This window comes from Pseudoalteromonas sp. R86517 (assembly GCF_042466295.1).
Lineage (GTDB): Bacteria > Pseudomonadota > Gammaproteobacteria > Enterobacterales > Alteromonadaceae > Pseudoalteromonas > Pseudoalteromonas atlantica.
This window is the reverse complement of record NZ_JAXHCB010000001.1, coordinates 699,384-814,726: the sequence shown is the minus strand read 5'-3', so window position 1 is coordinate 814,726 and position 115,343 is coordinate 699,384. Positions and strand designations below refer to the sequence as shown.

The 115,343-nt window shown below is 41.1% G+C and carries 108 protein-coding genes (2 of these 108 cut by a window edge); 23 read left to right on the top strand and 85 right to left on the bottom strand.

The features are described from left to right. A protein-coding gene (locus tag SJY38_RS03555; protein ID WP_004588371.1) for a P-II family nitrogen regulator crosses the window boundary here: on the bottom strand, positions 1-20 show its start. It extends 319 nt beyond the left edge of the window; only the first 20 of its 339 coding nucleotides appear in the window; the start codon lies at positions 18-20; its stop codon lies beyond the left edge, outside the window. Positions 21-199: 179 nt separating this feature from the next. Here SJY38_RS03555 and SJY38_RS03550 point away from each other — a divergent pair, with 179 nt between their 5' ends. Further along, positions 200-751 (top strand): GspH/FimT family pseudopilin, encoded by a 552-nt coding sequence (locus SJY38_RS03550; RefSeq protein ID WP_286744012.1) that lies wholly within the window; start codon positions 200-202, stop codon positions 749-751. Positions 752-830: 79 nt separating this feature from the next. Further along, entirely contained in the window at positions 831-1,361 is a 531-nt protein-coding gene (locus SJY38_RS03545; protein ID WP_096041389.1) for a GspH/FimT family pseudopilin, read from the top strand. A gap of 14 nt (positions 1,362-1,375) precedes the next feature. On the opposite strand, the gene SJY38_RS03540 is transcribed toward SJY38_RS03545, so the two are convergent. From SJY38_RS03540 to murJ, 13 genes are all read right to left on the bottom strand, one after another. After that, positions 1,376-1,798 (bottom strand): type IV pilin protein, encoded by a 423-nt coding sequence (locus SJY38_RS03540; protein WP_024032268.1) that lies wholly within the window; start codon positions 1,796-1,798, stop codon positions 1,376-1,378. Between the two features lie 9 nt (positions 1,799-1,807). After that, positions 1,808-5,035, bottom strand: coding sequence for a PilC/PilY family type IV pilus protein (locus tag SJY38_RS03535; RefSeq protein ID WP_288421662.1), 3,228 nt, complete (start codon positions 5,033-5,035; stop codon positions 1,808-1,810). Between the two features lies 1 nt (position 5,036). Further along, the gene (locus SJY38_RS03530; protein ID WP_029774108.1) at positions 5,037-5,540 is read right to left on the bottom strand and encodes a hypothetical protein; all 504 of its coding nucleotides are present in this window, start codon (positions 5,538-5,540) and stop codon (positions 5,037-5,039) included. Continuing rightward, entirely contained in the window at positions 5,528-6,523 is a 996-nt protein-coding gene (locus SJY38_RS03525; RefSeq protein ID WP_029774109.1) for a PilW family protein, read from the bottom strand. Before SJY38_RS03525 ends, SJY38_RS03530 begins: the two co-directional genes overlap by 13 nt. 1 nt (position 6,524) lies before the next feature. After that, positions 6,525-7,085 (bottom strand): type IV pilus modification protein PilV, encoded by a 561-nt coding sequence (pilV, locus tag SJY38_RS03520; RefSeq protein ID WP_024032271.1) that lies wholly within the window; start codon positions 7,083-7,085, stop codon positions 6,525-6,527. Between the two features lie 263 nt (positions 7,086-7,348). Beyond that, positions 7,349-8,053 (bottom strand): LytTR family DNA-binding domain-containing protein, encoded by a 705-nt coding sequence (locus SJY38_RS03515; protein ID WP_286744502.1) that lies wholly within the window; start codon positions 8,051-8,053, stop codon positions 7,349-7,351. Next, entirely contained in the window at positions 8,050-9,084 is a 1,035-nt protein-coding gene (locus SJY38_RS03510) for a sensor histidine kinase (RefSeq protein ID WP_377109290.1), read from the bottom strand. The genes SJY38_RS03515 and SJY38_RS03510 overlap by 4 nt, the downstream gene beginning before the upstream one ends. Positions 9,085-9,124: 40 nt before the next feature. Next, entirely contained in the window at positions 9,125-10,054 is a 930-nt protein-coding gene (gene ispH, locus SJY38_RS03505) for a 4-hydroxy-3-methylbut-2-enyl diphosphate reductase (protein ID WP_029774112.1), read from the bottom strand. After that, positions 10,054-10,494 (bottom strand): FKBP-type peptidyl-prolyl cis-trans isomerase, encoded by a 441-nt coding sequence (gene fkpB / locus SJY38_RS03500; RefSeq protein ID WP_004588360.1) that lies wholly within the window; start codon positions 10,492-10,494, stop codon positions 10,054-10,056. The genes ispH and fkpB overlap by 1 nt, the downstream gene beginning before the upstream one ends. After that, positions 10,491-10,991 (bottom strand): signal peptidase II, encoded by a 501-nt coding sequence (lspA, locus tag SJY38_RS03495; protein WP_004588359.1) that lies wholly within the window; start codon positions 10,989-10,991, stop codon positions 10,491-10,493. Before lspA ends, fkpB begins: the two co-directional genes overlap by 4 nt. 12 nt (positions 10,992-11,003) lie before the next feature. Further along, complete coding sequence (ileS, locus tag SJY38_RS03490) at positions 11,004-13,832, bottom strand: isoleucine--tRNA ligase (RefSeq protein ID WP_377109289.1); 2,829 nt, start codon at positions 13,830-13,832, stop codon at positions 11,004-11,006. Between the two features lie 29 nt (positions 13,833-13,861). After that, positions 13,862-14,788, bottom strand: a complete 927-nt coding sequence (ribF, locus tag SJY38_RS03485; protein ID WP_004588357.1) for a bifunctional riboflavin kinase/FAD synthetase — start codon at positions 14,786-14,788, stop codon at positions 13,862-13,864. A gap of 84 nt (positions 14,789-14,872) precedes the next feature. Beyond that, positions 14,873-16,411, bottom strand: a complete 1,539-nt coding sequence (gene murJ, locus SJY38_RS03480; protein ID WP_055253146.1) for a murein biosynthesis integral membrane protein MurJ — start codon at positions 16,409-16,411, stop codon at positions 14,873-14,875. 294 nt (positions 16,412-16,705) lie between these two features. Between murJ and rpsT the strand changes: the two genes are divergently transcribed. Further along, on the top strand, positions 16,706-16,966 hold the full coding sequence (rpsT, locus tag SJY38_RS03475; protein ID WP_004588355.1) for a 30S ribosomal protein S20: 261 nt from the start codon (positions 16,706-16,708) through the stop codon (positions 16,964-16,966). 111 nt (positions 16,967-17,077) lie between these two features. Here the strand turns inward: rpsT and SJY38_RS03470 are convergent, their stop codons facing one another. After that, a complete protein-coding gene (locus SJY38_RS03470; RefSeq protein ID WP_004588354.1) occupies positions 17,078-17,461 on the bottom strand; it encodes a response regulator in 384 nt (127 codons plus the stop codon). A 102-nt stretch (positions 17,462-17,563) separates the two neighbouring features. Here SJY38_RS03470 and SJY38_RS03465 point away from each other — a divergent pair, with 102 nt between their 5' ends. The 3 genes from SJY38_RS03465 (at position 17,564) to smrA (ending at position 19,063) form a co-directional block, all read left to right on the top strand. Beyond that, positions 17,564-18,001 (top strand): hypothetical protein, encoded by a 438-nt coding sequence (locus tag SJY38_RS03465; RefSeq protein WP_054983026.1) that lies wholly within the window; start codon positions 17,564-17,566, stop codon positions 17,999-18,001. A 106-nt stretch (positions 18,002-18,107) separates the two neighbouring features. Continuing rightward, entirely contained in the window at positions 18,108-18,353 is a 246-nt protein-coding gene (locus SJY38_RS03460; RefSeq protein WP_083901815.1) for a hypothetical protein, read from the top strand. A 128-nt stretch (positions 18,354-18,481) separates the two neighbouring features. After that, complete coding sequence (gene smrA / locus SJY38_RS03455; RefSeq protein WP_024032280.1) at positions 18,482-19,063, top strand: DNA endonuclease SmrA; 582 nt, start codon at positions 18,482-18,484, stop codon at positions 19,061-19,063. Positions 19,064-19,211: 148 nt separating this feature from the next. Here the strand turns inward: smrA and SJY38_RS03450 are convergent, their stop codons facing one another. Together SJY38_RS03450 and SJY38_RS03445 are read right to left on the bottom strand one after the other, a co-directional pair. Next, positions 19,212-19,352, bottom strand: a complete 141-nt coding sequence (locus tag SJY38_RS03450) for a hypothetical protein (RefSeq protein ID WP_024032281.1) — start codon at positions 19,350-19,352, stop codon at positions 19,212-19,214. A gap of 96 nt (positions 19,353-19,448) precedes the next feature. Then, entirely contained in the window at positions 19,449-20,369 is a 921-nt protein-coding gene (locus SJY38_RS03445; protein ID WP_377109288.1) for a 2-hydroxyacid dehydrogenase, read from the bottom strand. Positions 20,370-20,531: 162 nt separating this feature from the next. On the opposite strand from SJY38_RS03445, the gene SJY38_RS03440 reads away from it, so the two are divergent. Then, complete coding sequence (locus tag SJY38_RS03440; RefSeq protein WP_029774118.1) at positions 20,532-22,238, top strand: lysophospholipid acyltransferase family protein; 1,707 nt, start codon at positions 20,532-20,534, stop codon at positions 22,236-22,238. Between the two features lie 316 nt (positions 22,239-22,554). Here the strand turns inward: SJY38_RS03440 and dapE are convergent, their stop codons facing one another. Next, a complete protein-coding gene (gene dapE / locus SJY38_RS03435) occupies positions 22,555-23,739 on the bottom strand; it encodes a succinyl-diaminopimelate desuccinylase (RefSeq protein WP_286742844.1) in 1,185 nt (394 codons plus the stop codon). Between the two features lie 261 nt (positions 23,740-24,000). Here dapE and SJY38_RS03430 point away from each other — a divergent pair, with 261 nt between their 5' ends. After that, positions 24,001-24,654: an OmpW family protein gene (locus tag SJY38_RS03430; RefSeq protein WP_004588347.1), complete on the top strand. Its 654-nt coding sequence runs from the start codon at positions 24,001-24,003 to the stop codon at positions 24,652-24,654. 60 nt (positions 24,655-24,714) lie between these two features. Here SJY38_RS03430 and SJY38_RS03425 read toward each other — a convergent pair whose 3' ends face one another. Further along, on the bottom strand, positions 24,715-25,251 hold the full coding sequence (locus tag SJY38_RS03425) for a thioesterase family protein (protein WP_004588346.1): 537 nt from the start codon (positions 25,249-25,251) through the stop codon (positions 24,715-24,717). 103 nt (positions 25,252-25,354) lie between these two features. Between SJY38_RS03425 and SJY38_RS03420 the strand changes: the two genes are divergently transcribed. Next, positions 25,355-25,849, top strand: coding sequence for a hypothetical protein (locus SJY38_RS03420; RefSeq protein ID WP_024032286.1), 495 nt, complete (start codon positions 25,355-25,357; stop codon positions 25,847-25,849). Positions 25,850-25,867: 18 nt separating this feature from the next. Here the strand turns inward: SJY38_RS03420 and tyrR are convergent, their stop codons facing one another. The 3 genes from tyrR to bcsE form a co-directional block, all read right to left on the bottom strand. Next, positions 25,868-27,424 carry a transcriptional regulator TyrR gene (gene tyrR / locus SJY38_RS03415; protein ID WP_004588344.1) on the bottom strand — a complete coding sequence of 519 codons (1,557 nt, stop codon included), beginning with the start codon at positions 27,422-27,424 and terminating at the stop codon, positions 25,868-25,870. Positions 27,425-27,633: 209 nt separating this feature from the next. After that, positions 27,634-29,214: a cellulose biosynthesis protein BcsG gene (gene bcsG / locus SJY38_RS03410; RefSeq protein ID WP_377109287.1), complete on the bottom strand. Its 1,581-nt coding sequence runs from the start codon at positions 29,212-29,214 to the stop codon at positions 27,634-27,636. Positions 29,215-29,383: 169 nt separating this feature from the next. Continuing rightward, positions 29,384-31,006, bottom strand: coding sequence for a cellulose biosynthesis protein BcsE (bcsE, locus tag SJY38_RS03405; RefSeq protein WP_288421655.1), 1,623 nt, complete (start codon positions 31,004-31,006; stop codon positions 29,384-29,386). A 114-nt stretch (positions 31,007-31,120) separates the two neighbouring features. On the opposite strand from bcsE, the gene bcsR reads away from it, so the two are divergent. The 10 genes from bcsR to fahA all read left to right on the top strand — a co-directional run bounded on the left by bcsR (position 31,121) and on the right by fahA (position 49,323). After that, entirely contained in the window at positions 31,121-31,300 is a 180-nt protein-coding gene (bcsR, locus tag SJY38_RS03400; protein WP_004588341.1) for a BcsR/BcsP family cellulose biosynthesis protein, read from the top strand. A gap of 31 nt (positions 31,301-31,331) precedes the next feature. Then, entirely contained in the window at positions 31,332-32,045 is a 714-nt protein-coding gene (gene bcsQ, locus SJY38_RS03395) for a cellulose biosynthesis protein BcsQ (protein ID WP_286744123.1), read from the top strand. Between the two features lie 2 nt (positions 32,046-32,047). Next, the gene (gene bcsA, locus SJY38_RS03390) at positions 32,048-34,717 is read left to right on the top strand and encodes a UDP-forming cellulose synthase catalytic subunit (RefSeq protein WP_288421652.1); all 2,670 of its coding nucleotides are present in this window, start codon (positions 32,048-32,050) and stop codon (positions 34,715-34,717) included. Beyond that, complete coding sequence (gene bcsB / locus SJY38_RS03385; RefSeq protein ID WP_282337726.1) at positions 34,710-36,956, top strand: cellulose biosynthesis cyclic di-GMP-binding regulatory protein BcsB; 2,247 nt, start codon at positions 34,710-34,712, stop codon at positions 36,954-36,956. Before bcsA ends, bcsB begins: the two co-directional genes overlap by 8 nt. After that, complete coding sequence (gene bcsZ / locus SJY38_RS03380) at positions 36,956-38,083, top strand: cellulose synthase complex periplasmic endoglucanase BcsZ (protein WP_286744117.1); 1,128 nt, start codon at positions 36,956-36,958, stop codon at positions 38,081-38,083. The genes bcsB and bcsZ overlap by 1 nt, the downstream gene beginning before the upstream one ends. Continuing rightward, positions 38,074-41,892, top strand: a complete 3,819-nt coding sequence (locus tag SJY38_RS03375) for a cellulose synthase subunit BcsC-related outer membrane protein (protein ID WP_377109286.1) — start codon at positions 38,074-38,076, stop codon at positions 41,890-41,892. Before bcsZ ends, SJY38_RS03375 begins: the two co-directional genes overlap by 10 nt. Before the next feature lie 245 nt (positions 41,893-42,137). Next, the gene (locus SJY38_RS03370; RefSeq protein ID WP_138579263.1) at positions 42,138-43,631 is read left to right on the top strand and encodes a peptide MFS transporter; all 1,494 of its coding nucleotides are present in this window, start codon (positions 42,138-42,140) and stop codon (positions 43,629-43,631) included. A gap of 145 nt (positions 43,632-43,776) precedes the next feature. Further along, positions 43,777-46,524 (top strand): metallophosphoesterase, encoded by a 2,748-nt coding sequence (locus tag SJY38_RS03365; RefSeq protein ID WP_288421649.1) that lies wholly within the window; start codon positions 43,777-43,779, stop codon positions 46,522-46,524. Between the two features lie 308 nt (positions 46,525-46,832). Continuing rightward, a complete protein-coding gene (gene hppD, locus SJY38_RS03360; RefSeq protein WP_273611799.1) occupies positions 46,833-47,879 on the top strand; it encodes a 4-hydroxyphenylpyruvate dioxygenase in 1,047 nt (348 codons plus the stop codon). A 130-nt stretch (positions 47,880-48,009) separates the two neighbouring features. Further along, positions 48,010-49,323 carry a fumarylacetoacetase gene (fahA, locus tag SJY38_RS03355; protein WP_286744112.1) on the top strand — a complete coding sequence of 438 codons (1,314 nt, stop codon included), beginning with the start codon at positions 48,010-48,012 and terminating at the stop codon, positions 49,321-49,323. A gap of 117 nt (positions 49,324-49,440) precedes the next feature. On the opposite strand, the gene putP is transcribed toward fahA, so the two are convergent. Then, positions 49,441-50,919, bottom strand: a complete 1,479-nt coding sequence (putP, locus tag SJY38_RS03350) for a sodium/proline symporter PutP (RefSeq protein ID WP_004588331.1) — start codon at positions 50,917-50,919, stop codon at positions 49,441-49,443. A 334-nt stretch (positions 50,920-51,253) separates the two neighbouring features. On the opposite strand from putP, the gene SJY38_RS03345 reads away from it, so the two are divergent. After that, the gene (locus SJY38_RS03345) at positions 51,254-52,477 is read left to right on the top strand and encodes an EAL and HDOD domain-containing protein (RefSeq protein WP_054983013.1); all 1,224 of its coding nucleotides are present in this window, start codon (positions 51,254-51,256) and stop codon (positions 52,475-52,477) included. Between the two features lie 78 nt (positions 52,478-52,555). On the opposite strand, the gene SJY38_RS03340 is transcribed toward SJY38_RS03345, so the two are convergent. Genes SJY38_RS03340 through ccmA form a run of 10 tightly spaced genes read right to left on the bottom strand, consistent with a single transcriptional unit; the run spans position 52,556 to position 60,271 of the window. After that, on the bottom strand, positions 52,556-53,287 hold the full coding sequence (locus tag SJY38_RS03340) for a VacJ family lipoprotein (protein ID WP_286744108.1): 732 nt from the start codon (positions 53,285-53,287) through the stop codon (positions 52,556-52,558). A 9-nt stretch (positions 53,288-53,296) separates the two neighbouring features. Next, on the bottom strand, positions 53,297-54,547 hold the full coding sequence (gene ccmI, locus SJY38_RS03335; protein WP_286744106.1) for a c-type cytochrome biogenesis protein CcmI: 1,251 nt from the start codon (positions 54,545-54,547) through the stop codon (positions 53,297-53,299). Beyond that, positions 54,547-55,008, bottom strand: coding sequence for a cytochrome c-type biogenesis protein (locus SJY38_RS03330; RefSeq protein WP_004588327.1), 462 nt, complete (start codon positions 55,006-55,008; stop codon positions 54,547-54,549). The genes ccmI and SJY38_RS03330 overlap by 1 nt, the downstream gene beginning before the upstream one ends. Continuing rightward, a complete protein-coding gene (locus tag SJY38_RS03325) occupies positions 55,008-55,577 on the bottom strand; it encodes a redoxin family protein (RefSeq protein WP_029773820.1) in 570 nt (189 codons plus the stop codon). The genes SJY38_RS03330 and SJY38_RS03325 overlap by 1 nt, the downstream gene beginning before the upstream one ends. After that, positions 55,577-57,541, bottom strand: a complete 1,965-nt coding sequence (locus SJY38_RS03320; RefSeq protein WP_029773819.1) for a heme lyase CcmF/NrfE family subunit — start codon at positions 57,539-57,541, stop codon at positions 55,577-55,579. Before SJY38_RS03320 ends, SJY38_RS03325 begins: the two co-directional genes overlap by 1 nt. Before the next feature lies 1 nt (position 57,542). Further along, positions 57,543-58,022, bottom strand: a complete 480-nt coding sequence (gene ccmE / locus SJY38_RS03315; RefSeq protein ID WP_286744100.1) for a cytochrome c maturation protein CcmE — start codon at positions 58,020-58,022, stop codon at positions 57,543-57,545. Next, positions 58,019-58,222: a heme exporter protein CcmD gene (gene ccmD, locus SJY38_RS03310; RefSeq protein WP_004588323.1), complete on the bottom strand. Its 204-nt coding sequence runs from the start codon at positions 58,220-58,222 to the stop codon at positions 58,019-58,021. Before ccmD ends, ccmE begins: the two co-directional genes overlap by 4 nt. 3 nt (positions 58,223-58,225) lie before the next feature. Next, a complete protein-coding gene (locus SJY38_RS03305) occupies positions 58,226-58,963 on the bottom strand; it encodes a heme ABC transporter permease (RefSeq protein WP_004588322.1) in 738 nt (245 codons plus the stop codon). Position 58,964: 1 nt separating this feature from the next. Further along, positions 58,965-59,651: a heme exporter protein CcmB gene (gene ccmB, locus SJY38_RS03300; protein ID WP_004588321.1), complete on the bottom strand. Its 687-nt coding sequence runs from the start codon at positions 59,649-59,651 to the stop codon at positions 58,965-58,967. Beyond that, a complete protein-coding gene (ccmA, locus tag SJY38_RS03295) occupies positions 59,651-60,271 on the bottom strand; it encodes a cytochrome c biogenesis heme-transporting ATPase CcmA (RefSeq protein ID WP_086004334.1) in 621 nt (206 codons plus the stop codon). The genes ccmB and ccmA overlap by 1 nt, the downstream gene beginning before the upstream one ends. A 113-nt stretch (positions 60,272-60,384) precedes the next feature. On the opposite strand from ccmA, the gene SJY38_RS03290 reads away from it, so the two are divergent. Both SJY38_RS03290 and SJY38_RS03285 read left to right on the top strand, forming a co-directional pair. Next, positions 60,385-62,697: a flagellar hook-length control protein FliK gene (locus SJY38_RS03290; RefSeq protein ID WP_286744092.1), complete on the top strand. Its 2,313-nt coding sequence runs from the start codon at positions 60,385-60,387 to the stop codon at positions 62,695-62,697. Position 62,698: 1 nt separating this feature from the next. After that, positions 62,699-63,019, top strand: a complete 321-nt coding sequence (locus SJY38_RS03285) for an EscU/YscU/HrcU family type III secretion system export apparatus switch protein (protein ID WP_004588318.1) — start codon at positions 62,699-62,701, stop codon at positions 63,017-63,019. Between the two features lie 79 nt (positions 63,020-63,098). Here the strand turns inward: SJY38_RS03285 and SJY38_RS03280 are convergent, their stop codons facing one another. From SJY38_RS03280 to SJY38_RS03130, 31 genes are all read right to left on the bottom strand, one after another. After that, the gene (locus SJY38_RS03280) at positions 63,099-63,500 is read right to left on the bottom strand and encodes a DUF2802 domain-containing protein (protein WP_055015940.1); all 402 of its coding nucleotides are present in this window, start codon (positions 63,498-63,500) and stop codon (positions 63,099-63,101) included. A 17-nt stretch (positions 63,501-63,517) separates the two neighbouring features. Next, positions 63,518-64,015, bottom strand: a complete 498-nt coding sequence (locus SJY38_RS03275) for a chemotaxis protein CheW (protein ID WP_004588316.1) — start codon at positions 64,013-64,015, stop codon at positions 63,518-63,520. Between the two features lie 24 nt (positions 64,016-64,039). Continuing rightward, entirely contained in the window at positions 64,040-64,822 is a 783-nt protein-coding gene (locus SJY38_RS03270) for a chemotaxis protein CheW (RefSeq protein WP_055015939.1), read from the bottom strand. A gap of 3 nt (positions 64,823-64,825) precedes the next feature. Further along, complete coding sequence (locus tag SJY38_RS03265; RefSeq protein WP_004588314.1) at positions 64,826-65,596, bottom strand: ParA family protein; 771 nt, start codon at positions 65,594-65,596, stop codon at positions 64,826-64,828. A gap of 12 nt (positions 65,597-65,608) precedes the next feature. Continuing rightward, on the bottom strand, positions 65,609-66,574 hold the full coding sequence (locus SJY38_RS03260; RefSeq protein ID WP_055015938.1) for a flagellar motor protein MotB: 966 nt from the start codon (positions 66,572-66,574) through the stop codon (positions 65,609-65,611). A gap of 5 nt (positions 66,575-66,579) precedes the next feature. Then, the gene (locus SJY38_RS03255; RefSeq protein ID WP_055015937.1) at positions 66,580-67,344 is read right to left on the bottom strand and encodes a flagellar motor protein; all 765 of its coding nucleotides are present in this window, start codon (positions 67,342-67,344) and stop codon (positions 66,580-66,582) included. Further along, positions 67,337-68,482: a chemotaxis response regulator protein-glutamate methylesterase gene (locus SJY38_RS03250; RefSeq protein WP_377109284.1), complete on the bottom strand. Its 1,146-nt coding sequence runs from the start codon at positions 68,480-68,482 to the stop codon at positions 67,337-67,339. The genes SJY38_RS03255 and SJY38_RS03250 overlap by 8 nt, the downstream gene beginning before the upstream one ends. Positions 68,483-68,533: 51 nt before the next feature. Beyond that, positions 68,534-70,762, bottom strand: coding sequence for a chemotaxis protein CheA (locus tag SJY38_RS03245; RefSeq protein WP_055015935.1), 2,229 nt, complete (start codon positions 70,760-70,762; stop codon positions 68,534-68,536). Between the two features lie 15 nt (positions 70,763-70,777). Next, a complete protein-coding gene (locus SJY38_RS03240; protein WP_055015934.1) occupies positions 70,778-71,545 on the bottom strand; it encodes a protein phosphatase CheZ in 768 nt (255 codons plus the stop codon). 15 nt (positions 71,546-71,560) lie between these two features. Further along, positions 71,561-71,944, bottom strand: a complete 384-nt coding sequence (gene cheY, locus SJY38_RS03235) for a chemotaxis response regulator CheY (RefSeq protein ID WP_004588308.1) — start codon at positions 71,942-71,944, stop codon at positions 71,561-71,563. A 41-nt stretch (positions 71,945-71,985) separates the two neighbouring features. Then, the gene (locus SJY38_RS03230; RefSeq protein ID WP_024032309.1) at positions 71,986-72,696 is read right to left on the bottom strand and encodes an RNA polymerase sigma factor FliA; all 711 of its coding nucleotides are present in this window, start codon (positions 72,694-72,696) and stop codon (positions 71,986-71,988) included. A 26-nt stretch (positions 72,697-72,722) separates the two neighbouring features. Next, positions 72,723-73,583 carry a MinD/ParA family protein gene (locus SJY38_RS03225; protein ID WP_054983003.1) on the bottom strand — a complete coding sequence of 287 codons (861 nt, stop codon included), beginning with the start codon at positions 73,581-73,583 and terminating at the stop codon, positions 72,723-72,725. After that, on the bottom strand, positions 73,576-75,051 hold the full coding sequence (gene flhF, locus SJY38_RS03220; protein WP_055015933.1) for a flagellar biosynthesis protein FlhF: 1,476 nt from the start codon (positions 75,049-75,051) through the stop codon (positions 73,576-73,578). Before flhF ends, SJY38_RS03225 begins: the two co-directional genes overlap by 8 nt. A 22-nt stretch (positions 75,052-75,073) precedes the next feature. Beyond that, the gene (flhA, locus tag SJY38_RS03215; RefSeq protein ID WP_024032312.1) at positions 75,074-77,185 is read right to left on the bottom strand and encodes a flagellar biosynthesis protein FlhA; all 2,112 of its coding nucleotides are present in this window, start codon (positions 77,183-77,185) and stop codon (positions 75,074-75,076) included. Positions 77,186-77,390: 205 nt separating this feature from the next. Next, entirely contained in the window at positions 77,391-78,524 is a 1,134-nt protein-coding gene (gene flhB, locus SJY38_RS03210) for a flagellar biosynthesis protein FlhB (protein WP_055253171.1), read from the bottom strand. 8 nt (positions 78,525-78,532) lie between these two features. Then, on the bottom strand, positions 78,533-79,312 hold the full coding sequence (fliR, locus tag SJY38_RS03205; protein ID WP_377109283.1) for a flagellar biosynthetic protein FliR: 780 nt from the start codon (positions 79,310-79,312) through the stop codon (positions 78,533-78,535). Positions 79,313-79,314: 2 nt separating this feature from the next. Next, the gene (gene fliQ, locus SJY38_RS03200; RefSeq protein ID WP_004588301.1) at positions 79,315-79,584 is read right to left on the bottom strand and encodes a flagellar biosynthesis protein FliQ; all 270 of its coding nucleotides are present in this window, start codon (positions 79,582-79,584) and stop codon (positions 79,315-79,317) included. A 42-nt stretch (positions 79,585-79,626) separates the two neighbouring features. Continuing rightward, entirely contained in the window at positions 79,627-80,370 is a 744-nt protein-coding gene (fliP, locus tag SJY38_RS03195) for a flagellar type III secretion system pore protein FliP (protein WP_377109282.1), read from the bottom strand. 4 nt (positions 80,371-80,374) lie between these two features. Continuing rightward, positions 80,375-80,758, bottom strand: coding sequence for a flagellar biosynthetic protein FliO (gene fliO / locus SJY38_RS03190; protein ID WP_004588299.1), 384 nt, complete (start codon positions 80,756-80,758; stop codon positions 80,375-80,377). Next, the gene (fliN, locus tag SJY38_RS03185) at positions 80,755-81,153 is read right to left on the bottom strand and encodes a flagellar motor switch protein FliN (protein WP_004588298.1); all 399 of its coding nucleotides are present in this window, start codon (positions 81,151-81,153) and stop codon (positions 80,755-80,757) included. The genes fliO and fliN overlap by 4 nt, the downstream gene beginning before the upstream one ends. 20 nt (positions 81,154-81,173) lie before the next feature. Continuing rightward, a complete protein-coding gene (gene fliM / locus SJY38_RS03180; protein WP_004588297.1) occupies positions 81,174-82,265 on the bottom strand; it encodes a flagellar motor switch protein FliM in 1,092 nt (363 codons plus the stop codon). A 9-nt stretch (positions 82,266-82,274) separates the two neighbouring features. Further along, on the bottom strand, positions 82,275-82,808 hold the full coding sequence (gene fliL / locus SJY38_RS03175; protein WP_004588296.1) for a flagellar basal body-associated protein FliL: 534 nt from the start codon (positions 82,806-82,808) through the stop codon (positions 82,275-82,277). A gap of 57 nt (positions 82,809-82,865) precedes the next feature. Then, entirely contained in the window at positions 82,866-84,830 is a 1,965-nt protein-coding gene (locus SJY38_RS03170; protein WP_377109281.1) for a flagellar hook-length control protein FliK, read from the bottom strand. An 89-nt stretch (positions 84,831-84,919) separates the two neighbouring features. After that, the gene (gene fliJ / locus SJY38_RS03165; protein WP_004588294.1) at positions 84,920-85,366 is read right to left on the bottom strand and encodes a flagellar export protein FliJ; all 447 of its coding nucleotides are present in this window, start codon (positions 85,364-85,366) and stop codon (positions 84,920-84,922) included. Beyond that, a complete protein-coding gene (gene fliI / locus SJY38_RS03160; RefSeq protein ID WP_054982998.1) occupies positions 85,366-86,700 on the bottom strand; it encodes a flagellar protein export ATPase FliI in 1,335 nt (444 codons plus the stop codon). Before fliI ends, fliJ begins: the two co-directional genes overlap by 1 nt. A gap of 18 nt (positions 86,701-86,718) precedes the next feature. Beyond that, the gene (gene fliH / locus SJY38_RS03155) at positions 86,719-87,528 is read right to left on the bottom strand and encodes a flagellar assembly protein FliH (RefSeq protein WP_064386715.1); all 810 of its coding nucleotides are present in this window, start codon (positions 87,526-87,528) and stop codon (positions 86,719-86,721) included. A 3-nt stretch (positions 87,529-87,531) separates the two neighbouring features. Then, a complete protein-coding gene (gene fliG / locus SJY38_RS03150) occupies positions 87,532-88,572 on the bottom strand; it encodes a flagellar motor switch protein FliG (RefSeq protein WP_004588291.1) in 1,041 nt (346 codons plus the stop codon). Next, positions 88,565-90,280, bottom strand: coding sequence for a flagellar basal-body MS-ring/collar protein FliF (gene fliF / locus SJY38_RS03145; protein ID WP_004588290.1), 1,716 nt, complete (start codon positions 90,278-90,280; stop codon positions 88,565-88,567). Before fliF ends, fliG begins: the two co-directional genes overlap by 8 nt. 20 nt (positions 90,281-90,300) lie before the next feature. Next, a complete protein-coding gene (gene fliE / locus SJY38_RS03140) occupies positions 90,301-90,633 on the bottom strand; it encodes a flagellar hook-basal body complex protein FliE (protein ID WP_004588289.1) in 333 nt (110 codons plus the stop codon). Positions 90,634-90,805: 172 nt separating this feature from the next. After that, positions 90,806-92,230: a sigma-54 dependent transcriptional regulator gene (locus SJY38_RS03135; protein ID WP_286744054.1), complete on the bottom strand. Its 1,425-nt coding sequence runs from the start codon at positions 92,228-92,230 to the stop codon at positions 90,806-90,808. Next, on the bottom strand, positions 92,227-93,339 hold the full coding sequence (locus SJY38_RS03130) for a sensor histidine kinase (protein WP_377109280.1): 1,113 nt from the start codon (positions 93,337-93,339) through the stop codon (positions 92,227-92,229). The genes SJY38_RS03135 and SJY38_RS03130 overlap by 4 nt, the downstream gene beginning before the upstream one ends. 132 nt (positions 93,340-93,471) lie before the next feature. Here SJY38_RS03130 and SJY38_RS03125 point away from each other — a divergent pair, with 132 nt between their 5' ends. Continuing rightward, positions 93,472-94,065, top strand: a complete 594-nt coding sequence (locus SJY38_RS03125) for a DNA-3-methyladenine glycosylase I (protein ID WP_286744049.1) — start codon at positions 93,472-93,474, stop codon at positions 94,063-94,065. 270 nt (positions 94,066-94,335) lie between these two features. On the opposite strand, the gene SJY38_RS03120 is transcribed toward SJY38_RS03125, so the two are convergent. The 21 genes from SJY38_RS03120 to SJY38_RS03020 form a co-directional block, all read right to left on the bottom strand. Further along, positions 94,336-95,772, bottom strand: a complete 1,437-nt coding sequence (locus tag SJY38_RS03120; RefSeq protein WP_286744046.1) for a sigma-54 dependent transcriptional regulator — start codon at positions 95,770-95,772, stop codon at positions 94,336-94,338. Between the two features lie 342 nt (positions 95,773-96,114). Next, positions 96,115-98,199, bottom strand: coding sequence for a 6-hydroxymethylpterin diphosphokinase MptE-like protein (locus SJY38_RS03115; protein ID WP_286744044.1), 2,085 nt, complete (start codon positions 98,197-98,199; stop codon positions 96,115-96,117). Next, complete coding sequence (locus SJY38_RS03110) at positions 98,192-98,542, bottom strand: hypothetical protein (protein WP_286744042.1); 351 nt, start codon at positions 98,540-98,542, stop codon at positions 98,192-98,194. Before SJY38_RS03110 ends, SJY38_RS03115 begins: the two co-directional genes overlap by 8 nt. Continuing rightward, a complete protein-coding gene (gene fliS / locus SJY38_RS03105) occupies positions 98,543-98,962 on the bottom strand; it encodes a flagellar export chaperone FliS (protein ID WP_286744041.1) in 420 nt (139 codons plus the stop codon). 16 nt (positions 98,963-98,978) lie between these two features. After that, positions 98,979-100,367, bottom strand: coding sequence for a flagellar filament capping protein FliD (gene fliD, locus SJY38_RS03100; protein WP_286744038.1), 1,389 nt, complete (start codon positions 100,365-100,367; stop codon positions 98,979-98,981). Between the two features lie 10 nt (positions 100,368-100,377). Then, on the bottom strand, positions 100,378-100,779 hold the full coding sequence (locus tag SJY38_RS03095; protein ID WP_286744036.1) for a flagellar protein FlaG: 402 nt from the start codon (positions 100,777-100,779) through the stop codon (positions 100,378-100,380). A gap of 85 nt (positions 100,780-100,864) precedes the next feature. Continuing rightward, the gene (locus SJY38_RS03090) at positions 100,865-101,680 is read right to left on the bottom strand and encodes a flagellin (protein ID WP_286744033.1); all 816 of its coding nucleotides are present in this window, start codon (positions 101,678-101,680) and stop codon (positions 100,865-100,867) included. 206 nt (positions 101,681-101,886) lie between these two features. Continuing rightward, positions 101,887-102,705 (bottom strand): flagellin, encoded by an 819-nt coding sequence (locus SJY38_RS03085; protein WP_286744030.1) that lies wholly within the window; start codon positions 102,703-102,705, stop codon positions 101,887-101,889. A gap of 275 nt (positions 102,706-102,980) precedes the next feature. Beyond that, positions 102,981-104,249 (bottom strand): flagellar hook-associated protein FlgL, encoded by a 1,269-nt coding sequence (gene flgL, locus SJY38_RS03080; RefSeq protein WP_286744027.1) that lies wholly within the window; start codon positions 104,247-104,249, stop codon positions 102,981-102,983. A 2-nt stretch (positions 104,250-104,251) separates the two neighbouring features. Beyond that, positions 104,252-106,258, bottom strand: a complete 2,007-nt coding sequence (flgK, locus tag SJY38_RS03075) for a flagellar hook-associated protein FlgK (RefSeq protein WP_288421634.1) — start codon at positions 106,256-106,258, stop codon at positions 104,252-104,254. A 1-nt stretch (position 106,259) separates the two neighbouring features. After that, positions 106,260-107,276 carry a flagellar assembly peptidoglycan hydrolase FlgJ gene (flgJ, locus tag SJY38_RS03070; RefSeq protein WP_286745444.1) on the bottom strand — a complete coding sequence of 339 codons (1,017 nt, stop codon included), beginning with the start codon at positions 107,274-107,276 and terminating at the stop codon, positions 106,260-106,262. A gap of 135 nt (positions 107,277-107,411) precedes the next feature. Continuing rightward, the gene (locus SJY38_RS03065) at positions 107,412-108,506 is read right to left on the bottom strand and encodes a flagellar basal body P-ring protein FlgI (protein ID WP_004588022.1); all 1,095 of its coding nucleotides are present in this window, start codon (positions 108,504-108,506) and stop codon (positions 107,412-107,414) included. 11 nt (positions 108,507-108,517) lie between these two features. Then, positions 108,518-109,201, bottom strand: coding sequence for a flagellar basal body L-ring protein FlgH (gene flgH, locus SJY38_RS03060; RefSeq protein ID WP_004588021.1), 684 nt, complete (start codon positions 109,199-109,201; stop codon positions 108,518-108,520). Positions 109,202-109,221: 20 nt separating this feature from the next. Next, positions 109,222-110,010, bottom strand: coding sequence for a flagellar basal-body rod protein FlgG (gene flgG / locus SJY38_RS03055; RefSeq protein WP_004588020.1), 789 nt, complete (start codon positions 110,008-110,010; stop codon positions 109,222-109,224). 21 nt (positions 110,011-110,031) lie between these two features. Next, on the bottom strand, positions 110,032-110,775 hold the full coding sequence (locus SJY38_RS03050; RefSeq protein ID WP_004588019.1) for a flagellar basal body rod protein FlgF: 744 nt from the start codon (positions 110,773-110,775) through the stop codon (positions 110,032-110,034). A gap of 176 nt (positions 110,776-110,951) precedes the next feature. Next, complete coding sequence (gene flgE, locus SJY38_RS03045) at positions 110,952-112,322, bottom strand: flagellar hook protein FlgE (protein WP_154945920.1); 1,371 nt, start codon at positions 112,320-112,322, stop codon at positions 110,952-110,954. A 59-nt stretch (positions 112,323-112,381) separates the two neighbouring features. After that, the gene (locus SJY38_RS03040) at positions 112,382-113,062 is read right to left on the bottom strand and encodes a flagellar hook assembly protein FlgD (RefSeq protein WP_004588017.1); all 681 of its coding nucleotides are present in this window, start codon (positions 113,060-113,062) and stop codon (positions 112,382-112,384) included. 13 nt (positions 113,063-113,075) lie between these two features. Then, positions 113,076-113,507 carry a flagellar basal body rod protein FlgC gene (flgC, locus tag SJY38_RS03035; RefSeq protein ID WP_004588016.1) on the bottom strand — a complete coding sequence of 144 codons (432 nt, stop codon included), beginning with the start codon at positions 113,505-113,507 and terminating at the stop codon, positions 113,076-113,078. 5 nt (positions 113,508-113,512) lie between these two features. Beyond that, positions 113,513-113,920 (bottom strand): flagellar basal body rod protein FlgB, encoded by a 408-nt coding sequence (flgB, locus tag SJY38_RS03030; RefSeq protein ID WP_029773927.1) that lies wholly within the window; start codon positions 113,918-113,920, stop codon positions 113,513-113,515. A gap of 143 nt (positions 113,921-114,063) precedes the next feature. Next, the gene (locus SJY38_RS03025) at positions 114,064-114,894 is read right to left on the bottom strand and encodes a protein-glutamate O-methyltransferase CheR (protein WP_004588014.1); all 831 of its coding nucleotides are present in this window, start codon (positions 114,892-114,894) and stop codon (positions 114,064-114,066) included. Positions 114,895-114,915: 21 nt separating this feature from the next. Beyond that, a protein-coding gene (locus SJY38_RS03020) for a chemotaxis protein CheV (RefSeq protein WP_004588013.1) crosses the window boundary here: on the bottom strand, positions 114,916-115,343 show its 3' end. Its footprint extends 505 nt past the window's final position; the window shows 428 of its 933 coding nt (coding positions 506-933); its start codon lies off the right edge, out of view; the stop codon is at positions 114,916-114,918.

Below are 115,343 nucleotides of genomic sequence, written 5' to 3'. Positions count from 1 at the left end.
ATTGCTTCTATTTTTTTCATGCTCACTACTTATTAAAGCTTTAGTTGCCTCGATTTTAGACAATCATGGAGTTCATAGCAAACAAAGCAATTGAATTCGATGATAAAACAACCAAGCGTGGTATAATTACTTATAAGTCTGAATTATAAATCTTTCTCAACTAGCTATAATAATAACAAATGTAGTAGGTATAAATAATATGAAAAAATTCCAAACCGGTTTAACTTTATTAGAGCTCATGGTGGCATTAGCCATAGTAGGTATTATCGCCTCAATAGCTCTTTGGGACAGTAGCGATATGCTTGAGGAGAACCGCGCTGAGAATTTCTTGCTTGAGCTAAAACGCAATATTAGCTTTGCTCGCTCACAAGCTGCCAGTACAGATGAAATTGTTGTTTTGTGCCCTACTGGCCAAGGTAAGATTAAAAACAGCAGAGACACTTTCAACTGCAACAAAAAGTGGGATGAGAATAAAATTATAGTTGTATTTATCGATGTAGATAACGATGGGCACTATAATGGCGCTTCCGATACACTGCTGAGAGTCATGGAAGAAATATCAGATAACGACAAGTTAACCTTTACAGGAAATGAGCGTCGCTTGCGTTTTAATACCAGTGGACGAATTACCACAAACCCAGGTGACTTTGTTTTTTGCCCCAATGGTGGCACTGAAAATAATAAAGCGCTTACTTTATCTCAATCAGGTACTGCTTTTTATGCCGGTGACAGCGCACTTAAATGCGTTTAAAAAACATACAATTTAAGTTGTCATATTTTTATCATTTACTACACTGAGCTAATACATTTTTTGACTCAGGGCTTCAGGGATGAGGTTATCTACCCAAACTCAGGCTGGCTATACGCTTTTAGAATTAATGGCATCTATTGCTATTGTGAGTATTGTTAGCCAAATTTCTCTATCGGTTTTTCCTGACTTTTTAGCGAAAAACCGAGCCGATAATCATGTAAGTTTGCTGCACAGAAACATTAATTATGGCCGCCTTTACGCCATTGAAAATGGCACTTATGTTACTTTGTGTGCTTTAAAAGATAATCAATGCACTAAAGATGAGTGGGATGGGCAAATGTCGCTGTTTATTGATAACGACAAGTCTACGTCATTAGACACCGACGACTTATTAATAAGCACATTTGAAAAAATCCATGATGCAGATTCTATGCAATACCCCCGAAGTGCAATTACCTTTCGGCCCGATGGCTCTTTAAATGGTTTTCAAAATGGAACATTTATATATTGCCCAAATAAAGATAAAGCCAACCTTGAGGGGCTGGCTTTATCTGTCAGTCAAACAGGCCGTATACGAATTAAATCAACCGACAAATGTCAGAGCGACTAGTTAACCCGATTAAGTTAACGTCCCCAGCAATACTCAACATCTGAATTACCTTTACTGCCTTTTGCGCCTTTATAGCCTGTGTCAGTAATTGTAATTTGCGTGCAGTCACCGTCGCCTTTTACAGCACCCGCAATAGGTTTTGCAGTAATTGTAAACGTATTATCGTCATCATCCACATCAATCGACAGCTCAAAATGGCCGTTTTCTGTGGTCTCTTGTATACCTAAGTCTGAGAATGTCTCTGTGTACTCACGATTATCTACGAAGTACTGCTCTTGTTTGTTTGCAGCGTCTAAAAGCGCCGCTGCGGCCTCGGCTCGAGAAGAGCGTTTTACATACTCAGTATAATTAGGCAGTGCTATTGAGGCTAAAATACCTACAATAGCTACGGCTATCATTAACTCTATCAACGTGAATCCGCGTGCTTGTTTATTCATTAATATTCCTTAATCATCAATTTCATCATTTTCTTCACGTTTATAAATATAGGTTTGTTGGGTTTTAAAGCCAAACCCTACACTATCATCGTCATTCACTAATTGTACGGTACCATCTACAACCGTTAAGCCTGGGCCCATTATTTCTACTGGCTTCATTGGGTTTTGTGCATCTTCGCCTTTTATTCCCGGCCCAATTAGGTAAAATTGGCTTTCTTCGGTCACTTCAATGGTTGGGTTATCATCACAAAAGCCGTCGCCATTTCCATCGGCACAAGAGGGGCCTTCACCAAAGTACAATTGTGGTGTATCAGGTACATCATAGCTAGTGGTAAACTTTAAGTCGTCATATACCTTGGTGCCATAATGTAAATGAAACGCATACAACGAGCCGCCACCGCCACTTAACGAACATTGGTTCTCTGTAGAGGTTTCTGATGATGGAGTAAAGCTTGTATAGTAAGCGACACCGCCCACCACTGTGGCTGCTGCTAAAGATTTTTCGCCTGTGCCTAATTCATAGCGCCAGCCTTTAAATTTAGCTAAATCGACTTCTAAATCAACAAACTCATCTACATCATCAAGTGCATTACCAAACGGGTCGCTGTTCATTAGCATTAAATCTGCTGGTTTAATCGCTGTAGGGGCGCTAGTGAATGACTGAGTTACTGTATTTTCATCTCTTATCATAAACAGCTGATCGTCTTCATTTGTACCTGTTGGTTTTGAGCGATTTCCGCTGCCTATTACAATAGCGTCATACGGCGTGTCTAAACGTGTAATCACTGTTTCACCATTAATCGTTGTTTCACTTACTTTGCTATAAAGTGTACGTGCCACCAACGGCTGGTAAAAAAAGCGACGGTCTTGGCTTGCTAAACTGCTACCAAGCTCTGCAAGTTTAAAGTGCGTAAAATTACTGGTGCTTGTGCCTGGCATGTCTATACGCCAAATATCGCCCCCGGTATCGGCAGCATAAATTCTGTCAATGTAACCATCGTAATCTGAATCAAGCGTAGAAACATTTGCTGCAATCGAGTGCTTGCCTTTAAATCCATTTTCGTTTGGCGTTAAAGCCCACACTTTTTTACCTGTTTCAGCTTCTACTATATAAATACCGCGACCAACCGAGTCTTCACTTCTTACCACGGCATCTTTATTTGTATCGTACCCTGCTCCAAAGACGAGTAATGGCTTATCACCAAATGCTTTTATGTACGCTATTTGGGGTTTTGACCACGTTTGAGCTAGCTCTTTAAAATCGCCAGTACCGCCTTCTATAGGGTTATCCCATAGTTTTTTAGGCTGATCGGGGTTAGTAATATCAAAGGCGTAATAGTTTTTTCCACCACGGCGCATACCTGCAAATGCCCACACGTCGTCACCATCGCTTGCATCAACAATACCATCGTTAATGCCTTCGTCATTTAAGCTTTTATCACTAAAGTAAACACTGATTGGGCCGTCCATCCCGTAGAGTTTACCGGTGTCTTCATTGCGTAAAGGCTGAATAATATCGTAAAGATCAGAGGGAATGAACGCCCAGCTTTCGGTCACTTGGTTATTGGTATCATCGTCTTTAAACATATGTAAAAAGCCGGCATTAGTACCAATCAATATGCGTATGTCGTCATTGCCATAGTCGATTGCCACTGGCTTAGAATGTAAAGGGTCGCCAAAAATATCGCTGCGTTGATCGGTGTTTGAGCCATCGTTGTCTTCATCGTCAACATCTATCCCCATTGCCCATTTTATATCTGAACTAGCTAGGCTAATCGGGTTATTGGTGACTAAATCTAAAATATCGCTCACAATATTAGTAGTAAACTCAACTATATCGCCTTGCTTATCTGTATAGAGGTTGCGTCTTTCTTCAGCTGGAGTCCCCGTAAGTGTAGCTAAATGATAGTTTACACCCCCTTGTGCAACTAAGTTACCATCGGCAGACTGGCCATCTGGCAACCAAAATGTTTTAGCATCGGTGTCGATTAAACCATCAGAATCAAGCGCTGTATTATCTGCAGAGTCAACTATTTCGCTGCCTGATACTTTTAATTTTTTTAAATTCCCACCCCATCGGGTGTTTGTTTCTGGGTAAAACATGGCAAAGTAAATGGCATCACGGCTACGTGTTTGGTCTACGTTGTTACTTGCTACCGAAGGCGAAGAGAAGCTATCGTTTACTTCACGAATACGAGAAATAGCACTATTTAACGAGTTAGAAAGCTCATCTGGGGTGCTTGCTGGTAAGTTTTCACCGCCACCCAATAAGGCAGCACGTCTTAAAAGTTCTTGCCCGCTTGCACTCATACCTGAACCAAAACCTATAGTGTATAAGCGGCCTGTTTCGTGGATATCGGCAGTGGCAGGGTATAAATCAACGGTAACATCACTTGTACCATGAATAATTTTAGCCATTTGGTGTAAGTAGTTACTGTAATAACTATCGGTATTCCAGTTTAATGGCTCTCCAAAGTACTTTTCGTGTTCATCACTAATATCACTATCGCTGCCGTTATCATTAGAAGGGTCGCCATCAGTCATATAAATAATGTTGATTGAATTATCACAACGAGCCGCTTCAGCTTCACTGTCCGCAAAGGGCGATATATAAGTATACTCGTAATTATCTCTCACTATATTTTCACATTCATACACCCAACCTCGACGGCGATTCCAAACCCAATCACACTCAACATCTGTCCATTGGCTACCTGTACGTAACTCTACATTTGTATCACGCTCTACAGTTGAAGCGTCTTCACCATATTCAAGCTTCTGCCCAGTAATATATAAATATGCTTCCCAAAGTGTCTCTGTCAGTGGTGTGCCACCATTGGCTGGGAGAGCTGCGATGGAGCTGCGCACTACTGCAGCATCACTGCCTACACCATTCACAACATAGCCGCCCTCAGAATCACTTTTAAATCGCATCAAACCAAAATCAATAGAGTCTTCGTTATCTGATACCACTTTATTCATGGCAAATTGCGCAGCAGCAAGACGGCTATCTATACATAAGTTATATAAGCCTAAAAAGTTATTAAAACCACAGTTATTACCATTAGAGGATGAAAACGCCATACTGCCTGATGTATCAAATATGAGTAAAACCCTTGGTTTCTCATCTAAATCTAAATCATGATTGACATAAAGCTCTATATCTTCAGCAACTGCTGAGGCGCTCAGTGCTAAACCAAGTAAAGAGACCAATGGCTTATTAAGATTAAATTTCATTCTAAATCCCCTTACTTATACTGGCCATTTCTTGAGCTACACCTGTTACAATTGTAAGTTCGTGCTTTGCTTTAGAGCCATATTGAATAGTGGTAGAAACTTGCAACATGTTACACGATATACCGGCAGTAAAATTAAATCGGCGTGGGCATTCTAAATCAAGCGCCCCCTGATTTAGGTTTACCATTTTGCTTTGCATATCGTCGTGCGTGGCTATTACCATCCCTTCATCATCTGCGCCTGCATGAGTTGATACTTCATCTGGCGTTAAAAAAAACTGATTAGCAGCACCTTTGCTTGCCTCATCAGAAATCATTCGCTGTACTTCTCCAATAAGCTCATTTTCAGCGACTTCTCGCTCTTGAGCTGCATTGGTAATTTTTATATCTACACTACTGCTGCTCATTAATGTAACGGCAATTCCCGTTACAGCAATAACCATAATAAGGGCTGTAATAAGCACAACACCTTGTTGTTTATTTGCGTGTTTACTTAGATACGCCATAAATTTGCTCCCACGTTATTTAAACGAATTGTGGTGGTAAATACTGTTCTTCTGTAAGTATCGGTAAAAGTGAGCTCTCGGGAGTCTTCATCTTCACCTAAAATATATGTTTGATTTTTTATTTTAAGACCCGGATCTGGCTGCAATGCTCTAACTAATAAAAAAACCTGCACTGTTAGAATACTTTTGCGGTTTTCCCAGTCAGAGTGCTGCATGTCCTCAATGCTTCGGTACGAATCAACACGGCTATCACTGTCTGTATCTAAACCAAATACAAAGCGCATGTTTTCAACGCCCTCCATTATGGTTTCGGCCTTCATGTTGGCGCCATTTAAGCGTTTACGCATTAATGCTGGTACTGTAAGGCTTTTATTATTTACCGTATAAGTTTGCTCTGCGAGGTAATAAACATGATGGCTATAAGGCCACACCGTGGCATTAACGTTTAAACTACCCGCAGCTACAACGCCTCGGGTAAATTCTGCGCTTTCTTGCTCAGCTATAAAATAGTTTTCATCCGCTTGTGTTTCATTAGTGGCGCCATCTACCGTGAGCTGCTCACCTTGTAAAAACTTGATTTGTAAAATGTCAGTTCCTGCAATTGGCTTACTTATACAGTTAAGCTCACTTGTTGAACTGGCCTCTTTTGCATAAATAGTTCTGAAATTGCTAGAGGATGCTAAATCTGGAAAGCTGCCGTTATTAAGCCCTTCGAAGCAATCACCACCAGGGTTAGCTAACGTTTGTGTGTTTGCTGCAGTAAACGAATCATCATAATAAGTTCCCCAAAAGCCTACCTGCTCTATATCACGCTGCATAATATTAATGGCTAAGCGGCCTGACTCTTGTAACTCGCCTATTGTCATTGTGTCTTTTGTGGTTACTTTCATGCCAATATAGGTAAACATCACCCCACCTAAAATGAGCCCACCAATAAATAATGAAATCATCATTTCTATTAGTGTAAAACCTTTTTCTCTCATGTTAGCTCCTTAGGTATATATAGCTATTTAATGCAACCAAACGGCGTTTTTTATCGTCAGTACCGCATTTTAGCGCTTTGGTTTCATCATTGGCATTAAACTCTTGGCGGCCTTGCCAAGACACTATTACTTCAATATTAAACCCACGCCCACCCGTACCTGCTGCAGCCGTAGGGTTTATACATACAGTGGCATCATCGAGAGAGCCGGTATTTTCGCGTGCACGAATGGCGCGTTTCCATTGCTGTAAATCAAGGGCTGCAACTTGCGCTGCAGTGCATGACCCACTAAAACAAGCCGTAGAGGTAGACGTTGATGTTTTACTGGTAAAAGTTTGCGTATATAAAGCAACTAGCTGTGCGGTATCATTTGCTCTAATGCGCTGAATAATATCATTTCCTAACGCTACCGCGGCTGCGCGCTGCATAGAGTCAAAGCTTGCCTGCTTAGCTTTTGCTTGCAGTGCAACAGCGCCTAATAAGCCAAAGCTTAAAATAATAAACGCAATCAGCACTTCAATTAAGGTAAAGCCTTTTTGAGGTTTTTTGTGAGGTGAATGCATAGTAAAAACCAAATAAATTTTATCTGATTATAAGTTTATGCATTGAAAATGTAGATGCAATATATACTAGGACAAGCGGTTAAATTTGTTGATAAACGGTTAACAGCATCAAACCAATTGAGCTTTGAGGATTAAAGTTACTCTATCTGGAGGCGATTTAACTCCAGCGCAATGCTGCTAATTTAGTGGGCTCAATAGCGGCCTCTGCCTTACTTAAAAAGCCAAGCAACCTACTAAAAATTCAACCTAAAACATAACAGGCTCTAACTTAGCGCATTTTTTACTGTTTTTAGCTCTCGCCTACTTACGCTTAATTGCTCCTTACATCCGGCTAGTTCTACGCTATGTACACCAGGGCTTTGAGTATGCAAGGCAACAAGCTTTTGTTTGTTTATGAGCGTGTTTCTGTGAATACGTAATAATTGCGTTGGGAAGCGTTGCTCAAGTTGTTTTAAGCTTTGTTCAATTAGGGCCTCGCCTTCTTTAAATACCATATTGGTGTATTTTTCTTGGGCATTAAAGTAATACACTTGATCAAGTTCAATACTTTTTATTGTGCCACCAAGCTGATAACTAATTTTTGTAGATTGCTGCTTTTGCATTTGCGCTTTATTTAAACGCCCTACTTGCACTAACACTTTATTTAATGCTTGTTCAGTAACTGGTTTTACTAAGTATCCTGCGGCACTGAGCTGTAGCGCATCAAGTGCATACTCGGGGTAAGCCGTTACAAATACTATTGCAGGTGGCACGCTCAGTGTATTGAGTTGCTGCGCTACCTTTAGACCATTAATACCCGGCATATCTATATCTAAAAAAACCAAATCGGGATGAATCTGCTTGATAATGGCAAGCCCCTGCGCGCCGTTATCACCTTCGCCTTTAACTAAAATATGCTCGTTGTGCTGCAGTAGCCGCTTTATTCTAGCGCGAGCTAGCGGTTCATCATCAATAATTACAACATTCATTGGGGGTTCTCAAACTGCTTAGGGATCACCACTTTTACTCTAAATACATCCTCTTTTTGTGTGATCGCTAGTTGTGCTTTTTCTTTGTAATATATAAACAATCGCTGGCGAATATTTTCAAGTGCCATGCCGTTATTTGGTCTTTTTAACGCCTCATTATGAGTGATAGGGTTAGAAACAATCAATGTTAAATACCCTGTTGTTACGTGTAGCTCGACACTAATAACGGCCCCTGTTTCACTGGGCTCTACCCCATGACACACCGCATTTTCTATTAACGGCTGAAGGGTTAAGCACGGAATACTAATATCTGGTAAATCAGCAGGCACTTGCCAATTAAGCTTTAAACGACTGCCAAAGCGCCAGGTTTCCAGCGCAACATATTGTTTTGATAAGGTCAGCTCATCTTCGAGAGAAACGCGCTGTCCCGAGCGCATAGCCGCTTGCGACAACGCCGCAAGCGCAAGTATTGCTTGCTCTGCAGCATCGGCATCATGATGTGTTAGCTCGGCGGCGGTATTAAGGCTATTGTACAAAAAATGAGGGCGAATTCTGGCTTGCAAAGCATCAAGCTCTGCGCGCGAGAGCGCTTTTGTTTGCTGCTCTTTTTCAAAATAAATCAGTAAAAACTGTACAAATAAAGCCGTGATCAAAAAAACAATTAAGCAGTTTCGTAATACAAAATAAATACTCGTTTCATTATTTGTAATATCTAAAAAATAGCGGGCACACAGCACACTAAATAAAGCGGTACTGACTAAAAAGGAAATGAAAAAAGCAAAAAGTTGGGTGGTTTGCGGCTTTTTTTGTAAAACACCCCGAAAAGAGTATAAAGCAGAAATACTGACCAAAACGGTCATATGAGAAAATAAACTAATTACGCCAAGGCTCTGCCAGCTATCCCCTTCAACAAAAGGAGCAAACGCTAAGATGGTAGCAACAACTTGGGTAACAATAAGCGTGGCAAGTACCCCGCGCTCATTAAAAAGAGCCGAAAAAAGCAATGTTTCACCTTGCGGCAACTTGCTCATAACGGCTCTCCTTGTAATCTAAATAATTAATTTATATAGATTAACGCAGCTCAACAGGAACGGCAAATACGATATTCTCTTCTTCACCTGGGTTTTCAACTACCTGCTTGCCGCCAAGCTCTTTTAAGCGTGCAATAACTTGTTGTACAAGCACTTCTGGCGCAGAAGCCCCCGCAGTTACTCCCACAGCGTTAGTTTCGCCAAACCACTGTGCTTCAACATTGGTTGCATCATCGATTAAATAAGCGGTTGTGCCCATTTTATCTGCAAGTTCACGTAAACGGTTAGAGTTAGAGCTGTTTTTTGCCCCCACAACTAATAACACATCTACTTTGTCTGCTAAATCACGCACAGCATCTTGACGGTTTTGTGTCGCATAGCAAATGTCATCTTTGCGCGGGCCATCAATTGCTGGGAATTTTTCGCGCAGCGCATCAATGACATCTGCAGTGTCATCTACTGAGAGCGTTGTTTGGCTACAATAAAATAGGTTATCAGCATTTTTAACGTTAAGTTTGGCAACATCTTCTGCGGTTTCTACAAGGTAAATACCACCGTCGTTATTGTCATACTGCCCCATAGTACCCTCTACTTCTGGGTGACCATGGTGACCAATTAAAATACACTCAATACCTTTACGGCTCGCACGCGTTACTTCCATATGCACTTTAGTAACTAATGGGCATGTTGCGTCAAACACTTTTAAATCGCGGCGTTTAGCTTCTGAGCGTACTGCTTGCGATACACCGTGGGCGCTAAAAATAACAATGCTGTCATCAGGTACTTGGTCTAGCTCTTCAACAAATACGGCACCACGGTTTTTTAAACCATCTACTACGTAGCGGTTATGAACGACCTCGTGGCGTACGTAAATTGGCTTTTCAAAAATATCTAAAGCGCGCTCTACTATGCTAATTGCACGGTCTACCCCTGCACAAAAGCCTCGCGGGTTCGCTAATAAAATATCCATTAGCCTTGCACCTCAATAATATCTACTTCAAACGTTAAACGTTGACCTGCTAACGGATGATTAAAATCTATAGTAACCGACTCACCTTGTACTTCGCGTACCAGTCCTGGCAGCTCAGTACCATCAGGCTGAGTAAAGGCTATAATTGCGCCGACTTTAGCTGGCGTTTCTGCACCAAATTTACTGCGTTCTACATAGTAAATATTATCTGGATTAGGTTGGCCAAAGGCGTCTTCTGGTTCTAACTCAAACGTTTTGCTTTCGCCTGCACTTAAACCTAGTAAGCACTTTTCAAAATTAGCCGTTAAGCTGCCATCACCCATCGTTAACTTGGCTGGTTTATTATGCACCTTGGTTGAGTCTGCGGCAGAGCCATCTTCTAGTTTAATAGAAAAGTGAAAAATAACCTCTGAGTTTTCACCAATTACAGCTTGGCTCATGCTTTATGCTCCTTCGGACTTTCGCCTGTAAAGGCATCAAATAATAATAATGCGGCACCAATACAAATTGCACAGTCGGCAATATTAAATACTGGAAAATGCGAGTTTTTATAAAACACATGTATAAAGTCAATTACATAACCATAAGCAACACGGTCATATAAATTACCAATAGCGCCAGCAAGCACTAACGCATAAGCACTACATAATATTTTATTTGTCGCTGGTAAACGCTTTAACCACCACACTAATAGCGCACTAATAGCAATGGCAATAAAACTTAAAAACCAACGTTGCCAGCCACCTGCTTCACTTAAAAAGCTGTAGGCCGCTCCATAGTTATGTACGTAGGTAATACTAAAAACAGGCAGTAAATTAATCGACTCTTGATAAGCCATGGTATTTACAACAAGTGTTTTAGTGGCAAAGTCTATTACAAGCAGTAATAGACTTAACCAAAGCCACACTAAACCACTTTTTTGGGCTAGTTTGCTCACTGAGTAAAGCTCCTAAGCGAATTGACGCTTTTCACCTTCGCCGTCAACATTGCTTACACAACGACCACAAATTTCAGGGTGTGCAGGCTCTGAGCCTACATCATCGCTGTAATGCCAACAACGCTCACATTTAGTTGCATCTGTGGCTGCTACGCTAATGTACAAACCTTCAATTTCGGTTGTTTGTGTATCACTTGGCTGGCTATCTACTGCAGATACAGTGACCGCAGACGTTAGTAATACAAAACGTAGTTCATCACCTAATGCTGCTAACTTATCAGCCAGTGCTTTTTCGGCGTATAAGTTAACGCTTGCTTGTAATGTTGCACCAATCACTTCTTCTTTTCGGGCTGCTTCTAGTACGCGGTTTACTTCGTCACGTACATTTAGAATCGCTTGCCAGTCATCGTTGCTAAATTGGCTGTTTGTCGGTGCATGTAAACCGTCGTACCATACCGATGTAAATACGTAATCGCTACGCTCGCCCGGTAGTGCTTCCCAAATTTCTTGAGCTGTAAAACTCATAATTGGCGCCATCCAACGAGTCATTGCTTCAGCAATATGATAAAGCGCAGTTTGACAAGAACGACGTGCATGACTGTCGCTTTTTGCTGTGTACTGGCGATCTTTAATTACATCTAAGTAGAACGAACCAAGCTCACCTGTACAGAAGTTCATTAGCTTTTGCGTTACTAATAGCATTTGGTAGCTATCGTAAGCTGCTAAAATTTCTTCTTGTAATTGGGCTGCACGGCCAACAATCCACTTATCAAGCTCAACCATATCATCAACAGCAACTTGGTCTGTTTTTGGATCAAAACCACTTAAGTTAGCTAACAAGTAACGGCTAGTGTTACGAATACGGCGGTAACGATCTGCAGAGCGTTTAAATATTTCATCCGATACCGTCATTTCGGCGGTGTAATCGGTAGAAGCTACCCATAAACGTAAAATGTCAGCGCCAAGTTTATTCATCACGTTTTGTGGTGAAATAACGTTGCCTAACGATTTTGACATTTTGCGGCCGTTTTCATCTACGGTAAAGCCGTGCGTTAGTACTTGCTTGTAAGGTGCGTGACCGTTAATAGCAACTGAGGTCATCATTGATGACATAAACCAACCTCGGTGCTGATCAGAACCTTCTAGATATAAATCTGCTGGGCCAACTAACTCTTCACGTGCATCAACAACACACGCATGTGTTACGCCCGAATCAAACCATACATCTAACGTATCTTGTACTTTCATGTATTGCTTGGCATCTTCTTCGCCTAACAAGGTGGCAGGCTCTAGGTCATACCATGCTTGAATGCCTGATTTTTCTACCAGCTCTGCAGCTTGCTCAATAAGCGCTTGCGTATTTGGGTGTAAAGCACCAGTGTCTTTATCAACAAATAAAGCAATTGGCACACCCCAAGTACGTTGGCGTGAAATACACCAATCTGGGCGACCTTCAACCATGTTCGCAATGCGGCTTTCGCCCCACTCTGGCAACCATTGGGTGTTTTTAATTTCGCTTAACGAGTCTTGACGTAAGTTAGCCTGATCCATGCTTACAAACCACTGCGGTGTAGCACGGAAAATAATAGGCGTTTTGTGGCGCCAACAATGCGGGTAGCTATGCGTAAGCGCATGATGATGCATTAAAGCACCGCGCTCTGTTAGTACGTCAATTACACTGGCATTTGCTTTAAATACATGCTGACCAGCAAATAATTCTGTATCAGGCAGGTAAACGCCATTCGCGCCCACAGGGTTTGCTACTTCAAGATTGTAATTTAAGCCTGCCGCGAAATCTTCTTGACCATGGCCTGGCGCGGTATGTACCACACCCGTACCTGAGTCAGTAGTTACGTGGTCTGCTACAATTACCGGTACATCAAAATCGTAAAATGGGTGAGCAACGTGTAAGTGTTCAAGTGCTGCACCTTTAACATAACCTAGTACGTGGAAATGATTAAAGCCATAACGATCCATTGCATCTTTAACAAGCTCTGAGCCTAAAATTAAACGTTGCTGTGAGCCTTCATCATCTACTTGTACTAAGGCGTACTCTAAATCTGCATGCACTGCTACCGCACGGTTAGCGGGTAAGGTCCACGGTGTTGTAGTCCAAATAACAGTACCTACACTGCCTTGGCCTTTATGGCCATCGGCTAAATCAAAGGCATTAACAACCGCGTCTTGATCTGCAAATGTAAAACGTACGTCAATCGCTGGAGATTGCTTATCTTGGTACTCTACTTCTGCCTCTGCTAATGCAGAGCCACAGTCTGTACACCAATGCACAGGCTTTGCACCTTTATGAAGGTGGCCATTTTTAATAATACGACCAAGCACGCGAATAGCGTTTGCTTCAAAGTCATAGTTCATTGTTAAGTAAGGTTTGTCCCAATCGCCAAACACACCTAAACGTTTAAAGTCTACTTTTTGACCTTCAACTTGCTTTTTAGCGTAAGCACGGCATTTTTCACGAAACTCGCTCGCGGTTACTTTAACGCCTGGCTTGCCTACTTTTTTCTCAACCATTAACTCAATTGGCAAACCATGACAGTCCCAACCAGGCACATAAGGTGCATCAAAGTCAGATAAAGTTTTAGACTTAACAATTATGTCTTTTAAAATTTTATTTACTGAGTGGCCTAAATGGATATCGCCGTTTGCATACGGAGGGCCGTCATGCAAAATAAAGGTCTTTTTACCTTTTTTAGCGCTGCGAATTTGACCGTACAGGTCGTCTTCATACCATGCTTTAAGCATTTTTGGTTCACGTTGTGCCAAATTGCCACGCATTGGAAACTGTGTTTCCGGTAAATTCAAAGTATGTTTGTAGTCGCTCATTAATCCTACTTTCCGTATCTATCGGCTACCTAATTTAAACCAAAACACTGTTTTGCGGCGGCAACATCGGTTGCAATTTGTGCCGTTAACTGTGTTAATGTCTCGAATTTTTTCTCATCGCGAAGTTTTTTTATTAACTCCACGTGCATAAACTGTCCATATATATCTTGTGCAAAGTCAAAAAGATGAACTTCTAACAAAGCACGAGTTCCATTAAAAGTGGGCTTGTTACCAATATTGGCTACCCCATAAACGTGTTTCCCGGCAATGTTTGCTTTTACGGCAAACACCCCATTTACAGGGCAAACTTGGCGTTTAAGCGCTATATTTGCAGTTCGAAAACCAAGCTCTCGCCCTCTTTTCCAACCATGTATTACACGCCCTGAAATAGCATAATTATGCCCTAGCATTAACTTAGCATTTTCTAAGTCGCCTGCGGCTAATGCTTCACGTATTAGTGTGCTGCTTACTCTAGCATTTAATTGGCGAAAACTCGCGGTGCTTTTTACATCCATGCCCGCTTGTTTGCCCATACTGAGCAGTAAATTAAAATTCCCTTGGCGCTGTTTACCAAATTTAAAATCATCACCTACTGTGAGTGCTTTAACGCCTAGCTTTTTAATTAAAATATCACTAACAAATTGCTCAGCGTGCATATTGGCAAATTGTTGGTTAAAGCTAATACAAATAACCCGCTCAATACCTAAGTTACTTAGTAATCTGAGTTTGTCGCGTAACCGAGTAAGTCGAGCTGGCGCATTGTTTTTAGCAAAAAACTCTTGCGGCTGCGGCTCAAATAACATCACAGTACTGGGTAAGTTATGTGCTTTGGCATCCGCTAACAGCCCTTTTAACACTTCGCCATGGCCTAAATGCACACCGTCAAAATTACCAATAGTCAACACACAACCATAATGCTGCGCTCGAATATTGTGTATACCTCTAATTAACTCCATGCCACCTAATGCCTTTTTCAGCGAGTATTATTAACGACTTTAAAATCGTTCAAAACCACAGGGCTGCCGATTATAATCTTTTTTTTAGTTTGATTCAGTAGTTGCTACACTTTTTATCGTATTTAGTCTTACACCAAGTAAAAACAGCACCGCAAAGTAACTTATTGCAGCAATTACTAGCAATACAATTAACAACATTACTTGCTCAGAAAAATGCCATGTAGCCCAATAATAACGGCTGCTGACGTACCACGTTAAAGCGCCCATTACCAAGCTTGCCACAATGCACTTTACGCTAAAGCGCAGGCTCATTGCAGAAAACTGATACACGTTTTCTTTTTTAAGTTGCCTGTAAAGTAAAAAAGCATTGCAGCTGGCCGACATAGACGTTGCTAAAGCAAGCCCTAAATATCCTATAAACGGGGCTAACATAATATTAAATACCATATTAAGCACCAGCGTAATAATACCAATACGCACAGGTGTTTTGGTATCTTGACGCGAGTAAAAACCCGGCGCTAATACTTTAATAAGCATAAAGCTAACTAACCCTACCGAGTAGGCAACCACCCCTAAGCTTACCGCTTTAACATGATCAACATCAGCGTCTTTAAATGCACCGTGATCAAATAGCACAGTAATGATAAGCGGGCTTATAATCATTAAACCAACCATGGCGGGTATGCCTAAAAAAATCACAAAACGCACACCCCAATCTAACGTATGCTGAAAATCACTGAGCTTTTTACTGCTATGCAATTTAGAAAGTGCGGGTAAAATAACAGTGGCAATACCAATACCAAATAAACCAAGTGGAAACTCAATTAACCTATCTGAGTAATAAAGCCATGCGATAGAGCCCGTCATTAATAGCGAGGCAATCATGGTGTCGAGCAGGAGGTTAATTTGGCTTATTGAAACACCAAATAATGCCGGTAGCATAAGCTTACGCACTTTTTTAACGTTCTCGTCTTGCCACGCCCAGCGAGGACGAGCCAGCATTTTTGCTCGGTATAAAAATGGTAACTGAAACAACAATTGCACCACCCCGCCCACAAATACACCAATAGCTAACGCATACGCCCCCACGCTAAATTTGTCGTGCAATAAAATGGCGCAGGTAATAATTGAAACATTAAGTAATACGGGCGTAAAAGCAGCCACTGCAAAACGGTTATACACATTCATTACTGCACCGCTAAGTGCTACCAAACTAACAAATAACAAATACGGAAAAGTTAACTTTAATAAGGAGCTTGCCAGCACAAACTTTTCTGCATTAGGGCCACCTTGCCACCAATCTATAAACCAGCCAGTACCAAATAACGCGGCAATAACAGGCGAGGCAATAACGCCAAAAATAGTCACGCAAAGCAAAATAGTGCCCAGCGTACCGGCAGCCTGTGCTACAAATAACTTAACTTTATCATCGCCATGGTGTTCTTTAATTTCACTAAGTACAGGCACAAATGCCTGGGCAAAGGCCCCCTCTGCAAATAGACGGCGTAAAAAATTGGGAATACGGTTAGCAAACAAAAAAACATCAGCAGCTGCACTAGCACCTAATAAGTTTGCAACGACAGCGTCTCGTACTAACCCTAAAATACGCGATATCATTGTCATACAACTTACAATCATACCGGAGCGAAATAATCCTTTTGACACCTTAAACCTACTTAAAAACCTTTAGTTAGCGCAATTATGCCACAGTCTTTTTTATAAATCGCTTTAAAGCACTAGGCTGGGCGTCTGTGCTTTGTTACAATAGCGATATTAACTGCTAAAGCGGCAAATTGATGTTCGTTATAAGGAGCAGTTTTTCTTGAGTTGTTAAATTTAAATTGACATTCATGATAAAAACAGGCATATTCCACGGCCTTTAATTTAAGCTTTATTTAAGATTGTTAGGAGCAAACCTTGGCTAACATCAAGTCTGCAAAAAAACGCGCTATCACTAGCGAAAAAAACCGTCAGCACAACGCAAGCCGTCGTTCAATGATGCGTACTTACTTCAAAAAAGTAACCGCTGCTATTGAAGCTGGCGATAAAGAAGCTGCACAGCAAGCTTTCTCTGTTGCTACACCTATCCTAGACCGTTACGCAACTAAGGGTCTAATTCATAAAAACAAAGCAGCTCGTCATAAGAGCCGTTTAGCAGCTAAAATTAAAGCGCTATAATTTGTTTTATGATTAAAAAACCGGCCTAGGCCGGTTTTTTTATATCTAAAATTTGGTATTTAGCAATCCGCTAAACTTTAAGCTAATTTAACGCATTACTATTAAAGCTGGTTAAACGTTTTCCAAATCGGGATAAAACTTTTTCAACATGGCCGCAATTTTTTTAGGCGTAAATGGCTTAACCACAAATCCTTTAGCACCTTTATCAATGGCTTCTTTAACATTTTCTACTGCTGAATGGGCCGACACCATCACCACATTAGTTTCAGGGTTAATATCATTAATTTGCGCGATTAACTCTTTACCATCGCCGTCAGGCAGTTCAATATCTAAAAAAATCATATTGTAATTAGCTGCTTGGCACTCGCTAATGCATTGTTTAGCCGTTGAAGCCTCTTTAACGTTTTCTATTCCTAAGTGCATGAGCGTTTGGCTCAAAAAACTACGCACTGTGCTAACATCATCTACTATTAAAATTGATAGCTGCGTATCCATGTATCTTCCTCGTAGGCTAAAAGCATTGTATAAGTTATTATATAACTAGATATTTAATCATTTTATTATAGAGACCTACGCTCAAAAGGCCAGATTTGCTTTATGTCAAACAACACAAAAAAACAATCATTGCTTGGTAAAACACCACAAAAAAGAAAAACCCCTGTAAAAAAGCCCCGCAATAGGCCGCAAACAGCACCGCAATCTTCAGCTAACCCAACATCTACCCCAGCAGAGCAGCCTGTAAAGTCTAAAAAAGGGTTACTTATTACGCTGGCTGTCATTTTTTCCGTAGCCATTATTTTTCCAAAACCAACTTTGCTCACCTATAAAAAATTAGGGTTAGTGAGCGAAAGTATTTATTGGCCTGGGGTCTTTGGGTATGGCCGTACATTACTTGATTCAAACTTACACCCGCAGCTAGACGAGAAGCGCAATGCCCTTTATTTATGCGCAGATATGAAGGCGCCGCAAAGCTGTCAAAAGTACCAACTAATAAAAAATAATGGCTTTTTTGCAGCACTAGCTAGCTATATTTAGCATTAAAAAAACTAATCTGAAAATTTAAAATTACTTGGTTGAAAGGTGTGCAAAAGATCAACATAATGGCGCTCCTTTTTTCAACAACTGAACTATTGAAACGACCATGCTAAACGAGCTAGATTGGCTTTTAAACACTGTATTACTTGCACTAGGTTTAGGTGCATTCTTTATTAACCACATAACAATACTGCGTGTTGCAGCGATTAGTGCATGTGGTCTGTTATTTTTGTCTTTTAGCTTGGATTTAATGTCGTCGAGTGTTATTTCGAATATGAGTTTAGTGTTGATCAATACATTTTACTTGTTCAAAGTATATACGTTTGGACAATTTAATGTAACGCAGAGTTAACATTTCCCCTTAGAATATTTTATAGCCCAGCCTTGCTGGGCTTTTTTATTTGAAAAATTAAAAGGCTTGGGGAACAGATTGAACTAAGATAAAATTTATCTCGTATTAATCCTCATTTAGGTCTTACTATGTCTTTATCTGATTTCGATTTATTTTTATCTTCTATGGAAGATGTAAAACCTATAAACCACGATACTGTAACTCCCCTTGCAAGTAATCCCAGTGCCACCCTTGCCCAACAAGAAAAACGCAAAGCTGCCGAGCTTAGCCTTGCGAATGACGAAAATTACTTACAATCTGAGCATGTAGAGCTTTTAGACCCACATGCATTACTCAGTTTTAAAAAAGATGGCGTACAAAGCGCAGTATTTAAAAACTTACGCTTAGCTAAATACCAAGTTGATGCCACATTAGATTTGCATGGCCAATTACTTAAAAACGCACGCACAACATTATTTAACTTTATTACTGATTGCCACCAGCGAAACATTCGCGTTGTACTAGTTCGCCATGGCATTGGTATAAAAAATAAAGCTAAGCCCGGTATACTAAAGAGCTATGTTAATAAGTGGCTACAGGCTCTACCCGCGGTATTAGCGTATCATACCGCTTTAAAGCACCATGGTGGCAGTGGCGCAACGTATGTGTTGCTTAAAAAAAGTGATGAGAAAAAGCATGAAAACCGAGAGATCCATGCTAAACGGTACTAATTAACTTATTTTACTAAATACCAGTAACGAAGCGCACTTTAGTAATTAAATGACCTAATGAAAGGTGGGTACTCTTTAATGATCTGGCTTTATTAGGCCAAAAACAAATTAACAGAGCCCACTTTTTATAATTTGCCTGCAAGTGCACCTATTCACTTTGTGAAGTTTGTGAACTTTTGCTTTGTGGCACTTGATCGGCACTTGCTTGGTTAAACCAAGCAGACACGCCTAGCACTATAATAGAAACCACTACTAAACTTAGTTTTACTCCGCCTTGACTTGATTTCATACGTTACTCTTATTATTTTTATTTTAGTGACTAAACTTCACAATAATTAAAATTACAAATGTTAACAAGCTGTTTGTTAAACTGTTTTGCTATCTATTAATAACCTTTTGTTCTATTAACCCGATTATTTAATGTAAGGCCGCTTTTTAGGCGATTAATATTTTCTGCAATTTGCGCTGTTACGCTATTTAAATCAGATAACGCGGCGCAGTGTGGTGTAATCGTTATTTTAGCGTTATGCCAAAATGGGTGGTCGTGCGGTAGCGGCTCTTGGGTAAATACATCGAGCGTGGCAGCCCTTAACATTTCACTGTTAAGTGCGTCTATTAAATCTTGCTCTACTAGGTGCTCTCCTCTGGCAACGTTAATTACACAGGCATGGGCCGGTAACTTAGCTAATAAATCGGCATTAATAATACCCTTAGTATCTTTTGTTAGCGGCAGTAGGCATACCAAGTAGTCAATTGTGGGCAGCATTTCATTAAGGCCTTGCTGCTGAGAATATAGATGCACCTGCTCATCACTTTTTTCAGTTTTTGACCAAGCGCTTACCGTAAAGCCATTCAGGGTTAGTTTTTTGGCGCACGCTTTACCTAGCTCACCAAAGCCTAAAATACCCACGTGATTATATTTATATGCGCGCTTAGGTTTATAATTGCATTGTGATTGCTTAACAAAATACTCTTTTAAACGCAGCTTGTGCGCAAGTACATGGCCTAGCACGTACTCAGCCATATCTTGAGCAAGCTCAGTATCAACAATGCGAACCACGTCTACCTCTTTAGGCAATAAAGACATATTAATACTATCCACACCCGCCCCAAACGATGACACCGCTTTTAAATTTGGTAATTGCTGCCACAAATCATCTGGTGCATTCCAGGCTAATACAAACTCTACATTGTTGAGCTTTTTACACTCTGGCCATTGCATTATCTCTTCATTGGGTAATAGCTCTTTTAGCTTTGCAATTAGCTTTGTATTATCTCGCCCGGTAATGGCTACTAATACCGACATAGAAGCTCCTAATTTTATTGAATAAATTTTATCTACACTAATAAACAACTGAGCAGCTCGTTATTTGCTCTTTAAAAAGTCACACAACTGCAAAGTAAATGTCACACCCTTTTTTTACTCTAAACAGGATGGCGAATAGGCCAAATTGTAAATGAGGTTAATATGATAAGCGTTGATAAAGTAATAGCTGCAAACTTACCACAATTAGAGAACTCCCCTAAAGTAAAAGGTTTAGTTAAAAAGGGGCTTGGCTACTTATTACATGAACAAGAATTTGTCGCCTTTGGCGATGCTTACCCCCATTTACAAGGACTAGAGTTTGTTGAACAAGTGCTTGATGAGCTTGACTTTGATACCCGCTACAAACCAAAGCAAATTGAAAACATACCCAGCGAAGGTAAGTTAGTTATTGTGGCTAACCACCCCATTGGCTCGCTCGACGCACTTGCGCTGATAAAAGTACTTTCCAGCGTTAGGCAAGATTTAAAAGTGGTTGCCAATCGCATGCTAATGTCGGTCACCCCTATGCATTCATTGCTGTTGCCAGTAGATAATTTATCGGGAACCAGTAAAAAACAAGAATTAAGTAATATACAAAAACACTTAAAAGATGAAGGTGCGTTACTTATTTTTCCTGCGGGAGAGGTCTCGCGTTTAAGCCCTACCGGTATTAAAGATTGCAAGTGGAACAGTGGCTTTTTACGCATGGCTAAAAAAGCAAACAGCCCTATTTTACCTATTTATATAAAAGCCAAAAACAGCCCGCTTTTTTATGGCACCTCAATGATTTACAAACCACTTGCGAGCTTATTATTAGTAAAAGAAATGTTTAAGCAGCGACAAAAGTCATTAGAGTTTGAAATTGGCGCTTCCATTCCGCCTGAGTCATATTTAATCGAAAACTTAAAAGATAAAGAAATCGTTAATCTCATTCGCAAGCAACTTTATCGCCTTACCACTAAAAAGCCCCTTCCCCTTAAAACCCAAACCCCTATTGCAATACCTGAGTGCCGCAAAGAGCTTAAAAAAGCCATAGAGAGTTGTCAGTTATTAGGCAAAACACAAGATGGCATGCATATTCATTTATATCAGTACACTGGCAGCTCACCAGTGTTTAGAGAGCTTGGACGACTGAGAGAAATTGCCTTTAGAGCGGTGGGTGAAGGCAGCGGAAAACGCCGCGACATCGACAAATATGATATGGATTATCAACACTTAGTGCTATGGGATCCTACGCAGCTAGAATTAGTGGGTGCATATCGCCTTGCTTGTGCAAAGGAAATAATAGAGAAACATGGCCGAGAAGGCTTATACACCGATAGTTTGTTTAGTTACACACAAGCAATGAAACCGTATTTAGAGCAAGGTATAGAACTTGGCCGCAGCTTTGTGCAACCTAAATATTGGGGGCGTAAAAGCTTAGACTACTTATGGTACGGTATTGGCGCATTTATTAAAAACTACCCGCAATATCGTTACTTATTTGGCGCGGTGAGCGTTTCTAACGCCTTACCTGAACAAGCAAAAGCCATGCTTGTGCATTACTATCAACATTATTATAAATCAGAACAACACCTCGCCACCCCCAATAACGAGTTTAAATTAAGCGAGCAACAACTCACTCAGTGTAAAACTGTTTTTAGTGGCAACGATGTAAAAGAAGACTTTGTAGAATTAAAACATGTACTGGCCAATATGGGGGCACAAGTTCCTACGCTATTTAAGCAATATACTGAGCTGTGCAAGCCTGGCGGCGTAAAGTTTTTAAGCTTTAGTATCGACCCCGACTTTAACAACTGTATTGATGGGTTAGTGCTAGTAGATTTACAAAACGTAAAAGAAAATAAAGCCAAGCGCTATTTAGGTTAGGGCGTGTTGAACTTTACGGATTGAAATTTGTTCAATCTAGGGGCGATTTAATCGCGGCGCGAGGTTTGTAACCTAGTGGGCTAAGTAAAAACCGAGCAACAAAGAGTTTATCGCCCCTAGGCAGAACCCGAAGGGCAGCGCATGTTTGGCATTTATGCTGCGTTATCGCCTATTTATGGGGAATAACCACACTTCATAGGCTCTGCCTTGCCTAAAAACCAAACATACTGCTGCAAACTCAATCATTAAAGATCAACACGCCCTACTCAAACAAACAGCGAGGTGATTCTCGCTGTTTATTTTTATCGGGCGATTACTATTTATGGCTAAAAATTCGCGCTAATAAATCTGTGTAAATGGCCTCAATTTTAAGTAAATCATCAACCGGAACATGCTCGTTTACCTGATGAATGGTACTATTTTTAACGCCGCACTCAATAACTTGGGTATGCTGGTTTGCAAAAAATCGGCCATCAGAAGTACCGCCACTGGTACTTAACATGGGGTAACTCCCTGTTTGCGCATAAATGGTGTGCTCCAAGTGCTGCAATAAACTCCACCCGTTTGTTGGTGGCGTATAATAGGGCTCACACGCTCGCTCCCATTCAACCTCCAGGTGCTGGGCGTATTCACTCAGCGCCGCTGATATACAGTGCTTTATTGCATTGCTTGTATAACCATGGCTATATCGCACATTAAAGGTAATTTCGCACTCGCTAGGCACTAAATTATCAACAACATTATTTATATTAATGCCGGTCACTTGCAAGGTGGTTTTAGAGCTTGGCTCATCGTCAGGCCATGTTAAATTACTTAAACAATTTACAATATTACCCGCAATATGCGCAGCATTTATAGTGTTCTGTGGGTAGGCAACATGTCCGGCCTTGCCGTGTACTTTTATACGAGAAGAAATAGCGCCTCGGCGACCATTTTTAATTGTATCGCCTACGTGTGTAGAGCTTGTCGGCTCACCAACAATACAGCCATCAAGTTGTATATTATTTTTTGCTAAATGCGCGGCTATTACCTCTGAGCCAAATTCGGCCTCTCCTTCCTCATCGGAGGTAATAAGCCAGTAAAAACGCCCTTTTTTACTTTTAGTCTCTTTTAATAGTGCCTTAGTAGCACCAAGCATAGCCGCCACACCGCCTTTCATATCGGCAGCGCCGCGACCATACACGGCATTATTAATAATATTGCCGGCAAAAGGCGGGCTTAGCCAGTTGCCCGACTCGGCGGGCACAACATCAATATGCCCAGAAAACGCAACACATGGTCCTTCTTGTTCAAAACTAACGTAGGCAATTAAATTGGTAACGCCTTCACAAATAAACTGCTCACAGTTAAAACCAAGCGCAGTTAGCTCATTGCTAAGCCAATCTATGGCACCGCCTTGATTAGGCGTTACAGACTCAAACCTAATAAGCGTTTGCGTATTTTTTACCACCGCGCTTAAAGGCTTACTTACACTGTTTTGCGATACTTTTGCAACAGACATAACAACACACTCAATAACCATAAGAGAGATTATTAAAGCGCGAGAATATGACCAAATAATGGCAAAGTTAATACAGTGCGATGACCGTTAAATATATAACTGCGTCAATTAATTAAAATACTTTTTGCACTGACTTTAATCTAAATCAAGAAAAGGGTTCACATACTTCAAACATTTTTGAAACTTTGATCTAGAACAGGTTTTCAACGCTCGGAGATTGTAATAATAGCGTCAATCAAAAAGTAGTTATTGGAGCACAACATGAAAACCCAAATCAGCATTGCATTACTTACCTCTTTACTTGCTATTACCCCTGCGGCACACGCTAACCTTAGCGTTAATGTTGGCGCTATTAATGTAAATCCAGATAACAGCAGCTCGGCAATTAACGAAGCGCCAACCCTGGGTCTAAAAGGCGACTCTGACACGCAGCTAGGTATTACAATCGATTATGCATTTAACGATAAGTGGGTGGTAGAGCTTATTGCCGCTACGCCGTTTTCGCACGATGTAAATGGCGCGGGTGGGTTAGCTGGCAATAAAATTGCCGACATCAAACAGCTTCCGCCATCATTGGTTGCGCAATACCACTTTTTAGATACAAGTTACGCGCTACGCCCGTTTATTGGTGTAGGGTTAAATTACACCACCTTTTTTGACGAGCAGCCTTCTCAAGCGCTAAAAGCAACCCTAGGCACTGATGATGTTGAAGTAAAACTCGATGATTCGTTTGGCTTTATTGCACAAGTAGGCGCTAACTATAAAATCGATCAACATTGGGGGCTACATGCCATGGTATCAATGATTGATATAGATACCGATGCCACTGTGTATGCAAATGGTGCAAAAGCCCTTACATCAACCGTTGAGCTTGACCCTGTCGTTGCCATGTTTGGTGTAAGGTACAGCTTTTAATTAAGTTTGCAGCGCCTATGTTCTATGTGTTTAAGGCCGAAAGGCCTTATTTTATGAAAATTATTTAGGAAGGTTATTCACCTTTTTTTGCTCAAGCATTTCTTTCCAGTGCATAATTTCGCTTGGCAAAATAGGCGCTACACCATCAAACTCGGCTACTTCAAGCATTTCTTCAATACTGACAATGCCTTTTTTGTTTTTAAACACACCGCGCACATACGCTATAGCGTGCAGGCCACGCGCAGAATGAAACTTTTGTTCAATGTAAAAATATTTATGATCCCACCCCACCAGCTTGGTACTAATGGTATAACGCTGCATAGGTTTAATATCGCGAATATAAGTAATGGCTGTAGCATTAACAATAGGAAACCAACGGCGCTTCATTACTTGTTTTAATAGACCAATTCGCTCAATCATCCAAGTGCGCGACAAGTCCATCATAGCCAAATAACGCGAGTTTGTTAGATGCAGGTTGATATCGCAGTCTGTTGGCAGTGCTTTGTAATCAATATCAACAGTATCAAGTAACTGTTGGTAGTCGCGGTTGCGCTTAATTTTAAAAAATAATAAAAGAAGTCTAATATATAAGTTCACGAGAAGGTCTTACCAGTATAAAGTTAACTCAGTGTAACATAGCCACTTGTTAAGGCGAATGTTCTGTTTTAATCTCAAATTATAAATATAAAAAAGTCATAGTATGAAATATAAATTAGCGACACTTTTCACAACCAGTTTATTATGCATTAGCACCAGCGCACTGGCCGATTTTACAATTAAAGGCCCAGGTACGGTAACTTACCCAACAGGTATAGAAAAAACCTTTAATTTTGGCTTTGCATGGCAGCAGCAGCTTGGTAAATTTTCGATAGGTAGCAAAAGCTACGATATGTCGCAATTACCTAACTCATACTCGGTAGCAATCACTTTAGCTAAAGACGATAGCCAAGTGTGGGTACAAGAGTTTAATAATGGCTTTATTGAAGCGTTTGATTGGCAAATAGGTAAACATACTGTCAGTTTGAAAAAGCAGCAATTTAAAGACCCCGTAAAAGGCAATTACGTGATTGAGCTGAATGGCCGCAGTTACTTTTTTACTCGTAATAACGCAAGCATAGTGATTAATTTTGATGAAAATGGCATAGAAACTATCGCCATTGATGGGGTTACTAAAAACATGGGCACTAAGAGCTAGTGCCCAGTAAAGCGGCTATTAAACTTTAACAGTTTTGCGATTAATACCGTAATCTCGTAGTTTATTTGCCACTGCAGTGTGGCTAAGCCCTAAACGCTTAGCTAATTGTCTTGAGCTTGGGTAAGCCGGATACAATTTGCGTAGCAAGGTTGCTTCAAAACGTTTTACAGCTTGATCTAACGACCCTTCAAAATCTGACTCTAAGTAGCCTAAATCGTGGGTAAAGGTGGGCAATTGCAAATGCTCTACACGTAGCTCGCTATCATCAAGTAACGACACCGCCCGATAAATTGCATTTTCTAGCTGGCGCACATTACCTGGCCACGGGTACTCTTGTAAAAAGCGTAAGCACTCTTGTGATAAAAGCGGAATTGCGTGGCCGTTTTGCTGTGCGTACTTTTGAATAAAGTGCTCGGCTAATGGGCCCACATCAGCTTTACGGTCTCTCAGTGGTGCAATCTCTAATGTGAGTACATTAATTCGATAGTATAAGTCTTCTCTAAATACGCCCTCTTGCACCATCGCGGGTAAATCTTTTTGTGTGGCTGCAATTATACGCACGTTTACTTTTACTTCGTTTTCGTCGCCCACTTTTCTAAATGTGCCGTCTTGCAAAAAGCGCAGCAGCTTTGTTTGTAGCTGTGTAGACATTTCGCCAACTTCATCTAAAAACACAGTACCGCCATCTGCTTGCTCTAGGACCCCGCGTTTAGGTGCGGTGTTTTCTTCATATCCGGCGTAACCAAATAATTCAGATTCAGCCACATCATCGGGCAAAGATGCGCACGAAAGTGCAATAAACGGCTTAACCGAACGATTAGAGGCATAGTGGCACGCACGAGCAAGGAGCTCTTTACCTGTGCCAGTTTCTCCGGTTATTAAAATGGGGGCTTCTAGCTGCGACATTTTTCGTGCTTCGCGCACTACACGGCGCATAGCAGTACTAAAGTTGTGAATAGTTGCAAAGCTTTCTTGCCCGTAACGTCTAAAGGCACTGACCTGCTGACCAAGGCGGCTTTGCGATTTTATATTTATAACCGCACCAGCTAACACGTCACCTTCACCACCTTGCGGGACGGCAATCGGTAAAATATCGGCAATAAAGTCTTCACCGGCAACATCTACCCGGGTTGTTTGTCCAAGTACTTCTTTGCCTTCTAACCAACGCGTAAAGTTAAACCCTTTTAGTAGGTTATTAATATTGGCCCCTACCACTTCTTTTTCGCTCAACTGTAGGTCTTTACAGGCAGCGTCGTTACACAAACGTACCCACCCTTTTGCGTCAATCGAGATAACGCCATCGGGAAGTGCACGCAGCAGTGTATTTAATTCGTTATGCTCTCGCTCAGAGGGTAAAAAGGCGGTTGTGCGAACATCATGTACGCCATCAATCAAACGAATAGAAGGCATAATTTTTTGAAATTGCTCAAATTCAATTTCAGGAAAGCTTACATACATACGGCAATTTACCGAATCAACCTCAATCCCTTTTAAGTCAACATCGTAGTTTACTAAAATATTTAGGATCTCTTGGGCAATACCTACACGGTCGGCACAATGAATATCTAGACGCATACATCCTCGAATAAGGAAAAACTATATTAGCCGAATAATACGCTAACTCCGTTATTCAATACAGTAAATTGTAAACAAATTTGGACAAGCCATCGTCTTTATCACTGTAAACTCACGCCTATAAACATCAAACTGTAATAACGTGCAGCTTAAAACTAAAAAACGCAGCGTGTAAGCTGCGTTTTAAAAGGGGTCGTGCAAATATGCTATTAATTTTGCGGGTATGGGGTCCAGTCTCCGCCATCTAATTGAATATAAGGGCGCTTATTAACATACATCATTATTGTGTCAGCGTTTTCGGCTACTTTAGGTGCAAGAGGCAGCGTATCAACTAAGTCGGCAATATTGCCATTACCTGCAAAAAAGTTTGTGCTAAGCACGCCACTAATTAGCTCCGATAAACCAAAGTAACTTGTTGATTCGCTTACAAGCGTTTGTGAATAGCTTTGTACATTTTTACCAATAAACTTAATCGCCACCGGAACAGATACAATACTTGGGCTTGGTATCTCACGAAGCCCAGCAAACTGCACTTTATCGCCTTTTAATGCTGCGCCGTGTTCAGGTACTATCATCAGCATGACATTACGACCACGTTTTTCTAGGTTTTTAATAAACCCGTTAATATCGTTAAATAAGTTTTTATGTCTAATTGGGTAACTTTCAAGGCTACTCATGCGGGCTTGATTCGCTAGTTGATTGCCATCATGCAAACTGGTGGTGTTGTAATACATAGCACATGGCGCGCAGTCTTCACCTTTATCATTTAACCATGAGTTTAGTACTGCCCCGTCTGAGTAAATAGGTTTGTTGTCAAACCCATATTGAGCTACAGGTAAGCTAGTTATATCGTAAGGCTGCTCATCTATTTTACCAAACTTTTTCACCAAACCTTTAAACTCATCAAAGTGGCCGTCGTGGTTCATAACCACATTGCTTTTGTAACCTAAGTTTTCTAAATTTTTAAACAAATGACACTGCTCTGGTGCATTTTCAAATAAGGCAGTTTGGCTTGTTTGACCACAACTTGCTCGTAGCAGGCGAATTGCAGCAGGCCCAGAGTAAGAAGTAGCCGAATTAAAATCAGAAAACACCACATCAAAATCGCTATATAAATCATCAAGGCTTACGCCAATAGCCTCTAGATCAGCCACGGCCATCGAGCAAATATTTAGTACTATGACATCAAATAACTCGCCATTATATTGCTGAGGGAACTGGCTTGCTAGCAAACTTTGTTGCTGATAAAACTCTTTTAATTGCTGATCAGGCGATTTTGCTTCTTGTGTTACCACCTGTGCTTGTGCACGAGGCGCTGCTGTTTGAACATTATTAGCCGCCACTGGCTGTGTAATTAAATTATCCTCGTTGTTTGTCCCCTGCCAGGCTACAAACATAAGCCCAACTATTGTTACGGTGGTAAAGCGTATCCACTGTGAGCAATACCAAAAGCACACAGTAATAACAAACAGTGCCAATAACATATCAACATTAATGACACGCGCCATGAGCTCTAAAAAGTAGCCAAAGCTAAAGTCTTGCACGTTACCAGCTTGGCGTGTTAAACGGTCTATAGGGGGCAACCACGAATCTTTATAAAGTAAAACAATGGCCATTACTGCGCCTAACCAATGTTTGGCTTTATTTAGTAAAGGGTGCGTGTAAGAAATAGCAAAAAAAGCAGCCAGCGCAGCATTTGCTAATAAGCCAAAGTCGATTGCACCATAATAAAAAAGTGCAAACTTAACTAAAAAATAGAGGTTCCACACCCCTAAGCCTGATAATTTCACTATTTACCCTTCTTTATTCTATTTGGTTTGTAAGGTTCGAGTACTTCATGTTTAAACGTAAGCTGAGCATAGTATTTTTTTATTTTTTTCAGTATCAACGACCCCGACATACATAAAAATACGCCAACTAGCATCGCTAAAATTGCTGTAATCAATAATTGATTGATACTCATACGTTACTCTTTATGGCCATTTTAAACGGCACAGCATCTGCGCGCTCGTTTTTAGTAAACTCTGGTGTTTCTAAATCAGCTGCAACACTTGCATCTATTTTTTGCGAAAATTTATAGCTTTCATTCTCTTTTAATTGGGCAGAGTAATCGGTTATATCTTGGCCCGCATAATAACGCCTAAGCTGTTTACATTCTTGCTGAATATAAAAATGATCGGAAATAATATTTTGCTGCGCAAAAAAATCGTTTGTTTCTAATTTAAACAAGTGCTTTATCGCATTGTTTACATCATTTTCGCGACACGCATGTAAATACAAATACACGGTGTTTTCTACCAAACTGAATACGTCACCCTCTCGCTTTATATGAAATAAATGCAAAGGGTGGATTGGGTCAATCCGAGGCAAAAGCTCTAATTTAACTAACACCCCGCTTACCCCTAAATTTACAGCTGAGTCGCTGTGAACTTCTACCTGTTTGGTAAATTCTATAAAAGGCAGGTAACCTTTAGAAAAGGTATTTTCGGTAAATTGAAGTACATGTTCAATAGAAGGCGGTAACGGTCTTGAAAATTGAAACCCTTGAATTGACTGAACTTGTGAGAGCAACCTTGAAGGCTCTGAAAAACTATACAAAATAAGATTAACACCTAAGGTCAAAAATAAGCATTCATCTTGATGGCGGATCACCCCGTCAACGTTCTGAATCACTAATTTAAGCCAGCGACCACAGTTTTTTCTCAGCTCAAAACATTGCTTGGCAAGCAGGGCTAAATCGGTATAACGCGAAACTGCAAATACCAATGTTGCCGCCTCTAATTTAGGGCCTTTTGAAAAAAGCGCATTGTTGTCTTTTATTATTTTATATTTTGCAGGAAGCTTGGTCCCTTCAGGAATAGCTCCTTGTACAATCCACACGTCGTCTTCATCTGCAAATACACCCGATGTTGAGGTTTGTTGTTCCGTAATACTATTTTGCTGCACTTTAAAGCAGCCATTTTCAATCATTAATGGATACTGTACAGAGGCGATGATACCTGTACTGTGATGCCAATAATCGTACTCTAGTACGCGCACTGTTGAATCATTTTCAACATATACCAACCCGTCGAGGTCCGAATTTAACCGCCTTAATAAAAAGCGATAGTTAGTCACCTCAGGGCCAGAAACTAAAAATAAAACGGTCGCTCCTGATTGTGTACTAAATTTTTTATAGGTCTGAACACTTTGCATCAGTTGCTTTTGATCCAATGAGGCTAAATCAGTCGTACTAAAGTGAACAATGACTAATGCATTATTTAGCTGTTTATAAGCATTTAGCTCTTTTAGCGTATTGTTAATTATTTGTTGCTTTGGCCAGTCACGTGTATCTGCCGAAAACCTAAACGGATGCACTTTGTGTTGGTCAAATGCATGATTTAATGCATCGCTAAAAGGGCCTTCAAAAAATGTTTCTATTTGAGAAGAAACAATATAAATATCAGAGGCTGAGGGTTTATTAATTGCATGTAATGCCAGTTCAGTAGCAAAATTGTCTAAAGGGGCTAAAATTGCATATAACGATGCAGGTTTTAGCTCTGCAGCAGAGGGCTGCAAGCCTGAAATGTTAAAGTTTTGCACTGAATTTAGCCTATAAAAAATACTTTTTTACTAGTTTTACCCGCTATTCTATATATAATAGACAAATATTGTCCACTTTAAATAAAAATAATAAACTTCACCATAAAGGCAACAATGCGTAATTTAACGACAAAAAGCTCTGAAACCTTAACATCAAATGACATTGAGAACCTTGCACGGCGTTTTGGCGGCAAAAGTGAAGATTACGTTGAAATTGTTAATAAACAAAAAAATAAACAAACAATAGAAAAATACGCATTACTGAACGAAATACACCGTGCAGTAAATGCGTAAGTAGTAATTGAAACGACAGGTAAACAACCCTTTGCAAAGAATTTTTCTAAAAGGTATTAAAGGCGGCACTGGCGCTACTTCTATGGTTGCCAACTTAGCCTGCGTATTAAAAAAGTCAGGCTCTGACGTTATTGCTATAGATTTAGACTCTAAAAGCGATTTGGGCCTGCACTTTGGCCTGCCTTGGCAGTACAACCACGGCTGGAGTAACGAGCAGGGCTTTGAACAAGCCCTTGAGCACTTTCATCAAGATAGTGATGGCATAGTGTTTTTACCTTTTGGCGATAAAAGTGTTAGTACCGCCGCGTTATTCGATTTCATAAACAATTGCAATAAACTGGATTATAACAATAATGCTTGGCTTCTTTTTGATTGCCCTGCACATATTGATATAACCCACTATCCGCTCGATAAAAACGACATAGTGATTGAAATAGTTAATTGTGATGCTATTTGCCACAGCTTAATTTATAAAAAACTACAAACGTTAAAACACACTGACAACCAGTGGAAACACTTCTTTTTAGTCAATCGTTATAACTCTGCATCAACACTTGAGTTTGACCTGTTTTCTTTATGGCAATCTACCTTGCCGCTTATGGCGCCCTTTTTTATAAATAGTGATGAAGTAATTAAAGAGTCTACAGCCTATAGAAATGTAGCGCTTAATTGTGCGCCTTACAGTGTTGCTAACGATGACTTTGAAACACTTGCCGGCTGGCTTGTAAGTAAATCGGCCCTGTAGTTATGAGCTTTTCTTTATTTTATAAGCGCCCAATACACAGTACTTTGTATTTACTGTTAAGCATTATTTTTACTGAAAAACTTGTACGTTATATTTTATTTAAGTTTCATAGTTATTTTAACCAGCACAAAGTAAACGTAATAGAAGCCTTTTTAATGCCTTTTATTACGCTGATTAGTTCATTGTTTATCAATATAAAAGACCACAAAATTAACTTTGAACTTATTTTATATGATTACTACCCGCATCTTCGCTTGCCGTACCGCACGTTTATTTATTCAAATATTTTGCGCTTTATCATTCAAAGCGTTTATTTGTTATTTTTTAAATACAAACCTAAAAATAACTCTGTAAGGGAGCGGCTATCAAATCAGTTTTATAATGGGGTAAGTTATTCACTTAAACAGTTGCGTTGGTTTGACTTAAAGCTAGGTAGATTACTAAAGCGTTTGTTATCAAAAAACGTTAAGGGTTCTAAAAAAAGTGCTTTTAAAACCATGGCTGACGCTAAGATTTGGCAAAATAAACTAATAAAATATGTGGTTGTAGCCTTTATATTGTTTTTACTGGCTATTTTTATAACCATTCCGTTTAGCCTAGAAGCACAAGCCGTGTTTATTAGTTTTATTTTGATAGTGGCATACGGGCTTAAGCGCGTTAAAGGACAAATGGCCACCATTGTAATGATCACCCTATCGGTAACCACTTCATCACGTTATTTATGGTGGCGCTACACAGAAACCCTCAATTGGGATGACCCTGTTGCGCTTACATTAGGCGCAGGCTTGCTGCTGGCAGAAACCTATGCGTGGCTAGTGCTCATTTTAGGCTTTTTTCAAACTATAAACCCCCTTGAGCGTAAACCCGTTCCGTTGCCAGAAAACACCGACTTATGGCCAACAGTTGATGTATACATTCCTACTTATAATGAACCATTAAGCGTTGTACAGCCTACCACACTTGCGGCGATGAGCATTGATTGGCCTGCTGATAAGCTCAACGTGTATATTCTTGATGATGGCAAACGCCCTGAGTTTAAAGAATTTGCTCAAAAAGTGGGGGTGGGTTATTTAACACGGCCCGATAATAACCACGCTAAAGCCGGTAATATGAATAGCGCCATGCGCTACACTAACGGCGACTACATTGCTATTTTTGACTGCGACCACGTACCTGCCCGCTCATTTTTACAAATGACCATGGGGCAATTTTTAAAAGACAGCAAAGTATGTTTAGTGCAAACACCGCATCACTTTTTCTCAGCAGACCCGTTTGAGCGTAATTTAAATAACCACAGCCAAATCCCTAATGAAAACATGCTTTTTTATGGGTTGATCCAAGATGGTAATGACATGTGGGATGCCACCTTCTTTTGTGGCTCATGCGCCGTTTTAAAACGTGAAGCACTCGACAATATTGGTGGCTTTGCATTTGAAACGGTAACCGAAGATGCCCACACTGCACTGCGTATGCAACGTGCCGGTTATAAAACCGCTTATATAAATATCCCACAAGCTGCAGGGCTTGCCACCGACAGCCTCTCTGCACATATTGGCCAGCGTATTCGTTGGGCTCGGGGTATGGCGCAAATATTTAGGCTCGATAACCCAATTTTAGGTAAAGGGCTCGATATACCACAGCGCCTGTGCTACTTAAACGCCATGCTGCACTTTTTATCGGGTATTCCGCGTATTGTATTTTTAACCGCGCCACTGGCGCTCATATACTTTAATGCTTACATTATCTATGCGCCGTTTTTAGCTATTTTTATTTATGTAGTGCCTACACTCATACAAATAAAAGCGACCAACTCACGAATTCAGGGTAAATATCGCTACTCTTTTTGGGGTGAAGTGTATGAGTCTGTTCTTGCCTGGTACATATTAAAGCCTACAACCGTTGCGCTAATAAACCCTAATAAGGGTAAGTTTAACGTAACAGAAAAAGGCGGCTTAAATGATAAAGAACATTACGATTGGGGTATATCTAAACCCTACTTGGTACTTTTACTCATAAACTTAGTTGGCATGCTTGTAGGTGTTTTACGCTTAGGCTTTGGCGATCCGAGCCAAGTGGGCGTTTTGTTAATCAGCATGGGCTGGGCAATTTATAATATTATTATTTTAGGCGCTGCGGTAGCCGTTGCAGCAGAGGCAAGGCAAGTAAGGCAGTCACACCGTATTAAGGCAAACTTTCCGGCGGGCGTGCGCTTAGCAAATGGGCATACGTTAAAAGTTAAAATTACCGATTACTCTGATAATGGAGTGGGTATTGAAACAGAGCACGCTCATTTATGCCGAGTAAACGACAAAATAGAGCTATTAATGAGCCGCGGTAATAAACAGTTTTCGTTTACAACGTATGTATGTAACACCCGAAACAAACAAATAGGCTTAACGTTAAAAGATCTCTCGCTCGAAAAGCAAAAAGCATTTATACAATGTACTTTTTCAAGAGCGGATGCGTGGCTTGACTGGCAAAATAATTTTCGTCATGACCGCCCTTCATATAGCTTTAAAGAAGTACAAAAAACAAGCCTAAGAGGATTTAGTAATTTATTGTTTCATGCTCCTAAGCCATTACAACCCTTTGTAAAACTAATGACAAAAATTGTTGTATATATAAACTCTTTCACCCCTAAAAAACCAATAGTGCATTATAATTATGATTAAAAATTTGCTTAATACATTTCTAATACTGTTTTTAACATGCAGTGCTTACAAAGCATGTGCTATTGAGCCAATGCACGATAAATCTGTGTTTATAAATGGCTACCCAGAAAGCGCCAACGTGTCTAGTTTAAGATTAGACTTTGCTGCTTTAGGCTTTGATGGCTACAAGCTTGATGGCATAAACAACAACTCAAGAGTGGATTTTACCAACCGCATTGATAAATTAAGCACCGATTTACAGCTTAATTTTTCGTACACAAACTCGCCATCATTGATTGCTAACGTGTCGCATTTAAAAGTGTATTTTAATGAAAACTTAGTCACTGTACTGCCCATAAATGAGCAACTAAGTGTGGTTAAAAATACCGTTAACCATAGCCTAAAACTCAATGCTAAGTATGTACAAGACTACAACCAAGTACGGTTTGAGCTTGTTGGTTATTATGATTTACGTTGCCAAGATTACTTTAGTCGCTCTATTTGGACCGAAATTAATAAATCGAGCAATATCACGCTCAATCAAAAGCAACTGGCAATAGATAGCCGTTTAGAATATTTACCAGAGCCCTTTTTTGATGCCAAAGATTACAATAAGTTAAGCTTACCGTTTGTGTTTGCAAAAACACCTAACACCAAAACGATTGAAGCGGCTGCGACTCTTTCAAGCTGGTTTGGCGCGCAAGCTGACTGGCGTGGTGCTGATTTTCCGGTGGTGATTAACAAATCATTAGATACGCACAGCGTGGTTTTTATTACCAACGATTCAAAGCCTGACTTTTTAAAAGACTATCCCGATGTGGAAAAGCCAACCGTTGAGATTATTTCAAACCCACTACATAGATACAGCAAAATGTTGCTTATTTTAGGGCGTGATGAAGACGATTTAAAAACCGCCGTCACGGGATTGGCCTTTGGCCATAAAGTCATGACCGGCAGAACCGCTAGCATAGAAGCAATTAACCAACTACCGCTTCGCAAGGCGTACGATGCCCCGCGCTGGTTACGCGCTGATAGAGCTGTACACTTTGACGAATTAATTGATTTTGACAATCAGCTACAAGCACAAGGGTTAAATAACGGCCCCGTAAAATTAAACGTGCGCTTTGCTCCAGATTTATTTACTTGGCGTGAAAAAGGCATCCCCATTACATTGCAATATCGCAGCACACCCGAGAGCGAGTCTTTGGACTCTCGGTTAAATATGTTGATTAATCAAAAGTTTATTAGTGGATATTTGTTAGATAATGACGACTCTGCACTCAATACTACAAAAACATTATTGCCACTTATTGCCAATACCGATACTACACAAAACGCAGAAAACTTTTCACTTAATGGCATAAACTTAGCCACTCGGAACGAGCTAAACTTTGATTTTAGATTTGGTGTGCTGAAAAAAGGTGAGTGTGCAATAGCACCACCTGGTGGTGAGTTTGGTGTTATTGATGGTAATTCTAATATTGATGTAAGTGGCTTTGATCATTACATTGCCCTGCCAGATTTGAATGTTTTTGCGAACAGTGGCTTCCCGTACACCAAATATGCCGATTTACAGCAAACACTTGTACTAATTGACCCGCAGCCTTCTGCAAAAGCGTTAACTTTGCTGTTTAATCTTACCGGTCATTTTGGCGCAATAACGGGGTATCCAACCCACAGAATGACAGTGGCCCATTTAAATGAAAATGTTGATTTAGACGACAAAGATATTTTAGTTGTTGCAAAGCCTGGCAGCAAAGCTCAGCAACTAGATGAAGATGCGCATACAAACGTACTTTTAACCAATAACCAACGTGAAATAAAGCAAGCAATTTACAACGGTGCATACGATGAGCAAGCCACAGATAAAATACAAGTGAGTGTAAAAAGTAGCGGAGATATGGCGGTAATTACAGCTTATCAATCTCCTTTTGATTCTGAACGCTCTGTTGTGTCACTTAATGCCACCACTGAAAAAGCATTTGGCTTAATTGATAAAACCCTTATGGACTCGCAAACATTAAGCCAATTAAAAGGCAGTGCTGCGGTTATAAACTCACAAGGCGTTAAAACAATAAAAACTGAAGAGCAATACTTTGTTGGTCATATTCCTGTACATACGCTGGTGTGGTTCCATTTATCTGACCATCCATTTATTTTAGCCCTGCTTTCTATATTAACGCTGTTACTAATTTCATTTATTTTATGGCGATTACTACAAGCACTCACCCATAAGCGTTTAGCTGAAGGAGATGAATAATGACATTACTTAACCGAGCATTATTAGTAGCCGCTTTTTTAAGTTTTTCTGTGTCAGCGCAAACGCAGCAGTGCGAGCCTTGGCAGGGGTGGCACGTATTTAAAAATCACTTTATTAGTGATGACGGTCGCGTAATAGACCTAGGCTCAAAGCAAAATATTACCACCTCAGAGGGGCAATCATACGCACTATTTTTTGCGCTAGTAGCAAATGATAAAGCCGCGTTTGATAGCATTTTAGATTGGACGCAAGACCATCTCTCTGAAGGCGATTTAAGTACACGTCTGCCTGCGTGGCAATGGGGTGAAACAGGCAATGATACCTATGGGATTATAGACTCAAACCCAGCATCAGATTCTGATTTATGGATAGCATATAGTTTATCGCAAGCAGCTATTTTATGGGATGACCGCCGCTATAGTATTTTAGCTGCTGTATTAGCGCAGCGTATTATGCGAGAAGAAACCGCCTATATTTCAGGGTTAGGGCTTACTTTATTACCCGCCCCTGCTGGGTTTGAATTTGAAAATAACACCTATAAACTCAACCCTAGTTATTCACCGTTATTTATTTATCAGCAATTTAGCAAACTATACCCGCACTCACCTTGGCAGCAATTACATGAAGCGTCTGCAAAGCTTATTTTAGATACCGCTAAAAACGGAGTTAGCCCTGACTGGGTGATGTATAGCCCAGCAAAAGGTTTTTATTACGATAAAAAAGCAACCGATTTAGGCAGCTTTAATGCCATTAGGGTTTACTTATGGGCCAGCATGATGGCGAACGATGCGCCATACAAAGCACAACTAAGCGAGCAGTTTACCCCTTTTGTAGAGGCTATAAACAGCCGTGGCTACGTTCCTTTAAATACCTATGCACGCTCTGGCAAAACCCAAAAGCGTGGCCCATTAGGCTTTAATGCTGCCCTACTGCCCATGCTAAAAGAAAATGGCGATGATTCTTTGGTTATGGCCATTCAACAAAAGTTAATGGTCGATAAGTCATTCACACAAACACGCTATTACGACAGTGTATTAAACCTGTTTGGTAGTAGCGCGCTTAATAAGCGCTTTTCAATAACAGCAGACGGGACGCTCAAGCCAAGGTGGAGCACTGAATGTCGTTAAAATGGGCTGTTGTTTGTACGTTAGCAGTCAGCGCAAGTGTGCATGCTAAAACAAATAATGACATTGATACACACTCTGTTGAGTGGCTTTTAAGCCAAATCAATATTGGTGAAGTGCAAGAAAATAAAGATTTAATTGCCGATAGCTTACAAAAGCTATTGGCCATTGCCCCTAATCGAATAGAAAGCCAGTGTGCGCTTGCTCGTTTTGAGTTTGCTAATGGTAAGGCTATACAAGCAAATCAAATTTTAAGAAAAATTGACGGTAACAACACACGTACCCACCCTTGTGTAGAACAGTTACGACTAATTGCTAGATTAGAAAACGAAGACAAAGCAGATATACAGCAAGCTAAATTACTTGCCCGTGCGGGACGTTACGAACAAGCGCGATTAATTTACAACAGGCTTTTTAAAAACACCTATCCAAGCTTAGCGTTTGAGCTTGAGCATTTAAGTTGGTATGCACAAGAGCAAAGCCAATGGAAAAATGTAAAAAAAGGCTACGAAAGGCTACTACGCAGTTACGAAAACATCAGCGCGGTAGATATTGCATATGCGCGCCACTTACTCAGAAATAACCCCACTGATAGCACCGCGCTAACTATTTTAAGTAAATATGGTGCCACCTCTCGCTACAGTAATGAAGTAGAAACAATCTGGTTAGGTGCTTTATCTAACATGCAATTAAATAGCGCTACAGAAAAACAATTTCAGCGCTACTTTAGCGTGTATCCGTTTAGCAGCAAAGGCGAATTACAGTATCAAGATTTCAAAAAAGATTTAAAAGCGCGACAAAAATTATTAGCTAACCCGGCCTACCAACTATGGCTTAAAGGTGAGGCGTTACTTGAAAAAAACAAGCTCGTTGCCGCAGAGCCGCTTTTACTAAAAGCACTCAAAGGACGCCCTAACGATGGCGCAATTATGCGCAGCCTTGGCACCCTTTATTTGCGTATGGGTAAAAATCAAACATCTTATAATTATTTTACTAAGGCGTATTCGCATACCGCCGACTTTGCCGAGCGAGAAACGCTAAAAGACTTAGCAACCACAGCGAAGTTTTGGCTTTACATACGCCAAGCTAAAGAAGCCATAAATAATAGCCAGTTTAAAACGGCGTTGCTTAAATTAAATTTAGCCGACACACTTGAGCAAGACCCTGCTAGCGTTTTGTATAACCGCGGATTGTTACAATTTGCTCAAGGTAATTATTCACAAGCGGCCGCTATTTATCAAACCGTGTTAAAAAATGATCCGCTTAATAATGGCGCTCTAACAGGGTTATTAGAAATTGTTGAATTGGATAACAATGAGCAATCGTTAATCAAGTTTTATAATGCTTTATCTCAGTCTCAAAAAGCACAACTTAAACCTGTGTATGCGGCAACGTTAAGTAGCCAGCTTCGCGAAAAAGCACGCCAATATAGTGATGCAGGCGATACAGAGCTTGCTGAGCAAACCTTAAAAGAGGCTATTGAACTGGCCCCTGAGCAGCCTTGGCTTTATTACGATTTAGCGTTTATTTATCAACAAAACGGGTTAACTAAAAAGGCAAAAACGTTATTTAATAATGTGCTTTGGCAGTTTCCGCTCAATCCACAGTTACGTTATAGCCATGCTTTATTTTTACGCTCAATTGATGATTATCAAGGCGCTTTAAACACCTTAGAGTATGTGCCGGTTAATGATCGAAATGACGACATAATTTCTCTTGAGCAACAACTTAGGCTCATCGAGTCTCTTCGACAAAGCGAGCGACACTTAAATACTAAAAATAGAACCACGGCTATTTTTCATTTAAGTAATTTAGAAGCGCAAAATTTAACTCCTGTAATGAAAGCCGAGCTATCGCGTAGCTGGTATCAAATAGATGAGAAAAAACACGCTCTAAAGTTAATTAATACTGCATTAAATACTGAGCCTACTTTATCACCTTATTGGCATATGCTTTACGCGCAGTGGCTATTAGAACAAAACGAGCGCCCTGCTGTAGAACAATGGTTTTCTCATTACAGCTTGCCTAATAATGCAAGTGCTGGCGAAGTAGAACAGTACGTCAATTTATACACCACGTATATTAATCAGTATTACGAAGGTGGCGAATTATTAGCAAAGCTTAACCAGCTTGATCAAAAGTACCAAAGTACACCCGCCATCACCACGGCATTAATAAATGCTAATTTAGCTCTGGGGCAGCAAGAGTCAGCAATTATTGTTTATCAGCAAAAACTGAAAAACAATCAGCCAATTGAACCTCAAGCAATGCTTGCAATAGCAAAAGCTTACAGAGAATTAGGTAACGACTTTCAGGCAAAAGAAGTTACTGAGCGCGCAATAACGCAAACAGATGATCAGCAAGCCTACTTACAACGCCAAATAATGGCCTCGTTAAATGACTTTAATTACGCAGGTGATGCTTTAGCTTTAGCCAATCAATTAATTGCTAAATCACCCAATGATAAAGAGCTTAGTTATTTGGGCGCTGAAGTTGCCCGAAATTTTAATGAACAAGACCAAGCTAAGCAATGGTATTTAAAAACGTTATCAAGCGAGCAACGACTAAACGATGAATCGTTTTATAAACAAATTGCTCGCATAGATGAAAATGATGCGTGGTATATTAATGGCGCTAAGCGCGAGCTTATTAATGAGCAAAGCAAAAACCAAGCTTACATTGCTATTGGGGTTAACTTTAGTGGCCAAACAAGCACCGAAAGCGAGGCAACTCTTGGCGCAGGCTTAGTACCTATTGAGGCCTACTTTCCACTTTGGCAAGGCCAAGGGTTTATTAAAATAGACCCAACCACTATTAGCGCACAAACAACTCGCTTTGATGAGCAATTTGCTGGTAGCCGCTACGGCCAAGGTGCACTTTGTATATTTACCTGTGCTATTGATGAAGTAAGCCCTGAGCAAGATGGGGTCGACATAGGTATTGGATGGCAAAATGAAAATTGGCGTGTTGATGTAGGCACGACCCCACTTGGCTTTTTAATTGAAGACATAGTATGGGGTGTAAATTACGCCAACAGTATTGGCGACTTTGGTTATAGCCTAGAGCTCGAAAAACGCCCTGTAACAAGCTCCGTGCTTTCTTATGCTGGGCTTGAAGATGTAAATACCGGTGAAATTTGGGGCGGCGTGCGCTCAACAGGCCTAACTGCCAACCTATCTCATGACTTAGGTGGCGATTGGGGCTTTTGGTCAAGCGCCGACTTTACGCTCTATAAAGGGCAAAATGTTAAAGATAACCAACGCTATAGAGTAATGGGCGGGTCTTATTATCGCGTTATTAGTAATCAAGAGCGTGAGTTTACCGTCGGCGCAAGTCTATTACATTGGGCATACCAGTATAATTTAAGTGAAGAAACATGGGGCCACGGCGGTTACTATAGCCCACAAAACTACGTTGGGTTGTCGGTGCCTTTAAGCTACGATGCGCGCTGGGGCGATAATTTTGTTTATCGCTTAAAAACGGGGATTTCGTATTCGCAAACAAAAACCCAAGCCATTGATTTTTATCCTAACGATACTGACTTGCAGCTACAAGCCTACGATAGAGAAGCGATTACCGGGGTAGACCCTGTATTTGAGAGTGATGACAGCTCTGGCGTGTCATACAATCTTGAAGGGAGCTTTGAGTACCGTATAACGCCGCATTGGTTTTTTGGTGGTTATTTAGCCATCGATCGCGCTGACTTTTACGAACCAAACTTTGGCCAGCTCTATATTCGCTATTACTTCAATCCTGTGTACGGGACGTTAGAGTTTCCTGGCACCCCAATTATTCCCTACGCAGACTTTTAACGCAGTGCAAGGTGATACATCGCGAATGCTTCCCCTCGCACTAAGGTATATGTATACTTGAGCGCAATTGTAACTAGGATAAGGGTGTGTCTCTTACCTTGTGGTGTTACTACCATTTAGCAAATCATTATCTTAGCTACAAATAATATACAGATGGTCGAGCGTTTTAGTGCCCCATGGCACAAAACAGCTAAAGCAAAAAATTATAAGGCCATTACAACAATTCTTAAAGTTAGGAAGTAAATATGAGTTCAGCTCCAGATAGTGGTTGGTTTGGCCACCCTAAAGGACTTTCGACATTGTTCTTCACTGAGATGTGGGAACGAATGAGTTACTACGGCATGCGAGCGATGCTCGTATTGTTTATGACAGCAAGCCTACAAGAAGAAGGCCTTGCCTTTACGGTTGCATCAGCTGCTGCAATTTACGGTTTATACACAGGTGCCGTTTATTTCTTAGGCTTACCGGGTGGTTGGCTAGCGGATAGATTATTCGGTGGTCAAAAGGCTGTATGGTACGGCGGTATCATCATCATGTGTGGCCATATTATTTTGGCCGTGCCTCATGAGTATTCATTTTTTATTGGTTTGATCTTTGTTGCTACAGGTACTGGTTTGCTAAAACCAAATATCAGCGCAATGGTAGGCCAGTTATACAGCGATGCTGATGAGCGCCGTGATGGCGGTTACGCTATATACTACATGGGTATTAACTTAGGTTCTTTAATTGGTTACTACGTATGTGGTTACTTTATGGAAAACGTAGGTTGGCACTGGGCATTTGGTGCAGCTGCTGTGGGTATGGCTATTGGCTTAATCCAATATAAGCGTACGCTTAACAACCTACCAGAGCACAGTGCATTACCGGCTAACCCATTAAGCGCTAAAGGTACATCTCGTGCATGGTTTGGTATTGCTGCTTTTGTTGTTATTGCCGCTGGTGTGACCGCTGCAGCAATGACGGGCGCAATTATTATTAACCCAACTGTTGTAGCAGGCTACACAGCTGTTGTGTTTACTATTATATTCTTTATTTATTTCGGGGTTATTTACTTTACAGGTAAATTAACAGCGGGCGAAAAACAAAGAATGTGGGCACTATTTTTAGTGTGTGTTGCCTCTGCGTGTTTTTGGTCTGGCTTTGAGCAAGCGGGTTCATCACTTAACCTATTTGCCCGTGATTACACAGATCGCCTTATTGGCACTTTTGAAATTCCGACTACGTGGTTCCAATCTTTAAACTCACTATTTATTATTGCTTTATCGCCATTTTTTGCCGCGCTTTGGATTAACTTATCTAAAAAGATGGTATCGCCGACTTACAGCGTAAAATGTGCAATGGGCTTAATTATTATGGCTTCGGGCTTTTTAGTTATGTTTATGGCCGCTCACTACGCAGCTGAAGGCTTAAAAGTAGCGCCATACTGGCTAGTAACAACTTACTTTTTACATACAGTAGGTGAGCTTTGTTTAAGCCCTGTAGCATTAAGTGCGGTAAGTAAACTTTCGCCACGTCGTTACACAGGCCAAATGATGGGTGTATTTGTATTAACTTATTCAATTGGTAACATTATTGCTGGCTTACTGGCTGGTAACTTTGATCCAAATAACGTTGAAGAAATCCCTAACTTATACTTACAAATTGCCTTATTTAGCATTGGCGTAGGTATTGTTTTAGTGCTTATGAGCTTTAAAGCGAAAGTATGGGAAAAACAAGGCCTAGAAGAAAAAGCTGCATAATATTGCACGTTTAATTACGCGTAATACTATTTATAATTTCCCCCATAGCCGCTATGGGGGAAATTTTCTCAAATTTCTATATCACCTCGCTGTAAACTGCTATCATCTGCTGATTAATTTTTAACTAGTCTCAGGGACGCAGTACATGCGCTTGTTAACTTTATCTCACACCCTATTTTTAACCTTAAGCATTGTTTTTTTATCAGCCTGTGGTGGTTCAGACGATCAAGTTACAACTAACCCTAATGATCCCGTTGAGCCTGAGCCTAGCGAGTTAACAGTATCTACAACTACCGGTTTAGATGTCAGCCTTGATGAAGGAAGCTTTTTACTGACTGTACCTGCCAATGCTGTCTCTCAAAACACTGAACTTACACACGAAAAAACAGTATTAGATGATGCAAATGCACTACTAAATATTATCTCAGATATACACCTACTCACCCCAAGTACGCTTTCTTTTAGTGATCCAATTACTATCAGCATAAAAATACCTGATGATTACCAATTAGGAGGCCAGCTATTTATTGCTAGACAATCTGGCGATGGCTGGGAAGTTATTGATAACTCTTTTGTTGCAGATGGGTTTGTAAGTGCGCAAGTAACAACACTAGGAACCTTCGCTATTATGATGCAGCGCAATGAGGCCTTTGCCGCTATAGGCCCAACGTGTGATGCCACAGCCACAGAGCAATCGGTTAGATTTGTTCATGTTGCCGACCTACATGCGCGATTCGGTTATGAGGAGCAATATTTTAGCCGCATAAAGGCCTACTACAACCAAGTACTAGCACAAACGCCGCATACCCTTTTTACCAACGGGGGGGATGACTACGAAAAAGGCACTGTTGCTGAGCAACTATCACAAGGTAGCGCTACAGAAGAAGCCATTAAAGCCATGCAGTTTGATTTACGTGTGGTCGGAAATCACGACTATGCATGGGGGCCAGAAAAACTATTAAGCTACTCGCAAGATGACATCGCCATAGTGCTTGCCAGTAATACACGCTATGAAGGCGAACAATTACAAGACTTTGCCGCTGTAGGCTTTGCTAAAGTACAAGTAGGCTGTGTGACCTTAGGTGTATTTGGTATGACCTCAGTACCTTGGAACGAGCTAGACGAACCGATAGATGATGAGCCTATACCTGATTTTATCAAACAATTTAAAATGAGCTGGCAGTGGCAACAAATAGCACAAAGTATAGTAAACCAATACCAAGACGATGTTGACTACATGGTAATGCTAAGCCATTTAGGTGAAGGCTTAGACATTGATATGGCAACCGATGTAAGCGGTATTGATTTAGTGTTAGGCGGCCATACTCATGGCGGTGAAAGTTATAATACGCTCGAGAACGGCGCTGTGGTTATTCAGCCAGATTTTTACGCCAAAGGCATCACCGATGTTACTCTTACGTTTAACTTGCAAGATAAAACATCACCAGTAATAGATTACAGCACCATTGAAACTGACAGCATTAGCGAACGTGATGAACCAACTAAGCTGGCAATTGATGAAATTATGGGCCGCTATGCGCCTGATGCAAATACAGAAATTGCTATTTCTGAAAACTACCCAAGTAGTTTAGAACTTGCAGAAATAACGGCTTTAGCTGCAGCCCATGCAAGTGATATAACGGCGGCCCTGCTTAACCCAGAATTAGTACAAACGAGGTGGACACCAGGGACCTTAACGCAAGAAGACTTTCATAAAGCCTACTATGTTGAGCGCCAGCCCTCTAACACTCCGGGCTTTAATTCGTTATATAGCGTAACGGTTACAGGTAGCGATTTAAACACCATGTTTGCCAGTCAGCCAGATTGGTTTTTACTCAAACCAGATGATATACAAGCTGCGAGCACTTATCAGGTTGCGTTGTTTAAAGGCGCAGCACTTAATCCTGAGCTATTTTTTAGCGGTGTTACCTTTTCAAACGTTGAAGCCATTGACGAAGCATGGTGGTTACTTGATCAATATGCGCGTTTTAGAACAAGCCAGTGCTTATACCTAGATACCGATAATCAACTCTTTTCATGTAATGAGCAAAGCAATGTCACAGTGTGGAATTTTGACGATGCAAATAGCCCTTTGGCAGCAGATTATGGCCCTTCAGTATTGAGCTATTTTGACCCAGAACAAACAAACTGGGGCCCTGAAGAAACACAATATAATACAACTCAAGCACTTGGTATTGCTGATTTTGCTGATGGCAGCTCAGGTGTAATGGCGTTTTCACGCCACGCCCCTACCGAGGGGTTATTAATAACCTTAAATACACCTGCCAATGGTGATTATGCAAGTGAAGGAATGGTTTCTGATTACACCTTAGTAATGGATTTATATTGGCCAGAAGAAGGCAAAGATATTTATCGCGCTATCATGCAAGCAAACACACAAGATTACCTCACTGATGATGCCGATATGTTTATCGACCCAACCGGCGGTTATGGTAAATCAACCAGTGATAGTGGTTACTTTGGACAAACAGAGCCTGAAAACTGGCACCGAGTTGCATTTGTATTTTATACCGCCCCCAGTAATGGGGTATTTGAAGTGTACATAGACGGCGAGCTTGCTGGTGTGAAAGAAGACGGTGAAATAAATAACACCTGGGCATTAACGTCATCTGTTTTACTCTTTACAGATAACAACTTTGAAACAGTGCCCGGTTATTTAAACGCCCTTTTATATGCTGGGCGCGCCCTGACTCGAGACGAAATTAAAAGCATAGGCAGTGCACAATCAAAGCTGACATTTACCCCTACAACACGGGTATTAAACCAAGCTATTGAGCGCCATTACCAAGCAGCTCCAACCGTAACACCTAATCTTTGGCTCGAGCAGCGCAACACGTTTTTTAACAATCGCACACAAAGTGTAAACAATTAAATACAAAAAACATTACGTAACTACATTTTTAAAAGAGGTTTTATTTTTATAAAACCTCTTTTTTATTTATTTATATCAATATCTTAAACTTTAATAAACTAAAAGCATCAAGCTAATAAATGCTCGTTTACCCTAAAGCGTAAGGTATAAACCTATTGACTAAGTAAACGTCTTATTAAATTTACAGTTTGCTCAAATGCTAAATCTGCTCCCCCTCTTCCCCAAACTTAAAATCTAGTTGATTATCTAGCTCAACACGACAACAACACATAAACGCAGTAGCAATATTTATTGCAGGAGTAATAAAAATGAGTGAAGCAAATAATCCACTAGGTTTAGTTGGTATTGAGTTTACTGAATACGCAACACCTGATGCAGACTACATGGATAAAGTGTTTACTGATTTTGGTTTTTCAAAATTAAAAAATTTTAAAGGCAAAGATATTGTCTATTACAACCAAAACGACATTCACTTTTTACTAAATAACGAACGCGATGGTTTTTCTGCTGAATTTGCAAAAAGTCATGGCCCAGCAATTTGCTCTATGGGTTGGCGCGTTGAGGATGCACAGCATGCATTTGAAACAGCTGTAGCACGTGGTGCAAAACCCGCAACCGACTCAACCCATAAAGACTTACCTTACCCCGCCATTTACGGTATTGGCGATAGCCTGATTTACTTTATTGAGCAATTTGGTGATAAAGGGTCTATTTATGAGTCTGACTTTGAAGATTTATCATCACCTAATGTAGTTGAAGATAAAGGCTTTATACGTATAGATCACTTAACTAATAACGTTTACAAAGGCACTATGGAAACATGGGCAAACTTTTACAAAGACGTGTTTGGTTTTACTGAAGTACGCTATTTCGATATTAAAGGTCAAAAAACAGCGTTGCTATCGTATGCATTAAAATCACCCTGTGGCACCTTCTCAATTCCTATTAATGAAGGTAAAGGCAATGACAACAACCAAATTGACGAGTATTTAGGCGAATATAATGGCCCTGGTGTACAACATCTCGCGTTTTTAACTGACGATTTAGTTAGCTCGCTTGATAAGCTTGATAAATCGACCATTGCTACTTTAGACATTATTCCTGAATATTACGACACTATTTTTGACCGTGTGCCGTGGGTTGCAGAAGATAAAGAAAAAATTCGCGAGCATCAAATATTAGTCGATAGCCAAAGTGAAAACTGCTACCTACTACAAATTTTCTCTAAAAACCTATTTGGACCTATTTTTATAGAAATGATCCAACGTGTAGATGATGGTGGTTTTGGTGAAGGTAATTTCCAAGCATTGTTTGAGTCAATTGAGCGAGACCAAGAGCGCCGCGGCGTTTTATAACTTATTTGAGTAAATTAAAAGCAGCGATCTTCGCTGCTTTTTGTCGTTTTAATATTTAAAAAGTAGGGTGCAAGATACAAGTATGCTTAAATAAATGCATGCACCCAACATCAAACCTAAAGGATAAGTAATGAGCCAAATTAACGAAACCCACGACATTAATTTAACTAGCTGGGTAGAGTCGGCCAATATTAAAGGCTGTGACTTCCCGATTCAAAATTTACCTTTTGCAGAATTTCGTACTAAAAACACAAATGAAGAATTTAGAGGCGGGGTTGCTATTGGCGATCAGGTTATTGATTTAGCAAAATTGAGCCACTTAAACATTTTTACCGGTGATGCTAAAACAGCCCTGGATGCAGCAAGCGAATCAACACTAAATACATTTATGGGTTTAGGGGAACAATACTGGTCAGCACTGCGCTTAGCGCTTTCAAAAGCATTGCGTGAAGGCGCTAAGCAACAAAAAGAAGTGCAAAGTACCCTTATTGCTCAAGCTGATATAGAGTTTTCACTGCCGTGTCATATTGGTGATTACACCGACTTTTATACCTCAATTTACCATGCAACCGCCGTTGGTAGCTTGTTTAGACCAGACAACCCGCTTTTACCAAACTATAAATGGGTGCCGATTGGCTATCATGGCCGCTCTTCATCTATTGATGTATCGGGGCAAACGTTTCACCGCCCTAAAGGGCAAACTAAAGCGCCCGATGCAGATACCCCATCATTTGGTCCATGTAAACGCTTAGATTACGAGTTAGAGCTTGGTATTTACTTAGGCAAAGGCAATGCGCTGGGTGATGCTATCGCCATTGAAAACGCTGAAAACCATGTATTTGGTTTTTGTGTATTTAACGATTGGTCAGCACGAGATTTACAAGCGTGGGAATACCAACCATTAGGCCCGTTTTTAGCTAAAAACTTTGCATCAACCGTATCGCCTTGGATTGTCACCACTGAAGCACTTGCACCTTTTAGAACTAGCTGGACACGTGATGAAAACGATCCTCAGCCAATGCCGTACCTAGAATCTGCCGCTAATCGCGAGCAAGGTGCATTTGATATCCAAATGGATGTTAAAATTCAGACTCAAAAAATGCGTGATGAAAACCACCAACCTACGCAGGTCTCTGCCTCAAGCTTCAAACATTCATATTGGACTGTGGCGCAAATGGTGACCCATCACACTGTAAATGGCTGTAACTTTATGCCAGGTGATATGCTCGGCTCTGGCACGCAGTCAGGCCCTACACATGAAGAAGCGGGCTCTTTATTAGAGCTTTCTCGTGGTGGTAAAGAAAAAATAACCCTGAGTAATGGTGAGCAACGCAGCTTTTTAGAAGATGGCGATAACGTAATTATGCGCGGCTGGTGTGAAAAGCCAGGCTATGCCCGTATTGGCTTTGGTAGTGTAGAAAGCACAGTATTACCTGCTAAATAACTTATTGGTTATTGATATGTCCTAAATAAGCAAACACATTTGAGGACAACACATAGCAAATAAAAAAGCCACCTAGTTAAACTAGGTGGCTTTTTTCGTATCTAAAGTACGGGTTTATTAAAGGTCTTTTTCAACCTCATCAAATAGCGCAGTAATATTTTGCGCTGGCTCTTTCGTCGCTAAGCTTACAACGACAATTGCAATACTTGCTAAAATAAAGCCTGGTACAATTTCGTACATGTAACTGCTTAAGCTTTGCCCATCAATCATAAATGGTGAGTAAATCCAAAACAGAACCGTACCAGCACCTACAACCATACCTGCTAGTGCGCCTTCAAAGTTCATGCGTTTCCAGTACAGGCTAAATAAAACCAGTGGGCCAAATGCCGCACCAAAACCTGCCCATGCATTACTTACTAAGCTTAATATTGAGCTGTCTCTATCGTACGCTAAGTAAATAGCACACAAAGCGACTGCTGCTACACTAATACGTCCTACAGTAACAAGCTCTGTGTCGCTTGCTTCTTTGCGTAAAAACGTTTTGTAAAAATCTTCAGTTAACGAACTTGAGCTAACAAGTAACTGCGAAGAAATTGTACTCATGATTGCAGCTAAAATAGCCGCCAATAAGAAACCTGCAATTAATGGGTGGAATAATAACTCAGAAAGAATTAAGAAAATGGTTTCTGGGTCTTCAACAACAATGTTGTTTTCGTAAGTGTACGCGGCACCAAATAAACCAGTACCCACAGCACCAATGGCTGCAACTATCATCCATGTCATACCAATACGGCGAGCCGTTGGCATATCTTTTACGCTACGCACCGACATAAAACGTACAATAATATGAGGTTGACCAAAGTAGCCTAAGCCCCATGCCATTGCCGAAATAATCCCTAATGCAGAGCCTGCACCTATCCAATTAAGCATATCGGGGTTAACGCTATGAAGTGTTGACTCTAGCGGTTGATCTAATAAAGAGTAAGCAACGGTCGGTACCAGTATCAAGGCAATAAACATAATACAGCCTTGCACAAAGTCAGTTAAGCTAACTGCTAAGAAGCCACCAAATAAGGTATATAAAACAACAACACCAGTGGTGATGTATAAACCCATTTCGTAACTTAAGCCAAACGAGCTTTCAAACAATTTACCGCCTGCTACAACACCTGATGATGTATAAAGCGTAAAGAACACAATAATTACTACCGCAGAAACTACACGTAAAAGGTTTGATTTATCATTAAAACGATTAGAGAAGTAGTCTGGGATTGTGATTGAGTCGTTTGCTTTTTCAGTGTAAACACGCAAACGAGGCGCAACTAAAAAGTAGTTTAACCACGCACCAATAACCAAGCCTATTGCTATCCATGTGCTACTAAAGCCAGTAACGAACATAGCGCCAGGTAAGCCCATTAAAATCCAACCACTCATATCCGATGCGCCAGCAGATAATGCTGCAACACTTGGAGATAAGCTACGTCCACCTAGCATATAACCCGAAACATCACTTGTAGACTGTTTGTATGCATAAAGTCCAATGCCAAGCATGACTATAAAATACAATGCCAGTGAAATAATCATTCCTGTTTCCAAATTCGCCTCCACAAAGTTGTATAAAACAGGCTTTTAATCCTAATAATGACTCTTAAAATATTATAATAAAGACACTATTGGGGTAAAAACCATCCGTCTTGACTATACCATGCTTAAAGGTGATAACTCCAACTTGTTACACTGAAGTGAACAAAAAACAGCCGGATTGACTATTTAACCCTCAAACACCCGATATACGGTAAATTTATTTACATATATAGCTAATATTTAATAACAATTCATTAAATCAATAATAATTACCTAATGCTATTTCGAACGTTTTGCCATATATTATAACCATTACTAATAATTATTATTTTGTACGGAACTATTTATGTATTTTTATGCTGCACGCCAACCTATTTTAGACCGCGAAAAGGAGCTTGTTGGATACGAGTTATTATTTCGTGATGGCGTTGATAATGTATTTCCAGACATAGACGGTGACGAAGCAACAACGAAGCTAATCGAAGGGAGTCAGTTTAATTTTGGCTTAGAAGATTTAACTGGCAACAAACCCGCCTATATTAACTTTACCCTAGAAACCTTACTTAAAGGTTACCCTACTATGTTAGGGAAAGAGACGGTCGTTGTAGAAATCCTTGAAACAGTGCAACCAGGTAAGCGCTTACTGGCTATTGTTAAAGATTTAAAAGAAAAAGGCTACACCCTAGCGCTTGATGATTACATTCACCAACCAGTATGGCGCCATTTTTACCCATTTATCGATATTTTAAAAATAGACTTTTTAACCACTGATGAAAGTGCAATAAAAACCATAATTAACGATATTAAAGCCTATCCACACATCAAGCTTTTAGCTGAAAAAGTAGAAACCTATGAAGCTTATAATTTAGCTCTAGAGCTTGGGTTTGAATATTTTCAGGGGTTCTTTTTTTCAAAGCCTGAAATGGTACAAAGTAAAGCACTACCGCCATCAGAAATGGCATTAGCAGAGCTGCTTTACGAAACCTCATCTGTTGAAATGGATCTTAAAAAGATAACCGATGTGTTTGAACGTGACGTAAATCTATCATACAAGTTATTGCGTTATTCAAACTCAGCTGCGTTTGCGCGCAGAGCCGAAATAAACACAATCAAACAAGCACTCATCGTCCTTGGCGCTAACGAAATTAAAAAGCTGTTATCTTTGTTATTTGCAGCGCAAGTTTCTGCCGATAAACCTGTTGAGCTAATTAGGCTTTCGCTAACACGTGCACGATTTGGCGAACTACTTGCTATTTCACACGGGCAGTTTAAAGATACCGGTATGGCCTTTTTAACTGGCATGATGTCGCTTATGGACGCCATTTTAGATGAAACCATGGAAAGCGTTATGCAAAAGCTCCCGCTGTCTGCAGAGATAAAAGCTGCGCTATTGAATGACGAAGGCCTGCTTGCTCAGTATCTAAACTTGGTTAAGTTTTATGAGCACGCAGATTGGGAAGCCGCCAACGAAATTGCTAAACAATTAAATTTAGGCGAAGAAGTTGCCAACGCATACCATGACGCCTTAACCTGGGTTAATGAGCAAATGCAGCTGATGGTTAAAGAATAATAAACATTAGAGCTTATTTAAGCTCAAAATACACATAAAAAAATGCCAGCAATTGCTGGCATTTTTTATAGCTGTTATTTATAGGCTTTCTAAGAAGTCTTCATCAAAGTCTTCAGGCTCTTCTTTGATTGGTGGATTGCCGTCGTATAGCTCATAAAGCTGACGCTGAAAGTATATGTCTTTAACAAATAAATACGGGTCGAGTGAATCATTAAGTAAGCCTTCTTGCGGGATAAGTGAAGCACGAGCTTCGACCGCTTTAAGCGCAAAAACTAAAATAGTTTGAGGCGTAGTCAGAGCGATTTCTGGTAACACAAAGTTATCAACTACATCGCCTGTTAAGTTACGTGCTGTAGTCGGCCCCATTGCTGGCAGCATAATATATGCGCCATCGCCAACGCCCCACACGCCCAATGTTTGGCCAAAGTCTTCATCTACCAGCTCAAGTCCAAGTGAACTTGCAACATCAAAAATACCAAATACACCTACCGTAGAGTTAACTAAAAAACGCGCTAAACTCACGCCTGCGTTGCCTGCTTTACCTTGTAGCCCTGCGTTTATCATATCAACGGGCGCACTAATATTATCGGTAAAGTTAACAATCCCATTGCGTACAGGCACAGGGGTCACTTCTACATACCCTACAGCCACAGGGCGTAAAATATAAGCATCAAGAATATCCATATTAAAGTCGTACAATGGACGGTTAATGCTTTGTAGCGGATCGCGCTCATCAATTTTGTTTTCTGGTACTTGTGCACATCCGGCTAGCACCAATAAACATAAAAAAGTAAAACTATGCTTTAACATCTAATGTCCTTAAGGTATTAATGTATCAATTTGAAGTTGGTAGTCACTTACGTTTTCACGTTGTAGTGTCTCAGAGTGACCCTCTAACTCACCACTACTTGGCATAACTGACTCATCGATTGAGATCCGCGCTGTGATCACAATATCTTTAGCACTTGATAAGTTTAACCCATCAACCATTGCATTAGCATCAGTGAGTTGCACTGTTAGCGGAAAGCTGTATTCATTTAGTTTAACAACCGCTAATGGCATAGGAGAGCCTTGAGCAGCCTTGGCAAAAATAAATAAAGTCCCCTGCTGAGGCTGCTTATCGAAAAGCTCATCCGCTAAGCTCACAGTAACACTAATAGCACTATTAGCAGAGACCGGCATTACAGAGCCCTCATTTTGCATTTGTTGCTCTATATCGGAAATACGCTGCGCTATCATTGAATAACGCGTATCGCTTTTATCCATGCTTGCCAGTAATACTTCAAACGCCGCTTTGGCTTGCGGCCAGTCCTTGCGCTCATAGGCAATAAGCGCTAATAAAGAAATAGCATCAAGGTTTGTTGGTTCAACCTTTAGCACTTTAGATAGCATACCCGCTGCACGCGTCATGTTCTCTTCACTGCCTTCAAGCAGTAAAACTTGGCTGTAGCTAATGAGTACTTGCATGTTGTCTGGGTTCATTCGAAGGGCTTTATCAAACGATTGCTGCGCCATATCAAATTCGTTTAACGACATAGCCACACGTCCAAGCAGCATCCACGCAACTTCGTCATCGCCTGACTCACTAAGCTTAGTGCGCAGCGCTAGAGCAAACGCTTGCAACTCGTTTTTAGTTAGAGGCTCACCTTTTTGCATTACCGCACGCTCGCCATAATCTGCAAGGTTATCCATTGCATCATACCACGCTGCTATTTGCTGCTGGCTCCCTGTAAAGGTGTAAAAAACACCGGTGAGGGCTAATAAAAATGCTGCGCCTGTTAAAGCAAAAATACGGTTATTACCTTTGCTATTAAGCGATTTTTCTGGTGAAAGCTCGTTCAATAAACGACGTTTTAGCTCAATAACCGATTCACTGTGGCTTTGCGCATCAATACGTTGATTGTCTAAGTCGTTTTGCAGCTCAAGTAAACGCTGCTCGTAAATGCTGATCAATTCTGCATTAGCATTGTGAGTAATGGTTTGCACGCGCTCTTTTTTTAAAAAAGGCAACATAATAAAAGCTAGTGCAATTAGTGTGAGTAAAGTAAAACACGCCCACATTAGAATCATTAATTTTGCTCCTGACGTTTATTTTCTGCAATTAACTTAGCAAGTTTTGCTTCATCATCGCTGTTCCAGGTTTGCTTAACTGACGCCTTACGCTGGCGAATTACAATAAAACCAAAACCCAAAATAACAATAAGCACAGGTAAAACCCAAAGTACTAATGTGGCCGGTGTTACAGGCGGATCGTAATGAACAAAATAACCGTATCTGTCTATCATGTAATCGATTACTTCGTCTTTTGTTTTACCTTCTTTTACCAGCGCGAGTACCTTGTCGCGTAAATCTTTTGCAACAATGGCATCAGAGTCTGCAATATTTTGGTTTTGACATTTAGGGCACCTGAGCTCTTTGGTTAACTCTTCAAAGCGCACAGCTTGTTGGTTATTGTCAAACTGGTAGCGATCTTGCTCGGCATACACTGCCATACTTATAAAAAAGCTCAGGGTTAATAAAAACACTCGCATTAATTTAGCTCCTGCATAACAGGGGCAAATTTAGCACGCCATACGCGCGGGTTTAGATCCCCTGTATGGTGTAATAAAATTTTACCCGTTTTATCCACTAAAAATGTTTCAGGGGCACCTGATACACCTAAATCAAGTGACAAGGTACGGTGCAAGTCTAAAATATTAAATTGGTATGGGTCGCCAGCACGGCTGAGCATATCGCTCACATCGGTGCGCAAAGCCTGCATATCAAATGGGCCATCAAAATCGGCATCGTACCCTTGTACATAGTACAAACCAATAATTTTTACGCCTTGCTCGCGTAGCTTAGTTAAATACCCTAGTTCAACTAAACATGTAGGGCACCAAGTCCCCCATACATTAAGTAAATAAACTTCGCCTTTTAGGCTTTCATCTGTCCAGCGCTTATCATCTTGCATTAAATCAGGCAGGTTAAACGCAGGCATCGTTTGGCCTAGTCGTCCGGTTTGAATTTCACGCGGGTTGGCAAACAAACCTTGATACAAAAATACACATAAAAATATGAATATTAATAACGGTGCTAAAGCTAAAATTTTACGGTTCATTACGCATTCTCCAACGCTTTTTTGCGTGTACTTGCTGATGTACGGTAGCGTTTATCGAATAAAATCATAAACCCTGCAAGCGATATAAGTACACCGCCTATCCACATCCAACGCACGAACGGTTTGTGATAAATACGCAGTGACCATGCCCCTTTACTTAATTGCTCACCGAGCGCTAAATATAGGTCGCGAGTAAAGCCGGCATCAATTGCCGCTTCGGTCATAAATTGCATACCAATATCGTATTTGCGTTTTTCTGCATGTAACTCAGTCACTAGCTTATCGTTATTGAATACCGACACTACACCAGCATGCCCACTGTAGTTAGGGCCGCGTATTGATTTAACGCCATCAAATCGGTATTCGTATTGGTTAAGCGTGACAATATCGCCTTGCTTCATAGAAACATCACGCTCCACCGAGTACGCCGAAGTAAGTGTTACGCCAGCAATAACAAATGCTAAACCAACGTGACCTAGCACCATTGCCCAGTAGCTAATGCCTAAACGTTTAATGCCTTCTTTTAGCGTTCCGTGAACCGACGCCTTGGCGTATAAATCTATAGCAGTTGAGACTGCAACCCATACACCTAATGTGGTTGCTAATAATGTAAGTGGTTTTACGACATCGTAGCTTGAGAACAACCACGCACAGGTAATAACAACACTTATTAACACACCTATTAATACTTTATTTTGTAGTACAGCCCACTTGTTTTGTTTCCAACGAAGAAAAGGCCCTATTCCCATTAATATGGCAAATGGTACTAATAAAATGGCAAACATTTTATTAAAGAACGGTTCGCCAATAGAAATACTGCCTAGGCCCATTTCTTTATGCACCATAGGTAACAAAGTACCTAAAAGAACAATTAATGTGGCTACCACTAAAAAGATGTTGTTAAGCCATAAGGCCACTTCGCGTGATACAAACTTGTAACGGCCTTCGCTTTTAACTTGTGATACGCGCAGCGCATACAGCGATAAACCGCCGCCAACAACAATGCCTAAAAATGCTAGAATAAATAAACCTCTATCGGGGTCAGTGGCAAATGCATGCACCGATACAATAATGCCTGAGCGAACAATAAAGGTGCCTAATAAGCTTAGGGAAAATGCAGCGATGGCAAGCAGCACAGTCCACGATTTAAATACACCGCGCTTTTCTGTCACGCTCAAAGAGTGCAATAAAGCCGTAGCAACTAGCCAGGGCATAAGCGATGCGTTTTCTACCGGATCCCAAAACCACCAGCCACCCCAGCCAAGCTCAGAGTAAGCCCACCAGCTGCCTATGGTTATTCCTAAACTTAAAAAGCCCCAAGCAGTCATCGTCCATGGGCGAGACCATTTAGCCCAGGTGTTATCAAGTTTACCTGTTAAAAGTGCTGCAATAGCAAATGAAAACGCAACCGATAAACCCACATATCCCATATACAGTAATGGCGGATGAATGATCATACCTGGGTCTTGTAGTAGCGGATTTAAATCACGCCCTTCAACAGGGAAATACGGCAGTAAGCGTTCAAATGGGCTTGAAAGCAGTAGTGTGTACATCATAAAACCGACACCTAAAAAGCCAAGCACACCTAAAACACGTGCACGCAACACCCAAGGTAGCGATTTAGAACGCATAGCAACTACGGCGGTCCACCCAGCTTGCATTACAAGCCACAGTAAAATAGCGCCTTCGTGCCCACCCCACGTAGAGGTAATTTTATAATACCAAGGCAACGTACTACTTGAATGGTACGCCACATAAGATACCGTAAAGTCATCTGTTAAGCTGGCATAGATAAGCGCAGCAAACGAGAGAAGTACAAAAGCAAATTGCCCAACGGCTAAAGACGGGGCCGCACGCATTAAACGAAGATTACCGGTATGCGCGCCCCACAGCGGAAAAATACACAGTAAAACGCTTAGCACCATGGCAAGCGTTAAAGAAAAATAACCAAGTTCTGGGATCATATTAGCTACCGCTATCTAGGTTGTATTTTGGTTTTTCGTGTTTAATTCCTTTTACGGCTTCTGCTACTTCTGCTGGCATGTATTCTTCATCATGCTTAGCCAGTACTTCAAAAGCTTCAATCACGTTTGGTTCTACAAGCACACCTTGCGCTACAATACCTTGGCCTTCGCGAAATAAGTCAGGCAAAATGCCTTGGTATTTAATTGTTACCAATGGCCCAGTATCAATCAGTTTAAAGCTGACTTCTAAACTTTGTTCATTTCGAACGACAGAACCCGGCACAACCATACCGCCAATACGCAACTTTTGCCCTATTTGCGGTTTTTCTTTATCTGGGCCTTTGCCGTCTATTAGCTCGCTTGGTGTATAAAATAAGTTTATGTTTTCTTGTAGTGCATAAAGCACTAGGCCTACAGAGGCACCAATACCAAACAGTACTGCAATAATTACCAATAGGCGTTTTTTACGTCTTGGGTTCATGAGATTTGTTCCTGCTTCGCTTTTTTAATTCGCGCTTCACGCGCAACTTGCTGCTCTACTGAGGCCATAATACGTTTTGTATCACGTAAAGAGCTAAATAAAATGCCCAACAAAATTAAGGCGCATGTACCAAATGAAAGCCACACGTAAAACCCGTAGCCTCCCATTGCAATAAAATCAGAAAAAGAGTCAAACTGCATAATTTACCCCTTACTTAACAAGGCTCGAACCCAAGGTCGATGCTTTTCACGTTGTAATATTTCATTTTTAAGGCGAATTAACGTTACAGTGCCCACAAACGCTGCAAACGCTAAAATATTTACCATAAGCGGCCAAAACATACTTGGGTCAATGGCTTTTGTATCAAGCTTTGTGATTGTTGCGCCTTGGTGCAGGGTGTTCCACCACTCTACGGAGTAGTGAATAACAGGTAAATTAATTACCCCTACAATGGCTAAAATAGACGCTGCGCGCCCTGCTGATTTTTTATCTTCAAAGGCATGATAAAGCGACAGCACGCCTAAGTATAAAAACAATAAAATAAGTTCAGAGGTTAAACGTGCATCCCATACCCACCAAGCACCCCACATAGGTTTACCCCATGCAGCGCCGGTAATTAAGGCAATAGCTGTAACACATGCTCCCACCGGGGCAATAGCAATTACAGCAAGCTCAGCGTTACGTAATTGCCACACTAAAGCGACAATAGCTGCTATAGCCATAGAAGAGTATGCGCCCATAGACAAAATAGCCGATGGAACATGAATGAAAATAATACGGTAGCTGTCTTTTTGTTGATAATCAGCCGGTGCAAAACCTAAGCCCCAAATCCAACCAACAAGCATACTTATAACCGTAACAACGGCAAAATAAGGCAGTAACGTATTACATAATTGATATGCGCGCTCTGCTTTTGCGTAGGGATGTAACCACTTCCACATATTAACTTACACTCACTTTTAATGCTGACGATATGGCGATGGGTGCGCACATAATAGCAACTACTAACATGGCCCCAAGAATGGCAAGCTGCCCGCTATAATCCAGCGACATAGTACTGGTATCAATGGCTGACGTTGCAAAAATTAAAACAGGAATATACAAAGGCAACACTAATAGGCTCATTAAAATGCCGCCTTTTTGTAATCCCACTGTAAGGCCAGCCCCAATTGCACCAATAAAGCTTAATAATGGCGTGCCTAATAATAATGTTAATACGGTCGCTAACAGCGCAGAGCTCTCTAAATTAAGCAATAAAGCAAATAACGGTGTCATTAATACTAATGGTAAACCGGTAACAACCCAATGCGCCGCGACTTTAGCCAACACGGTGAGTGATAGCGGGTACGATGAAGCAATTAACTGCTCTAACGAGCCATCGTTATAGTCGTCTCTGAATAATTTATCGAGTCCAAGCATGGTAGAGAGCAAAGCTGCTACCCAAATAATACCTGGCGCCATTCTGTTTAATAGACCGGGCTCTGGGCCAATTGCTAACGGAAATAAAGAAATAACAATGAGAAAAAACAAGATAGGATTAATAATTTCAGCGCGCTGGCGAAACGCAAGCTTTACATCTTTACTAAATACCGCACTAAACAGCAGCCAATATGAATGTTGACGAGTCATCAGTAACGATACTCCAAGGTCACCGTTTGTAGATTTTCAAACTGTGTTGTTAAATCTTGATGGGTTGTTAGTAAAATAGCGCCACCACTTTTTAAATGCTCAGAAAAACGTTGTTGTAAAAATGCAACGCCATTTTTATCAAGTGCAGTAAAGGGTTCATCAAGCACCCATAGTTTTGCATCGCTTAACCATAATCGCACTAAAGCGACACGACGCTGCTGCCCTGCAGAGAGCATTCTTACCGGCACATCTTCAAGGCCCACTAAGCCAAGCTTAGCTAAAATTGGATATAAGTCGGGCTCATTTGTATAGCCGTTAATGTGTAACCAATGGCGTACGTTTTCCAGTGCGCTGAGCTGCACATTGACACCGGTTTTATGGCCTATAAATAGCAGGTCTGTGGCGTACTCTTCATAATGCTTGGTAATAGCTTGCTGGTTATAAAAAATAGCGCCTTCATCAGGCACACTAAAGCCTGCGACAATACGCAATAATGATGTTTTGCCAGCCCCGTTAGGACCCGCTAATTGCATGATTTGACCGCTATTTAGGCTAAAATTAAGATCCGCAAACAAACAACGTTCTTGCTTGATGCAGGTGACGGACTTAATGTGTAACAAGATGACGTTTCTCTATGCCAAAAATTAGGCGTTAGTCTACCATAATGATAGGGTAATACGAATATTGCTTTAAAATCGATTCACGAAAATTAGCGAAAACTTGATTTAAAATAATGAATAATCCAACGCAAATCACATTATCTAATTCATTGGTTAATAACCAAAGCGCCCCGAGCACTTCGCACGAATTAGTACAATTACCCGAGCAGGTACTTGCGGCTAAAAATATTCAGTTTTCAAAAGGCTCAATTACACTCGATGTTTTAATTGATAAACACTGGCAAACACTACGCTTAGGCATAACGCATGCCCCTCAAAATACAGACAAAATAGCAAGTGCTAACATACAGCTCAGCGCTGATGGAAAGCAGCTAAATATTACTCCTAACAATACCAATATTACACTTAACAACGCATCACAACTGCAGCGTTTTTTAAATTATGTTAGTACCGGTAGTGAAATACAAAGTAAACCCTTGCCAGTCAATGTACAGCTTTCGCCGTCACCGCAGCTTATGATACCTAGCCTTAATGCCAGTATCGCAATTAACAAAGAAACCGCACAGCTGTTAAATACCGAGCAGCCATTACAGGTACTTATTAATACAACCAATAAAGGCGCACAAATAAATGTTATTAACCGCTTTGCTGACACCGTTCATACTCAAACTCTCAGCCAACATAAAATTTCGCAGCTATTAACTAACTTACTGCCCAGCGCGCAACTACAAGCAACGCCTAAATTAGCTATTATTTCGCACCCTCAGCATAGCGGCTCGTTCACAACCCCGATAACCAAGAAACAGCTTAGTGAATTGCCTAGCAAGCCCGTGGCAGTAAATATTACCAATCAAGCAGATAAGCTGCTCATTAAAACTAACTTACCTAAAATGCAGGTCGCACTTAATAACTCATTTAGTAAACCCTTTACCGACTTGGTTTTATCACAGCAGCAAAATGCAGCCAGTACCCCCGCTGATAAAACAAGCCCGCAGTTAAGTGCACAAAGCCCTATAAAGTCATGGCTACAAAGTAGCTTTAGCGATTTAAAAACGCGAATTAACGATGCCGTTAAATACTTTGAAAACAAACCCTTTGCGAGTAAAACGTCACCTTTGCAGGCTCAACAAGCTAAGCTTGATGTAAATAAAACGCCGACACCAATAAACACGCTAACAAACCCTACTTTAAGCAAGCTAAATATAACCGCAGAAGTTGCTAATCATTCTTTTACCCCTAACAGCCCTTTAGCTAAACACTTTGCGCAGCTTCCTCCTTTAGTGCAAATAACCCAGCAATTAAAGGCGAGTGTGACGTTATGGCAATCAGCAAACAATAAAGCTCAGCCTCAAGCAGTGAGCGCCCAACCAACAAATGTACGTACGCAAGGCAACTCTTCTGCGCCGCTGAGTTTAAAAACACTACATGCCACAACTTCACAGGTAAATACTCCCAATCAACCCAGTTTGTCTCACTCACTTTTTAACACAGCTGTAAGTCAGCAGTTACAACCAACAGAAGCTAAACTTTTAACCTCGCTTTTAAATTTGCCAACAGAGAGTGAGCGCCCAAATAGTGCTTCCAACCCTAAAACATTGTTGAGTAGCCAAATTACTGACATAGCAAGTAAAGCTACACAAAATACACCTGATCTTACGCGTTTAGTGAATCAAGCTTTTAATAGAATGGTCTCCAGTACTAATGTGCACCCAGCCACCATACAACGAGAGCTTTTAAGTACCTTACAACCGCTTACTACGCCAAACGACACACTACAAAGTAGCTTTACAAAAGGGCTTGAGCAACTTGCGGTTACTATTTTAGCGGCGCCAATAATAAGCCAATCAAGTACTTCGCTAACGTTTAATAACCACACAGGCGTGGATGCCCTACTTAATGTGCTTTTACCTACTTTTAAAGTAGGTAATGGCGCGGATAAACTATTAGAGCAACTTCAACAAACACAAATACAAGAGCTTGCCCCAGAGCTGCTACAAGTTAAAAATACCCTTAGCCAAGTACAAGTAACTACGCCAAACCAACAAAGCGACACAAACCCGCTAGCACAGTTTTTATTTCCGATGAAACTTCCGCCTGAAGCGGGACAAACAGAGATAACCTTAGGGCAATATAAAAAAGCCAGTGTAGATAAAACCGAAAAAAACGTGTGGTTTGTTAGATTAAATTTTGATTATGCACAGCAAGGGCAATTACAAATAGTGGCTGAGCTTATGGACAAAGCGCTCGATTGCCAGCTGCTTGCCTCTAGCCAAGAAGTAAGTGCAATTGCACACCCTCACTTAGATAGCCTCAGGGCTAAATTAGCTCAGCATGGCTTGCAAGTAGGCGAGCTAAACTTAAAACGCGGAGATGCTAGTCATCAAGCGTTTTATCAATCGCATGCCATTATAAATATTAAGGTTTAACATGACTGACACCTCTAATTTAGCAGCAAATAATAAATCCGCGATTGGCCTGTTGTATGAAGCAGGAAGCACCCCCGCGGTAAGTGTAAAAGGGTTTGGCGAGTTGGCCGATGAAATAATCGCAGCAGCGAAACAAAAAGGCATTATGATCCACCAAGATGAAGCACTTGCTAAAACACTCTCACACTTAGAATTGGGAGAGGAAATACCTAAAGAGCTTTATTATGTTATTGCTGAATTGATTGCTTTTTCGTACGTGCTTCGTGGGCAGTTCCCACCTGGCTGGCAAGACTTTCAAGGTAAGCTAAATGTAAAGGCATAACTAGGTGGATAAATTATATCTCCCCATTTATTAAGTATTACTGCGCATTGGTATTGTGTAGTTAAAAGCAAAAAAGACGCTAGGCGTCTTTTTGTTTATGTAACGAAAATAATAGTTCAGCCTCAGCCCTAGGAAGCTCGCACTCGCGTATCACCTCATCTAAATCTGCGCCAAGCTCAACCATTTTAACAGCACGAGAATATATTTTTGCGTCTGGGTCATCATATTTTTGGGCAGCTTGTTGTTGCATCAACTCTTGATTTTGTTGCTCAACTTCAAGTACGCGCTTACCAATACTTAAAAGCCCTGTTCTGAGCTCAGACACTTCACTGCGTAATATATGTGTTTGCTCTGAGGTATCTTTTAATTGCTGTGATACCGCATTAAGCTCCGCCGACTGTTTATTTTTTAATGCAACAATTAGCGACAGGGATATTAAACCTATCCCTAGCGCTGCTATTGCGATACTGAGTAACAACATAATTTTAGTGGTAAAGCTTAAATATCGCTTAACTCATCCCATTCGTCATCGCTAAGTAATTTATTTAAATCGACTAAAATAAGTAATTCGTTATCGCGGTTACATACACCTTGGATAAACTTAGCGCTTTCTTCGGTACCAACATTTGGGGCGCTGTCTATTTCAGAGCTGCGTAAATACACAACTTCAGAAACACTATCAGCTAAAATACCAATTACTTGCTCTTCTGCTTCAATAATTAAAATGCGAGAGTTATCAGTTGCATCTGCAGCAGGCAAACCAAAGCGTGCACGAGTATCAATAACAGTGACTACGTTACCACGTAAATTTATAATGCCAATAACGTATGAAGGTGCTCCAGGTACTGGGGCAATTTCGGTATAACGTAAAATTTCTTGCACCTGCATTACGTTGACGCCATACGTTTCTTCTTCAAGCTTAAACGTTACCCACTGTAAAATTTCATCGTTGTTATCTGCGTTTTTATTCGCTGATAATAGTCTATCTTCGCTCATGCTGTTACCCCGTAATGGTCGTTACTACTGACGGCTATCTAAGCCTTTTTCTAATAGTGCATTTAAATTATCTACATCTATTAAAGCACACATTTTTTCTTTAATAACACCGGCAAGCCAAGGGCGTTTGCCACTGTTTTTTCGCCATTTTACATCTTCTTTACTCAATGTAATGTTATTTATTAACTTTTCAGCCAATAAACCCCAGTTGCTATCGCCTAGGGTTATTAAATACTGATAATTAAGAGAGGCCTCTAACTTTTCATCGTACTTTTCAGGCATTACCCAACGTGCAGTATCAACTACGTTTAGCTTTTCATCTCTATTAAGCATAACGCCTTTAAACCACTTTGGCTTACCAAATAAATGATTTACTTCACCTAATTGATGAATTCCTCCAAGCGCTTTCAAAGGAACAGCCAATGTTAAACCAGCCACTTCAAAAAACAGAGCCTGAAATTCACCTTCAAAGTAATCTTCTTGGCTATGTAATAAAGGAGCAGGTTCTGTACTTAACTGGGTTTGCACCTCAGGTGTCTCTAATGGCTCAGGCTCAATAGGTGCAGGTGGCGAAATAGTGGCGTCAGCCTCGCTATTACTCTCTTTTACTTGCTCAGAATAAAGCTGCTCGGTTACTTTTAATTGCGCTTTGGGCTTTAAAAGTACTTCGTCGTTTTGTAAGGCACTAGGTACTTGCTCAAGTAGCTTTGCTACAGGCTCAAGGTTTTCCTCAGGTTCGTCTTCGCATAATAGCGCCCCTAAGTATTGAGTCATTACTTTTTCATTAGCAAATAATTGCTTACTCATTCATTAACCTTGTCCAATTAAATAATCTAATAACGCTTTATAAGCGTAAACCCCACGTGAACGTGGGCAAAACTCTATGGGCACCTTTTGTGCAAGGCTTGCATCTCTAAACTTTGTATCAACGGGGATCACCCCTGGCCATACTTTATCTTTATATGTATTTTGCAACGTTTTGTAGGCTTCAAGCGACGCTTTAGTGCGCTTATCATACATAGTAGGGATTATAGTATATTGGTACTGTTTCGCTTGAGAGCTTTGCATTAATTCCATAGTGCGCATCATTCTATCAAGCCCTTTGAGCGCCAAAAACTCAGTTTGCACAGGCACTAAAATACGTTCGCTGGCGGCTAATGCGTTCACCATTAAAACACCTAAAACGGGCGGGCAATCAAGCAGCGCATAATCGTAATGTTCACTAATTTTTGCAAGTGTTTTTTTTAAAATTAAGCCCATTCCCGTTTTATTGCCCATGCTTCTATCGAGGGTTGCTATAGCCATCGTCGCGGGCAATATATCCAGGTTTTCCATGGTAGAGGGGCACAATGCTTGAAGTATTTCTTCACTTTGCATTGAGGTGCCGCGAGCAAAAATATCGTACACACTGACTTCTAAATCTTCAGAATCAATACCAAAATAGTACGTTAGTGAGGCGTGAGGGTCGGTATCAATGAGTAATACGCGTTTACCTTGCAAGGCCAAAATACCAGCAAGACTGACAGCCGTTGTGGTTTTACCTACACCGCCCTTTTGATTTGCTACTGTCCAAATCTTCACATTAAGTCCTAATTACTGTTCATTGCGCGTGGTGATTCTGATGCCACCATGAGGTAAACGAATTATTTTAATAGAGTTATCATCAGAGGGAAGTTCCACCTCTGGCTCAGGCGCAGCTTGTTGCACTTGCTCATCAGGCTCAGCTTCATTTTCGGTGGTTTGTTGTACTAAGCCATACTTAGAAAGCGCAATAACAACTTTACGATTCTCTGCTCGACCCGCTGCGGTGTCGTTATCGGCAAAAGGTGAGTATTGCCCATACCCCTCGATTGCCATTCTAGCTGGGTTAATTCCTAACGCTTCTAATTCAACTAAAATAGAGGTCGCCCGTGCAACTGACAACTCCCAGTTAGAGCGAAACATTTCATTGCGAATACTTTCGTTATCTGTGTAACCTCTTACCCTTATGTAGTTATCTACTGGGGCAATAATATCTTTTACAATTTTTACGACTTGTTTTGCTCGCGCGTGGGCCACAGAGCTACCACTTGAGAAGAGCATTCCTGAACTTAGCTCAATAATAAGCCAATCTTGGTTGAGCTCTAAACTTGCTTCTCCATCACGAATTTCATCAATAAGTGCTGAATGTAATTTAGTTAACAGACTATCGAGTGGTTTACCTAAATGTTTTTGTTTTATATTGCTGGTATCACTATGTCCATCTAGCAGCTCTGGGCCAGACTCCTGTTTTTGAATGCTCTCACCGTACAATAACTCTTGCTCTGGGGTAACACGGTCAGTAAGTAGCCCTTCACCAGTAACGCCCTCACCTTGTTGCGATTGCTGCCTTGCTGATTTGTCAAAAACCTGTTCTAGGGAGTCTGAGAGGATTTGAAAACTTTCTTCTTTATTTATGGCAATGGCATACATAACCACAAAAAAGGCAAACATAATGGTCATATAATCAGCATAAGAGACTAACCAACGTTCTGTATGTTGATTTTTTTCAGCTGATTGACGTAAGCGCCGGCGTAACATAAAAGTTACTCTACCACGACATTGGGGCGCTCTGTGCGATAAGCTTCAAGCTTTAATTCTATGTTTATAGGACTTTCGCCAAGGCTTATAGCAATCACCCCTTCGGCCATCATTTCATGGTAAAGCATTTTTTGATCTACTCGCTGCTTAAGCTTATTGGCCATAGGTAAAAATAATAAGTTAGCTAAACCCACCCCATATATTGTTGCAATAAATGCGGTGGCGACCCCTGCACCTAGCTTTTGAGGGTCGGTAATAAATGACATTGCTTGAATAAGGCCAAGTACAGCCCCTAAAATACCTATAGTTGGGCTATATCCGCCCATGGCTTCGTACACTTTACTTGCTTCAAGTAAGCGGTCTCGTTCAAGCATTAAATCTATTTCTAATGTGTCGCGTAACTTTTGCTCCGAACACCCATCTACTAGTAAACTAAGCCCTTTTGCTGCATAAGGATCTGGGTGACTAAGTGCCTCTTTTTCAAGCGCTAAGTACCCTTCCTGACGAGCTTTATGCGACCACGTTTTAATTTGCTCTATGGCTTGCTCAATATTGTACTGGGGTGAAAAAAACACCCAATGGCTCATGCTTAGCGTTTTTTTAAAGGTGCTTATGGCCGTTTGCAACATAACAGCCCCTAAGGTGCCGCCAAGTACAATAATAAGTGCAGGGCCATTAAATAACGCCGTGACAACGCCCCCCTCTAAAGAGTAACCAATCGCTATAGCGCTCAGCGCAATGATTAACCCTAAAACAGAGAGCTTATCCACAACCAGTCTCTCTTTTTATTCTTGCTGCTACGTCGTTTAACGCTAAATGCTCAGAGGCAAGCCCAGCGTTGGCAATAGCTTGAGGCATACCGTATACAACACAGCTTTTTTCATCTTGCGCCCAAATTGTTGCGCCAGATTGCTTAAGCATTCGCGCGCCATCACGTCCATCAGCGCCCATGCCGGTTAAAACAATAGCAAGTACATCTCCTTGGTAGCTTTTGGCAACACTTGCAAAAGTCACATCAACGCTTGGTTTGTAGCTTATACGTTCACTATTATCTTCAAATACACGCAACGTTTTGTTACCACTTCGCCCCTCTACCATCATTTGCTGTCCACCTGGGGCTAAGTAGGCTGTGCCGGCTTCTAGACTGTCACCTTGTTGCGCTTCTTTAACGCGTATTTTGCAAAGGCTATTTAAACGTGCCGCAAACGCAGGCGTAAATGCCGCCGGCATGTGCTGAATTAACAAAATAGGGTGTGCAAAGTTAGCAGGTAATTGGGTTAATATAGTTTGTAAAGCAACTGGCCCGCCAGTTGAAGTGCCAATAGCCACTATTTGATAGTGTTTACCGCTGGCACGCGTGGGCATACTGGATGTAGTTGTTGTCTGCACTGGGGCAGCACGTTGAAAGCTTCTATCAGGTTGTTTAAGCGATGAGCTTGTTGTGGCAAGTTTGCTTGCAGATGGAGCAGTAGTCTTACTTGATGTTAATGGCCTAACAGGGCGCGGTGCACGCCTGCGACCAATTTCCTTCACTTTAGCTTGCAATAACTTAATTGCATCTTCGTTATTTCGTGCAATGTCTTCAAACTTTTTCGGTAAAAAGTCCATAGCTCCGGCATCAAGTGCATCTAAAGTTGCGGTTGCACCGTCGCGAGTTAATGAAGAAAACATAAGTATTGGCGTTGGGTTACTCGCCATAATTTCTTTTACTGCGCTAATACCATCAAGCACAGGCATTTCTACATCCATGGTGATCATATCTGGACGTAACTGCGCTGTTTTTTCTACGGCTTCTCTACCGTTAACAGCAAAACCTATTACTTCAATACCGCTGTCTTGTTCAAGAATTTCGCTTACTCGACGGCGAAAAAAACTGGAATCGTCAACAACTAAAACTTTTACGGCCATTGCGCTCTCTTATTAAATTTATGTGTAGGCATACACAGGTATGCCTACATTTTATCCTGCGTAATGCTTAAGCATATTAGGTACATCCAGAATCAGCGCAATACCACCGTCAGATGTAATTGTTGCACCAGCCATTCCTGGCGTACCTTGTAATAACGCATCAAGAGGCTTAATAACAACTTCTTCTTGGCCAATTAATGAATCAACCACAAAGCCAACTTGCTGAGTACCTATTTGTACAATTACCACATGACCTTGCGCTTTTCGCTGAGAACAATCAGCACCTTTAACTAGCCAATGCTCTAAGTAAAATAGCGGTATCGCTTTTTTACGAACAATAATTGTAAGCTGACCATCTACCACATTGGTTTTGGTTAAATCTAAGTGGAATATTTCACTCACACCAGCAAGTGGTAACGCAAACGTTTGCTCACCAACAATAACCATCAGCGTAGGTAAAATAGCCAGTGTTAATGGTACTTTTATCTCTAAAATAGTCCCTACGCCCAACTCTGACTGTATACTCACAGAGCCATTAAGCTGCGTAATTTTAGTTTTTACTACATCCATGCCTACGCCACGGCCAGAAATATCAGATATCTCTTCTTTGGTCGAAAAGCCTGGTGCAAATATTAAGTTATACGCTTCTGTATCTGATAAGCGACTTGCCTGATCATGGTCAATAACGCCTTTACTGATCGCTATTTTTTTCAGTTTTTCCGCATCCATACCTGCACCATCATCTTTAATGGTTAACAAAATATGGTCGCCTTCTTGCGAAGCCGATAATGTAACGTTACCAGTTCTAGGCTTACCCGCAGCTTCACGCGCTGCTGGCATTTCAATACCGTGGTCAACTGAGTTTCGTACTAAATGCACCAACGGATCGGCCAGTGCCTCAACTAAGTTTTTATCTAAATCGGTTTCTTCACCTACAAGCTGTAAATCAATTTCTTTATTTAAGCTACGGGCTAAGTCACGTACTACGCGAGGGAATCGGCCAAACACTTTTTTGATAGGCTGCATTCGCGTTTGCATTACTGCACCTTGAATATCAGCAGTGACCACATCAAGATTTGATATCGCCTTACCCATCGCTTCACTGTCTGTATTGGTCGCTAAACTGACCAACCTATTTCGTACTAATACCAACTCGCCAACCATATTCATTATTTGATCTAAACGCTTTGTATCAACACGTACTGTGGTTTCAGCAGGTGGAGGCGTAGCTTTTTTAGGTGCAGCGCTACTCGCTGGTTTTTCAGCCACTTTAGGTGTAGGCGCAGCGGCTTTAGCCGCCGGAGCTTGTTTTGCTGCAGGTGCTGGCGTAGGCTTTTCTGGCGTAGGTTTTGCTGGCGTTTGTGCTACAGGTGCAGCCTTAGGTGGCTGCGGTGCAGGTGTGTCAGCTTCTTTTGATTCTGGTGCGGCGCCTTTACCGTGCAGTTCATCAAGCAGTGCTTCAAATTCATCATCGCTGATTTCATCATCACCGCTATCATTTGCAACAGCCGCCGGTGGTGCTGTGTGTTTTACTTCTGGCTCACTGCTTGAGGTATCTCCTGCAACAGGACCAAAACTACCTACACCGTGTAATTCATCTAATAAACTGTCAAATTCATCATCGGTAATATCTGAACTTGAATCTGGCTCTGCACTTGCACTTGGTTGCGACACCGGGCTTTGGCCTTTGCCGTGTAACTCATCGAGTAAGCTTTCAAATTCATCTTCTGTAATTTCATCAATTTGCGTGCTATCTGCTGAAGGGCTTGAACCTGCCGCATCAAATAGTTCATCAAATGCAAATGGGTCTTCATCATCTGTTGCGCTAACGGGAGCTGCGGGTTCTTGTTCAACAACGTCGGGGGCTGTTTCAGTAAGCTCGTCATCCGTAGGCGGTTGACCAAGTTTGTGAAGGGTTTCTAATAATTGAGGGTCTGCTGGGTCTGGCTGTTCGCGGTTTTGAATAGTGGCAAACATTTCATTAATGGTATCTAGTGCTTGTAAAATCACATCCATTAATTCTGAATTAACAGTTCTAACCCCTTGGCGTAAAAGATCAAATACGTTTTCAGCACCATGACAGGCATCAACAAGCTCAGTCATAGCTAAAAAGCCTGCCCCCCCTTTTACGGTATGAAAGCCCCTAAAAATAGCATTTAGTAACTCAGTATCTTCTGGGTTATTTTCTAGCTCAACTAACTGTTCAGATAAAAGCTCTAGGATTTCTCCAGCCTCTACAAGAAAGTCTTGTAAAATATCTTCATCGACTTCAAAGCTCATGCAGTTACTCTCCTCTTAGAAGCCCAAACTTGATAATAGGTCATCGACCTCGTCTTGGTCAGATACAACATCATTTCGCGACTCTTTATCAATAATAGGGCCTTCAGGACCTGCTAATGTTTGTGCGGCAACCAGTTCTTCTGTTTCTTGTTGTTCTTTACTTTCAACAATGCTGTCATCTTGTGCAGCAAATGCTGTTAAAAGGTGGATTAAACTTTCTTCTACTTCTCTGACTAATTCAATTACACGGCGGATAACCTGGCCTGTTAAATCTTGAAAATCCTGCGCCATTAGTACATTGGTCATTAAAGTTTGCAACTCATCAGTTTTATGATGAGAGCTGTTCATAAACTTGTCGATGCTGTGGCATAAGGTTTTAAACTCGCCCAGCTCTATTTCGCGGTTCATAAGCCTATCCCAAGTAGGCTTAATATGTGCAATTTCATCTGCTAGCTGCTGCGCAATAGGAAGGCTTGCTTCGACCGCATCCATTGTCTTATTAGCTGCATTTTCTGTCATTTCCATGACATAGTTTAAGCGCTTTTTCGCATCCGGTATTGCATCAGTGGTTAAATCGGTTAAACGCGTATCAAGTTCAAAGCTTTTAAGGGCTTCGTGTAATTGGCGTGTTAACTTACCTACTTCAGCAAAAAGCTGCGATTGCTCTTGAGAGGCAGTATCTAAAATTAATTGATCTGCTTTATCTTGCTCACCATTTTCTAAAAAAACGACGAGCTGACGAGCTTGTTCTAAAGTAATTTGAGGCGCAGCTGGTGCTGACATAAGCCTCTCCTCTCATTAACCTAAGCGTTCAAACACTTTTTCTAATTTAGTTTTCAAAGTACCAGCAGTAAATGGCTTAACAATATAGCCATTAACACCTGCTTGCGCTGCCGCTATTATTTGTTCTTTTTTAGCTTCTGCCGTCACCATTAAAACCGGAATATGTTTTAATTTTTCGTCAGCTCTAATGGCTCTTAGCAAGTCAATACCCTGCATGCCTGGCATGTTCCAATCGGTTACAACAAAGTCAAAAACCTGATTTTGCAACATAGGTAATGCTGTAGAACCATCGTCAGCTTCTTGAACATTCGTGAACCCTAGGTCACGCAACAGATTTTTTATAATACGTCTCATTGTAGAGAAATCATCAACAACAAGAATTTTCATGTTTTTATCCAAAACATCCTCCGGTGAGGTCTTAACCTATAATTTACTTACTACTAGTTTATCCAGTCATTGATTTTTGCTTTGAGCTTAATCATCGCCTGACCATGTATCTGACTTACACGCGATTCACTTACATCGAGTATATGCCCAATTTCTTTTAAATTCATTTCATCGTTGTAATACAAAGAAAGCACCATTGCATCTCGCTCTGGTAAAGACTTTATTGCCTCTAACAATGAATTATTAAACCGTTCATTTTTAACATTATTAAATGGTTTGTCTAGCGCTAAATCTTGACCTGCAGGGCTAATAACATCTTCATCTACCCCTAGGTCTTCTATACCAAGCACTTTACTGGAATTAACATCATTTAAAATATGATGGTATTCTTCTAGCGAAATATCAAGTTTTTCAGCTACTTCAGTATCTTTTGGTTCTCTATTTAAGCTATTTTCTAATTCTGTGATAGTTTCGGCTACTAATCGGCTTTTACGGTGCACCGAACGTGGTGCCCAATCCCCTCTGCGCATTTCATCAAGCATAGCGCCGCGGATACGAATACCAGCAAACGTTTCAAAGCTTGCCCCTTTACTGGCGTCAAAGTTTTTTGAGGCCTCGATAAGGCCAATCATTCCCGATTGAATTAAGTCATCAAGCTGAACGCTAGGAGGAAGGCGAGCTATTAAATGGCACGCCACTTTTTTGACAAGCGACGCGTGCTTTTCAACAATCACATTTAAATTTTGTGTTGATTGATATCCCATAGCTCTTTTCACCGATGTTGTCATAATCAGCCGTTTACTAGCTTCTCAATGAAAAACTCTAAATGTCCTGAAGGTTGATTAGGTATAGGCCATTTTACTGCTTTTGTCGCTAATGTTTTAAACGCGACTGCTGCTGGTGAATTAGGGAAAAGATCGACAATTACTTTTTGTTTACGCGTAGATTTACGCATATTTTCATCATATGGAATAGTCGCAACAAGCTCCATAGACACATCTAAAAAGCGGTCTGTTACTTTAGAGAGCTTTGCAAAAAGCTCTTGGCCCTCGCGCATACTGCGCACCATGTTTGCAACAATTTTAAATTTATAAACGCCATGCTCGCGGCTAAGTACTTTAATAAGCGCGTAGGCATCAGTAATAGAGGTCGGCTCATCACACACCACCACCATGACATCTTGCGCTGCACGAGAAAAACTCAGCACCATGTCAGAAATACCAGCGGCGGTATCTACAATTAAAATATCAAATTCGGTATTAAGCTCACTAAAGGCACGAATTAACCCAGCATGCTCAGATGGGGTTAGCTCCACCATACTTTGCGAACCTGATGTAGCAGGCACGATTTTAATACCGCCTGGGCCTTCAACTAAAATCTCGTCAAGTTCGCACTCGCCTGAAAGGACATGAGATAAGTTTTTTTCAACACGTAGTCCTAGCATTACATCACAATTAGCTAGGCCTAAATCGGCATCTAATACTAATACACGATTACCCTGCTGCCCTAAAGCAATAGCAGTATTTAAAGAGACGTTGGTTTTACCCACCCCTCCTTTACCGCCAGTGACAGCGATAACTTTTACGCCGTTGTTGTTGTTTTGACTCATTTTGCGCAGGCCGCTTGCTTGATCTAATACTGTGTTAATCATACATCCCTACTGTGCTTGGCGCCACTGCTTGGTGCCTTGAATGTTGTGCTTTTGCTCTTTTTAAATACAATTGCTCAGCTTTTTTTACTAGTTTTTCAGCATTTGCAACGCGAATATCTTCTGGTACACGCTGACCATTAGTAAGATACCCTATTGGAAGACGATTTTGAATCGCTATACTAATAATCTCACCTAAACTTAATGATTCATCTAACTTAGTGAAAATACAACCGCTTAGCTGAACCTTTTTAAAATGTCTTACGGTTTCTTGCAGTACATTTATTTGTGCTGTGGCACTTAATACTAAATAACTACGTATATCTACTCGCTGGTTGCGCATTAACGTATTTAATTGCTCTGTAAGGCGTAAATCACGTTGGCTCATACCCGCTGTATCAATTAATACTAGACGCTTATTGCGTAAATGATATAAAACTTCGGCTAATTCATTGGCATCTTTTACTTGTTTAACACCACAACCAATAATACGACCATACGTTGCAAGCTGCTCATACGCACCAATTCTGTATGTATCAGTGGTGATTAGGGCAACTTTGTCGGCGCCATACTTTTGTGCGCCTAATGCGGCAAGTTTAGCAACTGTGGTTGTTTTACCTACACCAGTAGGCCCAACAAGGGCATACACACCCCCTTGGCGAAGAATTTCGTTATTGGTGGTTTGCATTTGATCTTCAACCATTTGCAATAATGCTTTCCAACCTTGCTGACGCGATACGTCATCTGGGATAAAACACGCCATTTGCTCTGCAACGTCTTTATCTATTCCCATGCCAACTAAACGGTCAATCATGCATGCACGTGTAGGGTCGCGACGTGCCATATCTTGCTGCATTAAACCCGATACTTGGTGTTCTAATAACTGGCGAATTGCGTTCATTTCATCACGCATCGCGCTCATTTGGGCGCTTTCGTTGTTATTAGCTTGACTACGCGGTGCAACCGGCGCATCTAAATCGTCAAAGTCTTGATCTAAGTCATCAAAGCCTAGGCTGTCTGCTTGGGTTTGCATGCGTTTTGGCGCTTCATTTTCGCGAGCAAACATATTTGTCGTACGTGGCTGTGCTGGCTCTTGGTAATGCTCAGACGTATCAATACCTGATTGCGAAAACATAGAGGCTAGCTCAGGAGAGCGAGGGCGTGGCGACTGACGCTCTAATAAAGCTTGTAAGCTATCAGCTACTTTTGCTTGTGGCTCAGGTTGCGCACGCTTAGGCTCTGGCTTTACAAAGTTATGAGTAGGCTGTTGCACGGCTCTTTGCGGAGCAGGCGCTGCCTGTGGTTGTGCTGCGGCTTTAGGGGCTGCTTTGTCGTAATCTACTGCGGCAACAATTTCTACACCATTAGCGAGTTTTTTGTTCGACATAATAACGGCATCAACACCTAGCTCATCTTTAACTTCTTTCAGTGCGGTGCGCATATCTTTGGCAAAAAAACGTTTAATCTTCATGGTTCAACCCCTGTTAAAATCTTTATTGTTGGCCTACTGAGCTGACAATCTTAATCTGTCTTTCATCTGGTACCTCTTGATAAGACATCACCCTTAAACCCGGTATGGTGTACTTAACAAAACGAGATAACACAGTGCGTAACATTCCTGACGTTAGCAATATTGAAGGTTCTCCGGCCATTTCTTGATTCTGATGCGCTTCGTTTAATGATGTTTGAAGTCGCTCAGCAAGGCTTGGTTCTATTCCGGCACCTTCGTCGCCTGCATTTTGTAATGACTGATGCAACATCTGTTCCAACTCAGGCGCCAAGGTTATGACAGGGATTTCTGATGACATTCCCACAGCGTCTTGAACTATTAAACGGCGCAGCGAAATACGCACTGCAGCTGTTAAAACATCGGCATCTTGGCTACGTGGGCCGTACTCTACAAGGGTTTGAACAATAGAGCGCATATCACGAATAGCCACACCTTCGTTTAATAAATTTTGCAGTACTTTTACAACGGTTGTCAGTGGTAGTACTTCTGGCACTAACCCTTCTACTAAACGTGGATGGCTTTTAGCTAACATATCAAGCAGGTTTTGAACCTCCTCATGCCCTAGTAATAATGCGGCACTGTTAGTTAATAACTGGCTAATGTGGGTGGCTACCACAGTGGCTGAGTCAACCACGGTGTAACCTAGTGACTGTGCTTCGTCTTTTTGATCAGGCTTTATCCATACCGCATCTAAGCCAAATGCAGGGTCTTTGGTTTCAACCCCTTTAATAGGGCCAAATACTTGCCCTGGGTTGATGGCCAGTTCATCGCCATGTTTGAGTTCGCCTTCACCACTTGAAACACCCATCATGGTAATACGGTACGCATTAGGGTCTAACTCTAAGTTATCGCGAATATGTACAGGCGGTACTAAAAAGCCAAGCTCCTGAGATAACTTTTTACGCACCCCTTTAATTCGGTTGAGCAGCTCACCACCTTGAGATTGGTCAACAAGCGGAATAAGCCTGTAGCCAACTTCTAAGCCAATAACGTCAATTTGTTGTACATCGTCCCATCCAAGCTCTTTTTGCTCTTGCTTGTTTGCAACGCCAGTACCGGCAACGGCACCACTTTCAGCCTCTTGGGCAGCTAGAGCAGCGGCTTTTAATTTTTGCTGCTGAGTAAAGTAAGCTAAGTAGCCAAGTAGTGCGCCTAAACTTAAAAAAGCAATATGAGGCATACCCGGAACCAACCCCATAATGATTAAAATACCTGAGGCGATAAATAATGATTTTTCGTTACCTAATTGGGCTTTAAATTGCTCACCCATGTTATGTGATTCGTTTTGGCGAGTAACAACAATAGCAGTACCAATAGAGAGCAGTAATGAAGGAAGCTGCGCCACAAGGCCGTCACCAATGGTAAGTAAAGTATATACTTCCATTGCGCGGCTAAAGCTCAAGTCATGTTGGATCATGCCCACAAATAAGCCGCCAACAATATTAATAATTAATATCACGATACCGGCAATGGCATCGCCTTTTACAAACTTACTCGCCCCATCCATAGAGCCGTAAAAGTCGGCTTCGCGGGTTACTTCACTGCGGCGCTCACGTGCTTGCTCTGCACTAATAAAGCCAGCGTTTAAGTCGGCATCTATCGCCATTTGCTTACCCGGCATAGCGTCTAACGTGAAACGAGCCGATACTTCAGAAATACGCCCAGCACCTTTGGTTATTACTACAAAGTTTATGATGATCAAGATTAAAAACACCACTAAACCTACCGCGTAGTTTCCGCCAATAACCACTGAGCCAAACGCTTCAATTACCTTACCAGCCGCATCGCCCCCGTTGTGACCCTCAAGGAGCACCACGCGTGTACTGGCAACATTTAGGGCTAAACGCATGATTGTAGCGATTAACAGTACTGCGGGAAACATACCAAATTCGAGGGGTTTCATGGTGTAAACAGTCACCAGTAAAACAACTAAGGCAAGGGCAATATTAAATGAAAATAATATATCAAGAAGAAATGGCGGCAGCGGTAAAATAACCATACCCAGCGCTGCAAGTACTAGTAGCGGTGTGCCAACACCTTTGGCATACTCTTTTTTATCTTTGTTAAGTTGTTGTAATACCGCTTTAAAATCCATAACTCTACAATTCAATAAATTGACACTAGCCTGAAATTGCAATAACTATTCCAAGTATAGAGCCAGCAATAGATTCATTGAGTATTGATACAAAATTTAAAGCAAGTGAGAGACAAGAGCGAATGGGCTTTATGGTTTGAATTTGCAGCCCCATGTTGGTATTTAGGCAAGGCGCTCCTGTAAAGTGTGGTTAGCTCAGCTTACCCTAATCGTATTTAAAATCATCCGGAATAGGCAGTTTAGACTTAAGCGGAATAGGTCGTTTACCACGCCCTTTTTTAAACCGTTTAAGCTGAAATACATAGGCTAAAACTTGAGCGACAGCGGTAAATAGCTGATCTGGGATCTGTTGGCCTATTTCAGCAGTATGATAAAGCGCCCGCGTAAGCATAGGGGATTCTACAATCGGTACTTCGTTACCTTTGGCTATCTTACGAATTTGCATAGCCATTTCATCTACCCCTTTGGCAAGTACAATCGGTGCACCTGCTCGCTCAGTATCATATTTTAGCGCCACAGAATAGTGAGTAGGATTGGTTACAATTACGTCGGCATCGGGGACATCTTGCATCATCCTTCGCTGCGACATTTGCCTTTGTGTTTGCCTTATTCGCGCTTTAATTTGCGGATCACCCTCTGAGTTTTTGTACTCGTCTTTGATCTCCTGCATAGTCATTTTAAGTTGTTTGTTGTGGTTATAACTCTGATAAGGCGCATCTATTGCGGCAATAATCACCAAAGTGCACGACAACCCTAAAAACATCCACGAGAGTATTTCAAGGGCATGAATTATATTACTAGGTGCGCTTTCAATACTTAAATGCAAAATTTCATCAAAAAAAGTTTGAATCAAAAACACCGCAAAAATAGCCACCAGCGCAAACTTTAATATAGATTTTACAAGCTCTATCGCTGCTTGTGGGCCAAACATGCGCTTAAAGCCCTTCATTGGCGACATTTTACTGGGTTTAGGTGCTGCAGCTTCCCAACTAAAATTAAAGCCACCGAGTAAGGTATTTCCTATAAATGCTGCAATAACAATAATTAAAACAAACATCGCCATAGGAAACAGCAGCGCACTGGCCACCTCACTCCACACCGCAAACATTTTAGTGGTGTCGTAGGTTTCACTGCGATTTAAAGACAGCATCCTGCCCATAATATTGTATAAGCCTTTGCCTATTTCGGGCCCATACAACAGCAACGAAATTGCAGAAAAAATAAGTACAAACATAGTCCCTAGTTCTTTTGAGCGTGCTATTTGACCTTTCTTTTTAGCATCTTCGAGCTTTTTGGAGGTGGGTTCTTCTGTTTTTTCTTGTCCTGAATCTTCAGCCATTGCCCCTCCTACACCGTACAGCCAACAAGGCTACACATTAGCTCAATCATTTTTAACCACTGAAACTCAAATTGGGTTACAAAATTACCCAAGGTGGCCCAAATAATCATTAAACCGGCAACTAATGTAAACGGAAAACCTATTGAGAAAATGTTTAATTGCGGTGCTGCGCGGGTCATAATACCAAATGAAATATTAATAATGAGCATGGCCGTTAGGGGGGCTAAAGCCAATACCAATGCAGTGGTAAACATCCAGCTGCCCCACGTTACTATGTCCCAGTAATGATCAACAGCCCACCACTGGCCATTTATAGGCAACACCGAAAAACTATGCACCACCATTTGAATCATCATTAAATGGCCATTAAAAACAAAAAATAACAAAGTCGCTAAAATTAAGTAAAACTGGCCAACTGCAGGCACGCTCGCACCATTTGAAGGGTCTATAACAGAGGCAAAGCCCAAACCGGTTTGCATTGCCAGTATTTGCCCAGCAAGCACAAAGGTATTTAGCATTAGCGTAGAAGCAAATCCTATCGCAACACCTATCAACATTTGCTGTATAACCACCAGCACCATTTCAAAAGAAAATAAATTAGTAAATGTAGCAGGAGGCAGCGCTGGCACCACTAAAAACGTTACCACTACCGCCAATCCCATTTTAATGCGTTTAGGTACGTTTTGTGCGCCTAAGCCCGCCATAATCATGATCATAGAGCTGATGCGAACTAAAGGCAGTAAAAAATCACTTAACCATTGAATAACAACAGAAAAAGGAAATTCCACAATTAGCCTGCAATTTCAGGAATGAGTAACACTAGGCGGGTAAAAAAGTCCATTAGCTCTTGAGTAAGCCAATGCCCACCTACAATAAGTGCCCCAATGGTAATTAACAAACGCGGTAAAAAACTTAGGGTTTGTTCATTAATTGAGGTTGCCGCTTGGAACACCGCCACCACTAAACCAACAAGTAAACCTGGTACCACAATAGCTGATACCAGCTTAATAACTAAAAACAGTGCATCGCTAAGAATATCAACAAAAATTTCTGGTTCCATGTTGTACTCCTAATGTTTAAAAGTGCGAATGTAAAACATGATTTATGTCCCTAAGCCAAAGCTTTTGGCTAACGTGCCCATTACTAAGCTCCAGCCATCGACCAGTACAAATAACATTATTTTAAAAGGCAAGGACACTATCATGGGCGAGAGCATCATCATACCCATGGCCATTAATACCGAGGCAACCACTAAATCCACAATTAAAAACGGTATAAAAAACATAAACCCAATAATAAACGCGGTTTGTAGTTCACTGGTCACAAATGCAGGTATTAACACAATAAGCGGCGTGGCCTCTGGCGAGTCAAGCTGGTCATAACCTGCTATTTTGGCAAACGTTTCTAAGTCTTTTAATCGTACCTGCGAGAGCATAAAGGCCTTCATGGGCTCCTTTGCAAGCTCTAATGCTCGTACCGAAGTAACTTGTTCATTTAAATAGGGTTCTATCGCACGTTCGTTAACTTGCTGATAAATAGGCGCCATAATAAAAATACTTAAAAAAAGCGACATCCCTAATAAAACTTGGTTTGAAGGTGTTGATTGTAAACCAATGGCTTGGCGCAAAATGGCCAGTACAACAATAATACGGGTAAACGAAGTCATCATAATTATGGCGGCAGGAATAAAGCTCAGCGCCGTCATAATTGCCAGTACTTGCAAGGTTACAGAGTAATCTTGCGTCCCGTCGGCATTAGTTGTAATGGTTAGAGCGTCTATGCCCTCTGCACTGCTTGCGGCAGGTACAAATAACACAGCTAAAATAATCAGCAGCCACTTTATCATAGGGTTAATTCTTTTTATTTTGATTCGTTTGCGGGTTTAGTAGTTTGCTAAATCGCTTAGCAAGTTCTGGCAGTTCTTTTTCACTTAACGGCGTGTCTAATTTATGTAAGTAGTTAATACTGTGCGGGGTGACCCCTAATAAATGCTGTGCATTATCTATTTCAACCACCATTAAGCGCTCTCGAGAGCCAAGCGGTAAGCTTCGTACCACTTTAAATTCTTCGCTATTAGCTAAATTTGGGTTAAGTTTTTTAACAAAAAATGCCAGCACTACAATCAGTACTAGCACCGCAACCAACGACAACACCATAGACAAAATGTCGGCCGTAGGTGTTAACGTTTCTGCCTTTGTAAATACTGAGTTTGTTAAAGCAGCAAGGGAGCTCATCGTAATTTTTTGATCCGCTCTACCTGGCTAATAACATCCGTTAAACGAATACCAAATTTATCATTCACAACAACCACTTCGCCATGGGCAATGAGCGTACCATTTACTAATACATCCAGTGGTTCACCGGCTACGCGGTCTAGTTCAACAACAGAGCCTTGGTTTAGCTGCAGTAAGTTACGAATATTTATTTTAGAGCGCCCTACTTCCATAGAAATAGTCACAGGAATATCTAAAATTGTATCGAGTTTACGCTTTTCGTCACCGCTAAGTTCATGTTTAGCATCACTTAGTTCATCAAGCTCTGCTACATGCGCTTCGGCGCTCTCATCACCGCCTTCGGCTTCAGCTAGGGCTGCTGCCCATTCGTCCATTGTGTCTTGATCATCGCTCATACTTTTAACCTTTTAATCAATTACCAGTCTAAGTCTACACCGTCAGAAAGGTGTAAATCATCTTCTAGTTCTGCTAATTCTGCATCTGAATCAATTTTCTTGCCGCCTTTGGTAAATACATGCAGCTCAGATTTAACTGAATCAGGGCGTTTAATTTTTTCACTAATTTGTAGCGCAACGTTATCGCGAGAGCGACCCATTTTAGCTCTAAATGTAGGTAACTCCTCAACAAATACCGTAATATGCTCTGGCATTTCTACCGGTATAATATCGCCCGCTTTAAGTTCCATTATTTGTTTAAGAGACAAATCCACCTCAAGAAGTTGAGTCGACATATCCACCTCAACGTCCATAATTTCATCGCGTAAAGCTTTGCTCCAGCGCAAATCGGTGTCTTCTGTATCCGATTGTACACCCGCATCTAATAGCTCTCTAATGGGTTCAAGCATTGAATACGGCAAAGCGATGTGAAAATCGCCGCCACCGCCATCTAATTCAATATGAAAAGAGCTAATAACCACAACCTCAGTAGGGCTCACAATGTTAGCCATTGCTGGATTTACTTCTGAATCGAGGTATTCAAACGAGACGTCCATAACCGGTGCCCATGCTTCTTTGTAATCTTCAAAGATAATTTTTAGTAGCATTTGCACGATTCGACGTTCGGTAGGGGTAAATTCGCGGCCTTCAATTTTGGCATGGTAACGCCCGTCACCACCAAAAAAGTTATCTACCAAAATAAACACTAAACGTGCTTCCATGGTGATAAGGCCAGTGCCTTTTAACGGTCTAAAACGCACCATATTTAAACTTGTTGGTACAAATAAGGTATGAATATATTCGCCAAATTTAATCATTTGTACGCCATTAATCGACACCTCTGCGGTGCGGCGCATCATGTTAAATAAGCTTATTCGCATATGACGAGCAAACCGCTCGTTAACAATTTCCAGGGTCGGCATGCGACCACGCACGATCCGATCTTGCGAAGAAAAGTCGTACTGTAATGTACTGCCTTCGCCGTCTTCACCTTCGTGTATATCTTCCTCTTCGACTTCATCAACGCCGTGTAAGAGTGCATCAATTTCGTCTTGGGATAATAAATCGCTCACGCTAGCCCCTTATTGCATCACAAAGCCGGTAAACAATACCCGCTCAATTACTTTAGTGCCTTCAACATCATTCAGCGCAGCTTGCACTTTTTCAAGCGCAGTAAAGCGTAATGTTTCTTTGCCTGCACTGGTGCTGAGTTCATCAGCTGTGGTGGTTGAAAACACGCTTAATAAGGTGCCTTCAATCAGTGGGATGTGCTTTTTAGCGGTTTCTTCATTTACATCGCCACGCACAAGTAATTGCACTTTTATTTGTACAATTCTATCTCTGCTTGACCCAGGTACATTAAACACAAAGGGTCTTGGCATAGCAACATACAAGGCACTGCCCATTTCAGCTGAAGAGCCTGAAGGTGTAGCCGAGTCGCTTTGCGCTGCGGTTGTTGTTTCTTCATCTAATGTTTCAACGGGTGCATCATCGCCCGCCATAAAAAAATAGCCTGCACCACCGCCAACAACAAGCAGTACTGCCACTATGATTATGATCAGCTTTTTTTTGCTTTTACCGGTTTCTTCTATTTCTAAACTTGTTTCTTCGGCCATTGTGATTCCTTTTTTAGCAAAGGTACTTGCTTGTTTTAGTTATTATAATAGCAGTACTTAGGCATAGTAATCTATTGATGATGAAGTTTGTTGTCGAGAACTTTGTGGGTTAGCCCCATCTTGCTCATCATTTTTATCCTGCTGTGTATTTTTATTAGCCGTTTGACCTTGTGATTGCCCTTCGCCTTCATCGCTTTGCTCATTACCAGACTGCCCGTAAGAAATCGTACTTTCACCTAAATCAATTCCCTGCTCGGCTAACATTTCACGTAAGCGCGGCATTGATTGTTCAAGTGCTTCTTTAGCTTGCTGGTTTTGCACTACAAAATTTATTTGTGTTTGTTCAGCATCACTTCTGATACGAATTTGCATACTGCCCATTTCTGGCGGATCTAAGCGAATTTCAGCTTCTTTATTGCTAATGCTTAGCATTGAAGATACACGCTCTTGAAGCACTTTAGCTGCATCACTTTTAACAATATTAATAGCCTGCATCATACTTGCATCTATATTTACCTGCTTAACCTGCGCGGTGCTGCTTTGTAATTGCTGCGACTGTATAGCTTGGCTCTCTAAAATAGACTGCTCATAACGAGCGTTGTCGTACTGAGTATTTATTTGTGCCTGCGTGTTATTAATGCCATCGGTTATCAACGTAAACACCTGAGCTACACGCGATAAACCAGTATTTGTTTTAGGCTCTTTAAGTAAGCTTTCCTGCTCGGCCTCTAGGGCGTTCAACTCTTCTGGATTTACACCGTCTTGCTCAATACTAGAGGGTGCTTCAGCATTAATCATGGCTTTATTTTGCGGTGTATTCGCATTCATTGCAGCATTACTGGCTTGCTGCGCATTTAAAGCCGCATTTGCAGAGCTCGACACACTTTGCGCTTTGCTCTCACTAAGCTGCGCATCAAGCATAGTTTGTAAGTTGCTTATTGTTTCATTTACTTTTTTGAGCGTATCACCTGTTGGTTGCTCGTTACTCACATAGCTTTTCAATTGGCTAAGTAGCGCCTGCTTTTCATCGCTATTTAGGTTTTTTAACTGAGATTGAACTAGCTCACCGCGCGTGCTTGTCTCTTTTTCGTTTTGTACGACAAACTCTGTCAGTAATTGTTTAACGGAGCTTGCACGATCATCACTTTCACTTGGTGTGGTTTCAGTAAATGAGCTTTTAACTTGCTCGTTTAATTGTGCACGTTGCGCTTCGCTTAATGAGTTGAGTACTTTAGATGTAGTTGATAGCTCTGATTGCGTAGATGAACGAGTCAGTTCTTTGGCTAATTGCTCTATGTCTGCATCGCTTATAGGCAGCGTACCTTCAGCATTTAACGCAGTGCCTGGCGCTTTTGTGTTCTCAGCACCTTTACCTTCATTACCTACAGAGGCTGCACTGCTATTAGTTTTATTAATTTGTGTTTGCACCGCTTCTGCTATTGGGTTTTTAGCTGCACTACTTGCTAGGCTCTCATTTTTTAAAGAAGGGGCTAAGTTTTCTCCAGCGCTTTGCTTAGCTGCTTTAGTTTCGAGCTCGGCGTTTGTAAACGCGCTTTTTTTGCCATTGCTATTATCATCAGCTAAAAGAGTATCATCGGCTTCATCAGTTTCACCTAATTGCGAAGCTAAAAAGTTGACACTTTTATCACTCTTTTTTGCACTTAAATCGCTAAAATCATTATCGCTACTGCCATGTTTTTTTACACTTACATCAATCACTTGCGAGGAGTTTATTTGTGCTAAAACGCTATCGCCAGATAATAACGTATCTTGCGTGTCATCACTTAATGAAGCTGTCGGTTTTTTGCTATTGGCTAGCTGCTTATCATCTGTTGGCAATAAAGAGCCTGCTTGGCTAGGAGCCTCAGAATTAGCAGGCAATACAAAGGGTTTGTCTGCATCTTGTAGCTGGCTTAAAAAAGCATCACCAGATTCGTTACCTGCAGGTAAGTTACTGTCTTTAAATGCTAAAAAAGAGTCTTTTTCAGCTGTTGCCAACATTGAAATATCGTTTATTGCCATAATTCACCTACACAGCACTGCGGCAAGTTGCCACCGCACTTTGCCAAAATTAATTACCACCTACCAACAAAGCAATAAACGCGCCAAAGTTATAAACTTTTACGGCGCTGAAAAAATTGATTAGCAGAAAACTCGTCCAACATTTTTTGCTCACTCTTTGCCATTAACGCCGCTGCTTTTAGATTTTGTTTTTCAATTAATTTTGCTACGGCTTTTGCTTTTACCTGCTGCTTTAACCACAAAGCTTTACGCTGTGTTACAACTTGCTTAGCGGTATTTACCGTACTGGCTTGCTGGCGAATCGCTTCTTCAATTTTTGCTATAAAGGCATGGTACTGACCAAAGCCCGCGCTTGATAAACCGGACTTTCCTTTCACATGTAATTGCTGAGAGTATTCTAATCTAAAGTTATTTAACCCTTGCAGCTTTTGTTGGTTAGCTTGTAAATTTTGATTGGCTTGTAAGTAGCTCATGCGCAGATTTTCTTCTTTGTCGTTTTCGAGCTTAAGCAGTAAATCGAGCTTATTTTTTGCCATTATGCTTGTCCTAGTAATTGAGCTAGGCCGTGTAAACCATCGTCGTAACTTATTACATCACGCATACCTTGCTGTAAAAACGCATTGACGCGCGGCATCATATTTATAGCTTGATCAAGCATTTGGTCAGCCCCTTTTTGATACGCACCTAAGGTGATCATATCTTTATTTTGCTGATACATTGAATACACTTGTTTTAATACGCGGGCCTGCTGCATATGAGGCTCAGACACCACTTGCGGCATAACACGAGAAATTGATTTTTCGATATCTATCGCGGGGTAATGACCGCTATCGGCTAAGTCACGCGAAAGTACAATATGCCCATCTAAAATAGCACGTGCAGCATCGGCTATTGGGTCTTGCATATCATCGCCCTCACTAAGGACTGTAAAAAACGCAGTGATAGACCCTTGCCCTTCGCCGCCATTACCCGCTCGCTCCACCAGCGCCGGTAATTTAGCAAATACAGAAGGCGGATACCCTTTTGTAGCAGGAGGTTCGCCAACCGCTAGCGCTATTTCGCGTTGCGCCATAGCGTAACGTGTTACTGAATCAAGCAATAACAATACGTTTAAACCTTGATCACGAAAGTACTCAGCAATGGTCACCGCGCTTTCACAGCCTTTTAAGCGCATAAGAGGCGATGCATCAGCAGGAGCAGCTACCACAACAGAGCGTTTGCGCCCTTCTACACCGAGTATTTCTTCAATAAATTCTTTTACCTCACGGCCACGCTCACCCACTAGGCCAACCACAATAACATCGGCTTCACTGCCGCGGGTCATCATACCTAAGAGGACCGATTTACCAACACCAGAGCCTGCAAACAAACCCATACGCTGGCCTTGCCCTACAGTAATAACTGAGTTTATAGCCCGTACACCTACATCCATAGGTTGGCTGATTGGTCTTCTAGCGAGGGGGTTTATGGGGTTTTGTGCAAACTTTAAATAGTGTTCGGCGTTAATTTTTCCCAGGCCGTCAAGCGGGCGGCCTAAGCCATCTACAACGCGGCCTAGTAGGCTCATACCAACAGGCAAGCCGGTATCATTTACTTGTGGAATAACACGCGCACCGGGTAACACACCGGAAATGTGGTCATTAGGCATTAAGTAAAGGGTTTGCTCACTAAAGCCCACTACCTCAGCATCTACAAACCCTGACATAGTTTCTATTTTGCATTGGCTGCCTACAGGCGCACGTAGCCCTTTCGCCTCAAGGGTTAAACCGACTACTCGGGTTAAAATACCTGCTACAGCAGGTTTAAACGCTGCAATATGTTGTTGGTATTGATTTAAGCGTTCGCTTAGAGGTGCACGTTGAGCTGCCATAACACGCCACAAAAAAGATTAGATACCGCTATTATGCAAAAAGCTATCCAACGTTTCTTTGACACGGGTTTTTAGGGTCATATCTAAAGACGATTGTGGCGTTTTAACTTCGCAACCGCCGCGCTCGAGTGTGGGTTCTGCAATTAGCTGCCAATTATTATCTGCAATAGTTTGCTCACCATAGCTTTGCTTTACCAGTTCTAGATCATCTGGGTTTAAATGCACACGAACTTTTTCTTGCTCAGTATTTAATGCATCTATGCTTTTTTTAAGCGTATGTAAAATAACATCGGGCGATGTTTTAATTTCTTGATAGGTTATAGCTTCTGCCAGCATAACCGCTAATTGCACTAAGTGCTTTTCTGCCAGTTCGTCCACTTTATCAAGCGGAGCGCTGAGGTTGTCGATTATGCTACGCAAGCTGGTTAACTGCTCTTCTATTAACGGCTTAACGTCTTCTTGGCCTTGTGTTTTACCAAGCTCTACGCCTTCTTTGTAACCTGCTTCTTTGCCCTCACCAACCCCTTTTTCAAAGCCATCTATGTAGCCTTGTTCGTGCCCTTGCTTTAAGCCTTCCTCATAAGCATCTTGCCTAATGCGCTCAAGCTCAGCCATAGTTAACGAAGGCAGTTCAGGCTCTTGCGGCTGAGTGTCTTCTACTGCTTCTTCTTCAACTTCTTTTTTATACAAATCAGAAAGCGGTGTGCCAAAAGCCGTTGAACGATTGCCAAAACTGCGCTCATCAGGAGCAACATCAGGTATTGGCCAGTTTTTTAAAAGCTCATCAGCTTCATCTGCATGTAAAGGGCGACCTTTTAATTTAGACATAGCTTATAGGAACTCCTCGCCACCACCGCCGCCTAACTGAATCTCACCCGAGTCAGATAGACGCCTTGCTGTAGAAAGCACTTCTTTTTGGGCAGCTTCTACTTCACTTATTCTAACTGGTGCCATTGCTTCTAAGTCATCGGCAAGCATTTCGGCTGCACGTTTAGACATATTACCCAAAATTTTATCTTTAAGCGCTTCGTCAGTCCCTTTAATTGCTTTCATTAGTACGTCTTGCTGTACCTCACGCAATATGGCTTGAATACCGCGGTCATCCACATCCATAAGGTTTTCAAACACAAACATAAGATCTTGAATTTGCTGAGACATTTCTTCATCGTGCTCACGAATAGAGTCCATCAACTGCCCTTCTACATTTGTATCTAGGTAGTTCATTATATCTGCCGCGGCTTTTAAGCCACCCATTTTAGCGGCTTGTGCGCCTGCTTGGCCGGCAAATTGTTTTTCCATAATCTCGTTAAGTTCTTGCAATGCTGCAGGTTGCACTTCTTCAAGGTTCGCAATACGCATAGTTAAATCTAGGCGCACTTTTTCAGGAAATTGCGCTAGGATTTCTGCAGATTGCTCAGGCTCTAAATACGATAAAACAATAGTTTGAATTTGCGGGTGCTCATTACGAATAATATTGGCAACTTGCTTTGAGTCCATCCATTTAAGTGAATCTAAGCCTTTAGCGCCCGAGCCCATTACAATTTGGTCTATTAAACTAGCAGCTTTATCTTCACCTAATGCGGCGGTAAGCGCCTTTTTAATAAAGTCTTCTGACTGGAAGCCAATTGTACTAAAGCTTTGTATTTGTTCTATAAATAAGTTGTGAACTGCGCTTATTTTAGATTGTGACAAGTCATCTAGCGCAGCCATTGCCATACCCACTTTTTGCACTTGCTTAGGCTCTAAGTGTTTAAGTATTTGCGCTGCGTCTTCTTCAGATAAGCTCAATAAAAGAATCGCGGCTTTATCTACGCCATCTAACTTGTCAACATCAAACGCTGGCGGGAGTTGTTTTTGTTCTTGATCAGTCATCTTCTGTTAACCACGCTTTCACTACTTGTGATGAGAGTTCAGGTTCGTTCGCTACAAGTGCTCTTACCGCTTTAAGCAAATCTTCGTCGCCATGTAAATCTGGCAGCTGTAGTGTACCATCGCTTGAGAAGCCTACAGAAGCAGAATCAAAGTCTTTATTTAGCATATCTAGCGTGCTATCGCCAATATCAACTCCTGAGCTTAATGCATCTTCATCGTACTCTTCGAGCGTATCATCTGGGTATATTAAGCGTTTAAGCATAGGCTTAACAACTGCCATAATAAGCACAATAATAACCAGCGCACCCAGTACTAAGCGGACGATTTTCATAAACCAGTCCTGCTCCCACAGCGGTACTTCTAAGTCTAAATCAACTGCTTCGCGTACAAATGGCACGGTTACCACCTCTAATGCATCGCCGCGTTGCATATCAAAACCTACCCCACCTTGTAATAGGCGACGTATATTTGACAAAGCCTCTACCGAGCGCGGCGCCATAGTTGTTTCGCCGTTTTCACCTACTTTTGGCACATAATCAACGGCAACCGAGACGCTAATTCTGCGAATAACCCCTGTTTGCTGGCGCTTATGCGAAATGGTGGTGTCTAGCTCAAAGTTACGTGTAGCCTCTTTATGCACTCGGCTTGGGTTCGTTGCCGTACCAGCATTGCCTTGACCTGCCACTTCTGGAATAGTTGAATTCATAGGTGGCTGATTAGTCAGTGCCCCAGGAATTCCTACCGCTAAGCCACCAATGTTGTTCTCTTCAAATGTGGTTTCGCTTCTTACTGCTGGTAAGTCTGGGTTGTAGCGCTTTTGTGTTTCTTCTACTGAGCTAAAGTCCATGTTTAAATCAACTTGCGCAGTGTAGTTACCCAAGCCGACTACGGGAATAAGAATACTGTCTATTTTTTCTAAATACTCTTGCTCACGCTTTCTTTCAATGTCGTACTCTTTACGAGAGCGTGCTGCTAATGAGTCTTGCGAGCCTGAATTAAGTAAGCGGCCGTTTTGATCTGTTACCGTAACACGTGAAGGCTCAAGCCCTTGTACTGCAGAGGCAATCATATCAACCACTGAGTCAATTTCTTCGCCATCAAGCATTCTGCCGCGCTTAAGAGTTAATACCACTGTGGCTGATGGCTTTTTCTCTCTACGTGCAAATACGTTTTCTTTTGGAATGGCTAATAAAACTTTAGCGCGTGTTACGTTGTTTAATTCTTCTATGGTGCGGGCAAGTTGTTGCTCGCGGCCATGTTTTAAACGTTCTCGCTCTAATCGCTGGCTAACACCAAAGCCCATATCTTGCATTATGATATCGGTGCCTGAGGTAGGACCTTGCTCTAGGCCTTCACGGGCCATCAGCAATTTAATGTTTTGATACTCGCTTTCATCAACCGAAATTACGTTGCCATCTAGCTCGTAGTCAATTTTTTGTGCATCTAAAAAATCAAGGGTTTGGATCAGCTCTTCTGTTGGCATTTTACCCAGCGGACGCATGTCTGGCTGACGTGCCCAAATAATCACAAATATAGCAATAGCTAAACAAATAGCCAGCGCAATAATAAGGGTGACTTGGCGAAGCACATCAACACCATTTAAGGCGCTTAAGTAGCCCGACTTTTGTTCTTGTTGCTCGTTATCTTCGCTTTGGTCAATACCGCCGCCAGCAAGAGCAAGATCTGTTGATTGATTAGATTGCGCCACAATAATTCTCCACTACCTACTTAAACAGGCATGTTCATAATTTCTTGGTATGACTCAACAAGTTTATTTCTTACTTGTACTGTAGCCTCAAATGCCACTGACGATTTTTGTGAGGCAATCATTGCCTCAGCAAGCGATACACTTCTATCACCCATTTCAACAGCCACTACTTTTTGTTTGGCATCTTGTTGTAAGCCATTAACCGTGTTTAATGCATCACTTAGTAAGTCACCAAATTGAGCAGACGATGTCGGCTGAGCTTGAGTAGGTAGCTTATTGATTTGATTTGTATGGCCTGCTTCTAAAGCCATTGATTGCATTTCTTGAAATAGCGCGCTGTTTTGAATTTTCATAATTTTCTCTGGCAAATGCAGTTAACGTTCATAAAGGGAATAAAGCACAAAGTGTGCCATAAAAATAAACCTTTAATTACAAAAGGTTAACTATTGTTTTTGAGAGTCAGAGATTTGACAACCCTAAACTAAGCGTGGTTAGTTTAGGGTTATATGGAAGAAAGGGATAAAGTTATGCGGGCAGCGAAATACCTAAATCGCGCATTTGTGCTAGTTTATAACGTAAAGTACGCGGGCTGATCCCAAGTGTTTGTGCAACATCTTTTCGTTTGCCTTGGCAGCGCGCTAGGGTTTCTAATATTATTTTATGCTCTTTATCTTTTAGCTCATCTTTATAGCTGCCAGTATCAACACTAGGCAGGGAGCTACTCACCTCTGCAGGCGTTATTTTGTCATCATAATACGCGCCACTGGAAGTACTCACTTGCTCAGGCGCTATCTCCTGTTTAGGCATACTGTTAATTGGCGCTTGCATTAAGTTTTCAATAAAAATAGCCTGTTCGCCAATTGCATTGCCCGTTCGCAAAATAAGCGCACGTTGAATTACGTTATCAAGCTCGCGTACATTACCAGGCCATGCATGGCTTAGTAATTTTTGTTCAGCGGCACTATCAAGCGTTGCTAGCGGCTCTTTACTTTTAACTAAATGGCGCTCTATTAAATGCTTAGCCAATACAATTATATCCCCTGGGCGCTCACAGAGCGGTCGCCACATTAGGGGGAATACATTTAAGCGATAATATAAGTCTTCTCTAAATTGGTTATCTGCAACGGCTTCTTTTAGGTCGCGGTTACTGGTGGCGAGTACTCTTACATCGAGTGAAATTGTTTTTCGGGCACCTAAACGCTCAACTTCACGCTCTTGCAATACCCGTAATAGCTTAGCTTGCAGCCCCAAGTCCATTTCGGTTATTTCATCAAGTAATATGGTGCCGCCTTGGGCTTGTTCAAATTTACCTGGGCATGCTTGTATTGCACCGGTAAACGCGCCTTTTTCGTAGCCAAATAAAGTAGCTTCAAGCATGTTTTCGGGAATAGCCGCACAGTTTATTGCCACAAAAGGCGCATCGCATCGGTTTGATTTATCGTGAATGTATCGCGCTAGCACTTCTTTACCAGAGCCACTAGGGCCTAGCACCATAACACTTGCATCTGAGCGCGCCACTTTGCTCGCCAGTTCTAAAAGCGCAATACTGCTAGGGTCGGCAACAATTGGGCCGTCAGTGTCTTTTGGCTTTTCGGGTAAATACCGACTAACCATATTTAAAAGCACCTCAGGGGCAAATGGTTTAGCCATATAATCAATTGCGCCTAAGCGCATTGCCTCTACTGCATCATCAATCGTTGCATAGGCAGTCATCATTAATACGGGGAGATCTGGGTAGTTAAGCTTAATGCTTCTAAGTAAATCTAGGCCGCTCATCGCGCCCATTTGCACGTCGCTGACCACTAATGAAAACTCAGATTTTTTTAATTGGATCATGGCTTGCTCAGCACTATCGGCTGCAACACAGGCAATACCCGACATCTCTAACGTGTCTATGAGTGCTTCTCTTAAACCTGCATCATCTTCAACCACTAGTATTGTATTACTCATGCTGTTTTCTCCAGCGTTGAGGCCGTGCATATGGGCAGCAATAAACTAAAACATGCACCACCATTGGCATTATTAACCACTTCAACACGTCCTTGATGCGCATTAGCCACAGAGCTTACAACAGCAAGCCCAAGCCCTGTACCTTGGCTTTTTGTGGTATAAAACGGTTCAAAAATTTTCTCTATTTTGCTCAACTCTACACCAGGGCCGTTATCGCATACGCTAATACGCACGGTATCGGGTTCGCTACTATCGCGCTGCGCTTTTAATGTCACCTGGGCTTGGCTGCCAATAATTTGAATACTATTGTGAATAAGGTTTTGAATAGCACTGGCCAGCGCGGTTTTATTACCGGTAATTTCTATGTCTGGCTCTGGTAGCTCAACAACAAGTGAGCTGTTATTTAAGGCCACCATTGCATCGGCACCTAGTTTTACCTCGTTTAAAAGCTGCTGCATAGAAACCTGTTCAACCACTTGTTGCTCGCCGCTTTTGGCAAAAAGTAGCATATCGTTAACTTGGGTTTCTAAATCTTTTAAACGCGACATTAACTTAGTTTGAAAGTTATCCCGTGATGACTCTGGTAGCTTTTTAGAGCCCAAATTGGCCGCGTACAACATAGCCGCCGAGAGCGGTGTACGCACTTGGTGCGCAAGCGATGCCACCATTTTACCTAACGCGCTTAGGCGCTGCATATGGGCTACGCGCTTTTGCAAACGGCGCGTTTCTGTTAAATCTGTCATTAATATTAATTGCCCAGGCTCTGGCGCTAGCGCAGTAATATCAAGCTTTATAAGTCGCCCATCTTTGAGCGACACTTCATGTCCATCATCTTGGTGGGGACGAAAAGAGCGTTGAATAATGTTAAACCACTTCTCTCCTTCGAGCGGCTCGCCTAACATATCAATCGCTATTTGATTGGCTTTTGCGATAAGCCCTTTGCCATCAAGCACAACAACACCCGCAGGCATAGTATCAACTAAGTGCGACAGCCAACTTGCTTGCTGTCTTAAATCACTTAATTCACCAATGTACTCTTCTTGAAGTAAACATGGGTTATACTGTTTTGCAGTAATAAACTGTGGTTTAAGTACACTCGCAAGGGCCATAATCAAATCTCTTAATGATGTAGATACAGGGCTAAATGCACAATTTATACCAATATTATTTTATATATTTTTCATTTAGTTACCTTACAATATCGCGTAACAAAAAAATGACGCACACTAAAAGGAATAATAATGAGTGAGCAAAATAAATGCCGTTGTGCATGGCTCGACGCCACAAAGCCTGATTATGTGAAATACCATGATGAAGAATGGGGAGCCCCCCTTTATGACGACACGAAATTATTTGAATTTATTACTCTCGAGTCGGCGCAAGCGGGCTTAAGTTGGTACACCATTTTAAAAAAGCGCGCAGGCTATAAAAAAGCATTTGCTAATTTTAATGTGCAAAAAGTGGCTAACTTTACAGCCGATGATATAGAACGGCTAATGCAAGATGAGAGCATAGTGCGTAACCGCTTAAAAATTGCTGCCACCGTTAATAATGCTCAGCGGTTTATTGAGATTCAAAAAGAATTTGGCAGCTTTAGTAATTACCAATGGCGATTTGTGGGCAATAAACCAATTATTAGTGATTTAAATAGTGTTGAAGACACCCCTGCAATTACCGAGGAGTCAAAAGCGTTTGCAAAAGATTTAAAAAAACGAGGTTTTAAATTTTTGGGCCCTACAACGGTATACGCACATATGCAGGCCTGTGGCATGGTAAACGATCACAGTAATGATTGTTTTAGAAAAGAAGAAATTATAAAGGCGTTTAGTGAGTAAGCGATTTGCTCACAAAGAGGTTTAAAGGCTCGCTTTAGAGAAGTAACGTGTAAGTTAATTGTGGTTTCTCATTTGACCTCGTTTTTTGGGGGGGCTAAGTAATTAAAAGCTGCGCTTTTTACGCGAGCAAGCTTCGCGTCTACCGCCAAAGTTTAAGTTTGCGTTTATCTTGTAAACGCGAAGCTTGCTTGCGTGACGGGCAAAGCCCGTAAATTAACTCCTCAAAAATGAATAATAAATAACGAAAAGTCTTTCACCATTTGCATACTGCTAATCTCGCGATAGATTGTACTTTTTCATTTTTTCAACAAGCGTTGTACGCCTTACACCTAATATTTCTGCGGCGCGCGCAACAACGTAATCAAAACGCTCTAACGCTTGGGTAATTAAGCTTATTTCAAGCTCTGCTAAATAATCTTTAAGCTCTATACCTTCTTCGGGTAATACGCCAGATCCCGGTTGGCTAAATTCAGGCTCAGGTTCATTATCATAATCGCTAAAACCTGAGCTAAAAATATCGTTAAAGGCATCTTTTTCAAGTAGCTCTTCAGGGTACTCTGGCTCGTATGCGTCTACCTCGATGTAGCGATATTTATTGGGTAAATCGGGTACATCCACTACTTTTTCAGGGAACATAATCACCATGCGCTCCACTAAATTAGCAAGCTCTCGGATATTACCAGGCCAAGCATGTTCTTTGAGGCTCTCAACCGCGCGCTCTGTAAATTTAGCCGACGTACCACTTTGCTCATTAACACGGCGCATTAGCTCTTTAAGTAATAAAGGTATGTCGTCAGCACGTTCATTAAGTGACGGGTTTTCAATAGGAAACACGTTTAGACGGTAATATAAATCTTCCCTAAAGCTGCCCTTTTCAATCATTTCCTCAAGGTTGCGATGAGTAGCGGCAATCACCCGTACATCTGCTTGAATAGCTTTTGTGCCACCTACACGCTCGTAGCTGCGCTCTTGTAATACACGCAATAACTTTACTTGCATTTGCAGCGGCATATCGCCAATTTCATCTAAAAATAGCGTACCGCCTTGAGCCAATTCAAAGCGCCCTTTACGTGCAGAAATAGCGCCGGTAAACGCCCCTTTTTCGTGACCGAATAACTCGCTTTCGAGCAACTCTCCAGGAATAGCACCACAGTTTACTGGTACAAACGGCCCAGTATTGCGTTTAGATAATAAATGGACGTTACGCGCAACCACCTCTTTACCTGTACCCGACTCACCTAAAATAAGCACGTTTGCATCGGTTTTAGCCACTTGCTCAATTAAAAAGCGTACGTTTTTAACTGCGTCTGTTTCGCCAACTAAACCATCAAATGTTTTGTGTGGTTTATGATGCTTGTGACTTCCAGGAAGCATACGTTGGTACTGTTGGCAGTCGTGTAATAACTGTGTGGTTACTTCGTGATTAAACGGCTCACAAATTAAGCCCACTACATTAGCAATACTTAATAAGGGCTTGAGTGTTTCACCAATCAGTAAAAAAGGCAGGGTTGGAAAACGCTTAATTAAGCTTTCATGATCTAAGCTTTGCAATGCACCTAAAATAACAATGCATTCTTGTTGTTGATACTTACTAGATACTTGCTCAAAATCACTTTCGTCAAGTAACTGCACAGCTTCCCCAATAAAGGTAAGCGATGCATTTAATCCTATTGCACGGTTATTATTATTATCTAAAATCAAGATCATAGTTAGCGAGCCATAATTTCACTAATTTATTTTATTAGCTAAATTGTAAGCGAGATCTGAATGGATGCAAGTAATAGCGGCGGTTTTTTGACATAAACGCCAAAAAATAGACATCGCTATAAAACAATAATACTTAATGATTAAAACTTAAGTATTATTGTTATTCAAGTAACTTGAGTTTGTGTGCCATATAATAACTGTGACAGTAAAGGCTTAAAATTTGGTATCGGTTTAAATTGATTATTATAAAGTTGAACATTACTAATGTAATGTGGGTTCAAAATATAATTTTAAACCTATAAATAATACTAACAAATTGAAAATTAAAACCCTTATATGTATTCATATTGAGGGTTCAATCTCAGAAAATTTTTCCTCATAATCTGATTTTATCTCTTCAAAGTAACTGCAAACTATCTGAGCACTATTATGAAAATTCTCCAACGCCTGCCCCTCCTCTTCATGACTATACAGCGAATTAACTAACATAGAATGAGTATGTAAAATAGTTCCGCGTAATAACTCATCAAAGTAACTAATATTAGTGTTATTAAAACTTGAAAGGCGACGAAGTTGCTCATCTAATAATTCTAACGCTACATTAATAGAAGCTGGTTTACCTGATAGTTGCTCAATAAATAAGTTACACAAATCTAAAAACAACGGCACATCATTATGGAGCGCAACAAAAGCATCATTAGTATAAGTCTCTGAACTTTTAATCGTTTCAGTTATATTTGAAATCAGTGCGGCTTTATTCTCTATTAACGAACTAACTAATGAATCGGCCTGAGTTGGCTTAGCACCTTCAACATAAGCCCCGTCACTGCAATTTTTTACCTTTAAATGCGGATTTTGCGCTAATGTTCTTTCAAGTACAGTGTGTGAATACTTAAATATCTCATCTGTTTCCACTAGAGCGTCAGCATCAAAATTGGCTTTTAGTTTATACTTAGCTTTGTGTGTATATAAACCAGAGTCTTGGTCTCCTTTATAATAGACACTGTTTCTAGAGTGATGTTGCTTAGACTTATAGCCCATATCAACACCGAACAAAGCTATATCTGTAAAACCTATTTTTTCGCAAAAAGCCAACGCACAATTACTCACTGTTGGATTACAATTTACCAATAATGCGGGTTTTTCCTGCTGCCCCAGGCCTTGAACGAAAAGTTTACTGCTAGCCTCCCCCCACTTTACACCTTGGACTTTATCTTCAAACATAGCAAAAACAGAAGGCAATACAGTATTTAATGCAAGTAAGGTAATCCCACTAAAAAACGCTTTATCATAAAACGACGCTAAAACATCATGGGTTACTTGACAGCGTTCCATTTCACAATGAAAGTCAGGCTTTAAACCATATTTGTATAAGGCGCTGAGCGCTGTGCCGCAACTTATAACAATGGCGTTATTTTGATGTTCAATCAGCCACTGAATGTCTTTATCTAGTGATGGGCCGTTAGCAATTAAGTAGACAGGTACATTTTTTAACTCGTCTAAACTATCGGGTCTAAGAAAAGGCACATCGAAGTTTTTTGAAAAGTTTTCAATACTTAAAATAGCATCATCATAAAAACCAAACCCTAAAATATTACCGACAAACTGTAAGGATAGTTGCTTGGTAACTCGATCTAAGTAATCATCATGGTAATGCTTATATAAAAAACTGTACCCTGAGAAAAAGCGGCCAAAACGTTGAAATACTGATTCTACTTCTTTACTAATACCCAGTTCAGTATCAAACTCACCCACGCTAAAATGCAGTTCCGTATTATGTACGTTTAGCTGCTCAAAAATATCCGCCCAATCTGTTAAAAATAAGCTCAAATAAAGTAAATCAAGATGCGGCTCATAGATGTAGAGCTTCTTCACTATATGTTCTTTTACTAATGAGTTTATATGGTAACCACACCCTATACCCATTAACATTAAACTAGGTATAACCTTAGGCAAATGATTATGCTTTTTTTTCTCGTTCTGCTCTTTTAAACTAATTGAAAGTTCATTGAGGAATTGACTATGAATAAAGTCGTCTGTTAACTTTTTTCGCACTGAAAACTTATTGGTTAAAACTGTGGGCGTCTCGCAATAATCGAGATACTGTACATACGAATCTTGATAAACATCTTGTTGATATATGTTGTTCTTTTTCTCAGTATCGTAAATATTAACGTTACCGTTATCCATATGTAACTCAAAGCGATTGAGCTGATAATTTAAAAAGATATTGAATATATCAGGGTAGGTGTGCTCAAAGGCTTGCATATTAGATTGAAACATCTTTTCTAAATCAAAATCTGGCCGAACAAAGTCCATTAGCGCTGCTTCATACTTTTTTCTGTTCTCAATTTGTGACTGTAAAAATGCTTGATAGCGCTCTAACTCATTTAGTTTTTCATTTATAGCCAAAGTTAGGTCATTCATTATCGCTTGTCCCTATAACATCTGAGTATACCTGTAAGTGTTTTTTCTTTTTATGCATTGAAGTTAACAAGGCTTGCAACTTTGATTTTCCATTACCTAACATGGTATGGTGCTTTTCAGTTTCTATTTGCAATTTGCTTATAAATGCATTTACAAACGCTTTGTTTTGTTGTTCAAGTCCATTTGTTAGCGAAAGTAACTCGTAAAGCAAGTTATTTTTCTTTTCTATAACCTTTGCTAAGCCGCTATAGTTTTCATCTTCTATCATAACGAGTTCTTTTTTGAGTAACTCTTCTAAACTTTCGATGATTCGAAAAGCTTTGTCATCTAATAACTCGTTCACTTAAATGCCGCTTTGTTTTAAAAGTGCAAAGCCTTTTTGTTTATCTTGTTCGGAAATACCATCCCAAGCTTCTTTTATAGGCGAAAATAGTTCATTAATTTCATCAAGTATTTCAACCGAGTTTTGCGTATTGGCTTCTGAAAGTCTCACTACCATATAATCATAAAGGTTATTAAGGTTGTCTGCGATACCGCCGCCTTGCTCAAAGTTCAACCCGCCTTTGAGCCCGCCAATAATACTAATAGCTTTTTTAATACTATTGTTTTTCGCTTCAATTTCTTTTCGATTTATAAACGCTTTAGCTTGATAAACTTGAGTCAAAAACTCACGCATAAGAATCTGAATTACTTGATGCGGATCTGCCTCAGAAAGAGAAAGCTCTTTTTGAGCTTTTTGGTATGTATTTGCGCGTAAATTCATTTTTCACCTCTTAAACCTAACTATTAGATGTATTTGTTAAAATACTCGAAATATATGAGCTAGATGTTTGATACTGTGCCATTACGCTATCTAAAGCAGCATATTGGCTTCTTAGCGAAGCTTCAAGATTTGCTAAACGTTCATCTAAGGCATCACGATCTGTTTCTATCGTCTCTAGTGATTCATTAAGGGATCGCTCCCTTTTGATTAACGAACCATCGCTACCTGTGTAAAGCTCAACCAGTCCGTCAACTTTTTGAACCAGTCCATCATCATCACTAAAAAAACTTTGCAATGCACTGAATTTGTCAGAAATAGCGCTATTCAATAGCTCTTCTCCGCTTTGCAATGAACCAATTCCTAGGGATGAAATCTCCATTTCACCTTCACGGTTAAAACTAACACCAATTTCCATTAAAGATTGTATGTCAGTAGTACCACCTAACTCATTAGTAAACATCCTTTGCAATTGCTGTTCCATTGTTCTAATTGTACTATCAGAGGCTAATAACCCTGACGAAGAATTTGATAGCGAGTCCAACGTTCCTTTTAGGGAGTTATATGCCTCTACAAATTCTGTGAGTGTTTCTTTTACTATGTCTTCGTCAACTGATACGCTAAACTCTTGCGGTTCAGTTGTTGTTGATTTAAGAGTTAATGTTGTGCCTTGGATTTTATCTTTTAATTCATTAGTTGAACTACTTACAGACTGCCCATTTATCAAAGCATTAGCATCTTGAGCTGCTTGTTGGACAGACAGACTCGCCCCCCCGCTTGGTGAATTAGTAGCAATACTTGAAAGTGAATCATCATCAGTCGTAACAGACAAAGTATTATCTGCTCCTGAGATAGCAGAACTAAACGTTAAAACTGCACCGCTATCACTATTTACTATATTTGCACTAACACCAAAATTTTCGCTTGCTTTATTAATTTTATTACGGATATCTTCGAGCGTATCTGTACTTTCAACTGCAATAGTAAATTCGTTATCACCTGCATTAAATGTCAAATTACCGGCACCTAAAGTATCTTCTGCCGACCCAAGCGCTGCAGATTGTAATTTAGAGCCTTTTGCTAATTGCAAGACTTCAACAGAAAAGTCACCAGATTGCATTGAGCTGCCTACTTCCACCTCAAATGCCTGTTCCGATTCTTCTAAACTATTAGCGAAAGAAACAATTCGCGAATTATACGTTTCAGCATCACCTAATTTTGCTAATACATCATTAAACGAGTCTAGCGCAGATTTAAATGTTCCAACACCCGAAAGCTGCGTGGTGTAATTGATTTCACGCTCATTTAACTGACTTTCTTTTACGGTTCTTTCCGCACTAATTGTAGCTTCAATAATCGACTCAAGATCAATACCAGAGCCAACCCCAGCTGACGTTATAGTAGCCATACGTTATTCCTCAAATTGTCTTATCAATCAAAACACCTAAAGGCTGGCCAAAAATTTGCTCTTGCAGCTCATCAATTTTACTTGCCAACTCCAAAACTTCCAGACTTGGTATTTGTCTTATCACTTCATCGGTTGCTGTATCAGTAACCACAACAACAGGTGAGCTTGTCTGTTCATCAATATGAAATTTAAACTGCTTTGATTTTAGTTGGGTCAACGATTCTAACTTCTCAACAGAATTAAGCAAATTTTGCGCCACAATATCTTCACCCGATTCTGATTGCTGACTTTCGTCTAAATTTTTTAGCGCATTCACCTGTTCAGCAACAAACTCCTTTTGCTCTTGAGTTACTTCAGAGTTTATGCGCTTAGCAAACGCGTCGTTACTAAGATTTGAGTTAATATTTTCCATTTGACACCTCTAAAACCAAAAAAGGACCTGTACACCAGCTTCACCAGTACACAAGTCCTTCTAATTGTAGTTTAATATTTATTAATTATAGAAGAGAAAGCGCAATCTGTGGTTGCTGGTTAGCCTGCGCAAGCATTGAACTAGACGCTTGCTGTAATACTTGGTTACGAGCAAGGCTAGCACTTTCTGCAGCAAAGTCAGCATCCATAATACGTGAACGAGACGCAGCTACATTCTCAGACACATTTGTTAAGTTACGAATCGTCGAGCTAAAGCGGTTTTGTTTTGCACCGAGATCTGCACGAACATCATTCACAGCTTTTAGTGAATCATCTAAGCCATCTATAGCAGCTTGAGCGCCTGAAGCTGTACTAATATCCAACCCACCTGTTGATAAACCTGTAGCATCCATTGCAACGCTTATAGACACAGCAATAGTTTGGCTTGCATCCGCACCTACTTGGAAGTCCGCAGAATATGTGCCATCAAGTACATTCACACCACCGAATGTGGTTGTGTCTGCAACACGTGTGATCTCCTCATTCAACTGAGCAAATTCTTTTTGTAACGCTGCACGGTCATCTGCACTGTTTGAACCATTGGCAGATTGGATTGCTAAGACACGCATACGCTGCATCATAGTTGTTGTTTCTTCTAATGCACCTTCCGCTGTTTGAGCAATTGAGATACCGTCATTAGCGTTACGTGCTGCTTGGTCCAGACCTTTCATTTGTGACTCTAAACGTGAACCAATTTGAAGGCCCGCGGCGTCGTCAGCTGCACTGTTAACGCGTAAACCTGAAGATAAACGTTGATATGATGTAGACAAATCATTTGTTGAATTTGATAAGTTACGCTGTGAATTTAATGACATTACATTAGTATTTACACTTAAAGCCATGATAGCCTCCTAATAATTTAACTAGATGGGAATCAAGCTTTACAGTTTTGTAATTTAGCTCAATGATTCCTGCCTGCAGTTAAGTTATCGGCGCTCGATTGAGTTACTTTAGCCTTTTTTTAAAATATTTATTTATTACTATCTTTCATAAAGTTAAAAGCCAGAACTATGTTCTGGCTTGGTATTGTTATATTACAATTTAAAAATTATTGTAATAGAGACAGGGCTATTTGGGGTTGTTGATTGGCTTGAGCGAGCATTGAACTTGAAGCTTGTTGAAGCACTTGATTGCGTGCAAGGTTAGCACTTTCTTTAGCAAAATCGGCATCCATGATTCGTGACTTAGATGCAGCCACATTTTCCGATATATTTGTTAAGTTTCGTATTGTTGAACTAAACCGGTTTTGCTTTGCACCTAAATCGGCGCGTACATCGTTCACAGCTTTTAATGCATCATCAATGCTATCTATGGCTGTTTGAGCCCCTGCAGCTGTCGAAATAGTATTTGCATTAACAGAAAGCCCCGAAGCCCCCATACTCGCGGCTATTGAAACTGATATAGTTTGATTAGCATCTGCACCTACTTGAAATTCAGCGCTATAAGTTCCATCGAGAACATTTACGCCACCAAATGTAGTTGTTTCTGCAATTCGATCCATTTCTTCTTGGAGCTGCGCAAATTCTTTTTGTAATGCAGCTCGATCATCATCACTATTAGATCCGTTTGCCGACTGAATAGAGAGTACTCGCATGCGTTGCAACATATTGGTCGTTTCTTCTAATGCACCTTCCGCTGTTTGTGCAATAGATATTCCATCATTAGCATTTCGTGCGGCTTGATTTAAGCCATTCTCTTGTGTGGCTAAACGAGTACCAATCTGTAACCCTGCAGCATCATCTTTAGCACTATTAACACGCAAACCTGATGACAATCGTTGAAACGATGTACTTAAGTCATTTGTTGAATTAGCCAAACTACGTTGAGAATTAAGTGATGCTACATTTGTATTTACTGTTAATGCCATTTTACCATCTCCTAGGTTTAAACAGAGTGTGGTTCAACACGTTTTAACAGGAACCACTATTCGATAATTTCTAATTATTAGAAAAGCATTTACTGTGCCAACTTTTAAATAAATATAATCATATGTTTTTAAAGTATTTTCAATCAAAATATCAAACATTAATAATAAGTTATCTGGTTAGCTGGAGTGACGACAATTTATTGCCGCTATTTTGAGGGAGGTTTTTGCCGCTTTGTATTAGCTAAAGCGGCAAGGTATTTCTGCTTATAATCTGTTTATAAGTAATCAAATAAAGAAAGGTTTGTTAAACGGCCAAACGTGGCTTGTGACGCTTGCAGTGCGGTTTCTTGTTTAGTGAGTTCACTAATGGCTTCTGCCATGTCTACCTCTACTAAATCAGAAAGGTTACTTTTGTTTTGAATGTCTTGCGCAAGATTTGAGTCACTCACGCTTTCAACCGCATTCATCCGCCCGCCTAAGCTCGCTTGCGTATACACAACTTGCTCACTTGCATTTTGAAGCTGTACTACACCATCGGCTAATACTTGCTGAAAATCATCGTTTTCAAGTGTGCCATCATTTAACCCCGTAATGAGTGATTGTAATGTATTAAGCACGTTTTCTTTGTGCGGCTTTTCGAGGGTAAAATCAAGCTGGCCTGGTGCTGCGCCTTCAAATTCGATTTTCATGCCTGCAAAATCGATTGGCTCATCCGTTACCTCGCCTACTTGTGCGGGGCTCAGCGACACACCGTCGCGCAAAATTTCATAAGTATCAGGGTCGTTGGCGGTAGCGCCTGGTGTTATTACCACATTATACGTGTTCGCTGTTGCCGCTGCGGTTGGATCAGCATTGTAGTTATCTTGATGAAACCGGTCGAACTCTGTTTGGCCATCTACATAAACCGTGCCTGCTGTAATATTATTTGCAGGCGTAGTTACCGGGATCGCAGCTTGATTATCAGTAACATCTAACCTTGCGTCGCTTTTCTCAAACGTATCAAAACCGTTATCGCTTGATTTAATACTCACTCCTTCAGCTATGGTTATAACATGCTGGCCTTGATCCCCATTATAGGTGTACTCACCTGTTGTAGAGTCAAACTGGTATGGTTGAGTGCTGTCTTGGTAACCTGAAAAAATAAATTTACCATCTTCTGAGCGGGTATTCATTAAACTCAAAATAGTTTGTTGTAATTCTTCTAACTCTTTGCCAATAGATGCTTTGTCGCTCGTACTGAGGGCACCGTTACCCGCTTGGATTGCCAGTGTTTGTGCTTTTTGAATTGCATCAGTTATGCTGCTTAATACAATTTCTTCTGTATTAAGACGGTTATTCAACTGGTCAATATTTTTAGCGTGCTGCTCATTTGTTTGTATTTTATTTGAGTAAAGCATCCCTTGCGAAATAGCAGCAGGTGCTTCTGAGGTAGTTAAATACTTCTGCCCTGTCGTTACTTGCTCTTGTGCATTAGCAACACTTTGTTGGCTATCGAGTATTTTATTAATGTTGTTTTGGTACATTAAGTTATTTGATAAACGCATAATTACCTCGCTGCACTTAATAAGGTGTCAAAAATTTCTTGAGCTGCAGCCAACACTTGAGCTGATGCTGAATATGATTGCTGAAAACGCAGTAAATTGGCAGCCTCTTCATCTAGGTTTACACCTGAGAGCGACTCATACCACGCTTCTGATTGCTCTGCTAACGCATCAAATGCGCTGGCACTGGTAATGGCTTGGCCGGTTACTACGCCAATATCACTCACTAACCCTGAATAGGCTTGATTAAACGTTTCGTGATTGTCGGCAGTGGCTGTTGTCACTACATTTTTACGCACTAATTCGCCATTTTGTAAATCAGCGAGCTTTAAACCATTACGGTTATCATCAAAACCGCCTTCGTTAAATTCAAGGGTAAAGGTGTCTCCAGTGGCTGGCGTGCCTTCAATGTCAAAATCAAAGCCATAGTTGCTATAAGGTACGCCAGCCTGAGCCAGTACGCCCTCTGCTGGAGGCGTTACTGTAAACGTAGTGGTGCCATTTGCATCTGTAATTTGATATTCGTTTGCAGTGCCTGTTTTAACTAACGTTATATCGCCATTGGCTAAACCAGGGGTAGTGTTAAAGCCACCCGAGGTAACACTAGTTACTTCTCCGGCTGAAATAGTCGCTGTACCTACATTATCTATGCTGTTAGCTGTACGAATAGGCGATGCCAGTGCTAAGTCTTCACCGCGGCTTGTCGCAAGGGAAATACTGGTTGCCGCCTCAGAGTTAAGTTTAATTTGAAACTGATCACCTGTATTACCTGTACCTGCTACATCAATTTGTAAACCAAACGACTCCCCACTCGTAATGTCATCTGAGTCAATAACACCTGATGGCGGTATCGTCGCTAAAGAAGCGCTGCCTATCGGCTCCCCTTTATTATCTATAGGCTGAATGCTCACTTCATTTGCATTAGCGGTATAAGTAACTATAAAGTCGCTGGCAGGCAGTTCACTACCTTTACCAGCCTCAAGCGTGGCCGTTAAACTAGCGCCGCCGGTATTAGCTTGGTATGCATGAGCACCCACGGTAGGTATATTAAATATATCACCGCCTAGCTCACCGTTAGCATCCATACCCAATTTATTTTGCTCGTTGAACGCATCAGCAATTGCCAATCCCATTTGGCCAATTTGATTTTGTGCAGGCACAAGTATGTCGTCTCTAAAAGCCAGCAAGCCGCCAATTTTGCCTTTTAATTTAGTTGCATCTATTTCTAGCGGCACAGCTTTGCCGCCATTAACGTCAAGCGTCAATTCTTTAAAATTAGGATCGGGGTCGCCCGACAGTGAAAACAAGTTAAATGTACCGTTTTCCATAACTAAAGATTCACCGCTGCCCATAAAGACGAGTTTTTCGCCATTAGGGCCATCAAGTGTTTCTATATCAACAAGCTCTGATAATTCACGAATCGCTAAGTCGCGCTGGTTATAAATAGAGCTTGCGTCAGAGGCGTTATTTGTGCCATTTACGACTGCAATTTCTTGGTTTAACGTATTTATATTTTGGATGAGTGAGTTGGCTTCTTCAGAAAAAATCTCAAGCTGCTCATTCACTATACCTTGTTGCTCAAGCACGATACCCGAAAGCCTATCCATTTGATCAACTAAGCTTTGCGCATCGGTCATTACTAATGAGCGAGCAACTGTTGAAGACGGCTGATTTAGCGCCTCTTGCACGTTATTAAATAATGAATTTATGCCCGTTGATAAGTTATTAGACTCTTCTGAAAAAATAGTATCAACACGGTTGGCTTCTGTTACAAATTGATCAAAAAACGATTTATTTGACGTGTCGCGGTTTAACTGCGACTGGGCAAACTCGTTCAATAACCTGTATGTTTCGCCGCGACCTACTTGGTTATCAACCATAGTGGTAAATTCAGTGCGCTCACGAACGTAGCCTTCTGTATTTACATTGGTGATGTTTTTACTGGTCGTTTGCAACAGCTCAGAGCTTGAACGCACCCCAGCACTGGCAATATTTAATAAACTAAACGACATATTACTTCACTCCTTGGGTAAACGCGCTTGTTGCAATATTTTTAAGCTCACTGCTATTTAGCACTTTTTTTATTTTACTCGCGTAATTAGGATCGGTTGCATAGCCTGCTTTTTGTAGCGAATCTAAAAATTCGTTTGGCTGTGCTGTTTTTTGTAATGCTTCTTCGTAGCGTGGGTTTTGCGTTAAAAAATCGACAAAGTCGTTCACGCTTTCTTTTATAGAATCGTAAGCTCTAAAACTTGCTTGTTTTTTAACAGGGGTACCTTGCTCAAATTCAAGCGTTACTTTACTTGCTTTATCGCCTTCCCAGCTTTTATCTGATTTAATATTGAACAGGTTATTTGAGCTATTCCCGTCGCTTTTATTAATAATATGCTTACCCCACCCCGTCTCAAGTGCCGCTTGGGCCACCATTACTGCAGGGTTTAAACCAATTTTTTCGGCCGCTGTTTTAGCATGCTCCCACACTGCACTAACAAACTCTTCAGCATTATTAAACGACGACTGCTGTGTAGGCTGTGTTGTGGTTTTCGTTTGTGTTGCCGCACTGCTGACTACTAAGTCATCTTTATTTGCTTGCTTTACACTGTGCACCTTTTCGTGCGGCAGTTCAGAGCCTGCGCGTTTATCACTCATAAAGTCGTTAGTAGTTCTTAATACTGAGCCAGGCATAAAGTTCTCAGCCTCTGGTGAGAGCTGCTGAACAATTAAATCAGCCAAACCCAAAGACCCATTTGATGAAAGCTCAGAAGAGAGCTGCTGATCGTGCATTTCTTCAAAAAACTTTACACCGCTCGAGTTAAACGGACTGTCTTCATCTTCAAATGCTTCGTTCGCTTTACGCATCCCTTTTAGAAGCATTTGGGTAAAAATAGCTTCAAATTGTGCCGCTGCTTTTTTTAGCGCCGCTTTAGAGGCATCAGTAGATGCATCACCGCTGTTTAAAGCGTCTTGACGTAAAGTATTAAGATTACTTAAATCAAAAAAGTTTTGCTTATCGAGGTGATTTGTTTCCATCAGCTTTTTGACACAAAAATGAATAATGCTTTAAGAAATGCAAAAATTGAGCCAAAGAAAGGTAAACAGTAAAAAGCTTAAGTACCTTTTGAGTACTTAAGCTTTATGTAGAAGGGTAAATATTCTAAAAACTAACTAAATAACAACAAGCTGTCCGTTAATTGCACCCGCTTCTTTAAGCGCTTCTAAAATAGCCATTAGGTCTCCAGGTGCTGCGCCTACTTCATTTATAGCACGCACTAAGTCATCTAAGCTAACGCCGGGGTTAAATACAAACGCACGAGAATCATCTTGATTAACGTCAATAATACTTTGCTGTGTAACAACAGTTTCGCCTTCTGCTAACGGATTAGGCTGCGTTACATTTTGCTGTTCAGCAATTGTGACTGTTAGGCCGCCATGGGTTATTGCCGCAGGCTGTAGCTTCACATTTTTGCCAATGACAATCGTTCCCGTACGTGAATTAACAATAATTTTGGCTGAAGTGTCAGCAGGCTTAAACTCTAGGTTTTCAAGCGTTGATAAATAAGACACTCGTTGCGATGCATCACGTGGTGCAATAACGCGTACTGAGGCAGCGTCAATAGCTTGTGCACTATTAGGGCCTACCAAATTGTTAATTGTTGCTTCTAAACGTTTTGCCGTTGTAAAGTCTGGGCGGTTTAAGTTAAAAGTAATGTAGTCGCCTTGCATAAAAGGGCTTTTAACTTCGCGTTCAACAGTGGCTCCGTTAGGTACGCGGCCAACTGTCGGGGTGTTAATGACCACTTTACTGCCATCAAGCCCTTGTGCTCCTAAACCTCCCACAATTAGGCTACCTTGTGCTATAGCGTATACGTTTCCATCCACCCCTTTTAAGAAAGTTTGGAGCAAGGTGCCGCCACGTAAACTGCCTGCACTGCCAATAGAAGATACCGTAATATCAATTGTTTGACCCGGCTTTCTAAACGGCGGAAGCTCAGCATGGACTGCCACTGCTGCTACGTTTTTAATTTTAGGGCTTTGTGTTGAAGGCAGCGTAATACCAAAACTGTTTAGCATGCCTCTAAAACTTTGTTGCGTGTAAGAGTTTTGCTCCCCTGTACCAGGTAGCCCCACCACTAAACCATAGCCTACCAATTGATTGGCACGTACACCTTCAACCATAGAGACATCTTTTATACGCTCGGCGCTGGCAGAAAATTGCCAGCCTAGCAGTATGATCAAAATAAACGCTTTAATGCTATTCATACTACTATCCTCTAAAACGGAAATAACGAGCTACTAAAGAAACGTGTTAACCACCCTGGGCTTTGCGCTTCTTGTGTTTGTCCTTTACCTGAATATTGAATTCGGGCATTGGCAATTCTATTCGACTCAACCGTGTTATCGGCGCTTACATCTTGCGGACGTACAAGGCCTTCGAGCCTAATAAACTCTTCGCCGGTGTTAAGTGTTAGCCATTTTTCACCACGAATAACTAAATTACCATTGGGTAAAACACGCATAACATTCACCGAGATATCACCCACTAAACTGTTTGACTGATTTGATTTAGAGTCACCGGTAAATGATGAATCACTACCAATGCCAAACTGAATACTGTCGCCACCTATATTGACTGGTAAACCACCTAACCCAATAACGGGGTCTAGGCTGGCTTCGGTTTCTTTATCGGTTTCGGTTTTAGCGGCTTTTGTAGCTTGTGTTGACTCTTCAAGCTTAACGGTAATTATATCGCCGGTTCTAAGTGCTTTTTTGTCTGAATACAAATCATTAAATGTATTGGTGTTAAACAACGAACCCGTTGCAACAACAGGCTCTGCTACAGGCTCTGGGTACATGGGTGCGTAGTAGGGGTCATCTTGAACCACTTCACTATTTTGCGTAGAAACACAGCCACTTAAAAATAAGGTGCCTGCTGCAAATAAAATAACATTACGCATAACTATCCCCTTGTGCACGGTTATAACTGTTGATTGATGTAGCTCATCATTTCGTCAACGGCCGAGATTACTTTTGAGTTCATTTCGTAAACACGTTGAGTTTCGATAAGGTTTACCAATTCTTCCGTTACATTAACGTTTGATGTTTCAAGTGAGCCTTGAATAATAGTACCTAAGCCTTCTACGCCTGGATTACCTTGAACAGGCGCACCACTAACAGCGGTTTCGGTGTAAAGGTTTTGACCAATTGGCTCAAGACCCGATGGATTAATAAAGTCACTAATTGTTAGCTGGCCAATTACCACGTTATCGGCTTGCCCTGCAACGCGTACAGATACTTCACCATCTTGAGAGACTGTAATTGATTGCGCATCATCGGGTACATTCATTTCGGGCTGAACAACAAAACCTGCACCTGAGGTAACAATGCGGCCGTCTTCATCGGTAGTAAATTGCCCATTACGCGAATACGCTATATTGCCATCGGGTTGCAGCACTTCAAAAAAGCCTTCGCCTGAAATCATCCAATCGAGTGAGTTTTCGGTGGTGAGCATATTACCTTGCGTAAACTCTTTTTGGTTAGCAACCACTTTTGCACCCGCACCTAGCATTAGGCCAGATGGCAGCTCGGTATCTTGTGAAGAGCGCCCGCCAGGCTGGTTGATGTTTTGATACAGTAAATCTTCAAAAATAGCGCGGCTCTTTTTGTAACCTACGGTACTGGCATTCGCCAAATTATTTGAAATAACTGAAATATCAGTTTGTTGAGCGTCTAGCCCTGTTTTACTTATCCACAATGCAGGATTCATAAGTATGCCCTCATTTTAAAGTTAAACTATGCGCATCAACTGATCTTGACGTTCGTCAATCTCTTCAGCTGTTTTCATTAGTTTTACTTGTAACTCAAATTGACGTTGGTGGTTGATCATATCGACCATTTCGTGAACTGGATTAACGTTAGACATTTCCAGTGCACCACTTAACACTTTTACATTTGCAGAGGTATCGACGGTTTGCCCAGGTACAGGTCTAAATAAACCATCGTTGCCTTTTTCAAGCTCTCTGCTGTTTCCTTCAACAACGCGCAGCGTGTCTACTTCTTCTAAAAAATTTGCAGGCGCGCCTTGGGGGCGAACCTGTATGGCACCATCTTCACTAAAACTTATTTTTTCAATAGGAACCGGTAAAATTACGGGGCCACCTTCGCCAATAACTTGACGACCATGACTTGTTACCAACATACCTTGCGCAGTAATGTTTAGCGTGCCTACTTTTGTATAGGCTTCGTTTCCTGAGTCATCTTGAACCGCAAGCCAGGCGTTATCGCTCATGGCAATATCTAAATCTCGCCCTGTTTCGATTATGCCGCCAGAGGTCATGTTAGAACCTGGTCGCTCTTGCATTGAAAACACGCGCGTTGGCAAGCCCTCGCCAAATGCTTGCATAGAGCGCGCTTGCGCAAAGTCAGCTTTAAAACCCGTGGTGTTTGCGTTTGCCAAATTATTGGCTTTAAGTGCAAGCCCTTGTAGGCTTTGCTTAGCGCCAGAGGCTGCAATGTAGACCATTTTGTCCATAACATCGACTCACATAAAAAATCTCTGAGTTGATAAATGCAAAATAGATGCCAGGTTAAATTTGACGCAATATAAGGAAGGTATTGAACGGTTCAGCTAGACTAGTTTTAGCGACATAGCTACAAAAAAGGCTGCAAAAATGCAGCCTCAGAGTCTTAACCAAAAATAAGGTTAACTTATCGAATCTGCAAAATACTTTGCTGAATTGTTGAGTTAACTTCAAGCGCTCTTGAGTTCGCTTGGTAGTTACGTTGAGCGGTAATCAAATCAACTAATTCGTTTGTTAAGTTGGTATTAGATTGCTCAAGCGCGGATGAATTAATACTACCAAAAGTGCCCGAGCCTGCTTCACCGGCCACTGGCTCACCAGAGTCAATGCTTTGCTTCCAGCTGGTATCGCCTACTTGCGAAAGGCCTTGAGAGTTTGGAAAGCGAACCATAGCAACTTGGCCTAAGTAGGTTGAATCGCCATTGCTGTATGAGGCAACAATTTTACCGTCTGTGCCAATATCAATACCCGCTAAACGACCCACTGTAGAACCATCTTGGTCAAGTGCTTTTACTTCAAAGCCACTTGAGTACTGAGTTGGAATACGGCCAGCTGTGTTGTTTTCATCACGCCAGTTTAGCTCAATACCTGTACTTGGGAATGTTGCGCCGTTATCAAGCATTGACGATAAACCAGTACCTGCACCTGCCGGTAAATTAATTTCATCAAACGTGGTGGCGTTAGTATTTGCTACACCATCTGTTGTGGCGGGTAAACCGCTAGAATCAAAACCAAGTGTGGTAATAGGTGTATATGGTGTAGTTGTTTGCTCTGCACCAGATGTACCGTTTACCACTTTACCATCAAGCGTAGCGTATACTTCCCAGCTATTGTCTGTACCACCTGCAGCTGCATCTTCTTCTTTTACAAAAAAGTATTGCAGAATATGTGGTTCACCTAATGAGTCGTAAACAGTAGTAGACGTCGACGAATTATAGGTACCGTTCGATGTCGGATCAAAATCGAGGCCTGTTGCATCAGCTGTTGCATCTAAGTTGAACGATAAAAATACGTTTTCGGTTGCGCGAGGCGAACCAGATGAATCAGGAATTTGAATTGGGTTAGTTGTACTTAGACTTACCGATGTGGTGTCCCCACTTGATGCATCAACCGGAAAAGCTTGTAAATAATTACCTTTGGCGTCAACCATAAAGTTATCTTGGTTAAGCTTAAATGCACCTGCACGAGTATAGGTTAAATCTTGCGACGAAATATCATCAGTCATTGCAAAATACCCTTCGCCGGTAATCGCTAAATCTAACGAGTTGTTAGTAAATTGCAGTGAGCCTTGATGAAATTGCTGTGCAACCATGGTTGTTTGCACACCATCACCATTTTTGGTTTTACCTGCACTAAACACAGATGCAGCATATACATCAGCAAATTCAGCCCGCGATTCTTTAAAACCGGTGGTGTTTACATTAGCAATATTATTTGCTGTTACGTCTAAGTCTTTTTGAGCGGCAGCTAGGCCTGTAAGTGCGATATTAAAGCTCATAATTCACCTCTAACTTTTAATCTAATAGCCTGCTAGCAGGCGAAATACTTTTTAATTGGTTATGCGATCTCTGCGACATCAGTCAACCTAACCGCACCCTCTTTAGTGTTAATAATAATGCCACTAGAGCCATTGATATTAACGCTTTCAATGTTTTTGAATGTTGCCACCGGTAAGCTTGAAAACTCGCCGTTGGTACTGCCCTCTGCAGTAATAGTGTATTCGCCCTCTGGTAGGCGCTCACCGGATTCATTATTACCATCCCAGCTAAAGCGCACTGCACCCGCTGCTTGCGAACCCATATCGATAGTTCTAACCAGTTGCCCAGAAGCATCTGTGACTTTAATTGTTAAATTATCAACGGCTTCTTCAGCAACCGCAGACCCTTTTGCCTCTCCGCTTTCGCCAAGCTCAAGCGTATTAGATTCTAAAAGCGCTTGCTTACCAACTAGCGTTGATGCTTGTAAAGCGGAGTTTGAGGTCATTGACGAGGCAAGTGACTCAAAATTTGTGTTTAAATCTGTGATGCCTTGCGCCATGGTAAAGTTAGTCATTTGCGCAATCATCTGATCGTTATCAGCCGGATTACTCGGATCTTGATACGATAGCTGCTGAGTTAGCAACGAGAAAAAATCTTCCTGCGTTAATGCATCGCTCTCTTCAGTGGTTGTCGCTACTTGGGTCTCTTGCCAAGTTATAGAGTCCAAAAAAGATGAACTAGTACTAATATCGTTACTCATAACCTACCCTCGGTTATCGCTGCCCAAGTAACAGCGTTTTGCTTAACATTTGCTTAGCTGCATCGGCAACTTGCACGTTTGTTTGATAAGAGCGAGAAGCAGAGATCATATTTGCCATCTCCTCAACAACATTAACGTTGGGTTTATAGATATAGCCATTTTCATCCGCACTTGGGTGATTAGGGTTATATTCAATTTGTAGTGGTTTGTTACTCTCAACAATTCCCAGCACTTTAACACCAACTGCGGAGCCCTGAGGGTTGCTGGCTGAGGCAGACGCTTTTGTCAGCTCGGCAGCAAATACAGGTTGGCGTGCTCGGTAAGTTTTGTCTTGGGATGAACTAATTGTATTAGCATTCGAAATATTACTCGCGGTGGTATTTAAGCGAACATTTTGCGCACTCATACCACTGCCTGAAATATCAAAAACGTTATATAAACTCATAATTATTATCCTTGACTACCGAGCGCTTTATTCAGGCCCTTAAATTTACTACTTAAAAATTGCAGGCTTGCCTGATACTCCATCGCATTCTGTGTATACAAGTTTCGTTCCACCTGTATATCAACTGAGTTACCATCGCCTGTATCTCCTTGATTTGGAGTGCGAAATAATTCAGAACCACCTACACTTCGAGTACCGCCTGCGATGTGTTTTTCATTGGTAGTAACCATGCTATTGCCGCTTTGCTGAGTTGACCTTGCCGCTTTTAATGCTGAGGCAAAGTCGATATCTTTTGCTTTATAGCCAGGCGTATCAGCATTCGCTATATTTGTGGCAAGTACTTCTGCCCGCTGTGAGCGGATCAACATTGCATGCGGGTGCACACCTAATGCTTTATCAAAACTGATAGCCATAACGTTCTCCAAAAAATTGACTTGCTTAAGTTAAAGCAATTTATAAGCCAGTAGTTTTTAGTTACGTTATTTTTTTATAGAGGGTTGTTATTAAATAAAAAAACGACGCTAAGAACGTCGTTTTTAATAACAAAGTGATGGGATTATTTTTTTTGGTAGATGATTCCAGGGTTACAACGAACCATATCAAACTCATTACTTAAGCCCGTCATCGACTCCGACGCACCTAAAAATAAATACCCTTTTGGGTTTAGTGCTTGGGCAAACTGACCAATTATTTTTGCTTTAACCTCTGGTGAAAAATATATAAGGACATTGCGGCAAAAAATAATATCAAACTTCCCCATTAAGGCGTAAGAATCAAGCAAGTTTAAATGTCTAAAGCTCACCTGTTTTCTAACTGAGTCGACAACTTTTGCCATACCGTTGCCGCTATCCATAAAGTACTTTTTACGGCGCTCTGCAGATAGGCCTCGCGCTAATGCCAACGCATCATATTCAGCGTTTTTACACATATCGAGCATTGTGTTAGAAATATCAGTACCAATAATTTGAGCCCCCATACGCAACACGCCCGGTTGCTTGGCCTGAAACTCAGCAACAGACATGGCAATAGAGTATGGTTCTTGGCCTGAAGAGCTGGCCGCTGACCAAATTTTTAATGGTCGGCGGGCGTCTTTAAACTCTGGAAACAATTTATTTTTTAAAAGCTCAAATGGGTATTGATCCCTAAACCACAAGGTTTCGTTAGTGGTCATGGCATCAACTACAGCGGCTCTAAGTTGCCGCTCATGAGGGCCAAGCGTTTTACTCACTAATTGTGATAAAGATTCAACATTAAAACGAGCCATAAGCGGCGCAAGCCTACTTTTTACTAAATACTGCTTGTTTTCGCCTAGCACAATACCACATTGCTGCTCTAAAAATGAGCGAAACTGATCGTAGTCACTTTGCTGCAAATCTTTATTATTCAAATTAATAACACCTATTGTTGTTTAGTCGCAATGAACCCATTTTTTAACTGCTGTTGCCAATTCATCAGGGTTAAATTTTGCTATAAAGTCATCCGCGCCTACTTTTTCGATCATCGCCTGATTAAACACCCCACTCAAAGAAGTGTGTAAAATAACATGTAGAGGCGCTAATTTTGGATCTGCTTTAATTTCTGCTGTTAATGTATAGCCGTCCATTTCAGGCATTTCAACATCAGAGATAAGTAAACCTACGCGCTCAGTAATATCATTTTTACAATCAAGCTCGGCTATTTCTTTAAGCCTAACTAAAGCCTCTTTACCATTTTTTGCAAGCTCAGTTTGCACGCCAAGTGGCTCAAGTGCTCTTTTTACTTGGTTACGTGCAACAGCTGAATCGTCGGCAATAAATACAATGCGCTCGCCTAAGTCTTTTTGTATTGCACTATCGG

Coding starts and splice junctions, on each gene's coding strand:
- SJY38_RS03550 (WP_286744012.1), top strand. CDS start 200: ATGAAAAAATTCCAAACCGGTTTAACTTTATTAGAGCTCATGGTGGCA.
- SJY38_RS03545 (WP_096041389.1), top strand. CDS start 831: ATGAGGTTATCTACCCAAACTCAGGCTGGCTATACGCTTTTAGAATTA.
- SJY38_RS03540 (WP_024032268.1), bottom strand. CDS start 1,798: ATGAATAAACAAGCACGCGGATTCACGTTGATAGAGTTAATGATAGCC.
- SJY38_RS03535 (WP_288421662.1), bottom strand. CDS start 5,035: ATGAAATTTAATCTTAATAAGCCATTGGTCTCTTTACTTGGTTTAGCA.
- SJY38_RS03530 (WP_029774108.1), bottom strand. CDS start 5,540: ATGGCGTATCTAAGTAAACACGCAAATAAACAACAAGGTGTTGTGCTT.
- SJY38_RS03525 (WP_029774109.1), bottom strand. CDS start 6,523: ATGAGAGAAAAAGGTTTTACACTAATAGAAATGATGATTTCATTATTT.
- pilV (WP_024032271.1), bottom strand. CDS start 7,085: ATGCATTCACCTCACAAAAAACCTCAAAAAGGCTTTACCTTAATTGAA.
- SJY38_RS03515 (WP_286744502.1), bottom strand. CDS start 8,053: ATGAATGTTGTAATTATTGATGATGAACCGCTAGCTCGCGCTAGAATA.
- SJY38_RS03510 (WP_377109290.1), bottom strand. CDS start 9,084: ATGAGCAAGTTGCCGCAAGGTGAAACATTGCTTTTTTCGGCTCTTTTT.
- ispH (WP_029774112.1), bottom strand. CDS start 10,054: ATGGATATTTTATTAGCGAACCCGCGAGGCTTTTGTGCAGGGGTAGAC.
- fkpB (WP_004588360.1), bottom strand. CDS start 10,494: ATGAGCCAAGCTGTAATTGGTGAAAACTCAGAGGTTATTTTTCACTTT.
- ileS (WP_377109289.1), bottom strand. CDS start 13,832: ATGAGCGACTACAAACATACTTTGAATTTACCGGAAACACAGTTTCCA.
- ribF (WP_004588357.1), bottom strand. CDS start 14,788: ATGGAGTTAATTAGAGGTATACACAATATTCGAGCGCAGCATTATGGT.
- murJ (WP_055253146.1), bottom strand. CDS start 16,411: ATGACAATGATATCGCGTATTTTAGGGTTAGTACGAGACGCTGTCGTT.
- SJY38_RS03470 (WP_004588354.1), bottom strand. CDS start 17,461: ATGGATACGCAGCTATCAATTTTAATAGTAGATGATGTTAGCACAGTG.
- SJY38_RS03465 (WP_054983026.1), top strand. CDS start 17,564: ATGTCAAACAACACAAAAAAACAATCATTGCTTGGTAAAACACCACAA.
- SJY38_RS03460 (WP_083901815.1), top strand. CDS start 18,108: ATGCTAAACGAGCTAGATTGGCTTTTAAACACTGTATTACTTGCACTA.
- smrA (WP_024032280.1), top strand. CDS start 18,482: ATGTCTTTATCTGATTTCGATTTATTTTTATCTTCTATGGAAGATGTA.
- SJY38_RS03450 (WP_024032281.1), bottom strand. CDS start 19,352: ATGAAATCAAGTCAAGGCGGAGTAAAACTAAGTTTAGTAGTGGTTTCT.
- SJY38_RS03445 (WP_377109288.1), bottom strand. CDS start 20,369: ATGTCGGTATTAGTAGCCATTACCGGGCGAGATAATACAAAGCTAATT.
- SJY38_RS03440 (WP_029774118.1), top strand. CDS start 20,532: ATGATAAGCGTTGATAAAGTAATAGCTGCAAACTTACCACAATTAGAG.
- dapE (WP_286742844.1), bottom strand. CDS start 23,739: ATGTCTGTTGCAAAAGTATCGCAAAACAGTGTAAGTAAGCCTTTAAGC.
- SJY38_RS03430 (WP_004588347.1), top strand. CDS start 24,001: ATGAAAACCCAAATCAGCATTGCATTACTTACCTCTTTACTTGCTATT.
- SJY38_RS03420 (WP_024032286.1), top strand. CDS start 25,355: ATGAAATATAAATTAGCGACACTTTTCACAACCAGTTTATTATGCATT.
- tyrR (WP_004588344.1), bottom strand. CDS start 27,424: ATGCGTCTAGATATTCATTGTGCCGACCGTGTAGGTATTGCCCAAGAG.
- bcsR (WP_004588341.1), top strand. CDS start 31,121: ATGCGTAATTTAACGACAAAAAGCTCTGAAACCTTAACATCAAATGAC.
- bcsA (WP_288421652.1), top strand. CDS start 32,048: ATGAGCTTTTCTTTATTTTATAAGCGCCCAATACACAGTACTTTGTAT.
- bcsB (WP_282337726.1), top strand. CDS start 34,710: ATGATTAAAAATTTGCTTAATACATTTCTAATACTGTTTTTAACATGC.
- bcsZ (WP_286744117.1), top strand. CDS start 36,956: ATGACATTACTTAACCGAGCATTATTAGTAGCCGCTTTTTTAAGTTTT.
- SJY38_RS03375 (WP_377109286.1), top strand. CDS start 38,074: ATGTCGTTAAAATGGGCTGTTGTTTGTACGTTAGCAGTCAGCGCAAGT.
- SJY38_RS03370 (WP_138579263.1), top strand. CDS start 42,138: ATGAGTTCAGCTCCAGATAGTGGTTGGTTTGGCCACCCTAAAGGACTT.
- SJY38_RS03365 (WP_288421649.1), top strand. CDS start 43,777: ATGCGCTTGTTAACTTTATCTCACACCCTATTTTTAACCTTAAGCATT.
- hppD (WP_273611799.1), top strand. CDS start 46,833: ATGAGTGAAGCAAATAATCCACTAGGTTTAGTTGGTATTGAGTTTACT.
- fahA (WP_286744112.1), top strand. CDS start 48,010: ATGAGCCAAATTAACGAAACCCACGACATTAATTTAACTAGCTGGGTA.
- SJY38_RS03345 (WP_054983013.1), top strand. CDS start 51,254: ATGTATTTTTATGCTGCACGCCAACCTATTTTAGACCGCGAAAAGGAG.
- SJY38_RS03340 (WP_286744108.1), bottom strand. CDS start 53,287: ATGTTAAAGCATAGTTTTACTTTTTTATGTTTATTGGTGCTAGCCGGA.
- ccmI (WP_286744106.1), bottom strand. CDS start 54,547: ATGATTCTAATGTGGGCGTGTTTTACTTTACTCACACTAATTGCACTA.
- SJY38_RS03330 (WP_004588327.1), bottom strand. CDS start 55,008: ATGCGAGTGTTTTTATTAACCCTGAGCTTTTTTATAAGTATGGCAGTG.
- SJY38_RS03325 (WP_029773820.1), bottom strand. CDS start 55,577: ATGAACCGTAAAATTTTAGCTTTAGCACCGTTATTAATATTCATATTT.
- SJY38_RS03320 (WP_029773819.1), bottom strand. CDS start 57,541: ATGATCCCAGAACTTGGTTATTTTTCTTTAACGCTTGCCATGGTGCTA.
- ccmE (WP_286744100.1), bottom strand. CDS start 58,022: ATGAACCCAAGACGTAAAAAACGCCTATTGGTAATTATTGCAGTACTG.
- ccmD (WP_004588323.1), bottom strand. CDS start 58,222: ATGCAGTTTGACTCTTTTTCTGATTTTATTGCAATGGGAGGCTACGGG.
- SJY38_RS03305 (WP_004588322.1), bottom strand. CDS start 58,963: ATGTGGAAGTGGTTACATCCCTACGCAAAAGCAGAGCGCGCATATCAA.
- ccmB (WP_004588321.1), bottom strand. CDS start 59,651: ATGACTCGTCAACATTCATATTGGCTGCTGTTTAGTGCGGTATTTAGT.
- SJY38_RS03290 (WP_286744092.1), top strand. CDS start 60,385: ATGAATAATCCAACGCAAATCACATTATCTAATTCATTGGTTAATAAC.
- SJY38_RS03285 (WP_004588318.1), top strand. CDS start 62,699: ATGACTGACACCTCTAATTTAGCAGCAAATAATAAATCCGCGATTGGC.
- SJY38_RS03280 (WP_055015940.1), bottom strand. CDS start 63,500: ATGTTGTTACTCAGTATCGCAATAGCAGCGCTAGGGATAGGTTTAATA.
- SJY38_RS03275 (WP_004588316.1), bottom strand. CDS start 64,015: ATGAGCGAAGATAGACTATTATCAGCGAATAAAAACGCAGATAACAAC.
- SJY38_RS03270 (WP_055015939.1), bottom strand. CDS start 64,822: ATGAGTAAGCAATTATTTGCTAATGAAAAAGTAATGACTCAATACTTA.
- SJY38_RS03260 (WP_055015938.1), bottom strand. CDS start 66,574: ATGTTACGCCGGCGCTTACGTCAATCAGCTGAAAAAAATCAACATACA.
- SJY38_RS03250 (WP_377109284.1), bottom strand. CDS start 68,482: ATGGCCGTAAAAGTTTTAGTTGTTGACGATTCCAGTTTTTTTCGCCGT.
- SJY38_RS03245 (WP_055015935.1), bottom strand. CDS start 70,762: ATGAGCTTTGAAGTCGATGAAGATATTTTACAAGACTTTCTTGTAGAG.
- SJY38_RS03240 (WP_055015934.1), bottom strand. CDS start 71,545: ATGTCAGCACCAGCTGCGCCTCAAATTACTTTAGAACAAGCTCGTCAG.
- SJY38_RS03230 (WP_024032309.1), bottom strand. CDS start 72,696: ATGGGATATCAATCAACACAAAATTTAAATGTGATTGTTGAAAAGCAC.
- SJY38_RS03225 (WP_054983003.1), bottom strand. CDS start 73,583: ATGATTAACACAGTATTAGATCAAGCAAGCGGCCTGCGCAAAATGAGT.
- flhF (WP_055015933.1), bottom strand. CDS start 75,051: ATGAAGATTAAACGTTTTTTTGCCAAAGATATGCGCACCGCACTGAAA.
- flhA (WP_024032312.1), bottom strand. CDS start 77,185: ATGGATTTTAAAGCGGTATTACAACAACTTAACAAAGATAAAAAAGAG.
- flhB (WP_055253171.1), bottom strand. CDS start 78,524: ATGGCTGAAGATTCAGGACAAGAAAAAACAGAAGAACCCACCTCCAAA.
- fliQ (WP_004588301.1), bottom strand. CDS start 79,584: ATGGAACCAGAAATTTTTGTTGATATTCTTAGCGATGCACTGTTTTTA.
- fliP (WP_377109282.1), bottom strand. CDS start 80,370: ATGATAAAGTGGCTGCTGATTATTTTAGCTGTGTTATTTGTACCTGCC.
- fliO (WP_004588299.1), bottom strand. CDS start 80,758: ATGAGCTCCCTTGCTGCTTTAACAAACTCAGTATTTACAAAGGCAGAA.
- fliN (WP_004588298.1), bottom strand. CDS start 81,153: ATGAGCGATGATCAAGACACAATGGACGAATGGGCAGCAGCCCTAGCT.
- fliL (WP_004588296.1), bottom strand. CDS start 82,808: ATGGCCGAAGAAACAAGTTTAGAAATAGAAGAAACCGGTAAAAGCAAA.
- SJY38_RS03170 (WP_377109281.1), bottom strand. CDS start 84,830: ATGGCAATAAACGATATTTCAATGTTGGCAACAGCTGAAAAAGACTCT.
- fliJ (WP_004588294.1), bottom strand. CDS start 85,366: ATGGCAAAAAATAAGCTCGATTTACTGCTTAAGCTCGAAAACGACAAA.
- fliI (WP_054982998.1), bottom strand. CDS start 86,700: ATGGCAGCTCAACGTGCACCTCTAAGCGAACGCTTAAATCAATACCAA.
- fliH (WP_064386715.1), bottom strand. CDS start 87,528: ATGTCTAAATTAAAAGGTCGCCCTTTACATGCAGATGAAGCTGATGAG.
- fliG (WP_004588291.1), bottom strand. CDS start 88,572: ATGACTGATCAAGAACAAAAACAACTCCCGCCAGCGTTTGATGTTGAC.
- fliE (WP_004588289.1), bottom strand. CDS start 90,633: ATGAAAATTCAAAACAGCGCGCTATTTCAAGAAATGCAATCAATGGCT.
- SJY38_RS03135 (WP_286744054.1), bottom strand. CDS start 92,230: ATGAGTAATACAATACTAGTGGTTGAAGATGATGCAGGTTTAAGAGAA.
- SJY38_RS03130 (WP_377109280.1), bottom strand. CDS start 93,339: ATGGCCCTTGCGAGTGTACTTAAACCACAGTTTATTACTGCAAAACAG.
- SJY38_RS03125 (WP_286744049.1), top strand. CDS start 93,472: ATGAGTGAGCAAAATAAATGCCGTTGTGCATGGCTCGACGCCACAAAG.
- SJY38_RS03120 (WP_286744046.1), bottom strand. CDS start 95,772: ATGATCTTGATTTTAGATAATAATAATAACCGTGCAATAGGATTAAAT.
- SJY38_RS03115 (WP_286744044.1), bottom strand. CDS start 98,199: ATGAATGACCTAACTTTGGCTATAAATGAAAAACTAAATGAGTTAGAG.
- fliS (WP_286744041.1), bottom strand. CDS start 98,962: ATGAATTTACGCGCAAATACATACCAAAAAGCTCAAAAAGAGCTTTCT.
- fliD (WP_286744038.1), bottom strand. CDS start 100,367: ATGGCTACTATAACGTCAGCTGGGGTTGGCTCTGGTATTGATCTTGAG.
- SJY38_RS03095 (WP_286744036.1), bottom strand. CDS start 100,779: ATGGAAAATATTAACTCAAATCTTAGTAACGACGCGTTTGCTAAGCGC.
- SJY38_RS03090 (WP_286744033.1), bottom strand. CDS start 101,680: ATGGCTTTAAGTGTAAATACTAATGTAATGTCATTAAATTCACAGCGT.
- SJY38_RS03085 (WP_286744030.1), bottom strand. CDS start 102,705: ATGGCATTAACAGTAAATACAAATGTAGCATCACTTAATTCTCAACGT.
- flgL (WP_286744027.1), bottom strand. CDS start 104,249: ATGCGTTTATCAAATAACTTAATGTACCAAAACAACATTAATAAAATA.
- flgK (WP_288421634.1), bottom strand. CDS start 106,258: ATGTCGTTTAGTTTATTAAATATTGCCAGTGCTGGGGTGCGTTCAAGC.
- flgJ (WP_286745444.1), bottom strand. CDS start 107,276: ATGGAAACAAATCACCTCGATAAGCAAAACTTTTTTGATTTAAGTAAT.
- SJY38_RS03065 (WP_004588022.1), bottom strand. CDS start 108,506: ATGAATAGCATTAAAGCGTTTATTTTGATCATACTGCTAGGCTGGCAA.
- flgH (WP_004588021.1), bottom strand. CDS start 109,201: ATGCGTAATGTTATTTTATTTGCAGCAGGCACCTTATTTTTAAGTGGC.
- flgG (WP_004588020.1), bottom strand. CDS start 110,010: ATGAATCCTGCATTGTGGATAAGTAAAACAGGGCTAGACGCTCAACAA.
- SJY38_RS03050 (WP_004588019.1), bottom strand. CDS start 110,775: ATGGACAAAATGGTCTACATTGCAGCCTCTGGCGCTAAGCAAAGCCTA.
- flgE (WP_154945920.1), bottom strand. CDS start 112,322: ATGAGCTTTAATATCGCACTTACAGGCCTAGCTGCCGCTCAAAAAGAC.
- SJY38_RS03040 (WP_004588017.1), bottom strand. CDS start 113,062: ATGAGTAACGATATTAGTACTAGTTCATCTTTTTTGGACTCTATAACT.
- flgC (WP_004588016.1), bottom strand. CDS start 113,507: ATGAGTTTATATAACGTTTTTGATATTTCAGGCAGTGGTATGAGTGCG.
- flgB (WP_029773927.1), bottom strand. CDS start 113,920: ATGGCTATCAGTTTTGATAAAGCATTAGGTGTGCACCCGCATGCAATG.